Origin of the sequence: Micromonospora sp. NPDC049359, from assembly GCF_044466585.1 — a bacterium.
Taxonomy (GTDB): domain Bacteria; phylum Actinomycetota; class Actinomycetes; order Mycobacteriales; family Micromonosporaceae; genus Micromonospora.
The window spans coordinates 259431-361391 of sequence record NZ_JBITMW010000008.1; the positions used below are offsets into that span (position 1 = coordinate 259431).

Consider the following 101961-nt stretch of genomic DNA (forward strand, 5'->3'; position numbering starts at 1 on the left):
GGCCCGGCTGGCCACCTCCGGCACCACGCCCCCGAAACGGGCGTGCTCCTCGACGCTGGACGCGAGCGCGTCAGCCAGCAGGGTGTGCCCGCGTACGATGCCGACGCCGGTCTCGTCGCACGAGGTCTCGATGCCCAGGATCAGCGGTTCGTCAGCCATGGTCGTGTGGTCCGTCCCCGGTCGGCTCGGCGTCGCGCCGCATGACCAGCGCGTCGGTGTTGCTCGGTTGGTAGTAGCCGCGACGCACCCCGATCGGCTCGAACCCGTACGTCGCGTAGAGGCGCTGGGCGGGGGCGTTGTCCACGGCCACCTCCAGCAGGGTGCTGCGGGCGCCCCGACGGTTCGCCTCGGCGAGCAGTTCCTCCAACAGGACGCGGCCGACGCCACGTCGCTGGACGTCCCGCCGGACGGCGATGACCTGCACCCACACCTCGTCCGGTGGGGCGCCGGCGAGCCCGGCGTAGCCGAGCACCGCTCCGTCGCTGTCGGTCGCGACCCGGTAGTGGTGCCCGTTGGCCAGCTCGTTCCAGAACATGGAGGGCGACCACTGCCCGGCGCCGAACAGGTCCGCCTCGATCGGCATCGCCTCGTCGACGTGCCACCAGCGGAACCGTTCCAGCCGTACCGACGTCACGGGAGGACCGGTTTGCGGCCGGTGGCCGCCACGGCGTCGGGACGGCGCAGGTAGAGCGGGGTGAGTCGCTCGCCGGGCGCGCCGGCCCGGATCCGCTCGGCGGCGAGCAGCGCCAGCACGGTGGCCTCCGGGTAGCGCGGTTCGACCCGGACCGGCAGGTCCAGAGCCTCGGCGTACCGGTGTGCTCCGTCGCCGACCGCGACCGTAGCGCCCAGCTCACGGGCGCGGGCGGCGGCCACCGCCGGCGAGGACACCTCGGGCCCGACGACCCGCTGGCCGGCCCCGTCGTAGACAGCCCAGTACAGCTCCTTGCGGCGGGCGTCGCTGGCTGCCAGCACCGGCTCGCCGGCAGCCGCCGGGTGGCCGATGGCGTCCAGGGAACAGACGCCGTACGTCGGAACGCCGAGCACCTGCCCCATCGTGGCGGCGGTGACCAGGCCGACCCGCAGCCCGGTGAACGGCCCGGGGCCGAGCCCGGCGACTATCGCGCCCAGGTCACGCGGGCGAGCGCCGGCGTCGGCAAGGACCGCGTCCACCTGAGGCGCGAGCAGTTCACCGTGCGCGCGGGCATCGACCGTGCACCGGTGCGCCCGGGACGTGACGCCGTCCGCCGAGATCTCCACCAACGCTGCGGTCACCGCGGGGGTCGAGCTGTCCACCACGAGTACGAGCACGGTTAGCCAGCCTAGCGGCCCCGCCACCGCCCGCCCGTGACGCCCCGCCCCTCGGCCACCACCGGGCCTACCGGCGGACGAGCAGCGCCGCGACTCCACCCGTCGCCACGCCACCCCGCCGCCGTGCGCCTTCCCGACCCTCACCGACCCTCACGCCACGCCGTGCGCGTTCCCGACCGCCACGCCACGCCACGCGTCTTCCCGACCGCCACGCCACGCCACGCGCCTTCCCGACCACGGCGACGGCGACGGCGACGGCGACACCATCCTGATGAGCCTGATGCCTGTGAGTCATCTTGATGACTCACAGGCATCACTCTCATCAGCAATACCGCCGCCGCTCAGCGACGCGGCCCCGACCATGCTGATCCCGGCTTGCAAGACCGCGAGTCGTGAATCCGCCGCAGAGCTACCGCGAGCGTCTGATGCTGGGCCAGCATGCCGGGATGCCATCGACTCGCCTCGTCACCCTCCTCGGCGCCGTGCTGCGACAACAACGCCAGCGACGCGAGCTGAGCCAGCGCCAGCTCGCGGGACTCGCCGAGGTCAGCCAGGCGGCCGTGGCCCGGATCGAACGCGGCGAACGCGCGCCGAGCGTCCCGGTGCTGGAGCGGTTGTTCACCGCGATGGACGTGCAGCTGGTGGTCGGGGTCGAACCGCTGGACGCGCATCTCGACGCTCGCATCGACGAACTGGCCGCCCGCCCGGTCGGCGAACGCATCGACGAACTGGGCCTCAACGAGACGCTGGACCGACTGACCGACTTTCCGCAGGTGCTCACCGGTAGCACGGCGGCGCTGTTGCAGGGCGCGCCGGTGCCGGTGGACGCCGTCGAGATCGCCCTCCGCTGGCAGGACTCGAAACGGTTCACCGGCTGGCTGGAGGCAAACTACGGCCAGCGGTGGAACGCCCGGTGGGGCGAGTTCGGCGGGGTGTGGTTGGAGCCGGAAGAGCCGGGCGAACACCGTTGGTCGACCCGGTACGGCGAGATCAGGGCGACCATGTGCGACGAGTTGCCCGAGACGATCGAGGTACGCCACGGTGGCCGCGATTATCAGGTGGTGCCGCTGGTCGAGCTGGAGTTGACCGAGCCGCGGGCCGCCGACCTGCTGCGCCGCTACCGGGCCCGGCGCCGCGCCCCGGAAAGCTGACCGGACCCGGCCAGCCGGCGCCGAACCCGGAGCAGGCCAGCCGGCGCCGAACCCGGGCCAGGCCAGGCCAGGCCAGGCCAGGCTGAGGTCAGTCGGCGGTGCGCTCCCAGTCGATAGTGGGACGGCCGGCGTCGGCGAGGGCCTTGTTGGCCGCGCTGAACGGGCGGCTGCCCAGGAAGCCGCGCGGGTTCATCGGGCTCGGGTGGCCGGCCTCCAGCACGACGTGCCGAGAGTTGGTGACCAGGCCGGCCTTCTTGCGGGCGTAGCCGCCCCAGAGCAGGAAGACCACCCGGTCCGGCAGGGCGTCCAGCGCCCGGATGGTGGCGTCGGTGAACTCCTCCCAGCCGGCGTTCGCATGCGAGCCGGGGGTGGCCTGACGGACGGTCAGCACCGCGTTGAGCAGCAGCACGCCCTGCGCCGCCCAACCGTCGAGGTTGCCGCTGCGCGGCTTGGGCACCCCCACGTCCTCGCCCAGCTCCTTGAAGACGTTGCGCAGCGAGGGCGGCACCGACACGCCCTCGCGGACGCTGAAGCTCAGCCCGTGCGCCTGACCGGCCCGGTGGTAGGGGTCCTGCCCGAGGATCAGCACCCGGGTGGCCTCCGGCGGGCAGAGTCGGTACGCCGAGAAGAGGTCCTCCAGCGGCGGGAAGACGGTCTGCGTCGCGTACTCCCGGGCGACGAAATCCGCCAGCGCGGCCGTGCGGGCCGGGTCGAGGTGCGGGGTGAGCACGGCACGCCACTGCTCCGGCAGCAGCGCCAGCAGATCCAGGGCGGGGGCATCGTCGGGCATCAGAAACCTCTTCCAGCGCGGGTCGGTCCCCCGCACTCTAAGCATCACGTCCGACAGCGCCGCGCCCTAACCCAGCTCGGCCAACCGCCGAGCCCAGTCACCACCGACCGGATCCAGCTCGACGACTCGGGTGTCGTCGTCGCGGCGGTCGATACGGACCCGCAGGTGCGCGTCGACCAACTGCTCCACCAGGCCCTCGCCCCACTCCACGACGGTCACCGACGCGTCCACCGAGGCATCCAGGTCCAGGTCGTCGATCTCGGCGCGCGGGTCGCTGGCGGCGCCCAGCCGGTACGCGTCGGCGTGCACGAGGGCCACCCGGCCGCCCCGGGCCGGATCGGGCCGGTGCACCCGGGCGATCACGAACGTCGGCGAGGTCACGTCCCCGAGGACGTTGAGCCCGGCACCGATGCCCTGGGTGAGCGCGGTCTTGCCGGCGCCCAGCGGGCCGGTCAACAGCACCAGGTCACCGGCCCGCAGCAGCCCGGCCAACCGGCGGCCGAACTCCCGAGTGTCCTCGACGGTCGGCAGTTTGACGACGAAACTCACCGGTCCTCCATGCTCTCCAGTGATTCGAGGAACCGCTCCAGCGCGGCGTTGACCTCGTCGGCGTGCTCCAGCATCACCACGTGACCGCTGTCTTTGATCTTGATGAACTCGGCGTGCGGCAGCCGCCGGACGATCTCCTCGGAGTGGGTCACCGGCGTGATCATGTCCTTGTCGCCGACGACCACCAGCACCGGCGCGTTCGCCAACGCCGCCAGCGCCGGGAAGCGCGAGTGCGTGGCGAGGGTCCGCAGGTAGCGGGTCACCGTGTCGGCCGAGGTCCGGGAGTTCATGGTCTCCACGTAGGACACCAGCCGAGGGCTGGGCTTGCGGGTGCCGAAGCCGTACTTGCGGGTCAGCAACCAGGCCACGTTCGAGGTCGACTTGCGGGCCCGGTCGATCACCGGGCCGCCGTACCGCGTGGCGTTGCTGACCATGTAGAGCACCGGACCACCGACCCGGCCCAGCAGCGCCGGGGCGACCAACTTGGTCTCCGCGACGAGACCGCCCGACGTGGCCATCAGCACCGTGCCCACCACCCGGTCACCGAACAGCTCCGGGAACAGCTCGGCGAACGCCATGATGGTCATGCCGCCCATCGAGTGGCCGACCAGCACCAGTGGCCCCTCCGGGGCGACCCGGTCGATCACCCGGCGCAGTGTCCGGCCGAGCACGGCCAGGTCGTACTCGCCGGTCTCCAAGCGACCGGACTGGCCGTGACCGGGCTGGTCGTACGCCACGATCCGATAGTCGCCACGCGCGGCCAACATCTCGCGCTGGAAGTGGAAGGTGCCCATGTCCAGGCAGAACCCGTGCACCAGCACCACCGTCGGGTGCCCCGGCACCGGACGGGTCGGCTCGACCACCTCGACGTGGATGTCGGTGCCGTCCGGCAGCTCCAGCCGGAACGCCTCGTCGTACCTCTGTTCGCCGAACGTCTCCTGGGCGTAGCGGTCGGTCGGGTCGGTCTTCAGCCGGCGGACCAGGGTGCGTTCGGTCGCGACGCCGGCGGCCAGACCGGCCGCCGCCACCCCGACCGCGGCCCCGACCAGGCCGGCGACGCGGCCGGCCGCGGTCCGCGGGCGCGGGATGCGGTACGCCATCAGGGGCGCTCACCGTCGTAGACGCGCGGCACCCGGGTGCTGCCGAACCGGGTGACGATCTCGTAGTTGATCGTGCCGACCGCCTCGGCCCAGTCGTCGGCCGTCGGCTCGCCGTCGGCGCCGCTGCCGAAGAGGGTCGCCACGTCACCGTCGGCCACCGGGTCGTCGCCGCAGTCGAGCACGAACTGGTCCATGCAGACGCGTCCGGAGATCGTCCGCCGCGCGCCGGCGAGCTGTACGGGGCCGGTGTTGGAGGCGTGCCGGGGCACACCGTCGGCGTACCCGAGCGGCACCACGGCCAGGTTCGCGTCCGACTCGGTGGTGTAGGTGTGGCCGTAGGAGACGCCGGTCCCGGCGGGCACCCGCTTGGTGAGCATCACCCGGGCGCGAGCGGTCATCGCCGGACGCAGCCCGTACGTCTCGCCGGCCACCGGGGACAGGCCGTAGATAGCCAGCCCGGGACGGACCAGGTCGAAGTGCGTGTCGGGGCGGGTCAGGGTGGCCGCCGAGTTGGCCAGGTGCCGCCACCGGGGGCGCAGCCCGGCCCGCTCGACCATGGCCAGTCCCTCGTGGAAGACGGCGAGCTGCCGGTCGGTGGTCGGGTGGCCGGGCAGGTCGGCGTACACGAAGTGGCTCCACACACCGACCACCTCGACCAGGCCGTCGGCCTGGGCCTTCGCGGCGGCGTCGAGCAGGGCCGGCCAGTCGGCGACGGTGGCGCCGCCCCGCGACAACCCGGTGTCGATCTTCAGGTGCAGGCGGGCGGGGCGCTCGGCACGCCGGCTCGCCTCGATCATCTCGTCGAGCTGCGGCACGCTGGCGGCACCGAGATCGACCCCGGCGCTGACACCCTCGTGCAGCGGCAGCCCGGGCGCGAGCAGCCACGCCAGCACGGGCGCGGTGATCCCGTTCCGGCGCAGCGTGAGCGCCTCGTCGAGGGTGCAGACGCCGAGCCAGTCGGCCCCCGCGTCGAGCGCCGCGCGGGCGGCCGGGAGCATGCCGTGGCCGTACCCGTCGGCCTTCACCACCGCCATCAGCTCGGCGGTGGTGCCGGAGCGGAGCCGGCTCACGTTCTCGCGGATCGCGTCAAGATCGACACGTACCTCGGCCTGCCACATGCGCCCAGCCTACTTTCCAGCCTGATCACCGTGGGCGGCGACGCTCGGCCCGCCGCACCGGTCGGGTCGGTTCGGGACGATCAGCCCAGCCGGGCGACGACCGGGCGCAGCGCGGTCACCACGTCGGGCGCGGTCACCGGGCCGCCGCGGGCCGCCTCCCGACCGGCCAGCCCGTGCAGGTACGCGGCCCCGGCCGCCGCCCGATCCGCCGGCACCCCGGCCGCCAGCAGCGAGCCGAGCAGCCCGGCCAGCACGTCGCCGGTGCCGCCGGTGGCCAGCGCCGGGGTGCCGGTGGGGTTGACGTACGCCCGGCCGTCCGGCGTGCCGATCACCGTGCGGTCCCCCTTGAGCAGCACCACCGCGTTCATCCAGGCGGCCAGTCGCAGCGCGGACCCGACGCGGTCGGCGCCCGGCTCCTCCCCGCACAGCCGGGTGAACTCCCGGTCGTGCGGGGTGACGACGATCGGCGCGTCCCGGCCGCGCAGCCGGTCGGCGAGTGAACCGTCGACCAGCAGGGTCAACGCGTCCGCGTCGAGCACCACCGGCACCGGTGTCGCCAGGACGGCCCGCAGCTCGGCCGCCGCCTCGTCTCCGGTGCCCAACCCCGAGCCGCACACCCACGCCTGCACGCGGCCGGCATCGGCCACCCGGGGCGTGGCGATCACCGAGGGGTGCTGGCGCAGCACCTCGTCGCGGGCCCCACCGGCGTACCGGACCAGGCCGGTCGGCCCGGCGAGCGCACCGCCGACGGAGAGCACCGCCGCGCCCGGGTACGTCGCCGAGCCGGTCGCCACCCCCACCACACCCCGGGTGTACTTCTCCGACGCGGCGCCCAGCTCGGGCCACCACCGCTGAAGGTCGGACCAGTCGGTGACGTTCAGCGCGGGGGTGCCCCGCAGCCAGGGCTCCAACCCGATGTCGACCAGCTCGACCTGCCCCGCCAACGCGGCGGCCGGCCCGACCACCAGGGCGGGCTTGAGCGCGCCGAAGGCGACGGTCACGTCGGCGCGGACGGCGGTGGGCCGGCCGGACGCGGACAGCGGCACGTGCCCGGTGTCCACCGCGACCCCGCTCGGCACGTCCACGGCCAAAACGGTGGCCCGCTGGCCGTCGCGCCCGCGCAGCTCGCCCAGCCCCTGGACGACCTCGTCCGCGTTCGCCCGCAACCCACCCGTGCCGCCGATCCCGACGATGCCGTCGAGGACCAGGTCGACGGGGCCGGCGGGGCGGTCGACCAACCGGCCACCGGCGGCCCGCAGCGCGGCCAACCCGGCCACGTGCGCCCGGCCGGGGGTGAGCAGCAGGGCGAAGACCTCGACGCCCCGGCGGGCCAGCCGCTCTCCGGCGTAGAGCGCGTCACCGCCGTTGTCGCCCGAGCCCACGAGCAGCAGCACCCGGCCGCCGTACACGCCGCCGCGCTCGGCGAGCAGCAGGGCGGCCCGGCGGGCCAGCCCGGCGGCGGCGCGCTGCATCAGCGTCCCCTCCGGCAGCGTGCCCATCAGCCCCGCCTCGGCGGCCCGTACGTCGCCCACCCGCCACACCGGTCTCATGTCACCGTGTCCCATCCGTTCCGCGGGCTGGCCGGCACGGCCCACCCGGCCGACGTCACCGTTCCGCGACCACCATCGCCGAGGCGATGCCACCGTCGTGCGAGAGCGACAGGTGCCAGTGGTTGATACCACGCTCGGCGGCCACCGCCGCGACGGTTCCCGAGACGCTCAGCCACGGCCGGCCATCGGTGTCGGGCACGATCTCGCAGTCGTGCCACCGCAGGCCGGCGGGAGCGCCGAGGGCCTTGGCGACGGCCTCCTTCGCGGCGAAGCGGGCGGCCAACGACTCCGGCGAGCGGGGACCGCCGGAACGGGTGACCCGCTCCGGCCCGGTGAAGAGCCGGTCGGCGAGCAGCGGCGTCCGCGCCAGGGACCGGGTGAACCGGTCCACCAGGACGACGTCGAGGCCGACAGCGACGATCACCAGACCACCCTACCGGCGGCGGGGGCGGCAGATTAGCCGTCGGGCCCGCGGTGGGCAACGCCTGTGGACAGACCGGGGTACGACCGCAGTCCGCCGTCCACAGGGCACCTCGGCGCGGCCCGGCTCTGCCTAGCGTTCACCGCGTCGATGCCGATCCGACACGGGGGTGGGGTCATGACCGAGGAGCCGTTCACCGTCCGGCCGCAGGAGCTGCGCGCGGAGGCCGGCGCGCTCGACGACGAGGCGTACCGGTTGGCGTGGGGTCTGGCGCGGGTGCCGGGGCTGCTGGTGCCGGCCCCGGGTTGGCGGACGGCCACGGCGCTGGCGGGGCTGGAGGCGGCCGGACACGCCTGGTTCTGCCGGCTGGGCACAGCCGTGGCGGTGACCGCCGATGGCATCCGCGGGGCGGCCGAGGCGTACGAGACGGTGGACGACCGGGCCGCCGGCCGGTTCGTCACCGTGCCCCGGTGAGCGGGGTCGGCTACCGGCAGCTCTGGGCCGCCGATCCGGCCGGCTGGCGGGCGGCCGGATCGGCCTGGGCCGGGCTGACCGGCCCGGTCCACCGGCACGCCGACGAGCTGGCCGGGACGGCCGGGCGGCTGCGCGGTGACTGGTCCGGTGCGGCGGCCACGGCGGCCGACGCCCGGCTCGCCGGTCTTGCCGACGAGCTGACGTCGGTGACGCCGGCGCTGATCGAGGCCGACCAGACGCTGGCCGAGTTGGCCCGGCAGCTCGCCGTGGCGAGGGCCCAGCTCGCCGAGGCGGTCACCCGGGCCGAGGCGGCCGGCCTGACCGTGGACCGAGCCGGTGGTGTGCGGGCGGCTCCGGTGGACCCCGCGCATCCCGTCGGAGCCGGCACGGCGGCAGCCGGGCCACCGGCGGGTACGAGGGCCGGCACGGCGGCGGGGTCGGCAGCCGGCACGGCGGCGGGTTCGGCGGTCGGAGTCGCGGTGGCGGGAGTGGCGGCGGCCGTACGCGCGGCGGTCGAGCGGGCCGACGCGGCGGATCGGGCCGCCGCCGACCGGTTGGCGGAGCTGGCCCGTGCGGCCGGCACCGGCTGGGCGTCCCCGGCACCGCCCGGCCGGCCGGCCACCGGGGCGTCGCCGCCGGTCGTACGCGCCTGGTGGTCCGGGTTGACGCCGGCCCAGCGGCGCTGGCTGGTCGGGCACGAACCGGCGCTGGTCGGCGCCCTGGACGGGGTACCGGTGGCGGCCCGCGACCAGGCCAACCGCCTGCTGCTCGGCGCGCGGCGCGACGAGTTGCTGGCCGAGCGGCGGCGATTGTCGGTCCGGGTGCCGCCGGGACCGCTGGCGTCGGTGCGACTGCGCGCGCTGGCCGCACGGTTGGCCGGCCTGGACGCGCTCACCGAGCGGCTTGCCGGCGGGACGCCGCGGGCGTACCTGCTGGGGCTGGACCCGGCCGGTGAGGGGCGGGTGGTGGTGGCGCTCGACGACCCGGACCACGCCGATCGGGTGCTGACGTACGTGCCGGGGATGACCGCCGGGCTGGACGACGCCCCCGGCGAGCTGGGTCGGGCCGCCCGGGTGCTGGAGCGCTGCGCGACGCTCGCGCCGGGTCAGCGCAGCGCGGCCGTGCTGTGGCTGGACTACGACGCTCCGGACTTCCTGACCGAGGCGGCGTCCGCCGGCCAGGCCCGGGACGCCGGGCCGGCGCTGCACCGTTTCCAGGAGGGGCTGCGCGCCACCCACGAGGGTCCGCCGGCCCGGCAGACGGTGCTCGGGCACAGCTACGGGTCGCTGGTGGTGGGGGTGGCCGCCCGGGAGCACGGGCTGGCGGCCGACGCGCTGATGTTCGTCGGTTCGCCCGGGGTGGGCGTGGCGCACGCCGACGAACTGGGCGTCCCGGCCGGGCAGGTGTGGGCCAGCAGGGCACCCGACGACGTGATCCGCCTGGCCCGGCCGGTGGACGAGCTGGGTCGCCCGGCGCTGTTGGGCGCGGCTCCGCTCGCCGCGGTGCTGGGTTGGCCGGATCGCACCGGTCACGAGCTGTGGTTCGGTCACGACCCGGCCGATGCCGGGTTCGGCGGCCGGGTGTTCCGCAGCGGCCGGGGTGGGCACGCCGGCTACTGGGAGCCGGACAACCCGGCGTTGGACGGGATGGCCCGCGTCGTACTGGGCCGGTGACGGGACCGGGCCGCCGACGAGCCACCGGACGCGACGCCGACGACGGAGCCCCGGCCACCGCGGGTGCGGCGCGGCCGGGGCTCCGGGGCGTGGCTGGCGACTACTCGACGGTGACCGACTTGGCCAGGTTGCGGGGTTGGTCCACGTCGTGCCCCCGAGCCGCGGCGATCTCGGCGGCGAACACCTGGAGCGGCACGGTGGTGACGAGCGGGGCGAGCAGGGTGGGCGTACGCGGCACGTAGATCAGGTGGTCGGCGTACCGGACGACGGCCTCGTCGCCCTCCTCCGCGATCACGATGGTCCGCGCGCCACGCGCCCGGACCTCCTGGATGTTGGAGACGACCTTGTCGTGCAGCATCCCGCGCCCCACCGGGGAGGGCACCACGCAGATCACCGGGGTGCCCTTGTCGATCAGGGCGATGGGGCCGTGCTTCAGCTCGCCGGCAGCGAAGCCCTCGGCGTGCATGTACGCCAGCTCCTTGAGCTTGAGCGCGCCTTCGAGGGCCACCGGGTAGCCGACGTGCCGGCCGATGAACAGCACCGTCGGCTCGGACTTCAGCTCGCGGGCCAGCTCGCGGACCGGCTCGATGCGGTCCAGCAGCTCGCGCAGCTTGCCCGGCATCTCCTGTAGCTGGGCCACGACCGCGCCGACCTCGTCGGCGAACTTGATGCCGCGTACCTGGGCCAGGTGCAGGCCGATCAGGTAACAGGCGACGACCTGGGTGAGGAACGCCTTGGTGGAGGCGACGGCGATCTCCGGCCCACCGTGGGTGTAGAGCACGGCGTCGGACTCGCGGGGGATGGTGGAGCCGTTGGTGTTGCAGATGGCAAGCACCCGGGCCTTCTGCTCCTTGGCGTGCCGCAGGGCCATCAGGGTGTCCATCGTCTCGCCGGACTGCGAGATCACCACGATGAGCGTGGACCGGTCGAGCACCGGGTCGCGGTAGCGGAACTCGCTGGCCAGCTCCACCTCGCACGGGATCCGGGTCCAGTGCTCGATGGCGTACTTGGCGACCAGGCCGGCGTGGTACGCGGTGCCGCAGGCCACGATGAAGATCTTGTCGACGTCGCGCAGATCCTGGTCGCTGAGGCGGACCTCGTCCAGGGCGATCTCGCCGCTCTCGGTGAGTCGGCCGAGCAGGGTGTCGGCGATCGCCTGCGGCTGCTCCTCGATCTCCTTGAGCATGAACCAGTCGTAACCGCCCTTCTCGGCGGCGGACGAGTCCCAGTCGATGTGGAAGTCCTTGCCGCTGGCGGGCTGACCGTCGAAATCGGTGATCTCGATGCTGTCGCCGGTGATCAGGACGATCTGGTCCTGACCCAGCTCCACCGCCTCGCGGGTGTGCTCGATGAACGCGGCCACATCGCTGGCCAGGTAGTTCTCGCCGTCGCCGCGCCCGACGACCAGCGGCGAGTTGCGCCGGGCGCCGACGACGGCACCGGGCACCGAGGCGTCGACCGCGAGCAGGGTGAACGCGCCCTCCAGTCGCTGGCACACGACACGCATGCCGGCGGCGAGCAGCTGCGGGCCGTCCGGCTGGCCGGCGGCGCGCAGGTCGGCCAGGGCGGCGGAGAGCAGGTGCGCGGCGCACTCGGTGTCGGTGTCGCTGGTGAACTGGACGCCGTCGGCCTCCAACTCGGCGCGGAGCCGGGCGAAGTTCTCGATGATGCCGTTGTGGATCACCGCGACGCGGCCGTCGGGCGCGACGTGCGGGTGGGCGTTGCGGTCGGTCGGCCCGCCGTGGGTGGCCCACCGGGTGTGCCCGATGCCGGTGGTGCCGTCACCGATGCCGATCGGACTGGCCGCGCAGGAGGTCGGGTCGTCGGCGGCACGCTCGGAGAGCACCTTTTCGAGGTTGGCGAGCTTGCCGGCCTTCTTCTCGGTCAGGAGCTGGTCGTCGCAGACGATGGCGACGCCGGCCGAGTCGTAGCCCCGATATTCCAGCCGTCGCAGCCCGTCGAGCACGATGCTCAGCGCCGGGCGCGCGCCGGCGTATCCCACGATTCCACACATGGCCCGCAGCCTAACCCAGTTTCGCTCATCATGGGTGCTCGAAAGACGGCTAAACAAGCACCGAATTTGAGCGATCGGTCGTTGGTGGGCCGCAACGGGACGAGCGTCACGAGCCGGGCCGGCGTGCGCGGGACCGGACGGGGTTGCGGGACGACCGGCGCGTACGACAGTCTTCCGGCGGGTTCGGCGCACGCTCCGCTGACTCCTCGACCCCTTACCCACTCCCGCCCGGAGCAGCCATGTCCGACGCGCCGCCACCCGAGTCGTCCCCGACGCCACCTCCGGACCCCGCCCCGCCGCCGCCGGACCCGACGGCTGCGCCGCCGCCGACGAACCCGCCGTCCGGCTGGTCCGCGCCGGACGCCTTCCCGACGCCGGATCCGTTGACGCCGGGCCAGCCCTGGGCGCCCCCACCGGCCTGGACCCCGCCGCCCCCGTCCGCGCCGTGGACGCCCGATCCCACCAGCGTTCCGGGTACGCCCGACGCCGCCGGAACCGGCGCCTGGCCGCCGCCCCCGGAACAGCCGTCGGCCGGCTACCCGCCGGGTTACCCGGTACCCGGCTACCCACCGCCCGGCTATCCACCGCCCGGCTATCCACCGCCCGGCTATCCACCGCCGTACCTCTATCCCGGCTATCCGCCGCCCGCCCGGCCGGGCGGCGGGGCCGGCCGGGTCGTCGGGATCGTCGTCGCGGTCGTCGTGGCGCTCGCCCTCCTCGGGTGCGGATGCTTCTGCGTGTCCGGGTCACTGCTCAGCCGGCTTGTCCCGGACACGGTCGCCGAGGACCCGTACGACAGCGACCCCTTCGGCGACGACACCTGGCCGCCGAGCATCGCGCCCGAGCCGCCCACCGTGCCCGACACCCCCACGACGGGGCCCACCAAGAAGCCGATCACGCGCCCGACGTCGGGTCCGGCCCCCGTGACGGTGGTCTACGAGGTCACCGGAGTGGGCCGGGCGGACATCGCGTACTTCGACGCCGAGAGCGATCTCATCCACATCGACGGCGCGAAACTGCCCTGGCGCATGACCATCCGCACCAACGGCCAGAGTCGGGTCATGGTCGAGGCCAGGTGGTCCGATGACGGTGAGAGGCCGATCGGCTGCACCGTCACGGTCACCGGCGCCGGAAAGCCCGTGACGAACAAGACCCAGGGGACCTGGGCCACCAGTTGTGAGCCCGAGTGAGGCTGGAGTCGGGTCAGCGGGTGACCGTAGGCTGGCGCAGGTGACGACGAGCACCGATGTCGACCCGCTGGTGGCCCGGATGCGGCCGTTCGGTACGACGATCTTCGCCGAGATGTCCGCCCTCGCCGTCCGGACCGGGGCGGTCAACCTCGGCCAGGGCTTCCCGGACACGGACGGCCCGCCGGAGATGCTGGCCGCCGCCGTCGAGGCGCTGCGCGGCGGGCAGAACCAGTACCCGCCCGGTCCGGGGATCCCCGCCCTGCGCGCGGCCGTCGCGGCGCACCAGCGTCGGTTCTACGACCTGGCGTACGCCCCGGACGGCGAGATCGTGATCACGGCGGGCGCGACCGAGGCGGTGGCGGCCAGCATCCTCGCTCTCTGCGAACCGGGCGACGAGATGGTCTGCTTCGAGCCGTACTACGACTCGTACGCCGCTTCGATCGCGCTGGCCGGCGCGGTCCGGCGGCCGGTCACGCTGCGTCCCGGCGCGGACGGCCGGTACGCCTTCGATCCGGCGGCGCTGCGGGCGGCGTTCGGGCCGCGTACCCGGCTGGTGCTGCTGAACTCGCCGCACAACCCGACCGGCAAGGTGTTCACGCCGGCCGAGCTGGCGCTGGTGGCCGAGTTGTGCCAGGAGTTCGGCGCGTACGCGGTCACCGACGAGGTGTACGAGCACCTGGTGTTCACGGACGCGTCCAGCGCGCACGTGCCGCTGGCGTCGCTGCCCGGGATGCGGGAGCGGACGCTGCGCATCTCGTCGGCCGGCAAGACGTTCTCCTGCACGGGCTGGAAGATCGGCTGGGTGAGCGGCCCGGCGGCGCTGGTCTCGGCGGTGCTGCGGGTGAAGCAGTTCCTCACCTACGTCAACGCCGCGCCGCTGCAACCGGCGGTCGCCGTGGCGCTGGCCCTGACCGACGACTACTACACGGGCTTCCGCGACGGGCTCCAGCAGCGGCGCGACCAGCTCATCGGCGGCCTCACGGACGCCGGGTTCGACGTGCTGACGCCGGAGGGCACGTACTTCGTGACCGCCGACGTCACCGCGCTCGGCGGCACCGACGGGATGGAGTTCTGCCGGTCGCTGCCGGAGCGCTGCGGCGTCGTGGCGGTGCCCACCCAGGTCTTCTACGACGACGTTGAGGCCGGCCGGCGGCTGGTCCGGTTCGCGTTCTGCAAGCGCCCGGAGGTGCTGGCCGAGGCGGTCACCCGGCTGCGCGCGCTGACCCGCTGACCGGCCCGGAGCCGGTCGCGTCCGGATCGGTCGCCGACTGATCCGGGGTGGGCGACGTCAGTCGGGTGAGCAACTGGCCCTCATCGCCGAGCAGCGCCGCCTCGGCGTCGTCCACGAAGGACAGGTCGGCGGTCACGTGCCGGCTCGCCGCGGTGAGCAGCAACCCGACCACCGGATCGTCGGCGGTCCGCCGGAGGCCGTCCAGATTGCGCAACTCGCGCAGCAGGTGCCCGCGCTGGTTGCTCAGCACGGCACGAACGGTGACCGCGGACCCGGACCGGGCGGCGGCGGTGACCTTGAGGAAGAAGTCGTCCCGGAATCCGCCGCTGCGCGGGCTCGGCTCACCCAGCCACCGCGCCAGCTCCGCGCGCCCGGCCGGGGTGATCTCGTAGACGACCCGGTCCGGCTTGATCGGCTGGGGCTGCCGTTCGGCGACGACCAGTTCGTCCCGGGAGAGCCGGTCGAGGATCTGGTAGAGGTGGCCGATGTTCAGCGGCCCCCACTGCGGGCCGACGGCGGCCTCGAACGCTCCCTTGAGCTGGTAGCCGTGGCTGGGGCCACCAGCGAGCAGGGCGAGGACGGCGTGCTGGATCGCCATGTCACCTCCGGTACCGGTCTTGCATTGTCACAATGTATCGCGCAGAGTGGGAGACGGCACACGGGGAGGCGCGATGCTCGGCTTCATCTGGCGACAGCTACGCGGCCGTGCGGGGCGGTCGGTGGCACTGCTGGTCGGAGTGCTGGTGGCCACCACCGGTTTTGTGGTCCTGACCGGTGCCACCACCACCTCCCGCCTGGATGTCAACGGCACGGTCGAGCGCAACACCCAGGTCGCCTACGAGATCCTGGTGCGCCCGAAGGGCACCCGCACCCCGCTGGAAGCCGAGCGCGGGCTGGTCCGCCCCAACTATCTCTCCGGGCTCTTCGGCGGCATCACCACCCAGCAGTACGAGCAGGTGGCGGCCGTCCCCGGCATCGAGGTGGCGGCCCCGATCGCGATGCTGGGCTATTCCACCACGCTGCTGCCGACGCCGATCGACCTCACCGGGGCCGTCGACCGCTCACTCGATCATCAGGTCATCCGGGTCGCCCCCACCTTCCACGCCGAACGCGGTCTCTCCAGCGCGCGGGGCAAGCCCCGGTACGTCTACGTGACCAAGAAACCGTTGATCTTCCCCCGGCTCGACGGGAGACTCGGCAGCGAATCGGTCCCCTACTCCGACGGGAACTCCTACCCCTGGCCGGAGGCCTGCGGACCGGCCCCCCGGGAGGTGCAGCCGGACGGCCGCAGCCTGCCCATCTGCGATCCCCAGTACGCCCTGCTCGGCAACCCCGGCACCTACTCCGAGCGGGAGGCGTGGTCGCTGCACGCCGTGCAACTGTTGCCCGACGGCCGGTTCCGGGGCCAGCCCTACGCGTTGGCGAGCGATCGGGACGGCACCTCGGCGCCCGCCGACCGGCTGGTGATGGCGTACGACCTGACCGTGCCGTTCCTCCTGGCCGCTGTCGACCCGGTCGCCGAGGAACGTCTGGTCGGCCTCGACGACGCCGTGGTCACCGGCCGGGCCGTCCGCCCGGACGACACCGTCGCCGTCGAACGGGCCGGCAGCACGGAGAACCTGCAGGTGCCGGTCCTCGTCACCAATCGGCCCTTCATCGACGAGGCACTGTCGGCCACCTTCACCCGGCTCTCGGCCAGTCCGGTGGGCGTGCCGGCGATCGACCTGGAGAAGACCCTGAGCCGCCCGGTCGGGGCGCCAGCTGGGTCTGCCCGAACCGACCTCACCGCCGGCCACCAGACGATGCTCACCGAGGAGCTGTCCCCGACCGGGTGTTGCGTGGGCCAGTTGCAGGCCATCGTGCAGTCGGCCGACGTGCAGTACGACCGTCTTGCCGACGGCAGCCTGCGGGCCCGTCCGCAGCCACCCGGCGCACCCACCGCGTACGGCCGGGAGACGGCGTACAACCCGATGCCCCGCCCCTGGCTCGCCGACGACAGCGGTTCGCGGTCGGTACGGCCGCTGCTGCTGGCCGCCGCCGGGAACACCACCTTCCGGTACTGGCGGGCCACGGGTGTCTTCGACCCGAGTCGGCTGACCGGCTTCGCCGACCTCGGCCACCTGCCGCTGCAGACCTATCAGGCGCCCGTCGCGCAGGGCGCCGACGAGCGTAGCCGTGCGGCGCTGGGCGGTCAGCCACTCGCGCCCAGCGGCAACCCGGCCGGATACCTCTCCGCCCCACCGCTGCTGATCACCAACCTCGGCAGCCTGCCGACCCTCCTCGCGGGTACCGGCAGCCCACAGGCCAAGGCCCCGATCAGCGCGATCCGGGTACGGGTGGCCGACGTGGGCGGGTACACCGAACGTTCGGCCGAGCGGGTCCGGTTGGTCGCCGAGCAGATCGCGGCGCGCACCGGACTGGACGTCGACATCACCCTCGGCTCGTCGGCCGCGCCGCAGACCGTGGAGCTGCCCGCCGGCACGTTCGGTCGGCCGACGCTACGGCTGACCGAGAACTGGTCGGCGCTCGGCGTCGCCTCGATCATCACCCAGGCGGTGGACCGCAAGAGCCTGGTGCTTTTCCTCCTGGTGCTGGTGGTCTGCGTCCTGTTCCTCGGCAACGCGGTCAGCGCCGCAGTCCGGGACCGACGCTCCGAACTGGCGGTGCTCTCCTGCCTCGGCTGGCCGGTCCGCCGCATCGCGGCGCTGATCCTGGGCGAGGTGGCCCTCCTCGGGCTCATCGCCGGCCTGCTGTCGCTGACCCTCGCGGTGCCGCTCGGAACAACCCTCGGCATCGATGTCGACTGGCGGCGGTCGGCTCTGGCCGTACCCATCGCCCTGCTGCTCGCGCTGGCCGCGGGCCTGGTGCCGGCGCTGCGGGCCGCGCGCGCCCACCCCGCCGCCGCCCTGCGCCCGATGGTCGCTCCCGCCGGTTGGGTACGCCGGCCCCGCACCCTGCTCGGGATGGCGCTGGCGAACCTGGCCCGTACCCCCGGACGCACCTTCCTCGGCGCCGGCGCGCTGGCCATCGGGGTGGCCGCGCTGACGTTGGTCACCGCCGCTGCCTGGGCGTTCCGGGGCGCGATCGTCGGCAGTCTGCTCGGCGACGTGGTCTCACTGAGCGTGCGCGGCGCGGACACCGTGGCCGCGGTGGCCACCGTGCTGCTCGGCGCGGCGGCGGTCGCGGACGTGCTCTACCTGAACATCCGCGACCGGGCGGCCGAGCTGGCCACCCTGCGGGCAATCGGCTGGACCGACGCCGAACTGGGCCGGCTGGTCGGTTACGAGGGGCTGACGCTGGGGCTCGTCGGGTCGACGACCGGCGCGGCGGTCGGCCTGGCCAGCGCGGCGTGGCTGATCGGCGCCCTGCCCGGCGCGCTGATCCTGGTGGCCGCGCTGGTCGCGCTGGCGGGCGCGCTGGTGAGCGCTCTCGCCGCGCTGGTGCCCGCCGCTCTGTTGCCGCGCCTACGGCCCGCCCGACTTCTGGCAGAGGAGTAGCTAATGAGCGAGCAGAGCGGCAGCGTGATCTCGGTCGACCACCTGGTCCGACGGTTCGGCGTCGGCGCGGACCGACTCACGGCGGTCGACGACGTGTCGCTGAGCATCGCGGCGGGCTCGGTGGTGGCGCTGACCGGGCCGAGCGGGTCGGGGAAGTCGACGCTGCTGCACCTCATCGGCGCGATCGAGCAGCCAGACGAGGGCACCATCACCACCGACGGTGTGGTGGTGAGCGAGCTGCGGCGTGCCGCGCTGGCCCGCTACCGGCAGCGGGTCGGGTTCGTCTTTCAGCGCTACCACCTGCTGCCCGCGCTCACCGTGCTGGACAACGTGATCGCGCCGGTCCTGCCCCGCCGTGGTCGGACCGATCACGCGGCACGTGCCCGGGAACTGCTCGACGCGGTCGGCCTGGCCGGGCGGGAACGCGCCCTGCCCGCCCAGCTCTCCGGCGGACAGCAGCAACGGGTCGCCATCGCTCGGGCGCTCATGGGCGCACCGGGCCTGCTGCTGGCGGACGAGCCCACCGGCAACCTCGACTCCACCACCGGCGGCCAGATCCTCGACCTACTGCTCGACCTCCGTGACCGGCACGGCATGACCATCCTGCTGGCGACCCATGATCAGGCCATCGCCGCGCGCTGTGACCGACTGGTCCGACTGACCGACGGCCGTGTCACCGAGGATCTCGATCTCACCGACGGCGAGGACCCCGCCGACACCTACGGGCGGGCGAGCCAACTGCGGTTGTGAGATCGCCCCGGGATGGTCTCAGGCGGCCGGGCTGGCCGTACGCACCAGGGCGGCGATCCGCTCGGCGACGTCGCGGGCGATCGCCTCGGTGGCGGCCTCGACCATCACCCGGACCAGGGGCTCGGTGCCCGACGGGCGCAGCAGCACCCGACCGGTCTCCCCCAGTTCCGCCTCGGCCCGCTCGACCTCGGCGCGGACGGCCGGTGCGTTGGCCCCGACGGTCCGGTCGCCGACCGGCACGTTGATCAGCACCTGCGGCAGCTTGGTGACCACCGAGGCCAGCTCGGCGAGCGACCGGCCGGTGGCGGCCATCCGGGCCATCAGGTGCAGACCGGTGAGGACCCCGTCGCCGGTTGTGGCGTGGGCCGGCATGACGATGTGACCGCTCTGCTCGCCGCCGAGCGCGAGGCCGGACGCGCGCAGCTCCTCCAGGACGTACCGGTCGCCGACCTTGGTTTCGATCAGCCGGATGCCCTGCGCGGACATCGCCAGCCGCAGACCGAGGTTGCTCATCACGGTCGCCACCAGGGTGTCCTGGGTGAGGGTCCCGGCCTCCCGCATGGCCAGCGCCAGGATCGCCATGACCTGGTCGCCGTCGACCTCGTCGCCGTCGGCGCTGACCGCCACGATCCGGTCGGCGTCGCCGTCGTGGGCGATGCCCAGGTGGGCGCCGTGCTGCACCACGGCCTCACGCAGGGCCTCGATGTGGTTGGAGCCGCAGTCGTCGTTGATGTTCAGGCCGTCGGGCTCGGCGTGGATCGCGACGACCTCGGCGCCGGCCTCCCGGTAGGCGACCGGAGCCACCTCACTCGCCGCGCCGTTGGCGCAGTCGACGACGACCTTGATCCCGTCCAGCCGGTGCGGCAGTGCGCCGACCAGGTGCTGCACGTAGTGGTCCGCGCCGTCGAGCAGGTCGTGCACCCGGCCGACGCCGGCACCGATCGGGCGGTCCCAGGCGGTGGTGGCGTTCGCCTCCACCGCGGCCTCGATCTTCATCTCGATCTCGTCGGGCAGCTTGTGACCACCGGCGGCGAAGAGCTTGATGCCGTTGTCCGGCATGGGGTTGTGTGACGCGGAGAGCACCACGCCGAGGTCGGCCTTGGCTTCGGCGGTGAGGAAGGCCACGGCCGGGGTGGGCAGCACACCGACGCGTACGACGTTCGCGCCGGCGCTGGTCAGCCCGGCCACGACGGCGGCCTCCAGCATCTCGCCGCTGGCCCGGGTGTCCCGGCCGACAACGGCGAGCGGCGGGTGACTGCGGTCCGTCTCGGCGAGTGTGTGCGCGGCGGCCACGGCCAGCGCCAGCGCCAACTCGGGCGTGAGATCCGCGTTCGCGCGCCCGCGTACGCCGTCCGTGCCGAACAACCGACCCATACCCGCCAACCTCCGATGAGCAACTGCCGATGAGGAGAAAGCGGAACGGCCGGTCCACCTCCCCGGTCGGGGGAGGCGGACCGGCCGTCCGTCAGAAGTACAACGCGCTGGAGAAGATCAGCGCTTCGAGTACTGGGGAGCCTTACGGGCCTTCTTGAGGCCGTACTTCTTGCTCTCCTTGACCCGGGCGTCCCGGGTGAGGAAGCCGGCCTTCTTGAGGGCCGGGCGGTCGTCCGGCTCGTTGACGATCAGCGCGCGGGCGATGGCCAGCCGCAGCGCACCGGCCTGGCCGGTGGTGCCGCCGCCACGCAGGTTGGCGATGACGTCGAACGCCTCGGGCTTCTCGGCGGTGACCAGCGGGTCCTTGATGAGCTGCTGGTGCACCTTGCTCGGGAAGTAGGCCTCAAGGTCGCGGCCGTTGCAGGTGATCTTGCCGGTGCCCGGAACGATACGGACCCGGACGATGGCCTCCTTGCGCCGACCCACGGTCTGGATCGGGCGGTCACCACGCGGCGCGCGGGCGACGGGCGCCGGCGCCTCGGTGGCCTCGGGGGCAACCTCGGTCTCGGTGATGTCGGTCATGCTGCTTCCTTCGCCCGCGCTCACTGCGCGATCTGCTTGATCTCGAACGGCACCGGCTGCTGCGCGAGGTGCGGGTGCTCGGCACCGGCGTAGACCTTCAGCTTCTTGATCAGCTGACGGCCGAGCTTGTTGTGCGGGAGCATCCCCTTCACAGCCAGCTCGATGGCCCGCTCGGGGCGCTTGGTCAGCAGCTCGTCGTAGCCAACCTGCTTCAGACCACCCGGGTATCCCGAGTGGCGGTAAGCGACCTTGGTCTGGCGCTTGTTGCCGGTCAGCGCGACCTTGCCCGCGTTCACGATGACGACGAAGTCGCCCGTGTCGACGTGCGGCGCGAAAGTCGGCTTGTGCTTACCACGCAGCAACGTGGCGGCGTGGGTGGCCAGGCGGCCCAGCACGACATCAGAGGCGTCGATGACGTGCCACTGACGCTCGATCTCACCCGGCTTCGGGCTGTACGTACGCACAGGTCTACCTTGTCTCGTCGTCGGTCTGGGGTCGCGCGCCGAGGTGACCAGAGCTAGCAGGCCGGACCAGCGCGCACGAACGACCAAGCGTACCTGATAGGGCACGCCTCTGGATGTCGTACAACAGCAGGCAACGATACCCGGCGCCCCATCGGCAGGTCAAAACGGGGGTGGGCCGCCGCGCTCGGGCGCGGCGGCCGTGACCCGGTTCACACGCCGGCGAGCCGCTGGGGCGACCCCGGACGACGGTAGGCGACCCAGGTGACCGCGAAGCACAGCGCGTACCAGCCGATGAACGCCAGGTAGGCGGCGTCCGCGTTGCCGGAGCTGAGGAACGACTGGCGGAAGGCGATGTTGACCAGCACCCCGCCGGAGGCCCCGATCGCGCCGGCGATCCCGATCAACGCGCCGGTCATCCGTCGCGCCCACCGGGCGGCGGCCTCCGGGTCGCGCGTGCCGTCGGCCACCGCGTCCGCCGCTCGGGCCCGGAAGATCGCCGGGATCATCTTGTACGTGGAGCCGTTACCGATCCCGGAGAAGACGAAGAGGGCCAGGAATCCGGCCAGGTAGAGCCCGAACGAGCGCTCGCGGGCCGCGTACAGGACCATGCCGGCGCCGAGCGCCATCGCCACGAAGTTCCAGAAGGTCACCCGTGCCCCGCCGAGCCGGTCGGCGAAGTGCCCGCCCAGCGGCCGGACCAGCGAACCGATCAGCGGCCCGAGGAAGGTCAGCCAGGCGGCGTCGACGGGGGTGGGGAACCGGTCGGCGAACTGGAGCTGGAGCACCTGGCCGAAGGCGAAACCGAACCCGATGAACGACCCGAAGGTGCCGATGTAGAGCAACGACATCACCCAGGTGTGCGGGTCCCGGGCCGCCTCGCGCAGCGCTCCCGGCTCGTTGCGCGCCCCGGGCACGGTGTCCAGCCAGCGGGCCGCCGCCAGCGCGGCCAGCACGATCAGCGGCAGATACACCGCAGGCACCAACCGGGGGTACGCGGCGCCGGCGGTGGCCAGCACCGCCAGCCCGACGAGCTGCACGGCCGGTACGCCCAGGTTGCCGCCACCGGCGTTGAGCCCGAGGGCGCGTCCCTTGAGGTGCTGCGGGTAGAACAGGTTGATGTTCGCCATCGAGGAGGCGAAGTTGCCGCCGCCGACGCCGGTGAGGCAGGCGAGCACCATGAGGGTGGAGTAGGACACCCCCGGCTCCAGCAGGATCGTCATCGGCACCGTCGGGAGCAGCAGCAGAAGCGCGCTGATCATCGTCCAGCGCCGCCCGCCGAAGCGGGCCACCGCCAGGGTGTACGGCAGCCGCAGCACCGCGCCCAGCGCGGCCGGCACGGCGGTGAGCAGGAACTTTCCGGCCGGGTCGATGCCGTACGCGGGGCCGAGGAAGAGCACGGTCACCGACCAGAGACTCCACACGGAGAAGCCGACGTGCTCGGCGAAGATCGACACCCAGAGGTTGCGGCGGGCGATCGGCGCGCCCGTCGTACGCCAGAAGTCCGGGTCCTCGGGCCGCCAGTCGTCCAGCGGGCGTCGACGCCCGGTGACGGCAGGTGGGTCGGCGGTGACTGCGGTGCTGGTGAGCGTGCTCACGGCGGCTCCTCCTCGTCGATCTGACGAGGAAAAACGCTAGGAAGGTGGAGTTACCTGGCAGTGCCTGTCGTGGGTCGGCCCGGAAACGCCTGCCGCACCACGGGCCGGGGGCGTTGGTGAGGTCCGTCGATTCAGAGCTGTTGGAGGATGCGCAGCGCGCGGCCGACCCGGAGCATCGTGTCGGTGTCGGCGACGTCCACGCACTCGGTGAACCACTTCTTCATGGGCGAGGAGATCCGGTCGGGCATCACCACGTACGCGCCCATCGGCACGGCCAGGGGCGAGTCGCGCAGCAGCGACTCCTCGACCACCTCGACGACGATCACGATGGGCACGTCGGTGGAGTTGTAGACATCCGAGCTGATCACCAGACCGAGGCGTTCCCGGGCGCCCTCGATGCGCCAGACCTCACCCCTGCGCAGCACGCGGCGGTTCACCGGAGAAGAGGTCGTTGACCATGCCCACCTCGCGGGCGTCGGCGAGGGCGGCGGACTCCAGGTCGAGGCCGGCGCGTCCCACGGCGGCGGCGTGCGCGGTGAAGACCTCGCGCAGCGCCTTCTCCCGGGCGGCCTGGTCCATCCACGCCGAGAGGGACAGCCCTTCGCGCTTGGCGAAGCGTCGGGCCTCCTCGATCGTCTCGTCCGTGAACGACAGCGTCACCTTGGCAGTCATGCCGGTGAGACTACCCATCGGTATGACTGTCAGTCATCCACGCGGTGGCCGGCTCGCTCCCGGGTGTCGAAACGTGCATATCGTCAGCGGGCACGTCCGCCGAACACCGCGAAACGCCACTCCTTGAAGTAGCAGTCGACGTCGACCAGGCCGGCCTCGTCGAGCCATCGGCACTGGTCGGCGACGGTCGCCGGAAGGTCGTAGCGCATGCGGCCCCGAGAGGCGGCGATCTCCTCCGGCGACGACCCCAACTCGGCGATCCGCGCCATCCACACCTCGTCGTAGCGCTGGTCGAGCGCGGGAGTCGGCCCCGCGACCTGCTCGGCGTTGACGAACACCCCACCGGGCGTCAGGGCGGCGGCGGCCCGCCGGTAGAGCGCCCGCTTGCCGTCGTCGTCCAGGTGGTGGATCGCGAGCGCGCTGACCACCGCGTCGTAGCGGCCGGGGGGCAGCTCGTCGGACAGGTCCGCCTGGACGGTCCGGTGCGGCACCGAACGCGCCGACAGCTCGTCGGTGGCGCGGGCCAGCATCGCCGGCGCGGCGTCCACAAGGGTCAGCCGGACCCCGGGCACCGCCGCGGCCAGCAGGAGCGAGAGCAGCCCGGTGCCCGCGCCCAGGTCCAGCACCTCGGGGGTACGCCCCGCCGCCAGCGCGGCACGCAGCGGTGGCGTGGCCACCTCGACGGCCGTGCCGTAGAAGGCGTCGAAGCAGGGCACCAGCCGCCGCCGCGCCTCGTCGTAGGTGCCGGCCACCGCGTCGAAAACGTCCACCACACTCATCGCGCGCACTCCCATTTAGTGAGACAGATTTCCCACATTATAAGCGCCGATGGGCCAACGCCGCCGACCCCGGACACGCGAAAGCCCCCGGCACCCTTCGTGGGTTTCAGGAGCCGGGGGCCGCTACGTCTAGCTGTTCAGGCCGGGTCGTGTGCCTTCGCCATACCGACGAACGCCTGCCAAGCCGCTGACCCGAAGGCCAACACCGGCCCTGCCGGGTCCTTCGAATCCCGCACACCGACGATGCCAGGAAGGTTGTCTGCAACCTCGACGCAGTCGCCGCCATTGCCGCTGCTGCGGGTGCTCTTACGCCACTGCGCGCCGGTCAGTTCCATGTCTTCGCCATCTCCGTAAGTAGCTCGACGGATTGCCAGTGGGACAACGCCTCACCGCGCACGTTCTCCCACGCGGCCAGCATCGCCGCTATGTCCTCAGCACCGGTGACGACCTGCCCCTGAAGCTGATTGTCGAGGTAACCGGCAATCCGATGCTCAGGCCCCACGGCGATCACGAAGGGTCCATTCAGGCCAGCGTACGCGCCGACGGTGGAGGGGACGATGTGCACGCGGACGTGCGGGGCCCCGCACGCGGCGACGAGGGCCCGTACCTGCTCACGCATGACGGCGCGTCCACCGACCGGCCGCCGCAACACGGCTTCGTCGACAACGGCGGTGAAGTGTGGCGGGTCTTCACGGGTCAGGATGCTTTGCCGGGCGAGCCGTGAGGCCAGGTGTCGCTCGACGTCGCTGCGGGCGATGACGTCGGCTCCGGCGAGCACGGCGCGGGCATATGCCTCGGTCTGGAGGAGGCCGGGGAGGACGGTCGACTGAAACGACCGCAGCGAGATCGCCTCGCGCTCAATCTCCTGCCATGGTCGGAACCAAATTGGCTCGCGGCGTCTTGAAGTGTCCGGCCAGATGTCCCCTATGGGCCGTCGGAGCGCACTCGCCGCCGCCTCCCGGTGTCGGGGGTGGGGAATGTGGTCGTGGTTCAGCCAGCGCGCGACCGTCTTCCGATCGACCCCGACCAGCCCTGCCAGGGACTCAATCGAATGACCCGTCTCTGCTAGCGCGGCGCGTAGCGCATCGTTCACGACTTCCCCCCTCGGATGCGCGGAATGTCTCGCGACCATATCGCTACGGGCTGTTTTTGTCCTGTTACTGCCCGCAAGGTGAGATCAGGCGGCGCGGCCGGTAGGGAGCAGAACCCGGCGGACGCGTTCGTATCGGGGCCGCCCCTGGCCCGTGGGCATCGCGGGGCGGCCCCTTCCTACAGTGACGACCAGGGGGAGAGAGCACCGTGCCGGACAAGCCGCCGGATCGGAGACCCACACCGAAGCCCACACCTCGGAAGCCACACACGGGTGACGTGCTGCACCTGACGCGTGCCGCGAGTGTGCAGTTCCTGCACCCGATCTTCGTCCGCGTGATTCGCGTGCTCGACTGGCCGACGTACGACGGGTGGCTGTGGATTGACGCTTACGAGCTGGCCCCGAATGGCGACGCGGTCGCGCGCCGATCCCTGTTCGTGATGCCCGTGGGCCTGATCTGGGCGGGCACGTCCGCCCCGGCGGCCCGTCGCTCGACCACCCGCACTCCCGTCAGGCGCGGTCCGGCGCGTGTTCGATGACCCGTCGTCCTCGCCCGCACCATCCGATGCGCCCGGCGTGGCTCTGCGGCAACTGTGCCGCTCCCTGGCCGTGCCCGCCGGCACAGCTTCACCTCGCGACCGAGTTCCACGGCCATTCGATCGCCCTGGCGTTCTACCTGGCAGCGAACATGCAGGACGCGGTTGCCGACCGGTACGCCCTGGGTCTTGATCCTGACCTGCGGGCACTTCACGCCCGGTTTCTGGGCTGGCTGTCGCTGTCCCGCCGACCGAACCGCGCCGACCTGGAGGGGTGACTGTCGGTCCGCCGCCACCTACCCGTCACGCCCGTTGCTCCCGTGCGGTGTGAGGCCCACTTGACAGGACCGAAACAGAAGGGACCCGGACTGGAAACTGCCCGGCGGCACGCTTTGCCGACATGACAGACGGTGCACGGCCGGCAACTCGATCGGGGCGTACGCCCCGGGAGGTGGCGACGCACTGCCCGTACTGCGCTCTCCAGTGCGGCATGACCCTGCGCGAGGACGAGGCAGGGGTGAGCGTGCTCCCCCGCCAGTTCCCGACCAACCGGGGTGGGCTGTGCCAGAAGGGCTGGACCTCGGCGGAGCTACTCGACCACCCGGACCGGCTGACCAGCCCGCTGGTGCGTGACACCGTCAGCGGCGAGCTGCGCCCGACGACCTGGGACGCCGCGCTGGACCGGGTCGCCACCGGCGTACGCGCCATCCAGGACAGCTCCGGGCGGGACGCGGTCGCCGTCTTCGGCGGCGGCGGGCTGACCAACGAGAAGGCGTACGCGCTGGGGAAGTTCGCCCGGGTCGCACTGCGTACCCGCAACATCGACTACAACGGGCGGTTCTGCATGTCCTCGGCGGCCGCCGCCGGGATGCGCGCCTTCGGCATCGACCGAGGGTTGCCGTTCCCCCTGTCCGACCTGGGTCAGGCCGACACGCTGCTGCTGGTCGGCGCCAACCCGGCGGAGACCATGCCGCCGCTGGTGCGCTGGCTCACCGAGCAGCGCCAACGCGGCGGGAAGCTCATCGTCGTCGACCCCCGCGTCACCGCCACCGCCCGCCAGGCCGACCTGCACCTGCAACCGCTGCCCGGCACCGACCTCGCCGTGGCCAACGCGCTGCTGCACATCGCGCTCACCGAGGGCTGGGTCGACCAGGCGTACGTGGCCGAGCGCACCACCGGCTTCGACGCGGTCCGCCGCAGCGTTGCCGCCTGGTGGCCGGCCCGCGCGGAACAGCTCTCCGGGGTGCCGGTGGCCGATCTCGAGGCGACCGCCCGCGCGCTGGGCACCGGCGGCCGGGTGATCATCCTGACCGCGCGCGGAGCCGAGCAGCACGCCAAGGGCGTCGATACCGTCACCGCGTACGTCAACCTGGCCCTCGCCCTGGGCCTGCCGGGCCGACCGGGCTCCGGGTACGGCTGCCTCACCGGCCAGGGCAACGGTCAGGGCGGGCGGGAGCACGGGCAGAAGGCCGACCAGCTCCCCGGCTACCGCAGGATCGATGATCCGGCGGCCCGGGAACACGTCGCGGGCGTCTGGGGCGTACCGGCCGACGAGCTGCCCGGTCCCGGTGTGCCGGCGTACCAGCTCCTCGACTCGCTCGGCACCGCCGACGGTCCCCGGGCGCTGCTGGTGTTCGGCTCGAACCCGGTGGTCTCCGCTCCCCGGGCCGCCCGGATCGAGGGCCGGCTACGCGACCTCGACCTGCTGGTCGTCGCCGACCTACTGCTCTCCGAGACGGCGGCGCTGGCCGACGTGGTGCTGCCCACCGCCCAGTGGGCCGAGGAGGACGGCACGATGACCAACCTGGAGGGTCGGGTGCTGCGTCGGCGCGCGCTGCGCCCACCGCCGCCGGACGTCCGCACCGACCTGGCCATCCTCGCCGACCTGGCGGGACGCTTGGGCGACGCCGAGACGGCGGCGGCGCGGTTCCCGACCGACCCGGCCACCGTCTTCGGCGATCTGCGCCGCGCCTCCGCGGGCGGCATCGCCGACTACGCCGGCATCACCTGGGAGCGCATCGACGCCACCGACGGCGTCCACTGGCCGTGTCCCAGCGCGGACGGGCCGGACACGCCACGACTCTTCGCCGACAGGTTCGCCACCCCGGACGGCCGGGCCCGGTTCCACCCCGTCGACCACCGGCCGGCCGCCGAGGAGGTGTGCGCCACGTATCCGCTGCACTTCACCACCGGCCGGGTGCTGGCCCAGTACCAGTCCGGCACGCAGACCCGCCGGGTACCGGCGCTGCGTCGCGCGGCGGCCGAGGCGTTCGTCGAGCTGCACCCCGACCTGGCCGCCCGGTTGGGCATCGACGACGGCGACCCGGTGCGGGTCACGTCCCGCCGGGGCGAGCTGCGCGCCCCGGCCCGGCTCAGCCCGGGTATCCGGCCGGACACGGTCTTCGCGCCATTCCACTGGCCGGGCGCCGGGCGGGCCAACTCGGTGACCAACGACGCGGTTGACCCGATCTCCGGGATGCCCGAGTTCAAGATCTGCGCGGTCCGGGTGGAGAAGGCATGACCGCCCGGGTGGTCATCGTGGGCAACGGCATGGCCGGCGCCCGGCTCGCGACCGAGCTGCACGCCCGCGGGGACGAGCGCAAGGTCACCGTCCTCGGGGCGGAACCGCACCGCGCGTACAACCGGATCATGTTGTCCACGCTGCTGGCGGGCCGCATCGACGAACCGGACGTGGAGCTGACCGAGGCCGCCGGGCACGGCATCGACCTGCGCTCGGGCGTGACGGTCGCCGCCGTGGACCGGTCCGCCCGCGAGGTCCGCACGGCCGACGGCGAACGGATCGCCTACGACCATCTGGTGCTGGCCACCGGCGCGCGGGCGGTGGTGCCGCCCCTGCCCGGCCTCGACCCGGCCGACCTGCCCCGGCGGGTCGTCCCCTTCCGCACCCTGGACGACTGCCGCCGCATCCTGGCCGTGGCGCGCGACGCACGCGCCGCGATCGTGCTCGGCGGCGGGCTGCTCGGGCTGGAGGCCGCCCGGGGCCTGGCCACGCGCGGGCTGGCCACCACCGTGGTGCACCCGACCAACCACCTCATGGAACGGCAACTCGATCCGGCGGCCGGCACGGTGCTGGCCAGCACACTCGCCGGGCTCGGCGTCACGATCCAGCTCGGGGTGCCCGCCACCGGGGTGGCGGCGGACGACAGCGGCGTCCGACTCGACCTGGCCGACGGCCGGTCGCTGCACGCCGACCTGCTGGTGCTCTCCTGCGGGGTACGCCCGGACACCGCCCTCGCGCAGGCCGCCGGGCTGGCCGTGCGGCGCGGCGTGGTGGTGGACGACCGGCTGCGCACCAACGACCGGTCCATCTCGGCGCTCGGCGACTGCGCCGAACACGACGGGACGCTCACCGGACTGGTCGCGCCCGCGTGGGCCCAGGCGCGGGTGCTCGCCGACGTGTTGACCGGCACGGACCCGCTCGCCCGGTACCGGCCCCGCCCGGTGGTGACCCGGCTCAAGGCGGCCGGGATCGACCTGGCCGCGATGGGCGAGGCGGTCGGCGGCCCGCCGGGCGAGGAGCTGACGTTCACCGACCCGACCCGGGGCACGTACGCCCGGCTGCGCATCCATGACGAGCGGTTGATCGGCGCGATCCTGCTCGGCGACAACCCGGCGATCGGCACGGTGATCCAACTTTTCGACCGGGGTCACCCGGTACCGGCCGACCGGCGGGCCCTGCTGCTCGGCCGGGCGCTCGGCGGGGCCGTCTCGACGCCGAGCGCGTCACCGGCGCTGATGCCGGACGCGGCCGTCGTCTGCCAGTGCAACAACGTGACCAAGGGAGCGCTGGTGCGCTGCTGGCGCTCCGGCGCGCGGACGGTCGACGCGGTGGTGGCGGGCACCCGGGCCGGCACGGGATGCGGCGGATGCCGCGACGCGGTCGGCGGCATCGTCGACTGGTTGTCCGAAGCGGAATCTGTGGAGGTGACGCGATGAGCGGCGCGGACCTGGTCGTCGTCGGCAACGGCATGGTGGGGCAACGCTTCGTCGACGCACTGCGCGCCCGTGACCCGCAGGGCCACTGGCGGGTCACGGTACTGGCCGAGGAGAGGCGTCCGGCGTACGACCGGGTGCGTCTCTCGGCGTACTTCGACGGGGTGAGCGAAGAGGAACTGAACGTGCACACCCCGGACGACGGGGTGCGGCTGCGCCTCGGTGAGCCGGCCACCGCCATCGACCGGGAACGGCAGGTGGTGAGCACCGCCGAGGGCGACTACCACTACGACGCGCTGGTGCTGGCCACCGGGTCGTACCCGTTCGTGCCGCCGGTGCCCGGGGCCGACCTGCCCGGCGTCTTCGTCTACCGGACGCTCGACGACCTGGCGGCGATCCGCACGTACGCCGCCGGTCGGCGGGTCGGCGCGGTGATCGGCGGCGGGCTGCTCGGGCTGGAGGCGGCGAACGCCCTGCGCCTGCTCGGCCTGAGCACCGACGTGGTCGAGTTCGCGCCCCGGCTGATGCCGGTGCAGGTGGACCAGGCCGGCGGCGCGATGCTGCGCCGCTACGTCCACGACCTGGGTGTGCGTACCCACCTCGGGGTCGCCACCACGGCGATCCGCGCGGGCGCCGACGGCACGGTGGCCGCGTTGGAGCTGTCCGACGGCCGGGTGGTCGACGCCGAACTGGTCGTGGTGGCCGCCGGCATCCGACCCCGCGACGAGCTGGCGCGGGCCGCCGGGCTGCCGTTGGGTCCGCGCGGTGGGGTGCTGGTCGACGAGACCTGCCGCACGGCCGACGAGCGGGTCTGGGCCGTCGGCGAGTGCGCGGCGGTCGACGGCACCTGTCACGGCCTGGTGGCACCGGGGTACGCGACGGCCGAGGTGGTCGCCGACCGGCTGGTCGGCGGCGCGGCGACGTTCCCGGGCGCGGACACCGCCACGAAGCTGAAGCTGCTCGGGGTGGACGTGGCGTCGTTCGGCGACGCCCACGGCACCACCGAGGGCTGCCTGGACGTCACGTTCACCGACCCGGCCACCCGCGTGTACGCCAAGCTGGTCCTCTCCGACGACGCGCACACCCTGCTCGGTGGGGTGCTGGTGGGCGACGCCAGCGCGTACCCGACGCTGCGGGCCAGCGTGGGTGGCCCGCTGCCGGCCGCGCCGCTGGCCCTGCTCGCCCCCGACGGCGGCGGCGCGGACGCCGGGACGCTCCCCGCCGCCGCGCAGGTCTGCTCCTGCAACGCGGTGACCCGGGGCGACGTGGACGCCGCGATCGCCGGCGGCTGTTCGGACGTGCCGGCGCTGAAGGCGTGCACCAGGGCGGGCACGAGCTGCGGCTCCTGCGTGCCGATGCTCAAGCAGCTCCTCGACGCGGCCGGGGTGGCACAGTCCACGGCGCTGTGCGAGCACTTCGACGTGAGCCGCCGCGAGCTGTTCGAGATCGTGCGCGTACGCGGCATCCGCACCTTCTCCCGGCTGGTCGCCGAGCACGGCCGGGGACGCGGCTGCGACATCTGCAAGCCCGTGGTGGCCTCGATCCTGGCCTCGCTGGGCAACGGGCATGTGCTCGACGGCGAGCAGGCGTCGTTGCAGGACACCAACGACCACTTCCTGGCCAACCTGCAACGCGACGGCAGCTACTCGGTGGTGCCCCGCATCCCCGGCGGCGAGATCACCCCGGAAAAACTGATCGTGATCGGCGAGGTGGCCCGGGACTTCCAGCTCTACACGAAGATCACCGGTGGGCAGCGGATCGACCTGTTCGGGGCCCGGGTGGAGCAGCTACCGCAGATCTGGCGACGCCTGGTCGACGCCGGCTTCGAGTCCGGCCACGCGTACGGCAAGGCGCTGCGCACGGTGAAGTCCTGCGTCGGCGAGACCTGGTGCCGGTACGGCGTACAGGACTCGGTGGGGTTGGCCGTGGCGCTGGAGCTGCGCTATCGCGGGCTGCGCGCCCCGCACAAGCTCAAGTCGGCGGTCTCCGGCTGCGCCCGCGAGTGCGCCGAGGCCCGCAGCAAGGACTTCGGCATCATCGCCACCGAGACCGGCTGGAACCTCTACGTCGGCGGCAACGGCGGCTTCCGGCCCCGGCACGCCGACCTGTTCGCCACTGATTTGTCAACAGAAACCCTGATTCGACTAATCGATAGATTTTTAATGTATTACATCCGCACCGCCGACCGGCTGCAACGCACGGCCGGCTGGATCGAGGCCATGGACGGCGGCCTGGACCACCTGCGGGCCGTGATCGTGGACGACTCGCTCGGCATCTGCGCCGACCTCGACGCGGCCATGGCACAGCACGTGGCGTCGTACTCGGACGAGTGGCGCGACGTGCTGGACGATCCGGAGCGGTTGCGCCGCTACACCTCCTTCGTCAACGCCCCCGACGTGCCCGACCCGTCCATCACCTTCGCCGTGGAGCGCGGCCAGCCGGTGCCGGCGCGCGGCGGCACCCCACCCGACGGCCACGGCCGTCGTCCCGTCACGCTCGGCCTTCCGGAGGTACGGCGATGAGCATCACGATGACCACCAGGACCACCCTCGGCTGGACGGCGGTCTGCCCTCTCGACCGGCTGGAACCGGAGCGGGGTGTCGCCGCCCTGGTCGACGGCGTGCAGGTGGCTCTCTTCCACACCGTGGACGGGCTGTTCGCGATCGACAACCGCGACCCGGTCACCGGCGCGTACGTGCTGTCCCGGGGCATCGTGGGCAGCCGTGGCGGAGTGCCGACGGTCGCGTCGCCGCTGCACAAGCAGGTGTACGACCTGCGCACCGGGGAGTGCCTCGACCTGCCCGGGGTGACCGTGGCCCGGCACGACACGCGCTGCCACGACGGGATCGTCGAAGTGCGGTTGCGACGGGAGGACTGATGCGGGAAGAACTGGCCGGCTTCACCATCGGGGTGACCGCCGACCGGCGGCGCGACGAGTTGGCCGCGCTGCTCGAACGCCGGGGCGCACGCGTGGTGCTCGCCCCGGCGCTGCGGATCGTGCCGCTGTCCGACGACAGCGAACTGCGCGAAGCGACCCGCGCCTGCCTCGACCAGCCACCCGACATCCTGATGGCCAACACCGGCATCGGGATGCGTGGGTGGCTGGAGGCGGCCGAGGGCTGGGGGCTGGCCGAGCCGCTGCGTTCGGTGCTCGCCAGCTCGTACGTCGTCGCCCGGGGTCCCAAGGCGCGCGGCGCGATCCGTGCGGCCGGCCTGCACGACCAGTGGTCACCGGCGTCGGAGAGCTGCGACGAGGTGGTCGACCACCTGCGTCGGCGGGGGGTGGCCGGGCAGGTGATCGCCATGCAGTTGCACGGTGAGCGGCAGCCCGAGTGCACCCTCGCGCTGGAGGCGGCCGGCGCGACGGTGATCGAGGTGCCGGTCTACCGCTGGGCGCCACCGACGGACCCTGCTCCGCTGCACCGGCTGATCGACCTGATCGCCGGCCGGCTGGTGGACGCGGTGACATTCACCTCCGCGCCGGCGGTCGAGGCGCTGCTGCGGGCGGCCGGCGACCGTACCGACGCGGTGGTGTCCGCGTTCCGCACCGACGTGCTGGCTTGTTGCGTCGGCGCGGTGACCGCCGAGCCGTTGCTCCGGCTCGGGGTGCCGGTGAGCGCGCCCGGCCGCGCCCGGCTGGGTGCCCTGGTTCGCACCATCGTCGACGAGCTGCCCCGGCGGACCGTGACCTTCAAGGCCGGCGGCCACCTGCTCACGTTGCGCGGGCACGCCGCGGTGATCGACGGCGACTTGCGGCCCCTCGCTCCCGCGCCGATGGCCGTGCTGCGGGCGCTGGCGCAGTCCCCGGGCCGGGTGCTGTCGCGTACCGCCCTGCTGCGGACCCTGCCCCGGGGCGCGGACGAGCACGCCGTGGAGATGGCGGTGGCCCGGCTGCGTGCCGGTCTGCGCGCGCCCCGGGTGGTGCAGACCGTGGTGAAGCGCGGCTACCGGCTCCGGGTCGACTGAAACGCGCCACGGCCGGCTGTCGCCAGCCGGCCGTGGCCGTGGGTTCAGTCGGCGGTGACCGTGGATCCAGCCGGCCGTGACCGTGGGTTCAGCCGACCGGCGTGGGGAAGCCCCGGCCGTGCTCCGCCTGGAGGCGGAGCATGGCGTGCTCGACCACCGTCACCAGCACCTGCTTGACCGAGTCCCGCTGCCGGGCGTCGGTCATGACCAGCGGCACCTGCGGCGAGATGGCCAGCGCCTCGCGGATCTCCTCCAGCTCATACTGGGGAGCGCCGTCGAAGTTGTTCAGCGCCACCACGTACGGCAGGTTCCGGTTCTCGAAGTAGTCCAGCGGGGCGAACGCGTCCGTGATCCGACGGGTGTCCACCAGGACGGCGGCACCCACCGCCCCTCGGATGATCTCATCCCACATGAACCAGAAGCGGGTCTGACCCGGCGTACCGAACAGGTACAGGATCAGGTCCTGGGCCATGGTGATACGACCGAAGTCCATGGCGACCGTGGTGGTCTCCTTGCCGGGCACCTTGGACGGGTCGTCGATGCCGACACCGGCCGCGGTCATCACCGCCTCGGTCGTCAACGGCGTGATCTCGGAGATCGCGCCGACCAGGGTCGTCTTACCGACGCCGAAACCGCCCGCGACGACGATCTTCGCGGAGACGATTCCCCGGCTCGGCTGCCGCCCCCCAGCGGGGTCATAGCCTGCGAAGTCCACTTAGCACCCTTCCAAGCAGTTCCATCCGCTCCTCGAACCCCTCGGCGGGAGCAGCAGTGTGTAACGTCAGCAGGCTCTCGGCCACCATGTCGGCGACCAGCACCCGGGCGACGCCCAGCGGCATCCGGGTGTACGCGGCGATCTCCGCCAGCGACTGTGCACGGCCCTCGCAGACCGTGGCGATTCGGTGCTTGTCGTGCCCCGCGAAACGGGACTCGGCAACCTGGGTGGGAGAGGAGGTGAGGACCGCCTCGAGGGCGATGTCCTGCCGGGGCTCGGTACGACCACGGGTGACCGCGTACGGACGCACCAACGCGCCACGCGGGTCAACGCGTCGTTGGTCCATCCCCGATCACCTCCTCGTCTCCCGCGGAGCCGGTAGAGACCGCCTCCCCTCCCTGCTCCGGCGCGCGGTCCGCGCGCCGGACTGTGGCGCTACGAACGCACCGCGTCCCGGGGCAGCGGCACCAGCGCCGCGCCCACCCGTTCCACCAGCAGCGCCATCTCGTAGCCCACCTGGCCCACGTCACAGCTCCGCGCGGCCAGCACGGCCATCGACGAACCGTCGCTGATCGACATGAGGAACAGGTAACCGCTGTCCATCTCGATGACGGTCTGCAACACACCGCCCGCGCTGAACATCCGGGCCGCACCCTCGGTCAGGCTCACCACGCCGGAGGTGATCGCGGCGAGCTGGTCGGCCCGGTCCCCCGGCAGGTCCCGGGAGGACGCGAGCAGCAGCCCGTCGGCGGACACCGCCACCACGTGGGCGATACCGGCCACGCTGTCGGCGAAGTTGGTGAGCAGCCAACCCATGTCCTGCATGGCAGCTGGCCTGTTCATCGGCTCTCCTTGGTCGAGGTGCTGTTCAGGTCCGTACCAGCCGACCTACCGCGCTGCACGCCACGGTGGTAGGCCGACAACAGGCCGCGTACTTCGTCGGGGGTCCGCCGGCTGCGGTCCCGGCCACCCTTCGGTTCGATACCGCCCGGCACGAGCTGCGCCTGCGGCACCCGCTTCGGCAGACCCGAGCGGGTGGTGCCGGCGGGGGCCGGCTCGGCGGCCCGGCTGGCCAGCGTCCACCCCTCGTCGGCCGCCGTGCGCCAAGCGTCCGGGTCCGGGGCCGGCGGCGCGGCGGCCGGCGCGGGAGCCGCGACGGGGGCCGCCGGAGCGGCCGGCGCCGGGGCGTAGGACGGTGGTGGCGTCGGCGTCGAGGCGGTACGACCGCCGGCCTTCGCGGTGCCGAATCCGTCCATGCTTCCCATGCTCTGCGCTCCGGTGCCCTCGGAACTGCCCGGGGTCCGGGTGGGCAGCGGCGGTCGGGCCGGCGCTTTCGCGGCGCTCGACGGGCCACCGTTGGTGACCCGCGTGCCGGCGTCGGCCGGCGGGGGCGGCGTGTCGAACTGCGGCCGGGTGAAGATCGCGGTGGCGTCGTCGCCGTGCGACCGGAACCAGACCGCCTCCATCTCCCGGAAGATCGGCGCTTCGGCGGGGAACTCCGGCCGGTTGCTGACCGGCGCGGCCGGCGTCGGCGGCGCGACCGGCGCGGCGGGCTGCACGGGCGGGAGCGACGGCGTGGCGGGCTGCACGGGCGGGAGCGGCGGCGCGGGCGGCGCCGGCGGGGCGACCGCGCCCGGCCCGGCGACCGGACCGACCGGCAGCACCGACGCGCTCCGGGCGTCCGTGGTGTCGGCCGCCGCGCCCCGCCGGGGCAGCGCGTCGATGGTCGGGTACGCCACGGTGGGGCTACCCGCCGAAGTGCCGTTGCCGTTGCCGTACGACGGTCGCGCGGGCGGTGCCGGCGCGGCCGGCGCGGCGGCGGGCGGCACCGTCGGACGCGCACCGGTGTATCCGCCGGCCTGCACGGCCGGGGTGGTGTCCCGCGTGTCGAGTGGGGACTGCCACTGCGCGGGCGCCGGGGCGTTGCTCCGCCACTGGTCCGGCAGCGTGGCCGCCGTGGTGGTCGCGCCGGCGTACGACTCGGCGTGGCCGACCGGGGTGAGCGGCGTCTGCTCGACGGCCATCGGCTGACGGGGGCGGGTGAGCGCCTGCTCGCGTCCCCGGCTGCTGGGCAGGATCACGGTGGCGGCGGGCAGCGTCACCTGGGCGACCGTGCCGCCCTCGACGTTGCGGCGCAGCTCCACCCGGATGCCGTAGCGGGACGCGAGCCGGCTCACCACGGCCAGACCCATCAGCCGGAACGCGGCGACGTCCACGCTCGGCGGGGCGGCCAGCCGACGGTTGAGCGAGTCGAGCTGCTCGTCGGTGAGGCCGAGCCCGCGATCCTCGATCTGGATCAGCACGTAGTCGCGGATGCGGCGACCGTCGGCGACGACCGTCGTGTTCGGTGGCGAGAACCGGGTGGCGTTGTCGAGCAGTTCGGCGACGAGGCGTACGACGTCGTTGACCGCGTGCGCGGCCACCGAGATGTCGGTGTCGACGGTGCCGAACTCGATGCGGTTGTACAGCTCGACCTCGGACTGGGCGGCGCGCAGCACGTCGACGACGAGCGCGTCGTCGCGGCGCGGTACGGCCGAGTCCGCGCCGGCCAGGACCAGCAGGTTCTCGTCGTTGCGGCGCATTCGGGTGGCCAGGTGGTCCAACTCGAAGAGCTGGGCCAGCCGCTTCGGGTCCTCCTCGCCGCGCTCGATCGCGTCCAGCTCGCCGATCATCCGGTCGACCAGGGTCTGACTACGGCGGGCCAGGTTGAGGAACATCGCCGAGACGCTGGTACGCAGCGCGGCCTGTTCGGCCGCAACCCGGACCGCCTCCCGGTGGACGACGTTGAAGGCCGACGCCACCTGGCCGACCTCGTCGCGGCTGTTGAGCTGGATCGGATCCCGGACCTGCCGGACGATCTCGTCCACACCGCCGTCGCCGACGCTGCCCATGTTCTGCAGTCGCTGCACGGCGTCCGGCAGGTCGTGGTTGGCCACCGAGAGCGCGCCCTCGCGCAGGCGGCGCAGCGAGTGGTTCAGCGACCGGGCCAGCACCACGGCCAGCGACACGGCGATGATCAGGGTGAGCAGCACCAGGATCGACTCGACCACGGCCTGCCGGATGACGTCCGAGCGTGCCTCGTCGGCCTGGTCGAGCAGCCGGTCCTGCAGTTGGATCTCGGCCCAACGCATCAGGTCGTTCACCGCGCCGATGGCCGCGGTGGCGTCCTGCGCGCTCACCAGAGCGCGCTGCCCGACGGAGCGAGTGATGTCGGTGGCGACCCGGTCGGAGAGGCCGACGGCGTCACCGGAGACGGTGCTGTCGACCAGGGCCCGCTGCACGGGGTCGGCGGCGAGCGAGAAGGCGACGAGCGCCTCCTGCTGGCTGGTCAGCGTGGCCACGAAGGAGGAGAACTGCTCCGGGTCGAGCTGGCCGGCGGTCAGCGCGGTGAAGGCGACCGCCTCCTCCTCGGCGACGGACGCCTTGGCGCGGGCGAAGGCGGCGACGGCGCGGCGACTGTCCGCCAGGCTCTCGTCGCCGGGTAGCTGGGCCAGCCCGTCGCCGTAGCTGATCAGGTCGGTGAGGATGACGCCGTAGCGCAGGACCGCCTCGGCGACCGCCATCTGCCGGCGGTCCAGCACCTCCTGGCGGGTGCCGTCCAGGGTGGCCAGGTGGTCGTCGATCGCCGCCAGCCGGTCCCGCACCGCCGTCGGCACCTCGCCGATCCGGTCACGCTCGGCGCGGTACTCGTCCACCCGCTGCTGCGTCTGGCGTACCCGCAGGTTGTACGCGTCGGCCGGCTGCTGCGGAGTGGCCAGGTAGGCCGCCGCCGCCATCCGCTCGGCCTGCAGATCCTGGGTCAGCGCGCTGACGTCGATGGCGAGCGCGGTGAGCGACCGGGCCCGGGTGGCGTCGTAGGCGCCCTCGCCGATCGAGATGAGTCGGACGGTGGCGAGCGCGATCACCGCGGCCACCGGAACGACCAGGATCAGCGCCAGTTTGGACCGGATCCGGGCGTCCCGCAGCCTCGGCATGCGCCGGCGCGTACGCCCGGTATCGCCGCCGATCGCGGGCAGGGTCGTCGGTCCGGTGCTCACGACATCGCCTCCGTCGTTTCTTCCCCGCCTGACCCGCCGAGCCGTGCCGGGAGCGGAGGGGACCACGCGCGGCACGGCCGCGATTTCATCAGAGAAGATCGTGTTTGGGAAGCCGCAGTGAGGTAGGAAACGGTCGGACGGCGCGGAACCCTTGATCCGGTCAACTGATACCTTCATTTCCGCAAGCCCCTGATCAGGGCATGTAACTCCAGAGTGGTCACGCGTGTATGCAAAGTGAGGTTTTGCAAACATTGCGTTACCCCAGCATGTGGGATGACCGTCCCGAAAATGCAACCGGGGTCCGCGCTTGACCACAGCGCCGGCCATTGGCAAGGTTTTGCAGGCTTCGCGCACACACCGTACGGCAGAGGAGATCCCGTCCTCCACTGAGGACGGATTAGCGGCGGTGACCGGGCAGCGCCCGCGCCCGCACCTGGAGGACTGAGTTGAGCCCCATCCGCTCCGCGACCATCGCGGCGCTCGCATCGGCCCTCGTGGCCACCACGCTCACCGGCTGCCAGTTCGGCGAAGCGGAGCAGGACACGAGTCCGATCGTGATCGCCGCCGACCTCGAGCTCTCCGGTGCCGCGGCACCAATGGGCCGGGCATACCAGCGCGCGCTGGAACTCAAGAGAGACCAGTTGAACTCCTCCGGAGCACTGAACGGCCGGAAGATCGACCTTAGGATCAAGGACAACCGTTCCGACGCTGCCGAGTCACTGCGCAACATCGCGGACTTCAGCAGCGATTCCCGGGTCAGCGCGATCGTCATGGGCGGTTGTAGCGAATGCGCGGTCGGCGCGGTCGGCGTCATCAACGAGAAGCGGATTCCCACCATTGCGCTGGCCGCTTCCGGGGCGATCTCGAGCCCGGTCGCCGACCGGCGCTACGTGTTCAAGCTGGGCCCGAACGCGGCCGACAGCGCCTCGGCGCTCACCACCGAACTGCGTCGCAAGAACGTCCGCAAGGTCGCCCTGCTCGCCAGTAACGACGACTACGGCCGCGAGGGCGTCCTCGCGCTGCGCCGCGAACTGGGCAAGACCACCATCAAGGTGGCCGGCGAGGAATCGGTGAAGACCACCGACACCGAGGTCGGCCAGCAGATCGGCAAGCTCGTCAAGCTCAAGCCCGACGCGCTGGTCGTCTGGACCCCGCCGGAGCAGGCCGCGCTCGCCGCGACCAGCGCCCAGCAGGCCGCGTTCCGCGGGTCGCTCTTCTTCGACGCGGGAGCGGCCGGCGACCTCTTCCTCGGCGCGGCGGCCCGGGCCACCGAGAAGGCCACGATGGTCTTCACCCAGACCATGGTCATCGACGACGTGATCGCCACCACGCCGGCGAAGGCGGCCCGGCGGCAGTGGTTCCAGGACTACACGGCCCGCTTCGGCGGCTACAACGGCTCGTCCTCCTTCGCCGCCGACGCGATCCAGCTGATCGCCGACGCCGAACTGCGGGCCGGCGGCCCGGCGGGGAAGGTCGACCGGGACGGCATCCGGGACGTGTTGGAGACGTCCCAGATCGACGGCCTCTCCGGCCCGATCCGCATGACGCCCGACAACCACTCGGGGCTCATGCCGCAGGCGCTCACCACGCTCGTCGCGCGCAACGGGCGCTGGCGGCTCGCGGGGTAACCCGCCAAGATCCACGCAACTTCGGTGATACTGCTGCCTCCGCCACTCGGGAAGCAGCAGTATCACCGAAGTTGTGACTGTTAGACGACCGTGCCGGGCTGCCCAAGATCTACCCTGGCCTCCCGCCTCACCGGGTCAGCGGCTGCTGGTGGTCTCTCGTACCCAGGGCAGCGCGATCCGCTCGACGAGCACGAGCGCGGAGTAGAGCAGGATGCTGACCAGCGCCACCAGCATGATCGCCGCCCAGGCGGTGGCGGTGTCGCCGACGCCCGCGTACTGGGTGATCACGTAGCCCAGGCCCTTCTCCCCGGCCTGGAACTCGCCGATCACCGCGCCAATGGCCGCCAGCGGCATGGCCACCTTGAGCCCGACGAAGATCTGCGGCAGCGCCGCCGGGAACCGCACCTTGCGGAACGCCTGCCAACGGGAGGCGTTCCAGGACCGGACCAGCTCGGCCAGGTCGGCCGGCGTGGTGGTCAACCCCGTCGCGGTGGACAGCACGATGGGGAAGAAGCAGAGCAGGAACACCATGGTCAGGATCGGCTTCTGCCCCCAGCCCAGCGCCACCACCAGCAGCGGGCCCAGGGTGATCTTCGGCACGGCGTTCACCGCGACCAGCAGCGGCGTGAACATCCGCTCGACCGTGTGGGAGCTGGCCAGGGAGAGTCCGATCAGGACACCGGCGGCGGCCGACAGGACGAACCCGATCAGGATCTCCAGCAGGGTGGCCCAGGTGTGCTCCAGCATCTGGGCGGGCTTGTCGACGAACGCGCTGAGCACGTCCCCCGGCGGCGGCAGGGCGGCCGGGTGGACCAGCTCCAGCCGGGCGACCAGCCACCACACGGCCAGGGCGACCACGAGACCGGCCGCGGGCAGCAGCGCCGCCCCGGTCCCCGCGCGCAGGCCGGCGCCCCGACCCGCCCGACGCGCCTGGCGGCCGGCGCCCGAGGGTGCGGGCCCCGTCACCGCCGGCTCGGCTGAGCGGACGTCGGTCATCTTGTCCTCCTCGTTGTTCGCCGGCCCCGCAAGGGCCGACAGGATTCGCCGGCCCCGAGGGCCGACAAGCGACGGGGGTACGCCCCACCGGAGACCGGTGGAACGTACCCCCTGGTGACGACCGGACGATCAGGCCTTCGGCGCGAGGCTGAAGTCGATGATCTGCTCGGGGGTGATGTTCTGCTTGAGCGCGCCCGCGCCCTGCAGGATCGCGATGCTCTTCGCCACCCGGCCGCTGTCCAGCGTGCCGATCGCGGTGCCGGAGTTGCCGGAGCGCACGTACGCGGCCATCAGGTCCAGCTCGGCGGCGGCGGCCACCGGGTTGGCGGCGTCGACGTTCTTCTTCAGGATCTCGCCGGCCTCCTTGGAGTTCGCCAGGCTGTACTCGAGGCCCTTGAGCAGCGCTGCGGTGAACCGCTTCACCATCTCGGGCTTCTCCTTGGCGATCTTGCTGGAGGTGATCAGCACGTTGCCGTAGAGGTCCTGCATCACGTTGCTGTACGGCAGCATGACGGCCTTCTTCTTGGACACCGCCTCGATCGTCGGCTGACCGACGACGAACTGGCCGATGCCGTCCACCGAGCCGGAGGCCAGCGTGCCGATCAGCGCCTGCGCCTCACCGTTGACCCAGGTCACCTTGCTGGCGTCCACACCGGCGAGCCGGGCGTACGTCGGGAACAGGTTGCGCACCACGGAGCCGGGGGTGTCGGCGAGCTTCTTGCCCTCCAGGTCCTTGGGCGAGTTGATGTTCTTGCCCTCGACGGTGGCGATGCCCGCCATCGTGCGCTGCTGGATCGCGGCCACGGCGGTGAAGTCCTTCGCCTGACCGTTGCCGAGCTGGAGCAGACCACCGGTGAGGTCGATCGGCCCGAAGTCCGCCTGACCGCCGACGACCGTCTGGATCACGCCGCCGGTGCCCTGGCCGGCCTTGATCTCGACGTCGAAGCCGGCCTCCTTGAAGAAGCCCTTGTCCTTCGCCACCCAGGCGTAGGAGTCACGGCCGAAGTTGCCGAAGGAGGTGAGGTAGGTCACCTTCTCCAGTGCTCCGTCTTTGCCACCCTTGGCGTCGTCGGACGAGTCCGACCCGCTGCTGCAGGCGGAGACGAGGGCGAGGGCAGTGGCCAGCGCGGCCGTAGCGACCGTACGGGTCAGCCTTCTCATCAGTAGCACCATGTCCTTTCCGACCGGGGCCGCAGGCCACCGGAGGGGGTTGTCGCGGCGGTACCGGCGGGAGGGGCAAGCCGGGCACCGCCATCGTGAGGGGACTCTTCGCGGGCACAGCGTACGAGAAACCCACAGTTGCGACGCCAGGCGTACCGGGTTGCGGATCGGAAACAACCTGACGACGACCCCGGACGGTGCGACATGTCAACAGGGCGGCTAGCCTTTGTCGGATTCCTGACCGTCCACTCAGCGGAGGTCCGCCGCAGATGATCCGACTGTCCGGGGTGTCGCGTACCTTCGAAGGCCGGTCCGGCCAGGTCGAAGCCCTACGCGGCATCGACCTCGACGTCGCCGAGGGCGAGTTCGTCGCCGTCCTCGGGCGCTCGGGCTGCGGCAAGTCCACCCTGCTGCGGCTGATCGCCGGGCTGCTCCCGCTGACCTCCGGCGAGATCACTGTGGCCGGTACGCCGATCACGCGACCCCGCCGCGACATCGCCATGCTGTTCCAGAAGCCGGCGCTGCTGCCCTGGCGCAGCGTGCTGGACAACGTCCTGCTGCCGGTGGAGATCTTCGGCTGGAGTCGCGCCAAGCACCGCGAGCGGGCCCGGCAACTGCTCGACGTGGCCGGCCTGGCCGGGTTCGAGAAGCGGCTGCCGCACGAACTCTCCGGCGGCATGCAGCAGCGGGTGTCGCTGTGCCGGTCGCTGATCGGCGAACCCCGGGTGATGCTGATGGACGAGCCGTTCTCCGCGCTCGACGCGCTCACCCGCGAGGAGCTGTCCGGCGAACTCCAGCGCGTGCACATGGAGAACAAGCCCACCATCGTCTTCGTCACCCACTCGATCGACGAGGCGGTGCTGCTCGCCGACCGGGTGATCGTGCTGAGCCCCCGGCCCGGCCGGATCCGCAAGGTGGTCGAGGTGGCCATTCCCCGTCCACGCACCCTGGGCCGCAACGCCCACCTCGCCGACGTCGCCCGGGTCAGCGCCGACCTGCACGAACTGTTGATGGAACGCGACCAGCCGGCCACGGCCGGCGCGGAGGGACGATGACCATGCGGGTGTCGGTGTTCACCGAGCCGCACCGGGGTGCCGACTACGACACCCAGCTCCGGTTCGCCCGACTGGCCGAGGCCGGTGGCTTCGAGGGATTCCTGCGGGCCGACCACTACCAGTCGATGGGCGACGACCCGGGCCTGCCCGGCCCGACGGACGCCTGGCTGACCCTCGCCGCGCTGGCCCGGGAGACCGAACGGATCCGGCTCGGCACCCTGGTGACGTCGGCCACCTTCCGCCTGCCCGGCCCCCTCGCCGTGCTGGTCGCGCAGGTCGACCAGATGAGCGGCGGCCGGGTCGACCTCGGCATCGGCGCCGGCTGGTACCAGCGCGAGCACACGTCGTACGGCATCCCGTTCCCGGCCGTCGGCGAACGCTTCGACCGGCTGGCCGAGCAGCTTGAGGTGATCACCGGGCTGTGGTCCACCCCGGTGGGCGAGACGTACAGCTTCACCGGTGACCACTACCGGCTGGTGGACGCGCCCGCGCTGCCCAAGCCGGCGCAGGTGCCCGGTCCGCCGATCATCGTGGGCGGCCGCGGTCCCAAGCGGACCCCCGAGCTGGCCGCCCGGTACGCCGACGAGTTCAACATGCCGTTCAAGTCCGTGGCCGAGACCGCCGGGGCGTACGACCGCGTTCGGGAGGCGTGCGACCGTACCGGTCGGGCCGAGACCGGGCGAGCGCCGCTGGTGCTCTCCGCCGGCATCGTGGTGGCCATCGGGCGTACCGACGCGGAGGCCGCCCGACGGGCCGCGCCCCTGCACGAGAAGAGCGCGCTGCCGCCGGAGGACCCGGTGGTCGGCTCGCCGGCAGAGCTGGTGCAGCGGATCGGCGAGTTCGCCGAGATCGGCGCGAGCCGGGTGCACCTGCGCCTCACCGATCTCGACGACCTCGACCACCTCGAGCTGATCGCCGCCGAGGTGCTTCCCCAACTGGACGGTGGACGATGACCGACGTGATCGACGGCACCGAACTCGGGCCCGTGGGCCAGGAGGTCGTGTACGAGAACGACCGGGTCCGGGTCTGGCACATCCGGCTCGAACCGGGTGAGCGTCAGCCCCTGCACCGGCACGACCACCCCTACCTGGTGGTGGCGATCCAGGGCGCGAAGAACGTCGTGCAGACGATCGACGGGACCCGGATCGACGCCGACGAGCCCACCGGCGGTGTCGTCTATCGCGACCCCGGCGCGGTACACATGCTCACCAATGTCGGGGACACGACATACCTGGCCCGACTGGTCGAACTCAAGTAGACCCGCCCGGCGTGCCCCGGCGCGCCGCGCGGCGCGCCGGTGGCGATCGGGTGTACCAGGTGCGTAACGTGCCCGACATGGCCTATCGGACCTGGGGCAGACTGCTGCTCACGGCGCTCGGGGTGAGTGTGCTGGCCGGAGCCGGCCAACTCGGCGTCGCGTACGGCTTCGGCATCGTCCGGCTCACCGGCGCCTTCACCGGCTCGACGGTAAACCAGTGGCCGGCCCAGCTCGTCTGGGTGGGCTGGTTCGCCGCGAACGCCGCCGTGGCCGGCGCCGTCCTGACCGGACGACTGGCCCGCCGGGACACCCCGCCGGCCAGCACCGGCCGGCACCTCGCCATCGCTGGCGCTGCCGCGCTCGGCGCCACCGCCGTCGCCCCGCTCTGTATGCAGCCCGCCCGAGCCGCCGAGTTGATCTCGGTGGACCCGGTCTGGGCGGTCGGCATCTGCGCCATCCTCGGCGCGGTCATCGGAGCGGGCGCGGCCATCGCCGTACTGCTCCGGCCGGTGCTGGGCTGGAACATGGCGGCCGTTGCCGGGACGATCTGGCTGCTGGCGCTGGTCTCCGTTCTGCCGTCGCTCGGCACGTCCGGCCCGCTGCCCACGGTCCGACTCGGCGTACTCGAACCGAACTGGCTCAACGACGCGGCCGCGCAGCGCCTGGCGCTGCTCGTGCTGCCCCTGGTGGCGTTGCTCGCGGGCGCGGCGACCGCCGGACTGGCCCGGTGGCGCGGCCAGATACCGCTGATCAGCGCGGCGACCGGGGTGGCGGGTCCGGTGCTGGTGGCGTTCGCCTACCTGACCGCCGGCCCCGGCGACGCCGTCGACCGCTACCAGACGACCCCCTACTACGGCGCGCTGATCGCCGTCCTCGCCGGCGCCCTCGGGGCTGCGGCGGCCGCCCTGCTGCGCTGGCCCGTCGGCGTCCGCGCCGCCGACTCCGAGGCGATCGCGCCCACCGACATCCTGCGTCCGCTGCCCACCGGCCCGACGCTGCCGGGCGGTGACCAGGCGACGCCGGCGGACCAGGCCGAGGACCACCCCGGGCCCGCCGGCCGACAGCTGGTCGAGACGGCTGCGGGTCCGCGTGCCGGTGACGACACCACCGGTGTACGCACCGTCCCCGCCCACTGGGACTGGCCGTCTGCCACGGTGAGCGGCCAGCACGGCCCGGTCCCCGCCGACGCGACGCGCGCGGGCGAGACCCCTCGACCCGCCGGCCCCCGCCAGCGGTCCGACGCCGCCGGGTCGGCAGCGGACGCCGCGACTCCGGACCCGTTCGCCACCGGCGCACGGCACGACCGCACACCGGCCCGCGCCTCCTGGCTGACCGACCCGACCGGCGAGTTCACCGCCGGGCGGCAGCCGTCGAGCCGCGACGAGGACGCGACCGGCGGTGCCGCCGACCCGGCCCGTACCGCTGCGACGTCCACCACGCCCGCATCGGCAGCCGTCAGCCCGACGCCCACCACGCCCGCATCGGCAGCCGTCAGCCCGACGCCCGACGCGGGCGGCGACGGCGCGACAGACAGCGCGACGACCGGCTGGGACAAGCCGGGCAGCGACCGCACGACGATCAGCGCCACGCAAGCGCCGCCCGACATGGAAGCCCCGGTCGGCACGGACGGCTCCGGTGACACGAGCACTCCGCTTGCGGGCGCCACCGTCACTCCGGTCGCCCGTAGGGCAGGCACGCGGGCCAGGGGCGGCGCGGGCACGCCGAGCGCGGGCGACACCGGCGAGCCGGTCGCGACCAATTCCGGCACCCCGAGCACGCAGGGCACGAATCCGCAGGTCGTGGCCGATGCCGGCACGCCGAGCACAGGCCCGCAGGTCGTGGACGTGGCTGGGCCGAGCACGGGTCCGCAGGTCGTGGAGGTCGCCGGCACCACGAGCACGGACAGCGCCGCCGACGCGGGCAGCGCCGCCGACGCGGGCAGCGCCGCCGACGCGGGCAGCGCCGCCGACGTGTCCGCGCCCAAGCCGCGTCGCTCACGCAAGCCGAAGTCCGTACCGGCCGCCACCTCGACGACCGCCACCTCGACGACCGCGGCCGAGGACGGCACGGCAGCGGCCACCGGGACGAACACCAACGCGACGGCAACCGCCGGAGCGGCGCCCACCGGTACGAGCACCGAAGCGACGACCGGCGGACGCGCCAAGCGGACGGCCCGCGCCGGCAAGGGCGCCGACGTGACAAGCGCCGACCAGCCGCTCGGCCAGGACGCGCCGCGCCCCTCCCCCGAGGGTGAAGGCGTCGAGCCCGGCGAAGCGGCACGGACCGCTGGAGCGGAACCCGACGCCCTGGCCGCCGAAGAGGGTGCGGTCCTGCCCGCCGACGGCTCCATCCCGGTCGCGGAGCCCGGGGCGGGCCGCCGCACCGGACCGGCGACGGCGGAGGGTGGCACCGGCGCTTCGCTGTTCGGCGAGCCGACTGCGGGCGACGCGGGGGCCGACCGGTGGACGCCGGCAGCGCCGGCCTGGTCGGCCACCCCGTCGTGGAACACGACGTCGACCGACCCGGAACCGGCGGATGCGCCCGTGAGCGCCGAGGAGTCGACCGACTGGACGCCCCGCTTCCGGCACCGGGCACCCCTGCCCGACCTGAGCCGGGTGCCCACCTGGGACGCCTTCGACACCACCCGCCGCACCAGAGCATCGGATCAGAGCACCGGTACGCCGGACCAGAACACCAGCGCGGCCGAGGCCGGCACCGCCGGACCTGCTGTCAGCACGCCGGTCCAGACCCCCGCCGGTACGACCGACCAGGCCAGGGCGATGGCCGCCCTGGCGAGGTCCATCGTGCCGCCGTCGATCACTCCGGTCGTACCGGAGCAGGGCGACGCGTCCACCACCGCCGGCAGGGCCGAGCCGGCGAACGACCCCGCGCGGACGTCCACGGACGACGGGCGGTCCTCCCGGCGAGGGCGGCTCGGCGGGCTGTTCCGGCGTAACCGGGTGCGGGCCGACGAGGAGAGCCGGCCCGCGCCCGATGCGGCGGAGCCGCTGCCCTCGCAGGACGAGGAGTTCGTCGACTGGGTCGCCGGCCTGAGCAAGCCGGTCACCGACAACGAGCCCGAGCAGGAGAGCGGCCGTCGCTCGCTGCGCTCCACCGGCCGCCACCACCGCGACTGAACCGACCGACCCCGGGTTCCGTGAATTCGGGCCTTCCTGCCGGCCAGGACGCCCCGACTTCCCGGAACTCGGGGTCGACCGCGCCAAACCGTCAGGCCAGGGGCAGGTAGACCTTCCCGCCGCCGGAGACGAACTCCTCCGACTTGTCCTTCATGCCGCGGGCGGCGTACTCCTTCAGCTCCTGGGTGATCTTCATGGAGCAGAACTTCGGGCCGCACATCGAGCAGAAGTGGGCGGTCTTCGCGGGCTCGGCCGGCAGCGTCGCGTCGTGGTACGACCGAGCGGTCTCCGGGTCCAGCGAGAGGTTGAACTGGTCCTCCCAGCGGAACTCGAACCGTGCCTTCGACAGCGCGTCGTCCCACGCCTGCGCGCCGGGGTGCCCCTTGGCCAGGTCGGCCGCATGGGCGGCGATCTTGTACGCGATCACGCCGGCCTTCACGTCGTCCCGGTCCGGCAGGCCGAGGTGCTCCTTCGGGGTGACGTAGCAGAGCATGGCGGTCCCGAACATGCCGATCATCGCCGCGCCGATCGCCGAGGTGATGTGGTCGTACGCGGGCGCGATGTCGGTGGTCAGTGGACCGAGCGTGTAGAAGGGCGCCTCGTGGCACCACTCCTGCTGGAGGTCCACGTTCTCCTTGATCTTGTGCATCGGCACGTGACCCGGGCCCTCGATCATCACCTGCACGTCGTGCTCCCAGGCGACCTTCGTCAGCTCACCGAGGGTGCGTAGCTCGGCGAACTGCGCCTCGTCGTTGGCGTCCGCGATCGAACCGGGCCGCAGCCCGTCGCCGAGCGAGAACGTCACGTCGTAGCGCGCGAGGATCGCGCACAGCTCCGCGAAGTTGGTGTACAGGAAGTTCTCCTCGTGGTGCGCCAGGCACCAGGCCGCCATGATCGAGCCGCCCCGGGAGACGATCCCGGTCACCCGGTCCACGGCCAGCGGCACGTACGGCAGCAGCACCCCGGCGTGCACCGTCATGTAGTCCACGCCCTGCTCGGCCTGCTCGATGACGGTCTCGGCGAACACCTCCCAGCTCAACTTCACCGGGTCGCCGCCGACCTTCTCCAACGCCTGATAGATCGGCACCGTCCCGATCGGCACCGGGGAGTTGCGCACGATCGCCTCACGGGTCTCGTGGATCCGCTTGCCCGTGGACAGGTCCATCACGGTGTCCGCGCCCCACCGGGTCGCCCAGGTCAGCTTCTCCACCTCCTCGGCCACCGACGAGCTGACCGCCGATGTGCCGATGTTGGCGTTCACCTTGACCAGGAACGCCTTACCGATGATCGCCGGCTCGCACTCCGGGTGGTTCACGTTCAGCGGCAGCACCGCCCGACCGGCGGCGATCTCGGTCCGGACCAGCTCCGGGTCGACGTTCTCCCGGATCGCCACGAACTCCATCTCCGGCGTCACCACACCCGCCCGCGCGTACGCGAACTGCGTGGGCCGGCGACCCTCCGCGCCGGCCAGCGGCGTGCCCGCGCCCCGCACGGGGGCCACGTCACCGCGCTCGGCGATCCACGGACCACGCAGCGCCGGCAACCCCACCGCCGGGTCCGACCCCGGGCCGGACGTGTCGTAGAGCCGTACCGGCGGATGGTCACCGGTCAGCGTCACCTCCGCGAACGGCACCCGCACATCCGGCCGCGACCCCTCGACGTACACCTTGCCTCGTGCCTGCATGACAACCTCCCTGGTGATCAGGCGGACCAGCCGAAGTGATCCAGCGGCCCGCGCCCCGTGCCCAGCTCCCAGCCCCGCCCGCCGGTCAGCGCGCGGAACACGTACTCCTTGGCGACCTGCACCGCCGCCGGCACCGGATCCCCCAGCGCCAGCCGCACGGCGACGGCCGCCGAGAACGAACAGCCGGTGCCGTGGGTGTGTCGGGTGTCCACCCGGGGACCGCGCAGCAGAGTGGTGACGCCAGCGCCGCACAGCACGTCGACCGCCTCGTCCCCAGCGACGTCGCCGCCGGTGACCACCACGTACTCCGGGCCGCCGGCCGCAAGCGCCTCGGCGGCCACGACCATCCCCGCCACGTCGTCCACGCCGCGTCCGGTGATGGCCGCGGCCTCCGCGCAGTTCGGCGTCGCCACCCGGGCGTACGGAAGCAGCCGCTCCACCGCGCCCACCACGCCCAGCCGGTGACCGCTCGTCGCGACCAGCACCGGATCGACGACGAGCTGGGGCAACCGACCGTCCCGGGCCGCCTGAGCCACCACGTCGGCGACGGCCGGGGTGCCGAGCATCCCCGTCTTGACCGCGCCCACGGTGAAGTCGGCGAGCACGCTGTCCAACTGCTCCGCGACCGTGCGCGGTGGCAACGGCAGGACGGCGTCGACACCCCGGGTGTTCTGCGCGGTCACCGCCGTGAGGACACTCGTGCCGTACGCGCCGAGCGCCGCGAAGACCTTGAGGTCCGCCTGGATGCCCGCGCCACCGCCGGAGTCGGAGCCGGCGATGGTTAGCGTGGTTTTCGGGGTCACTGGCTTTCCTTCGTGGTCGCGGTTTGGGGCGGCGGCCGACCGTGCCCACTCCGGGCGGTCAGGCTTGATCCCTGCGTGGGCACGGTCGGCCGCAGCCCTGACCGGGGGACCTCCGTGCGCCCGTGCCGGCCTTTTAGGACCTTCTGGGTGACCGCCTCTTCGAAGGCGCTGGTCAGGTTTGCCGCTGCCTCTTCGGGGTTTCTTGCGCGCATGAGTGCGCCGAGTACTGCCACTCCGGCGGCTCCTGCCTGCACGCAGGCGGTTACCTGTTCCGGGGTTTCGATGCCACCCAGCGCCAACAGGGGCACCGGGCTGATCTCGATCAGCTTTCGCAGGCCCGTTGCTTGTAGGGGTGGGCCGTAGCCGGGTTTGGTGGTGGTGGGCCAGATCGGGGAGAGGGTGGCGTAGTGCTCGGTGGTGAGGCGGTTCAGTTCGGTCTCGTTGTGGCAGGAGCGGCCGACCAGACCGTGGCGTGGCGGCGGGTACGGGCCGGCGGCCGGCAGGTGGACGACGTCGCCGCCCAGCGGGTCGGGGCCGGCCACGATGAGGGTCCCGCCGGCGTCGGCGAGGATCGCGCGTAGCTCGACGGCGAGGGCGGCGCGCTCGGCGCGGGGCAGGTCCTTCTCCCGCAGCACGACCCAGCGCACTCCCCCGGCGACCGCCCCCGCCACGACCCGTTCGAGACCGCTCCTGGCGACCAGCCGATCGGTCAACAGGACCACCCCGGCCGGCGGCGACCCCGTCACAGGTTCGGTCTTCCCTCGTCGGGGGTGGACGCGAGGGCGTGGAAGCGCCGGGCGATCCGGCCCGCGCCCGCCGCCAGGCGGCCGGCCTCGACGGCGTACCGCATCGCCGTCGCCATCGCCACCGGGTCGGCGGCCCGGGTGACCGCGCTGGCCAGCAGGACGGCGTCGCAGCCCAGCTCCATGGCGAGCGCCGCGTCGGAGGCGGTGCCGATGCCGGCGTCGAGGATCACCGGCACGTCCACGCTCTGCCGGATCAGCCGGATGTGGTGCGGGTTGCCGATGCCGAGTCCCGAGCCGATCGGCGCCCCGGCGGGCATCACCGCGGCGCAGCCCACGTCGGCGAGGCGGCGGGCGAGCACCGGGTCGTCGCTGGTGTACGGCAGCACCGTGAAACCGTCGGCGACGAGTTCCTCGGCGGCGCGGAGCAGCTCCACCCCGTCGGGCAGCAGCGTCCGCTCGTCGCCGATCACCTCCAGCTTCACCCAGTCGGTATCGAACGCGTCGCGCGCCAGCCGGGCCACCTTCACCGCCTCGGCCGCGGTGTGGCAGCCGGCCGTGTTCGGCAGCAGCCGTACGCCGCACCGGTCCAGCAGGTCCAGCAGCCCGCCTCCGGTGCCCGGGGCGGTGTCCACCCGGCGCAGTGCCAGCGTGACGAGTTCCGTGCCGGACGCCCGGATCGCCTGCTCCAGCACGTGCAGGTTCGCGGCCCCGCCGGTGCCGAGGATCAACCGCGAGCCGAACCTCTCCCCACCCAGTTCGAACGGCACGCCGCTCACCCGCCCTGCGCGGCGGTGAGCACCTCGACCTGGTCGCCGTCGCGCAGCTCCGTGGCCGGCCAGCCGGCCCGGGGCACCACCTCGCCGTTGACCGCGACCGCGACGCCACGCTGGTGCGGCGCGACGTCTTGGACCAGGTCGGCCACCGACACACCGCCGGGGACGCTGCGCCCGGCTCCGTTCACCGTCAGCTCCATCACTCCTCCTCGAAACTGCTTCTCGGGCCGGCGAACCGGTCGGCGCCGAAGCCGGTGAGCAGCGGGTCGGGCGTTCCGGTGAGCACCAGTTCGGTGATCGCCTCGGCGGTGACCGGGGTCAGGACGATGCCGTGCCGGTGGTGCCCGGTGGCGGCCAGCACGTCCGGCCGGCCGGGCAGCGGCCCGAGGATCGGCGCGTTGTCCGGGGTACCGGGCCGCAGCCCGGCGACGGCCTCCACCAGGTCGTACTCGGTCAGTTCGGGCAGCAGGTCGACCCCGGCGCGCAGCAGCCGCTGCACCGCGCCGGCGGTGACGGTGGTGTCCGACCGCTCCTCGACCGTCGCGCCGAGCACCACCTCGCCGTCGGTGCGGGGCACCAGGTAGACGTGCTCGCCGTCGGCGTACCCCCGGATCACGTGCCGGAAGCCCGGCGCGACGCCGCCGGGCGCGCGCAGCCGGAGGATCTGGCCCTTCACCGGCCGAACCGGCAGGCCGGTGAGGGCGGCGGCGCCGCAACCGGCCGCGACCACCGTGACTCCGGCCTCCACCTCGGACAATCGCCGGACCGGCCGCGGCACGAACGCCGCGCCGGCCCGCCGCGCGGCCGTGCGCAGCGCCGGCACCAGCCGCCGGGGATCGACCTGGTGGTCGGTGGGCGCGAACGCGCCGCCGCGAACCCGGGGCGCGAGCGCCGGCTCGCGGTCGCGCAGCTCAGTGGGGCGCAGCGCCGTCACCGGCAGATCCAGACCCTGTTGGTACGCCCACAGCCGGCGGGCCTCGGCCAGGTCGTCGCCGGTCAGCCCGACCATCAGGGTGCCCTCGGTCCGGTAGCCGATCGTGGCGTCGCTGGCGTCGGTCAGTTCGGCGGCGAACGCGGGCCAACGCGCGGCGGAGGCCACCAGCAGCTCGGTCAGTCGCCGTTCCCCGAAGTACGCCTCGGCGACCGGGGAGAGCATCCCGGCGGCGACGGCCGACGCCCCCGACCCGGGCGTCGGGTCGTGCACCTCGACGCGCAGGCCACGGGTGGCACAGCGCCACGCGATCGCCAGCCCGATCGGGCCCGCGCCCACCACCGCCACGTCGGCGCGGGTCACGCCAGCGCCCGCAGCAGGTCGGTGGTAGCCCGTCCCGGATCGGCGGCCGAGGAGACCGCCCCGACCACGGCCACCCCGTACGCCCCGGCGGCGCGCAGCGCCGGCACCCGGTCGGCGGTCACTCCCCCGATCGCGATGACCGGCACGTCGACGGCGTCGACGACGTCGCGTACCCCGACTGCCCCGATGGGGTCGGGCAGGCCGGACTTGGTGCTGGTGGCGTGGCACGGGCCGACGCCGAGGTAGGTGGCCCCGGCGACGACCGCCTCGACCGCGCCGCGCGGCTCGCGGGCGGTGACGCCCAGCACGCCGGTGGGGCCGAGCACGTGCCGGGCCGCGGCGACCGGCAGGTCGTCGGCGCCGACGTGTCCACCGGCGGCGTCGACCGCCAGCGCCACGTGCAGTCGGTCGTTGATCAGGCACGTCGCCCCGTACGGCGCGCACAGCGCGAGCACCCGGGCGGCCAGGTCGTACGCCTCGCGGTCGGTGGCGGAGTCCTGGACCCGGACCTGCACGACGAGGTCGGCGTGGGCCGCCGCGAGGGCGGCCCGGACCACGGTGAGGGGATCGCGCCCGGGTCGGGTGTCGGTGATCAGATGCAGTCGTCCAAGGGACGGCACGGCAACGCTCCTCCCTGCGCCGGCATTACCCGGATCAGGTTCGACGGTCGGGGGCTGTCAGCCCCCCTCTCAGCCCGGTACACCGGGCTCCCGTGGGTTACTTGCGTGTCACCGTACGACAGTTCGGCCTCCGCTGCCAAGGGTGGGTCATCGACCCGAGGCGGCGTATCGATCGGGGTGCTTTCTCCTGTCCTGTTCGGAATGTCGCCCGCCGTTGCAGAACCGTTACCCGCCGGCATCTTGCCGGACATCGATGCAGCAGAACTAATTTGTTCAGCGATTCGACAAAATGCCGGCGTGGACGCCCTGGCACGGCGTCCCCACCGGCTCCATCTGGGACGGTCTTCGGCGAGCCGGCCCCGCGATCCCTGTCCACCGCGACATTGGAGGCGGCGTGTCCCGTTCTCGTCGTGCCCGTTTACCACTCACCGCTACCCTGTTGTCCCTCGCCCTGACGTCGACGGCCCTCATCGGGTCCCCGGCGCAGGCGGCTCCGACCGGAGCACAGATCCCCGCGCGAGACGTGCCTGTCGCGGCTCCGCTCTCCCAGGCGGCGCCGAACGCGCCGAAGGCCGCTGCGGCCGACCCCTACTCCGTCCTGATCTTCTCGAAGACCGCCGGCTTCCGGCACGACGCCATCCCCACCGGCATCGCCGCCATCCAGCAGCTCGGCGCCACCAACGGCTTCACGGTGGACACCACCGAGGACGGTGCCGCGTTCAGCGACGCCAACCTCGCCAAGTACAAGGCCGTGATCTGGCTCTCCACCACCGGTGACGTTCTCAACGCCGACCAGCAGGCGGCCTTCGAGCGGTACGTGAAGGCCGGCGGCGGTTACGTCGGCGTCCACGCCGCCTCGGACACCGAGTACAGCTGGGCCTGGTACGGCGACCTGGTCGGCGCGTACTTCGCCAACCACCCGCAGAACCAGCAGGCCACCGTCAAGGTGGAGGACCCGGCCCACCCGTCCACCGCCGGACTGCCGGAACGCTGGTCCCGGTTCGACGAGTGGTACAACTTCCAGACCAACCCCCGGTCGGACGTGCACGTCCTGGCCAGCCTGGACGAGAAGAGCTACACCCCGGGCGCCGGCGCGATGGGCGCCGACCACCCGACGGCGTGGTGCCAGGACTTCGACGGTGGCCGCTCCTGGTACACCGGCGGCGGGCACACCCGTGAGTCGTACGCCGAGCCCGAGTTCCTCAAGCACCTGCTCGGCGGCATCCAGACGGCGGCCGGCGTGGTCGACGCCGACTGCGGCGCGTCGAAGACCTCCAACTTCGAGAAGGTCACGCTGGACAGCAACACCAGCAACCCGATGGAGCTGGACATCGCCCCCGACGGGCGGGTCTTCTACATCGAGCGCGACGGTCGGGTGCAGATCATCAAGCCGGACACCGGCAACACCGTCACCGCCGTCGACCTGGACGTCTTCACCGGCAACGAGGACGGCCTGATCGGCATCCGGCTCGACCCGGACTTCGCCACCAACAAGTGGGTGTATCTCTACTACGCCCCGAACGACAACGTCACGCGCAACCTGCTGTCCCGGTTCACCGTGACCGGCGACACCATCGACCTGGCGAGCGAGAAACAGGTGCTGCGGGTCGACACCCAGCGCAACACCTGCTGCCACGCGGGCGGCAGCATGACCTTCGACAGCGCCGGCAACCTGTACCTGGCCACCGGTGACAACACCAACCCGTTCGAGTCGAACGCGTACGCGCCGCTCGACGAGCGTCCGGGTCGCCAGGACTACGACTCGCAGCGCACGTCGGCCAACACGAACGACCTGCGCGGCAAGGTGCTCCGGATCCACCCGGAGGACAACGGGACGTACACCGTTCCGTCCGGCAACCTCTTCCCGGCCGGCACCGAGAAGACCCGTCCCGAGATCTACGCGATGGGCTTCCGCAACCCGTTCCGGATCGGCACCGACCCGAAGACCGACACGCTGTACGTCGGTGACTACGGGCCGGACGCCAACTCGAACAACCCGGACCGGGGCCCGCGGGGTCTGGTCGAGTGGAACGTCGTGACCCCCGGCAACTACGGCTGGCCGTACTGCACGGGCACGAACGAGGCCTACAACGACTACACGTTCCCGTCCGGCCCGAGCGGTCCGAAGTTCGACTGCGCCGCGCCGGTCAACAACTCGCCCAACAACACGGGCCTGACCAACCTCCCGCCGGTCGTCCCGGCCACCGTCGACTACGGCTACGCCGGTGACGCGCGGTACCCGGAGATCGGTGGCGGTGGCGCCCCGATGGGCGGCCCGGCCTACCGGTACGACGCCAACCTCAACTCGACCCGCAAGTGGCCGGCCTACTTCGACGGCAAGGCGCTGCTGGGCGAGTGGAACCAGAACAAGATGTACACGATGCAGATGACCGCCGACGGCAAGTCGTTGGTGGACATCAACCAGTTGCTGCCCGGCATGTCGATGATCCGGCCGATGGACTTCGAGTTCGGTCCGGACGGCGCGCTGTACCTGATCGAGTGGGGCAGCGGCTTCGGCGGCAACAACGACAACTCCGGGGTCTACCGGATCGACTACACCGCCGGTGACCGTGCGCCGATCGCGGCGGCGGCCGCCAACCCGACCTCGGGTCCGGCCCCGTTGACGGTGGAGTTCTCCAGCGCCGGCTCCCGGGACCCGGACGGTGGAACGCTCACCTACGCCTGGGCGTTCGGTGACGGGCAGACCTCCACCGAGGCCAACCCGACGCACACCTACGCCACGGCGGGCAACTACACGGCGCAGCTCACCGTGACCAACCCGAAGGGCCGCACGGCGGTGGCCAACGTACCGGTCACCGTGGGCAACACCGCGCCGACGGTAACCATCGAGTTCCCGCCGGACGGTGGCTTCTTCAACTGGGGTGACCAGGTCCGCTACACGGTCAAGGTGACCGACCCCGAGGACGGGCAGATCGACTGCACCAAGGTGAACCTCCAGGTGCTGCTCGGTCACGACGAGCACGCCCACCCGCTGGAGCAGCACACCGGCTGCACCGGCACGGTCCAGACGTCGCTCGCCTCCGGGCACGGCGCCGAGGCGAACGTGTTCGCGGTCTTCGAGGCCACCTACACCGACAAGGGTGGCGCGGGCGGTTCCGGCGCGCTCACCGGCCGGCAGATCGAGATCCTGCAGCCCAAGCAGAAGCAGGCCGAGTACTTCACCGCCACCGGGCGTACCCCGGTGAGCACGGGCGGCGGCGACGCCGGCGTGCAGCGCGAGGCCGCGACCGACACCGCCGGTGGCGGTCAGAGCATCGCGTTCATCGAGGACGGCGACTGGTGGTCGGTCGTTCCGGCGAACCTCACCAACATCACCGAGATCCGGTTCCGGGCCGCCTCGGCCGCCGCTGGCGGTCGGATCGAGGTCCACGCCGGTGCGGTCGACGGACCGGTCGTGGCCACGGCCACCGTTCCGGCGACCGGCGGGTGGCAGACGTACACGGACGTGAGCGCGCCGGTGACCGGTGCCGCGAGCGGCGGGCTGTACTTCGTGGCCCGTGACCCGAACGGCGGAACGGGTTCGCTGTTCAACGTCAACTGGATGGACTTCGTCGGTCGCGGCGTCACCGAGAACGGGCCGCCGGTGGTCACCGCCACCGCGACCCCGACCACGGGCACCGCGCCGGTCACCGTCGCCTTCGACGGCACGGCCACCGACGCCGAGGGTGACACCCCGCTGACGTACGCCTGGGACTTCGGTGACGGCGGTACGGCGTCCACCCTGGACGCCAGCCACACGTACACCAGCGTCGGCGCCTTCACGGCCACCCTCACGGTGACCGACAGCAAGGGTGCCAAGTCGTACGCCACGGTGCCGGTGCGGGTCAACGCTCCGGACACGTCCTGCCTCGGGGCGCGTTCGGACGACTTCAACGGCAACACGCTGGACAAGAGCCGGTGGACCACCGTGGTCCGGGAGAACCAGCTCTACTCCCTCAGCGGCGGCGCGCTGAAGCTACCCACCGCCGTGGGTGACCTCTACGGCGCCCGCAACGACGCCACCAACCTGGTGCTCCAGCCGGCGCCGACCGGCGCCTGGGAGATGACCACCAAGGTCACCCTCCCGGTGACGGCCAACTACCAGCAGGCCGGCCTGCTGGTGTACGGCGACGACGACAACTACGCCAAGGTGGACCTGCTCTACAACGGCAGCCGTCGGGTGGAGTTCATCCGGGAGACGGCGGCCACGCCGCGCAACGACGCTGCCGACGCCACCAACGCGCCGGCCGGTGACACCGTGTACCTGCGGATCACCAGCGACGGGACGAACCTGACCGCGGCGACCTCGGGCGACGGGCAGACGTTCACCACGGTCGGCCGCTCGGCCGCGCTGGCTGGCATCACCAACCCGCGGATCGGGGTGTTCGCCCTCAACGGCGGCACCGAGGCTCCGGTGGTGGACGCCGCGTTCGACTCGTTCGTGGTCACGCCGGACGCTCCGGCCGGCCCGGTCGAGCCGTCGGACGAGTTCACCGGCAGCACGCTGGACAAGTGCCGGTGGGACGCCATCGTTCGGGAGGACCCGAACGGCTACCGGGTGACCGACGGCGCGCTGCGGATCGACGTGCCGAACGGTGACATCTACGGCACCGACAACACCGGTCCGAAGAACTTCATCCTCCAGACCGCGCCCTCGGGCGACTGGACCCTGGAGACCAAGGTCGACGGCAGTCTGCTGAACGAGCAGTACCAGCAGGCCGGTCTGCTCGTGCAGGCCGACGACGACAACTACCTGAAGTTCGACTTCATCGCCGACAACACGGCCGGCTCGGCGGTGACGCGGCGGATCGAGTTCCGCAGCGAGATCGCCGGGACGGTGCAGAGCCCGCAGCCGGAGGCGACGAGCCTCACCTCGGCGGTGTGGTACCTGCGCCTGGCCCGGGTGGGCGACACCTTCACCGCGTCGTACTCGGCCGACGGGACGACCTGGACCACGCTGGAGGCACTGACCAACAGCGCGGTGGGCGCCACCCCGAAGGTGGGTCTGTTCACCCTCGGCGCCAACCAGACGGCGTCGAAGACGGCCGCGTTCGACTACTTCCGGTTGAGCACGAAGGTGGCCGACGACAAGGCGCCGGTCACCACCGCGGCGGTGTCCGGCACCCCCACCGACGGCTGGTACACCGGCCCGGTGACGGTCACCCTGACCGCCGCCGACGAGGCCGGCGGCAGCGGGCTCGCCAGCACGGAGTACCAGCTCGACGGGGCCACCGCGTGGACGGCGTACACCGCGCCGGTGGCGATCAGCGGTGACGGCGAGCACGAGCTGCGGTTCCGCTCGACCGACAAGGCCGGCAACGTGGAGTCGACGAAGACCGTCGCGGTCAAGATCGACGCCACCGCTCCGGTCACCACGGCGACGTTCGCTCCGGCGAACGACGCGGGCTGGCACAACGGGACCATCCCGGTGGTGCTCGCCGCGACCGACGCCGGTTCCGGGGTCAAGACGGTCGAGTGGTCGCTGGACGGTGGCGCGTGGACGCCGTACACGGAGCCGGTCGAGGTGACCGGTGACGGGCAGCACGAGCTGCTGTACCGCTCCACCGACAAGGCGGGCAACGTCGAGACGCTCAAGTCGGCGATCCTGAAGATCGACGGCACCAAGCCGACGCTGCTGGTCTCCGGCATCGCCGACGGCCAGCTCTACGGCGACAGCCAGGACGTCCGCGTGTCCTGGCAGGCCGTGGACCCGACCTCGGGCATCGCGTCCGTGGTCGGCCAGCTCGACGGCAACACGTACGCCAGCGGCACCCTGCAGGCCATGTACGAGCTGTCGCTCGGCCTGCACGAGCTGACCGTCACCGCGACCGACAAGGCCGGCAACAAGACGACCTCGAACGTCCGGTTCTTCGTCACCACCTCGTTCCGGGACATGCAGTTCCTGCTGGACCGGTTCAAGGCGACGGGGCGGTTGTCGGCCAAGGCGCACAAGCAGTTGACCGCCAAGCTCGACGCGGCCCGCCAGGCCGAGGCGGCCGGCAACGACAGCAAGGCGATCAAGCAGCTGACCCAGTTCCGGGACCTCGCCACCGACGCCACCCTGGTGGCCGAGGCCGAGATCCGGGACACCCTCACCCGGGACGCCGACGCGATGATCGTGCGGCTCGGCGGTACGGCCAGCAAGGCCGGCGTCAAGGCCAATGACGGCGAGCCGGTCAAGGGCACGGGACGGCTCGGTGGCGACGCCACCCGGCTGGCACCCGGTCGCCAGCTCTGATCCGATCGAGGCCCCTCCCCGACGCTCCGGCGTCGGGGAGGGGCCTCCCTCATTAGGGAGGAGACGTCCGTGACGCGTATCCGCAAGGTGCTGGCCGCCGTGTTCGCCGGACTGGCTCTGACCCTGCTCGCCGCGACCCCGGCGGCCGCGCAGGCCGACAAACTCAAGCTGACGGTGGCCGGCGACGGAGCCGAGGGCGTCACCATCCAGGCCACCTACGCCGACGGTCGTCGGCTGGACCGGGTGGTACGACTGGTGCTCACCGCCACCGGCCCGGACGGGCAGAAGGTCGGCCCGGTGCAGCTGGAACCGCAGCCCGAGGGGCAGGGCTTCTACAGCAGCGGCCCGGTGCTCTCCACCGGCACGTGGAAGGTGACGGTGAACTCCCCCGCTCCGCTGCAGAGCAAGGCCACCGCGACGGTGCAGGCGAAGGCGGCACAGTCTCCGCCGGTGCCCACGCCGGTCGCGGTGACCGCGGACCGGGCCGACGGACGCGGGGCGGCTGCCGGCTGGTGGCCGTTCGCGGCGGCCGGGCTGGTGCTCATCGCCGCCGCGATGGGGGTGGCCATGCTGTTCGGCCGCCGCCGCTCCGCCACGCCGAACGACTGACCTGTCGGCGCTCCAGCGCCACTCCGACGACCGGGCCGGGCCGCGACGAGCGGCCCGGCCCGGTTCCGTCCGGCCGGCTGGTGATCGACTCGTGTTCCTTGAAGTCGGGGCATCCCCGACCGCAGGTCACCCCGCATTCAAGGAACGCGAGTGGATCACGACGCGGCACGCGGCGCCCGCGCTCAGAGAATGTCGCGCAGGGCCGTCAGGTCCTCGTCGGTGGGCTCCCAGGTGCCGGCGGCGGCATTGGCGTGCACCTGCTCGGCGCTGGTGGCGCCGGCGATCACCGAGGTCACCGCAGGCTGGGCTGCCAGGCCACCGATCGCCACCTGGAGCATGGTCAGACCCCGCTCGTTCGCGTACGCCTCGATGGCCTCGATGGTGTCCCAGTCGGCCGCCGCGAGCCGGTCGGCGTACCGGCCGCCGCCGGAGAGCCGACTGCCGGCCGGAGGCTGCTCGCTGCGCTTGTACTTGCCGGTGAGCAGACCGTTGGCGAGCGGGAAGAACGGCAGCATGCCGAGGCCGAACCGCTCACACGCCGGGATCACCTCGGCCTGGACCGAGCGCTCCAGCAGGCTGTAGTGGTTCTGCGCGCTGATGAAGCGGGCCCGGCCGTTGGACGACGCGACCCAGTCCGCGTCGGCGATCTGCCAGCCGGCGAAGTTGGAGTTGCCCAGGTAGCGCACCTTGCCGTCACGGACCAGGTCGTCCAGCGCGGCGAGGGTCTCGTCGATCGGCGTACCCGGGTCGGGCTCGTGCATCTGGTACAGGTCGATATGGTCGGTGCCGAGCCGGCGCAGCGACGCCTCGACCGCGCGGGCGATGTACCGGCGCGCGCCACGGGCCCCGAAGTCCGGACCGTTCAGGCCGTTCATGTCCATACCGAACTTGGTGGCCACCACCACGTCGTCGCGGCGGCCCTTGAGCGCCTGCCCGAGCAGCTCCTCCGAGCCACCCTGCGGCTCGCCGTAGATGTCGGCGGTGTCGAACAGGTTGATCCCGGCGTCCAGGGCGGCGTCCACCACCGCTCGCGTGCCGTCGAGGTCCAGCTTGCGGCCGAAGTTGTTGCAGCCGATTCCGACGACGGACACCACGAGCCCGGAGTCGCCCAGCCGGCGATAGGTCATCTCAGTCACGAGTTCCACCCTATGCCCCGTGAAGGAAGGGCCCCTTACTAACGCCTGGTGTCTAATAAGGGGCCCTTCCTTTCGCGTCAGCCGACGTCCCAGACCGGCTCGGGGGTTTCCACCACCTCGTTGTCGCCGCGGAACAGTACGAAACGGTCGAAGGATCGGGTGAACCAGCGGTCGTGGGTGACCGCGATCACCGTTCCCTCGAAGGCGTTCAGGCCGGCCTCCAGGGCTTCCGCGCTGGCCAGGTCGAGGTTGTCGGTGGGTTCGTCGAGCAGCAACAGGGTCGCCCCGGACAGCTCCAGCAGGAGCACCAGGAAGCGGGCCTGCTGCCCTCCGGAGAGGGTGCCGAAGCGCTGATCACCCTGCCCGGCCAGCTCGTACCGACTGAGCACCCCCATCGCCGCGTGCCGGTCCATCCCCTGGCGGTGCTCGTCGCCCCGCCACAGGATCTCGACAAGCGTCCTTCCCATCAGCTCCGGTCGGTCGTGCGTCTGGGAGAAGTGCCCGGGGCGGACCCGCGCGCCGAGCCGGGCCACGCCGTCGTGCACCACCGGCGCGAGCGCGCCCGCGCCGTCGACCGGCCCGTTCGCCGGGTCGGGATCGGTGCCGCCGCGCGCCAGCAGACGCAGGAAGTGCGACTTGCCGGTGCCGTTGGCGCCGAGGACCGCCAACCGGTCGCCGTACCAGATCTCCAGGTCGAAGGGGAAGGTCAGGCCGTCCAGCTCGAGCTGGTCGCAGACGACCGCGCGCTTGCCGGTCCGCCCGCCGGTCAGCCGCATCCGGATGTCCTGGTCCTTGGGGGGTACGGGCGGAGGCCCGGCCTCCTCGAACTTGCGCAGCCGGGTCTGCGCGGCCTGGTACCGCGAGGCCAACCCGTCGTTGTACGCGGCCTTCTGCTTGTACATCAGCATCAGCTCGCGCAGCTTCTGGTGCTCCTCGTCCCAGCGTCGACGCAGCTCGTCGAGGCGGGCGTGCCGGGCCACCCGGGCCTCGTGCCAACTGGCGAAGCCACCCGGGTGCACCCAGGCGCTGCCGCCCTCGACGGCGACCACCCGGTCGGCGCTCTGCGCCAACAGCTCACGGTCGTGCGAGACGTAGAGCACCGACTTCGTCGACTCCCGCAGCCGCCCCTCCAACCAGCGCTTGCCGGGCACGTCGAGGAAGTTGTCCGGCTCGTCGAGTAGCAGCACCTCGTCCGGGCCGCGCAGCAGCAACTCCAGGGCGAACCGCTTCTGCTGCCCGCCCGAGAGCGTCCGTACCGGTCGGTCCCGTACGGCGTCCCACGGCTGGTCGAGCACGATGGTGGCGACGGTGTCGAAGAGCACCTCGGCGTCGTACCCGCCGGTCTCGCCCCAGGCGCCGAGCGCGTCCGCGTACGCCAACTGCGCCTTGCCCGCGGCGTTGCTGAACTTGCCGTGGGTCTCGGCCGCCCGCATGGCCGCCTCGGTCTCGCCGAGCCGGCGGCCGGCGTCGCGAAGTGCCGGCGGGGCCAGCGACAGGGCCAGGTCGGCGAGCGTCGTCTCGTCGCCGATCATGCCGATGAACTGCCTCATCACGCCCAGCCCGCCGGCCCGCGCGATGCTGCCCGCGCGTACCGGAAGGTCACCGGCGACCATCCTCAGCAGTGTCGTCTTGCCGGCGCCGTTCGGCCCGACCAGGGCGACCTTGGCGCCCTCACCGACTCGGAACGACACGTCGGCGAAGAGTTCCCGACCGTCGGGCAGGGTGTGCCCGACCGCTGCCACGTCCACGTATCCCACGCCGGGATCCTGCCCCAACCGGGACCGGTAGGGACATCCAATTACCGGGTGACCCGCAGCACCCGGAAGCCCTTCTGGCTGGCGTGCCGCTCGACCTGCCAGCCCTGTTCGACGAGCCAGCGCTGCAGCGAGTCGCCACCCAGGTGCCGGGCGACGACCAACCAGCCGACGCCGTCCGGGGCGAGCCGGGGCAGCCAGCGCCGCAGCAGCTCGTGCAGCTCGTCCTTGCCGACGCGGATGGGCGGGTTGGACCAGAGCTGGGCGAAGGTCACCTCCGCCGGTACGTCGTCCGGCGCGCTCACCCGGACCCGGTCACCGGCGCCGATCCTCGCCGCGTTGGCGGCGGTGAGGTCGCGGGCGCGGGAGTTGACGTCGACGGCCCAGACGGTGCTCGTCGGCGCGAGGTCGGCCAGGACGCACGCGATGGGTCCGAACCCGCAGCCGAGGTCGAGCAGGTCACCCGTGGTGTCGGCGGCGGGCAGGTCGGCCTTGCGCAGGAGTACGGCGGTGCCGGGATCGAGACGGCTGGCGGAGAAGACACCGCCGGCCGAGGCGAGTCGGTAGTCGCGGTCGGCGACGGAGAATTCGACCTCGCGCGCCGGTGCGTCGCTGGCGGGCTGCGCGGTGAAGTAGTGGTCGCCGGTCACGTCGGCAATTCTCGCATCGGCTCGGGCGGCTCACGACACTGCCCACACCCACATTTCCCTGATATTACCCCCTAAAGGGACAATCACTCCTACTCTGGGCGACATGGTGTATCGGTACCAGTCCGAAGAGGACGCATTCGAGGACCCCGAGCCCGGCTCCGACCTGGACGTGGTCGGCGCAGGTCCCCCTCCACCGGCCGGCCCCTCACCGTCGCGTTTCCCCGCGCCGTCGCTGCCCCGACCCAACCAGTTGGTGCTGCCGTCGAACCAGCCGCCGCCGGCCCCCCGCGTCACCCCGTCGGTGGCGGCTCCCCGCAGCCAGGTCTACACCTCGGCCCAGCCGGTGGAGCCGTCCGCCCGGCGTGGCGGTGGGCGGCTCTGGCAGGTGGTGATCGGCGGCGCCGCCGTCCTCGTCCTGCTCGCGCTCTGCGGCCTGGGCGCCGCCGCACTGCTGCTGGATCGCGACGCGACACCACAGTCCACCCCGACGTACCAGCCGAACGCCGCGCCGTCCGCCAGCGTCCAGCAGCCGCAGGATCTCGACTCGCGGGACACCGACCAGGCGCCGCTCACCGCGAAGGAACTCTTCCCCGGCAAGGATCTGAAGCTCGCCGAAGGCCAGCCCGCCTACCAGGTGCTCAAGACCCAGTCCAGCGGCAGTTGCGCCGTCGCCGCCACGGACGAGGTCGCGGACCTGCTGGTCCGGCTCGGCTGCAACCAGGTCGTCCGGGCCACCCTGCGGAGTCCCGGCGGCGAGCACCTGGTCACCACCGGCCTGTTCAACCTGACCGACAGGGCCAACGCCGAGCGGGCCCGGGACCGGATCCGGCAGATCCTCGACGAACGGCAGGGCCGGTTCCTCGGGCTCACCGCCGGCGACGACACCGATGCGCTGACCAGCGCCCCGGCCCGGGTCGGCTGGCAGGTCCGCGGCCACTACCTGGCGTACGCGCTGGTGGTCCGTGCCGACGGAACCGCGGTCAAGCCCGGCGACACCAAGATCCGGGAAGTCCTGTTCGACATGATCGAGGCCCACCTCAGCAAGGGCGTCCTCCAACGGCGGGCCGACATCGGCACGGCCGGGCAGCCAACGGGGGCGTCCACCGACGGCAGCGGCAGCCAGAGCGGCGGCGAGGACGGCGACTGACCCGCGACCGGTCCGAAGGGTGTGCCGCCGAGGTGGCACACCCGTCGTCGTCCGTACCGGGTTCGCCCGTCAGCCCTCGACCGGCACGCGCAGCCGGCGCGTCAGGTCGGCACGGCGCGCGTAGTCCGCCGGATCGTCCGGGTAGCCGACCGCGACCAGGGTCAACCCGTGCGCCGGCGCCACCGTCACCTCGCTGGACCGCTCCTGCCGGGTCAGCAGGCTGCCCGGCCACCGCACCGGCCGGCGGCCGTCGCCGGCCGCGAGCATCGCCCCCACGAGGCTGCGCACCATCGCCTGACAGAACGCGTCCGCCTGTACGGTGGCGACCAGGATGCCGTCCGGGTCCCGCCGCCAGTCCAACCGGGTCACCTCGCGCAGCGTCGTCGCGTTCTCCTTGCGTCGGCAGTACGCGGCGAAGTCGTGCTCCCCCACCAGGCCCTCGGCCGCGGCGTTCAGGGCCGCCAGGTCCAGCGCCCGCGGCCAGGCCAACACCTCGTGCCGACGGAGCGGCTCCGCGCCGTACGGGGCGTCGGTCACCCGGTACTCGTAGCGCCGGTAGGTGGCCGAGAAGCGGGCGTCGAAGTCGGTGGGCACCTCGGTCATCGCCCGTACCCGCACGTCGGTGGGGAGCAGCCGGGCCAGCCGGCGCAGCAGCCGCCCCTCGTGCTCCCGCCACACCTCGACGGGTAGGTCCAGGTGACAGACCTGCCCGCGGGCGTGCACCCCCGCGTCGGTCCGGCCCGCGACGGTCAGACCAGTCGCCGTACCCGCGCCCAGGACCAGGTCCAGGGTCTCGACGAGCACCCCGGCGACGGTCCGCCGCGTCGGCTGGGGCGCCCACCCGGAGAAGTCCGCGCCGTCGTACGAGACGTCCAGCCGCAGCCGGATACGCTCGTCCACCTCGTACCTCCTGTTACGGGTCGGGCCCGACACCCCGAAAGGGGTGCCGGGCCCGCACTGATGCCCGAGGTCAGGCCTTGTTCTCCTCGGTGGCGAGGTCGCTGTCCTCGCGCGCCTCGGCGGTGTCGCCGGAGGCCGACACCGGCGCCTCGGAGTCCTGGTCGGCGTCGGCCGACTTCGGAGCGTCCTCGGCCGGGGCGAGCGCCTCGACCTTGTCCTGCTGCGCGGCCTTGCGGGCGGCGGTCTTCTTGTTCGCCTTCGGCTCGGCGACCTGAAGCTCCTCCACCAGCTCGATGATCGCCATCGGCGCGTTGTCACCCTTGCGCGGACCGGTCTTCACGATCCGGGTGTAACCGCCGGGGCGGTTGGAGTACCGGGGCGCGATCTGGTCGAACAGGGCGTAGACGACGTCCTTGTCCTTGACGACACCCAGCACCCGACGCCGCGAGGCGAGGTCACCGCGCTTGGCCTTGGTGATGAGCTGCTCGGCCAGCGGACGGAGCCGCCGGGCCTTCGTCTCGGTGGTCTGGATCTTGCCGTGCTGGAACAGCGCGGTCGCCAGGTTGGCGAGCATCAGCCGCTCGTGCGAGGGGCTGCCGCCGAGGCGGGGGCCCTTGGTGGGCGTGGGCATTTTTGGTGCTCCTCAGTTGTGGCGGCAGCGCGGACTAGAGCTGCTCGGTCTCGCGGTAGTCGTCGGTGTCGTAGTCGGCCTCGCCGAAGGTGTCCACGACGTGCGCCGGGTCGAAGTTCGGAGCCGAGTCCTTCAGCCCGAGACCCATCCCGGCGAGCTTCATCTTGACCTCGTCGATCGACTTCTGACCGAAGTTGCGGATGTCGAGGAGGTCGGCCTCGGTACGCCCGATGAGCTCACCAACGGAGTTGATGCCCTCGCGCTTGAGGCAGTTGTAGGAGCGGACGGTCAGGTCCAGCTCCTCGATCGGCAGAGCGAGGTCCGCCGCCAGCTGGGCGTCCTGCGGGGACGGCCCGATGTCGATGCCCTCAGCCGTCTCGTCCAGCTCACGAGCCAGACCGAACAGCTCCACCAGCGTCGAACCGGCGGAGGCCAGCGCGGTACGCGGGCCCATCGACGGCTTGGTCTCGACGTCGATGATGAGCCGGTCGAAGTCGGTGCGCTGCTCGACGCGGGTCGCCTCGACGCGGTAGGTCACCTTCAGCACCGGCGAGTAGATCGAGTCGACCGGGATCCGGCCGATCTCGGCGCCGGACTGCTTGTTCTGAGCGGCCGTCACGTAGCCCCGGCCCCGCTCGACGGTCAGCTCCATGTCGAGCCGGCCCTTGCCGTTCAGGGTCGCGAGCTTGAGGTCCGGGTTGTGCACCGAGACGCCGGCCGGGGGCTGGATGTCGCCCGCCGTCACGTCGCCGGGGCCCTGCTTACGCAGGTACATGCTGACCGGCTCGTCGTGCTCGGAGCTGACGCACAGCTCCTTGATGTTCATGACGAGCTCGACCACGTCCTCCTTGACACCGGGGATCGTGGTGAACTCGTGCAGCACGCCGTCGATCTTGATCGAGGTGACCGCCGCACCCGGGATCGACGACAGCAGCGTACGCCGCAGCGAGTTGCCCAGGGTGTAGCCGAAGCCCGGCTCGAGCGGCTCGATGGCGAACCGCGACCGGGTCTCGTTGATCGACTCCTCGGAGAGGGAGGGTCGCTGACTGATGAGCATCTTGTCTCTTCTCTTCCGGGACGCCCGCTATTTGACGCCCACGACACAAACTGTTCCGGTGGCCCGCCCCGAAGGGCAGGCCACCGCAACGAGCCCGACTACTTGGAGTAGAGCTCGACGATCAGCTGCTCCTGGACCTGCGTGTCGATGACCTGCCGGGCCGGGAGGGAGTGCACGAGCACCTTCATCTGGCTCGGAATGGCCTCAAGCCACGCCGGAACCGTCTTCGAACCGGCCTGAGCCTGCGCCACCACGAACGGGGTGAGCTCCTTGCTCTTGCCCCGAACCTCGATGATGTCGTGCTCCTTGACGCGGTACGACGGGATGTCGACCTTCTTGCCGTTCACCGTGAAGTGACCGTGCTTGACCAGCTGGCGGGCCATGTCCCGCGAGTGGGCGTAGCCGGCCCGGTAAACGACGTTGTCCAGCCGCGACTCGAGGATCTGCAGGAGGACCTCACCGGTCTTGGCCTGCTTGCCGACGGCTTCCTCGTAGTAGCCACGGAACTGCTTCTCCAGCACGCCGTAGACGCGGCGGGCCTTCTGCTTCTCGCGGAGCTGGAGCAGGTACTCCGTCTCCTTGGTGCGGCCGCGGCCGTGCTGCCCGGGCGGGAACGGCCGGGACTCGAACGGGCACTTCGGACCATCGCACTTGCTGCCCTTGAGGAACAGCTTCATCTTCTCCCGCCGGCAACGGCGGCAGTCAGCACCGGTGTAACGAGCCATCTCTCTCTACCTCTCAGACCCGACGACGCTTAGGCGGACGGCACCCGTTGTGCGGCTGCGGGGTGACGTCGGCGATCTGGCCGACCTCCAGCCCGACGGCCTGCAGCGAACGGATAGCGGTCTCCCGGCCGGAGCCGGGGCCCTTGACGAACACGTCGACCTTGCGCATGCCGTGCTCCATGGCGCGACGCGCGGCGGCCTCGGCGGCCAGCTGCGCGGCGAACGGAGTCGACTTGCGGGAGCCCTTGAAGCCAACCTGGCCCGCGGAGGCCCAGGAGATGACCGCACCGGTCGGGTCCGTGATGGACACGATGGTGTTGTTGAAAGTGCTCTTGATGTGCGCCTGCCCGTGGGCGACGTTCTTGCGTTCCTTGCGCCGGACCTTCTTGACAGCGGCTCCGGCACGAGCCTTCGGTGGCATAAGTCTGTGCGCTCCTATTACTTCTTGCCGGGCTTCTTCTTGCCGGCGACGGTCCGCTTCGGGCCCTTGCGGGTCCGCGCGTTGGTCTTGGTCCGCTGGCCACGCACGGGCAGGCCCCGGCGGTGCCGGATGCCGGCGTAGCAGCCGATCTCAACCTTGCGGCGGATGTCAGCGGCGACCTCGCGGCGCAGGTCGCCTTCAACCTTGTAGTTGCCCTCGATGTGGTCGCGGAGCTGCACGAGCTCCTCGTCCGTGAGGTCCCGAGCGCGCTTGTCCGGCGAGATGCCGGTAGCGGCGAGCGTCTCCAGGGCGCGGGTTCGACCGACCCCGAAGATGTAGGTGAGCGCGATCTCCATCCGCTTCTCGCGGGGGAGATCCACGCCGACTAGACGTGCCATGTGCGGGCGTACTCCTCGTGATGTGTGGCGGAGGTGTGGACCCGTCCCACCCCGCTACCGGCCGTCCCGTCTTTCCGACGCCATCAGCGCCGGCGACCGGGATCGGTCGCTGCCCAAGCGGGCCCCGGCCTCCGACCGGGGGTCAGCCACGAAAGGAGTACGCCTCGCGTACCGCTCGCGGCTGGGACGAGCATGTGTGATGTGTGTGTCGCTGAGGAACTGCCCGGACCAACACCACCCGGCCGTGTTCGGCCGGACGGGCTGAGTCAGCCCTGGCGCTGCTTGTGGCGCGGGTCGGTGCAGATGACCATGACCCGGCCGTGCCGGCGGATAACCCGGCACTTGTTGCAGATCCTCTTGACGCTCGGCTTGACCTTCACGGTTGCCTTACTTCCCATCTGGCCCGGCAACGCGCCATGCGCGAGACCGGACGTCGAAGACGGACACGGGACTTCCCGGCCGCCGTCAGGACTACTTGTAGCGGTAGACGATGCGCCCGCGGGTCAGGTCGTACGGCGAGAGTTCGACGACGACCCGGTCCTCCGGCAGGATGCGGATGTAGTGCTGCCGCATCTTGCCGCTGATGTGAGCCAACACCTTGTGGCCGTTCGCGAGCTCCACGCGGAACATGGCGTTCGGCAGGGGCTCGATGACCCGACCCTCGATCTCAATGGCTCCGTCTTTTTTCGGCATGTCCTCCGCTGTCCTGACGTCGATTGCTCCGGGCGACCCACAACGTCTTACACGGAAATCTGACCAGAATCAGAAGACCGCGCCAGCCGCGGCTCCGGGACCCACCGAAGCGCAGGGTGGGCATGCCGGAGTGGACGCTGTGCGCCGATCAGAAAGTGTACGCCCGCCTGCCGCCCACCGCCAAACCACCCACCCACCCCGACCCGCAGCCTCTGGTTGATCATGAAATTATCGCCACGACACGCCGGGCCCCGAGGGCAACAACTTCATGATCGACGGGGATCTGGGTGGGGTTTGTGAGTCAGGTGGGGGGTGGGGTTTTGTCTGGTTCGGTGGAGCGGAGTTGGCGTCTGTGCTCTCGCTTGGCGCGCTTGCGCTGGCGACGACGCTCCCGCTCGATCGCCTGCCGCCGGGGCTCCCCCGCGGCCAGCCCACCCACCGTCCGAAGCACCAGCACCACACCCCACGGCCCGGCCACCCAGACCGGCCAGAAGTAGAGCAGGTCCTGACTCAGCAGCGAGGTCACGCCCCAGATGGTCACCACGATGGCGAGCACCTTCAGGTACGGGAACCACACCTCGCCCAGCCAACGATTGGTGTCGCCGATCGCGAACGAGGCGAGTCGGCCGCTGGACGGCTGGGCCACCGGGCCAGGCGACTGCGGGGCCGGCTGCGCCGCAGGCGACATCGGCGGCAGGTCCGACAGCAGCGGATCCAGTTCCGCGTACGTCCGCGCAGCGTAGGCCCGCTGCAACCGCTCGTCGTACTCGTGCAGGTCCAACCGACCCTCGTTGAGGGCGGCCCGCAACCGTTCGGCCACCGCTTCCCGGTCCGCGTCCGCCGCTCGCATCCCGTCGCGCCCGTCCATGCCGGCAAGCATGCCACCGCCCCGCCAATCCGTCCCGCCCGGTTGCCCAGCCCTCGATCGACCCGACATCAGGGCAATCGGGGTTTCCATGGCGGTGGGACAGGGCGACCTTCCGGAACCCGAGTCGATCAACCGACTGGCCCGCCCGGTCGGGACCGTCAGGGGGTGGTGGAGGCGGCGGGCCGTCAGGGGGTGGTGGAGGCGGCGGGCCGTCAGGAGGTGGTGGAGGCGGCGGGCTGGCGGGCCGTCACGAGGTCGCCGAGTCGGGCCCGGCCCCCGTCGAAGGCGGTGAGCACCCAGACGCCGTCGGACAGGAGCGCCATCGAGTGCTCGACGTGCGCCGCGATCGACCCGTCCCGGGTGACCACCGTCCAGCCGTCGGCCAGTTCGACCGTACGGGGCGAGGCCATGGTGATCATCGGCTCGATCGCCAGGGCCATGCCCGGGACCAGACGCGGCCCCTTGCCCGGCCGGCCGTGGTTGAGCACGTGCGGATCCTGGTGCATCTCGGTGCCGATGCCGTGCCCGCCGTAACCGTCGACGATGCCGTACCGGCCGCCCTTGCGGACCGCGGTCTCCACGGCGTGCGAGATGTCGGTGAGCCGGCCCTTGCCGCTGGCCGCACCACGGGCCGCGGCGGCGATACCGGCCCACATGGCGTCCTCGGCCACCTCAGCCATCTTCAACAGCGCCGGATCGACCTCGCCGACCCCGACGGTGATCGCCGAGTCGCCGTGCCACCCGTTCAACACGGCACCGCAGTCGATCGAGATCAGATCGCCCTCGGCGAGCACCTGGTTCGGCGATGGGATGGCGTGCACGATCTGCTCGTTCACCGAGGAGCAGATCGACGCCGGGAAGCCGTGGTACCCCTTGAACGACGGGACGGCGCCCGCCTCGCGGATCGTCGACTCGGCGATGGCGTCCAGATCGGCGGTGCTCACACCGGGCGCAACAGCCTCGCGCATCCGGCGGAGCGCCTCGGCGACCACGAGCCCGGCCGCGCGCATCTTCTCGATCTGGTCAGGGGTCTTCAGCTGGATGTCCAGCTGGGGACGACGCATGGAGCGGTTACCTTTCGTTGCCGAAACAGCGGGGCACGTCTCGCGTACCCCGCTGTTCGCACTCTATCCGCCGCGGTGCGGCCGGGCCTCAGCCGCCGTACGACCGCAGGGCGTCGATGGCCCGGGTCGTGACGTCCTCCACCGGGCCGGTGGCGTCGATCCCGACGAGCTTGCCCTGGGCGCCGTAGTAGTCGACCAGGGGGGCGGTCTTCTCGCTGTACTCCCGCAGGCGGGTGGCGATGGTCTCCGGCTTGTCGTCGTCGCGCTGGAACAGCTCGGCGCCGCACCGGTCACAGATGCCCGGACGGGTGGTGGCGTCGAACTCGACGTGCCAGATCTTGCCGCAGCCGCGGCAGGTACGCCGGCCGGAGAGCCGCCGGATCACCTCGTCGTCGTCGACCACCAGCTCCAGGACCAGGTCCAGAGCGGTGCCCAGGTCGGCGAGGAGCTTGTCCAGAGCGGCTGCCTGCGGAGTGGTCCGCGGGAAGCCGTCGAGGAGAAAGCCCTCGCTGGCGTCGGGCTCGGCGAGCCGATCCCGGACCATGTTGATGGTGACCTCGTCCGGAACCAGCTCGCCCGCGTCCATGTAGCGCTTCGCCTCGACGCCCAGTGGCGTGCCCTGGGTGACATTCGACCGGAAGATGTCCCCGGTCGAGATCTTGGGCACCGAGAGGTGCGCGGCGATGAACTCGGCCTGCGTGCCTTTGCCCGCGCCCGGCGGGCCAACCAGAACGAGTCTCATCTACCGCAGGAACCCTTCGTAGTTCCGCTGCATGAGTTGGCTCTCGATCTGCTTCACGGTCTCCAGACCGACGCCGACCATGATGAGCACAGCGGTGCCACCGAACGGGAAGTTCTGGTACTGCTGGTTGTCCAGCCAGATGAAGAAGAAGTTCGGCAGGATCGAGATGACGCCCAGGTAGAGCGCGCCCGGCAGGGTGATCCGGCTGAGGATGAAGTCCAGGTAGTCGGCGGTCGGCTTGCCCGGACGGATGCCCGGCACGAAACCGCCGTACTTCTTCATGTTGTCCGCGACCTCGGTCGGGTTGAACGTGATCGACACGTAGAAGTACGTGAAGAAGATGATCAACAGGAAGTAGACCGTGATGTAGATCGGGCTGTCCGGGGCGACCAGGTTGTTCTGGATCCAGGCCTGGACCTTGCCCGGGTCGTTCTGGTCGAAGAACTGGAGAGCCAGCTGCGGCAGGTAGAGCAGCGACGACCCGAAGATGACCGGGATGACGCCCGCCTGGTTGACCTTGAGCGGGATGTAGGTCGAGGTGCCGCCGTACATGCGCCGGCCGATCATCCGCTTGGCGTACTGCACCGGAATCCGGCGCTGCGCCTGCTCGATGAAGGTGACCGCCGTGATGACCACCAGGACCAGCGCGATGACCAGGGCGAACATGTCCCAGCCCTTGCTGGTCTTGATCTGCCAGCCCTCGCTGGGCAGGCGGGCCGCGATCGAGGTGAAGATCAGGACGGACATGCCGTTGCCGACGCCGCGGTCCGTGATCAGCTCGCCGAGCCACATGACCATGCCGGTGCCGGCGGTCATCGTGATCACCAGGATGGACAGCGTCAGCCAGTCCGGGATGCCGGTGCCCTCGGGGATGATCGGGAACTGGTCGCAGCGGTTCTGGAACAGCTGCCCGGAGCGGGCCAGGGCCACGAACGCCGACGCCTGCAGGACACCCAGACCCAGGGTCAGGTAGCGGGTGTACTGCGTGATCTTCGCCTGGCCGGCCTGGCCCTCCTTGCGGAGCTGCTCAAGGCGCGGGATCACGACGGTCAGCAGCTGCAGGATGATCGACGCCGTGATGTAGGGCATGATGCCCAGCGCGAAGACCGAGAGCTGGAGCAGCGCTCCGCCGGAGAATAGGTTGAGCAGATTCAGCGGGCCCGTCGTGTCGCCCGAGATGGAGTCGAGGCACTTCTGCACGTTGCCGTACGAGACGCCGGGGCTGGGCAGCGTGGCACCCAGCCGGTAGACCGCGATGATGCCTACTGTGAACAGCAGCTTCTTGCGCAGGTCAGGCGTACGGAACGCACTGAGAAAGGCGGACAGCAACTTCTTCCTCCTGCGCGAGGCGGGCCGCCGGTGATCCCTGGCGGGTCGGGGTGAATCCCGGGCGAGTGCCCGGAATCCATGGCTGGGATGGGACTCTAACAGCCCTGTCCCACTCCGGGCAGGTGTGCCCGGCTACATAAACCGATTCCGATATTACCGGGCGCTCAGGCCCCAGGCAGACCTAGGCGCCCGCCAGTTGCTCGCAACTGGACGGGCGCCGAGGTCGTACGCCTTACAGCTCGGTGGCAGAGCCACCGGCGGCGGCGATCTTCTCCTTGGCCGACGCGCTGAACGCGTGCGCCGACACCTGGAGCGCCACCCCGCCGAGATCCCCGGTGCCGAGGACCTTGACCGGCTGGCCCTTGCGGACCGCGCCGGCCTCGACCAGCTCGATCGGGCCGACCTGGCCGCCGTTCGGGAACAGCTCGGCGAGCCGGTCCAGGTTGACCACCTGGAAGACCACCTTGAACCTGTTCTTGAAGCCCTTCATCTTCGGCAGGCGCATGTGGATGGGCATCTGCCCACCCTCGAACGCCGCCGAGATGTTCTTGCGGGCCTTGGAGCCCTTGGTACCGCGACCGGCGGTCTTGCCCTTGGAACCCTCACCGCGACCCACACGGGTCTTCGCGGTCTTGGAACCGGGCGCCGGGCGCAGGTGGTGCACCTTGATCGTCATTACTCGACCTCCTCGACCTTCACGAGGTGGTTGACCGTGAAGATCATGCCGCGAATCTCGGGCCGGTCCTCCTTGACCACCACGTCGTTGATCCGCTTGAGACCGAGCGAACGCAGCGAGTCACGCTGGTTCTGCTTGGTCCCGATACCGGACCGGAGCTGGGTGACCTTCAGGCGTGCCATCAGCGCGCCACCCCCGCCCGCGACGCCAGCATGGCGGCCGGCGCGACGTCCTCCACCGGCAGACCACGACGCGCTGCGACCTGCTCGGGGGACTCGAGCCCCTTCAGGGCCGCCACGGTGGCGTGCACGATGTTGATCGGGTTCGACGAACCGAGGCTCTTGGAGAGCACGTCGTGGATACCGGCGCACTCCAGCACGGCACGCACCGGACCACCGGCGATGACACCCGTACCGGCCGAGGCCGGCTTGAGCAGCACCACACCGGCCGCGTCCTCACCCGTCACCGGGTGCGGGATCGACTGACCGATCCGCGGCACCTTGAAGAAGTGCTTCTTGGCCTCCTCGACACCCTTGGCGATGGCCGCGGGCACCTCCTTGGCCTTTCCGTAGCCCACGCCGACCGTGCCGTCGCCGTCGCCCACGATCACCAGGGCGGTGAAGCTGAAGCGACGACCACCCTTCACGACCTTGGCGACGCGGTTGATCGCGACGACCCGCTCAAGGTGCGGGGTCTTCTCGACGGGCGCGTTTCCGCGGCCGCCCTCACGGCGGTTGTCGCGGCGACCACCCTCGTTGCCACCGGACCCGCCGCCACGGCGCTGTTGACCTGGCATCAGCAGCCTTCCTTATCTCTCGTGACGGGGTTGTTAGAACTCGAGCCCGGCTTCGCGGGCGGCGTCGGCAAGCGCGGCGACTCGGCCCGCGTACCGGTTGCCACCGCGGTCGAAGACGACCTTGGAGACGCCAGCGGCCTTGGCCCGCTCGGCGAGCAGGGCGCCCACCTTGCCGGCGAGGGCGCTCTTGTCGCCCTCCGTACCGCGCAGCGAGGCGTCCAGGGTCGACGCCGACGCCAGGGTGTGGCCCTTGGTGTCGTCGACGATCTGGGCGACCATGTGCCGCAGCGAACGGGTGACGACCAGGCGCGGACGCTCGGCCGTACCGGTGACGTTCTTGCGGACGCGGAAGTGCCGACGCGCACGCCCAACGGCGCGCTTGGCGGCGACGCCGCGGCGGCGCTTGAGCAGCGTGGCGCTCACTTCTTACCTGCCTTTCCAGCCTTGCGGCGGATGACCTCGCCCTGGTACTTCACGCCCTTGCCCTTGTAGGGCTCCGGCGGACGGATCTTCCGGATGTTGGCGGCGACCTCACCGACCTGCTGCTTGTCGATGCCGGCCACGTGGAACAGGGTCGGCCGCTCCACCGTGAAGGTGATGCCCGCCGGGGCGGGGACGACCACCGGGTGCGAGAACCCGAGCGCGAACTCGAGGTCCGAACCCTTGGCGGTGACCCGGTAACCGGTGCCCGCGATCTCCAGGCTCTTACGGTAACCCTCGGTCACGCCGACGATCATGTTGGCGACCAGGGTACGGCTCAGGCCGTGCAGTTCCTTGGCCTTGCGCTCGTCGTTCGGGCGGCTGACGTTCAGCTGCCCGTCCTCCGCGCGCTCGATCGTGATCGGCTCCGCGATGGTGTGCTGGAGCTCGCCCTTCGGGCCCTTGACCTTGACGGTCTGCCCGTCGATCGTGATGTCGACGCCGGATGGCACCGGGATCGACTTACGTCCAATTCGCGACATTTCTACCAGTCTCCCGTTACCAGACGAAGGCGAGGACTTCCCCGCCAACACTCCGCTTGCGGGCCTGCCGGTCGGTCAGCAGTCCCTGGGACGTCGAAATGATCGCCACGCCCAGCCCACCGAGCACCCGCGGGAGCCCGTCCGACTTGGCGTACACCCGGAGACCGGGCTTGGACACGCGCTTGATGCCGGCCAGGCTCCGCTCGCGGTTCTGGCCGTACTTCAGCTCGACGACCAGTCGCTTGCCGACGGCGCCCTCCTCGGGCTCCTCGACCGACCAGGTGGCGATGTAACCCTCGGCCTTCAGGACCTCGGCGATGTTCGCCTTGATCTTGGAGTAGGGCATCTTCACCTGATCGTGGTACGCCTGGTTGGCGTTACGCAGACGCGTGAGCATGTCTGCGATCGGGTCGGTCATCGTCATGGATTTCGTCAGCCTTTCTCGCCGGGGTTCCCGGGGCACCAGCCCCGGGCCTACGGCGAAGAGCAATACCTAATCGGTGCAGGAGTTCCCGGCCGGAGCCGGGACGCGGTCGCCCTTACCAGGAAGCCTTGGACACACCCGGCAGTTCACCGCGGTGGGCCATCTCCCGGATGCAGACCCGGCAGAGCCCGAACTTGCGGTAGACCGCCTTCGGACGCCCGCACCGCTGGCAGCGGGTGTACGCGCGAACCGAGAACTTCGGCTTCGCGGCCGCCTTGAGGATCAGCGCCTTCTTGGCCATCTCAGTTCTCCTTGAACGGGAAGCCCAGGAGCTTGAGCAGCGCCCGGCCCTCGTCGTCGGTCGTGGCGGTGGTGACCACCGTGATGTCCATGCCCCGCTGGCGATCGATCCGGTCCTGGTCGATCTCGTGGAACACCGACTGCTCGGTCAGACCGAACGTGTAGTTGCCGTGCCCGTCCAGCTTGCGCCCGTCCAGACCGCGGAAGTCGCGGATACGCGGCAGCGCGATGGAGAGCAGCCGGTCCAGGAACTCCCACATGCGGTCGCCGCGGAGGGTCACCTTCGCGCCGATCGGCATGCCCTCGCGGAGCTTGAACTGCGCGATGGACTTGGTCGCCCGCCGCACCTGCGGCTTCTGGCCGGTGATCGTGGCGAGGTCGCGGACCGCGCCGTCGATCAGCTTGGCGTCGCGAGCGGCCTCGCCGACACCCATGTTGACGACGATCTTGACCAGCCGCGGCACCTGCATGGGGTTGCCGTAGCTGTTCTGCTCACGCAGCTGGGCCACGATCTCGTTGCGGTACCGCTCCTTGAGGCGCGGCATGGTCTTTTCGGTAGCCGTGGTCATCACAGGTCCTTACCGGTGCTACGCGCGATGCGGACCTTCTGGCCGTTGTCGTCGATCCGGTAACCGACGCGGGTCGGCTTGCCGTCGGAGTCCAGGACCTGCACGTTCGAGACGTGGATCGGGGCCTCCTGGGTGACGATGCCGCCGGTCTTGGCGCCACGCTGGGTGGTGCTGATGCGGGTGTGCTTCTTGACCCGGTTCACGCCCTCGACCAGGACCTTGTCCTGCCGCGGGTAGGCCGCGATGACCTTGCCCTTGGCGCCCTTGTCCTTGCCGGCGATGACGACGACCGTGTCGCCCTTCTTGACCTTCACGGTCACAACACCTCCGGCGCGAGGGAAATAATCTTCATGAACCGCTTGTCCCGCAGCTCCCGGCCCACCGGGCCGAAGATACGGGTTCCACGCGGGTCCCCACCGTCCTTGATGATGACGGCGGCGTTCTCGTCGAAGCGGATGTACGAGCCGTCCGGCCGCCGCTTCTCCTTGGCCGTGCGAACGACGACCGCCTTGACGACGTCGCCCTTCTTCACACCGGCACCCGGGATCGCGTCCTTGACCGTGGCCACGATGACGTCGCCGATGCTCGCGTAGCGCCGACCGGAGCCACCGAGAACCCGGATGCACAGGATCTCCCGAGCACCCGTGTTGTCGGCGACGCGCAGTCGCGACTCCTGCTGAATCACGTCTATCTCCTATGTCTGCCGGTTCTCCGGCCGCCGTGGCGGCCGGAGCCTGGCGGAACCTACGCCCGACGCAACGCCGGGCGAGCTCGAGCCTTCGCTACTTGGCCTTTTCCAGGATCTCCACGATCCGCCAACGCTTGGTGGCGCTCAGCGGCCGGGTCTCCATGATCAGGACCCGGTCGCCGGTGCCAGCGGCGTTCTGCTCGTCGTGCACCTTCAGCTTGCTCGTACGACGCATGATCTTGCCGTACAGCGCGTGCCGAACCCGGTCCTCGACCTCGACCACGACGGTCTTGTCCATCTTGTCGCTGACCACCAGGCCCTCGCGGACCTTGCGGCGCGCGCGGGTGGCGTCAGCGGTGGTGTTCTCGGTCATGATGCAGTCACCTCAGTCGGCGCGGCCGAGAGCCCCAGCTCGCGCTCGCGCATGATCGTGTAGATCCGGGCGATCTCCCGACGGATGACCTGCAGCCGCCGGTTGTTGTCCAGCTGCCCGGTTGCGGCCTGCACGCGGAGGTTGAACAGCTCCGCCTTGGCCTCCCGCAGCTTCGTGACCAGCTCCTCCTCGGAGAGCTCACGCAGCTCGGTCGCCTTAACGCCCGCTGCCATCAGGATTCACCCACTTCGCGCGTAACAATGCGGCACTTCATCGGGAGCTTGTGGATCGCGCGACGCATGGCCTCACGCGCGATCTGCTCGTTGGGGAACGACATCTCGAAGAGAACCCGTCCCGGCTTGACGTTGGCGACCCACCACTCGGGCGAACCCTTACCGGAACCCATCCGGGTCTCGGCAGGCTTCTTGGTGAGGGCCTGGTCCGGGAAGATCGTGATCCAGACCTTGCCGCCACGCTTGATGTGACGGGTCATCGCGATACGCGCCGACTCGATCTGGCGGTTGGTCACGTACGCCGGCTCGAGAGCCTGGATCCCGAACTCGCCGAACACCACCCGGTTACCACCCTTGGACGCGCCGTGGCGGTCCGGGTGGTGCGGCTTGCGGAAGCCCTTCGGGGGCTTGCGCGGCATCAGCATCTGTCAGCCCTCCTGCTGCGTTTCAGCCGGAGCAGCAGTGGCGGCGACAGCAGCGCTGTCGACCGGCTCGCCGCTCGGCGTCTCGGCCTGCTGCGCGATGGTGGTCGCAGCAGCCCGACCGGCCTCGGTGCCACCAGCCGTGGTGCCGGACGAACCCGACCGGCCACGGCGCGGACGCTCGGGACGGTCGCCGCGCTCACCACGACGCGGGCGGGACGGACCGGCCTCGGCCGGAGCCTCCCGGCCCGGGACGGCGTCGCCCTTGTAGATCCAGACCTTCACGCCGATCCGGCCGAACGTGGTACGGGCCTCGAAGAAGCCGTACTCGATGTTGGCCCGCAGCGTGTGCAGCGGAACCCGGCCCTCACGGTAGAACTCGGTCCGGCTCATCTCGGCGCCGCCGAGGCGACCCGAAACCTGAACCCGGATGCCCTTGCAGACCGGGTTCTTCATGGCCGACTGCATGGCCTTGCGCATCGCCCGACGGAAGCTGACCCGGCTGGACAGCTGCTCGGCCACGCCCTGCGCGACGAGCTGAGCGTCCGACTCGGGGTTCTTCACCTCGATGATGTTCAGCTGGACCTGCTTGCCGGTGAGCTTCTCCAGCTCGCCGCGGATCCGGTCGGCCTCCGCACCCTTACGGCCGATGACGATGCCCGGCCGGGCGGTGTGGATGTCGACGCGGACGCGGTCGCGGGTGCGCTCGATGTCGACCTTGGAGATCCCGGCACGCTCGAGGCCCTTGGACATCATGCGGCGGATCTTGACATCCTCGCCGATGTAGTCCTTGTAGAGCTTGTCCGCGAACCAACGGGACTTCCAGTCGGTCGAGATGCCGAGCCGGAACCCAGTGGGGTGAACCTTCTGACCCATTACTCGGCGTCCTCCGTCTTGCTCTGCGCTTCGGCCGGTGCGGCCTGCGTGGCCGGGGCGGCCTTCTTCGCCGCGGCCTTCCTCGGCGCTGCCGGCGCGACCGCCTCGACCGCCACGGTGATGTGACAGGTGCGCTTGCGGATCCGGTACGCCCGACCCTGCGCCCGCGGCTGGAACCGCTTCATCGTCGGGCCCTCGTCCACGAACGCCTCGCTGACGAGCAGCGCGTCGGGGTCCAGCCGCTCGTTGTTCTCCGCGTTGGCGATCGCGCTAGCGAGCACCTTGTACACCTGCTCGCTCGCAGCCTGCGGCGCGAACTGCAGCACCGTGAGCGCCTCCTTCGCGGGCAGGCCGCGGACGAGGTTGACCACCCGGCGCGCCTTCATCGGCGAGATGCGCACGTGCCGCGCAACCGCCCGCGCGCCCGGAAGCACCGGAGCGTCGCCCTTTCCTGGCATCGCTGTAACCCCTTGTTCCCTCTATCCGTATGCCTGGCGGCGTCAGCGCCGACGGCTCTTCCGGTCGTCCTTCTCGTGACCCTTGAAGGTGCGGGTCAGCGCGAACTCGCCGAGCTTGTGCCCGACCATCGCCTCGGTCACGAACACCGGGACGTGCTTGCGTCCGTCGTGCACGGCGATCGTGTGCCCGAGCATCTCGGGGATGATCGTCGAGCGCCGCGACCAGGTCTTGATCACGTTCTTGGAGCCCTTGTCGTTCTGAACTTCCACCTTCTTGAGCAGGTGGTCGTCGACGAACGGGCCCTTCTTCAGGCTGCGAGGCATGTCTTATCTCCCTCAGCCGCGCTTACGCGTGGCGTAGCGGCGGCGGACAATCAGCTTGTCGCTCGCCTGGCCCTTACGGCGGGTGCGGCCCTCGGGCTTACCCTGCGGGTTGACCGGGTGGCGACCACCGGAGGTCTTACCCTCACCACCACCGTGCGGGTGGTCGACCGGGTTCATGGCGACACCACGGACGGTCGGGCGCTTGCCCTTCCACCGCATCCGGCCGGCCTTACCCCAGTTGATGTTCGACTGGTCGGCGTTGCCGATCTCGCCGATGCTGGCGCGGCAACGCACGTCCACCCGCCGGATCTCGCCGGACGGCATACGCAGGGTCGCGTACACGCCCTCGCGGCCGAGCAGCTGGATGCCGACGCCGGCGGAGCGGGCGAGCTTGGCCCCGCCGCCCGGACGCAGCTCCACGTTGTGGATCGTGGTACCGACCGGGATGTTGCGCAGCGGCAGGTTGTTACCCGGCTTGATGTCGGCGCCCGGACCGGACTCGACGCGGTCGCCCTGCTTCATGTCCTTCGGCGCGATGATGTACCGCTTCTCGCCGTCGGCGTAGTGCAGCAGCGCGATGCGCGCGGTGCGGTTCGGGTCGTACTCGATGTGGGCGACCTTCGCCGGCACGCCGTCCTTGTCGACCCGCTTGAAGTCGATCAGACGGTACTGGCGCTTGTGACCGCCACCGTGGTGCCGCGTGGTGATCCGGCCGTGGGCGTTACGCCCGCCCTTCTTCGGCAACGGAGCCAGCAGCGACTTCTCCGGCGTAGACCGGGTGATCTCGGCGAAGTCGGCGACGCTGGAGCCACGACGGCCCGGCGTCGTCGGCTTGTACTTACGGATAGCCATTGTCTACACCCCTCAGCTGACCGGGCCGCCGAAGGCCTCGATACGGTCACCGTCAGCCAGCTTCACGATCGCCCGCTTGGTCGCCTTGCGCTGACCGAAGCCGGTCTTGGTGCGCTTGCGCTTACCCTGGCGGTTGAGCGTGTTGACCGTCAGGACGCGGACGTCGAAGATCTGCTGGATAGCGATCTTGATCTCGGTCTTGTTCGCGTCCGGGTGCACCAGGAAGGTGTACCAGTTCCGGTTCAGCTCGCTGTAGCTCTTCTCCGAGACGACCGGCGCCACGATGATGTCGCGCGGGTCGGCGATCGTGCTCACTTGCCACCCTCCTCGGTGGTCTCGGCGGGCACGCCCAGGAACTCGTCCAGGGCGTCCTTGGTGAAGACCACGTCGTCGGCCACCAGCACGTCGTACGTGTTCAGCTGGCCGGACTCGATCAGGTGCACCCGCGGCTCGTTGCGCAGCGACACCCAGTTCAGCTCGTCGGTGCTGCTCAGCACGACCAGGACCCGACGGGCCTCGGTGAGCTTGGCAAGCGTGGCCAGAGCGGCCTTGGTCGACGGCTTCTCGCCCGAGACGAACGCCTCGACGACGTGCACCTGCCCGGCGCGGGCCCGGTCGGAGAGGGCACCCCGCAGTGCGGCGGCCTTCATCTTCTTCGGGGTCCGCTGGCTGTAGTCGCGCGGCACGGGACCGTGCACCACGCCACCGCCGGCGAACTGCGGCGCGCGGATCGAGCCCTGCCGGGCGCGACCGGTGCCCTTCTGCTTGTACGGCTTCTTGCCGCCACCGGCGACCTCGCCGCGGGTCTTGGCCTTGTGCGTGCCCTGTCGGGCCGCCGCGAGCTGGGCCACCACGACCTGGTGCATCAGCGCGACGTTGGCCTGCACGTCGAAGATGTCCGCCGGCAGCTCGACCGAGCCGCTGGTGGTGCCTTCGACGGTGCGCACGTCAACGGTGGTCACTTGGCCGCACCGCCCTTCTTCACCTTGCTCTTGGCCGCGGTACGGACCAGAACGAGCGCGCCCTTGGGACCAGGAATGGCACCCCGGACGAGCAGCAGGTTGTTCTCGGTGTCGACCGCCTGGACGGTGAGGTTCTGCACGGTGTAGCGCACGCCACCCATGCGGCCGGCCATCCGGGTGCCCTTGAAGACACGACCCGGGGTGGCGCAGGCGCCGATGGAGCCGGGCGAGCGGTGCTTGCGCTCGACACCGTGGCTGGCGCGCAGACCGTGGAAGCCGTGCCGCTTCATCGGGCCGGCGTAGCCCTTGCCCTTGGTCTTGCCGGTGACGTCGATCGTGACGCCCGCCGGGAACTCCTCGACCGTGACCTCCTGGCCGAGCGAGTACTCCGACGCGTCCGTGGTGCGCAGCTCGACGATGTGCCGGCGCGGCGCCACGTCCGCCTTCGCGTAGTGCCCGCTGACCGGCTTCTTCACCTTGCGCGGGTCGATCGTGCCGTACGCCAGCTGGACCGCGGAGTAACCGTCCTTCTCGGCGCTACGAACCTGGCTGATGACGCACGGGCCGGCCTCGACCACGGTCACGGGAACAACCTTGTTGTTGTCCCAGACCTGGGTCATGCCGAGCTTGGCGCCCAGGATCCCCTTGACTTGCCTGTCCATTTGTCCGGTCCCTACAGCTTGATCTCGATGTCGACGCCAGCCGGCAGGTCGAGGCGCATGAGCGAGTCGACCGTCTTCGGGGTCGGGTCGATGATGTCGATCAGCCGCTTGTGCGTGCGCATCTCGAAGTGCTCGCGCGAGTCCTTGTACTTGTGCGGCGAGCGGATAACGCAGAAACGGTTGATCTCCGTGGGCAGCGGCACCGGGCCCGCGACCTGCGCCCCGGTACGCGTCACCGTCTCGACGATCTTCCGAGCCGAGGAGTCGACGACCTCGTGGTCATAGGCCTTGAGCCGGATGCGGATCTTCTGTCCCGCCATGGTGGCTTCTGTTCCTTCTCTCGATGCCGCTGTGTTGCGGGCGCCTGTACCGGCTGGCACAGGCCCACTTCGCCGACCCCCGCGGTCGGGCGTGTCGCGCCCTCGGGCCAGGCTCCGCCCCGGGGTTCCGGAGTGGTGCTGACCGCGCGGTGGGTCAAGGCGCCGATCGCACTACCGCGACCTGAACGCCGTGCGAGGGTGGTTGGCGACTGGGCCGCCAACCACCCTACGCTCGACTGCCTCGCCACCCGGAGGTTCAGCGAAAGCCGAACACAGGCGACGAACTGTCGTTACGCAACCTGACTAGTATGCCGCACGACCGGCGGCGGGTCTAATCGGGGTTACCCAGGTCACTTCTGGATCTTGGTGACGAACCCGGCGCCGACGGTGCGGCCACCCTCGCGGATCGCGAACTTGAGGTTCTCCTCCATGGCGATGGGCTGGATCAGCTTCACCGACATGGTGGTGTTGTCACCCGGCATGACCATCTCGGTGCCCTCGGGGAGGGTGACGACACCGGTGACGTCCGTGGTCCGGAAGTAGAACTGCGGGCGGTAGTTCTGGAAGAACGGGGTGTGCCGGCCGCCCTCCTCCTTGGAGAGGATGTAGACCGTCGCCTCGAACTCCGTGTGCGGGGTCGTGGTGCCCGGCTTGACGACCACCATGCCGCGCTCGACGTCCTCGCGCTTGATGCCACGCAGCAGCAGACCGACGTTCTCGCCCGCGCGGGCCTCGTCGAGCAGCTTGCGGAACATCTCGATACCGGTGCAGACCGTCTTCTGCGACTTCTCGCGGATACCGACGATCTCCACCTCCTCGTTCGGCTTGAGGATGCCGCGCTCGGCGCGACCGGTGACGACGGTGCCACGACCGGTGATCGTGAAGACGTCCTCGATGGGCATGAGGAACGGCTTCTCGGTCTCGCGCTCCGGCTGCGGGATCGCGGTGTCGACCGCGGTCATCAGGTCCAGGAGCTTGCCGGTCCACTCGGGGTCACCCTCGAGGGCCTTCAGCGCCGAAACCCGCACGACCGGCAGGTCGTCACCCGGGTACTCCTGCGAGGAGAGCAGCTCACGGACCTCGAGCTCGACGAGCTCCAGGAGCTCCTCGTCGTCGACCATGTCGCTCTTGTTGAGCGCCACGACGATGTACGGCACGCCAACCTGACGCGCGAGCAGCACGTGCTCACGGGTCTGCGGCATCGGGCCGTCGGTCGCCGCGACCACCAGGATCGCGCCGTCCATCTGCGCGGCACCGGTGATCATGTTCTTGATGTAGTCCGCGTGGCCGGGGCAGTCCACGTGCGCGTAGTGCCGCGACTCGGTCTGGTACTCGACGTGCGCGATCGAGATCGTGATGCCGCGGGCCTTCTCCTCCGGCGCCTTGTCGATCTCGTCGAACGGCGTGTACGGGTTCAGGTCCGGGTACTGGTCGTGCAGGACCTTGGTGATGGCCGCCGTCAGCGTCGTCTTACCGTGGTCGATGTGACCAATGGTGCCGATGTTGACGTGCGGCTTAGTCCGCTCGAACTTAGCCTTCGCCACTGGTGTCCTCCTGTGGACTTCTTGGTTCGTACGCCCGGCGCGCCGGTCGGCGCTTAGGACTCTGTCGACAGCCTTTCCGGCCTGACGGCCGGAGAGCCTTTGTGGGTTCTGCGGCGATGAAGCCTACAGGCCCGGTCTCACGCGATCCGATCGTGGTGGCCGCGGGCGGGTTGAGTCACCCGCGACCGACCACGAATCACCTGCTCGGGGCAGTTACTCGCCCGTTGCCTTCGCGATGATCTCCTTCGCGACGCTCTGCGGAACCTCCGCGTAGGAGTCGAACTGCATGCTGTAGCTAGCCCGGCCCTGGGTCTTCGACCGCAGGTCGCCGACGTAGCCGAACATCTCCGACAACGGCACCAGAGCCCTCACGATGCGGGCGCCGCTGCGCTCCTCCATCGCCTGGATGATGCCGCGGCGGGAGTTGAGGTCACCGATGACGTCACCCATGTTCTCCTCAGGAGTGGTGACCTCAACGGCCATCATCGGCTCAAGCAACGCGGGATCGGCCTTGCGGGCCGCGTCCTTCATCACCATCGAGCCGGCGATCTTGAATGCCATTTCCGACGAGTCGACCTCGTGGTACTGACCGTCCAGCAGCGTCAGCTTCACACCGACGAGCGGGAAGCCCGCGAGGATGCCGTACTGCATGGCGTCCTGCGCACCGGCGTCGACCGACGGGATGAACTCCCGCGGGATGCGACCGCCGCTGACGGCGTTGGCGAACTCGTAGGTCGGCGAGTCGTTGTCCAGCGGCAGCGGCTCGACGCTCACGATGACGCGGGCGTACTGGCCGGAGCCACCGGTCTGCTTCTTGTGGGTGTACTCGACCTTCTCCACCTTGCGGCGGATGGTCTCGCGGTACGCCACCTGCGGCTTGCCGACGTTGGCCTCGACGTTGAACTCGCGGCGCATCCGGTCGACCAGGATGTCCAGGTGCAGCTCGCCCATGCCGGAGATGACCGTCTGACCGGTCTCCTCGTCCAGCTGGACGCGGAAGGTCGGGTCCTCCTCGGCCAGGCGCTGGATGGCCGTACCCAGCTTCTCCTGGTCAGACTTGGTCTTCGGCTCGATCGCCACCGAGATGACCGGCTCCGGGAAGGTCATCGACTCCAGGATGACCGGGTTCGCCGGGTCGGAGAGCGTGTCGCCGGTGGTGGTCTGCTTGAGACCCTGCACGGCGATGATGTCGCCGGCCTGCGCCGACGGACGCTCTTCACGCTTGTTGGCGTGCATCTGGTAGATCTTGCCGATCCGCTCCTTGCGGTCCTTGGTGGAGTTGACCACCTGGGAGCCGGAGTCGAGCGTGCCGGAGTAGACGCGCACGTAGGTGAGCTTGCCCAGGTGCTTGTCCGTCTGGATCTTGAAGGCCAGACCGGAGAAGGGCTCCGAGTTGGACGGCTTGCGCAGCAGCGGGGTCTCACCGTCGGTGGCCGTACCCTCGATCGCCGGAACGTCCAGCGGCGACGGCAGGAAGTCGACCACGGCGTCGAGCATGGGCTGGACGCCCTTGTTCTTGAACGCCGAGCCGCACAGCACCGGGTTGGCCTTGCCGGCGATGGTGGCACGCCGGATGGCGGCCTTGATCTCCTCGATGGAGACCTCCTCGCCTTCCAGGTACTTCTCCATCACCGAGTCGTCGACGTCGGCGAGGGTCTCCATCAGCTTCTCGCGCCACTCGGCCGCGGAGTCGGCCAGCTCGGCCGGGATCTCCTCGATCGCGTAGTCCTCACCCTTCTGGGTCTCCCCGCGCCAGGTGAGGGCGCGCATGCCGACCAGGTCGACGACACCGATGTGGTCGCCCTCGAGCCCGATCGGGATCTGGAGCACCAGCGGGGTGGCGTTGAGCCGGTCGATCATCATCTGCACGCAGCGGAAGAAGTCGGCACCGGTCCGGTCGAGCTTGTTGACGAAGCACATCCGCGGGACGTTGTACTTGTCGGCCTGCCGCCAGACGTTCTCCGTCTGCGGCTCGACGCCGGCGACACCGTCGTAGACCGCGACCGCACCATCCAGGACCCGCAGCGACCGCTCGACCTCGACCGTGAAGTCGACGTGGCCAGGCGTGTCGATGATCTGGATCGTGTGGCCCTTCCACTCACACTTGGTGGCAGCGGAGGTGATGGTGATACCACGCTCCTGCTCCTGCTCCATCCAGTCCATGACGGCGGCGCCCTCGTGGACCTCACCGATCTTGTACGTGATGCCGGTGTAGAACAGGATTCGCTCGGTGGTCGTGGTCTTACCGGCATCGATGTGCGCCATGATGCCGATGTTGCGTACGTTGGCGAGCGCGTCTGCGGCGGCCACTTCAATCCCTACTTATCGTCGTCTCGACTCAACTGGTGGCGGTTCCGGCGCCGGGTGGGCGCCGGAACCTCAGGTGTTACCAGCGGTAGTGCGCGAAGGCCTTGTTGGACTCGGCCATCTTGTGCGTGTCCTCGCGCCGCTTGACGGCGGCGCCGAGGCCGTTGCTCGCGTCCAGCAGCTCGTTCATCAGCCGCTCGACCATGGTCTTCTCGCGCCGGGCGCGGGAGTAGGTCACCAGCCAGCGCAGGCCCAGCGTGGTCGCCCGGGTGGGGCGGACCTCGACCGGCACCTGGTAGGTGGCGCCACCGACACGACGGCTGCGCACCTCGAGGGTCGGCTTGACGTTGTCCATCGCCCGCTTGAGGGTGACGACCGGGTCGGTGCCGGACTTCTCGCGGCAGCCCTCGAGGGCCGCGTACACGATCGACTCGGCGAGCTGGCGCTTGCCGCGCAGCAGGATCTTGTTCACCAGCTGGGTGACCAGCGGCGAGTTGTACACCGGGTCAGCGACCAGCGGCCGCCGCGGAGCGGGTCCCTTACGCGGCATGTCAGCTCTTCTCCTTCTTCGCGCCGTAACGGCTGCGCGCCTGCTTGCGGTTGCGGACACCCTGGGTGTCCAGCGAGCCGCGGACGATCTTGTAACGCACGCCGGGGAGGTCCTTCACACGACCGCCACGCACGAGCACGATCGAGTGCTCCTGCAGGTTGTGGCCGACACCCGGGATGTACGCGGTTACCTCGATCTGGCTGCTGAGCTTGACACGAGCGACCTTGCGCAGCGCCGAGTTCGGCTTCTTCGGGGTGGTGGTGTACACGCGGGTGCACACGCCGCGCCGCTGGGGAGACCCCTTGAGCGCAGGGGTCTTGGTCTTGGTCGTCTTGGCCTGACGGCCCTTTCGGACCAGCTGCTGAATGGTGGGCACCGGGTTTCTCCGCTCCCTTCGGCCGCTGTCTGCGGCCGCGCCGTCTGCTCGTTAGCCAGCCTGATGACCGGCTCTCCTACATTCCGACCAGGGTCACCTTGCGGAGGCCCCGGCACCCGCGGTCGGGCGTGTCGCCCAGCTCACGGTCCCGGTGCGGACGCTGTCGCGGACGTACCGGGTTTTCTGTCACCGGCACGCGGATCGCCCCGCTCCGGATCTTTGGCTTGTCGTGCCGCCGTCCGGACTCCGGAACCAGCGCACGCACGAGTTGCCCGGGCACGCCCGGGCACAAGGGGAAAGAGTACCTACCACAGCCGCCCAGGTCAAAACGGAATGGGTCGGCGAACGTCTCACCCCTCGCCGGCCGGATCGCGTCCCGCCTCGGCACCCGCGATGGGCACCTACAAACACAAGTGTACCGGCTTCCCCGCCGAAGCACCCGTCGCCCCCGGGCAGGCCCCCAGGCACCACCTGATCCACGGACCCGTCCCCGCGCCCCTGTCACGTCAGACTGATCAGCAACCCCAGCCCCAGACCCAACAGGCTCAGCAGGGCGCCCGCCGCGCCGCAGCTGACGCCGGCCACCGCGAGCCCCCGACCGGTGAACCGCACCGCCGACGGCGCCGCCGCCCGGCGGATCTGTCGCTGGCCCAGCAGGCCGGTGACGACCGCTGCCAACCCCGCCAGCACCCCCAGCACCGTGAAGGCGCCCGAGACCCACACTCCCCCACGGGCCCCGAAGGCCACACCGACGCAGATCACCAGCAGCGAGACCAGGATCGACGCGATGCCGGCCACCAGCGACCCGGTCGCCAGCCCGGCGGTCACCGGCGGCACGTCCAGGTGCACCACCCCGAACGGGGTGCCGGGCACCGCCTCCACCCGCTTCGGCGGCCTCCGCTGCTCATCGGTGGGTGGCGGCACCGGCCGGGCGGGGGCCGTACCCCAGGCGGGGAAGTGCCCCGGCGCCGGCTGCCCCCAGGGGCCCGGCCCGGACGAGGGCTGCCCCCAGCCGGGCGGTCCCGACGATGGGTGGCCCCAACCGGCCGGCGTGCCCGGTCCGGGCGGTGGCTGCCCCCACCCGTGTGCGGCGGCGGGCCCCGACGGCGGTTGGGCCCAGCCGTACGGCACCGGCGTACCGGCGGCAGGGTGGGGCTGGTGGTAACCGGGCGGGAAGACCCCGCCCCACTCGGCCGTGGGCGGACCCCAGGCGGGCGAGGGCGGCGGACCCCAGCCCGCCGACGAGGGCGTACCCGCAGCAGGGGCGCCAGTCGTCGGCGCCGGCTGTCCGCCCGCTTCGGGTTGCGCCCACTCACTCCGCGCGAAGGGCATCGGCCCGAAATCCGAAACCGGTGCGGACGACGCGCTCGACGCCGGCGCGGTGGAACCGGAATCGGAGGAGGCAGGTGACCCGACCCCCGGGGAAGACGCCGCGGTCGGATTCGGGCCGGAGGTGGCATCGACAGCTGGTTTCGAGGGAGCCGCGTCCGGAGCCGGCGCGGAGGAGGCCACGCCGGGAGCCGGCGAGCCGGGAGCCGCGTCCGGAGCCGGCACGTCAGGATGCCCGGCTGGTTCGTCCGCCGGGGGCCGCGCCGGTTCCGTCACGAGGTCCTCCTGTCGACAGGGCCGCCAGCGCGCGCGGCGGACACCGGCCAGGCTACCGCCGGAGGCGGCGCCGTCCGCGCCGGGCGCGGTCGCCGCATGCCTCAGTCCATGTTCGAGGGGTAGTCGTGGCCGAACGGCGTGCCCGCCAGCCGGACCACGCCGATCACCACGACGACGACCACGCTGACCGCGACCAACGCCAGACCGGTCCAGGCCATCCGCTCCCCCCGCCGCAGCCAGACGCTGCCGGTGAGGAAACCCCCCGAGGCGTACGCCTCCCGGCGGGCCTGCCGGGCCAGCTGGAGCGCCACCGTCGCGGGCACCACCCCGCCGATGAACAGCCCGGTCAGCATGCCGAGCAGACCCAGCGCGAAGACCGCCCGCGCCTTGGTGGCGCGGGCCGGATCCGGGTCGAGCGGGTGGCGCAGGCCTGAAGAGGCGACGGACACCTGCCCGGATGCGGTCGTCATGCCTCCATCATGCCCAACCCGGTCCGCTGGCAGGGCGGTCCGGGAACGACGAGGCCCCCGGCGGATGCCGGGGGCCTCGTCGTTGTCTGGTGCTTAGCGGTACGACCCGAAATCGAAGTCGTCCAGCGGCACAGCCTGCCCACTGGCCGGCCCGAAACCGTAGTCGGTCTCCGGGTAACCGGTCATCGAGTAGACCTTGGCCTTGGCCTCCTCGGTCGGCTCGACCCGGACGTTGCGGTACTTGCTGATGCCCGTACCGGCCGGGATGAGCTTACCGATGATCACGTTCTCCTTGAGGCCGACCAGCGAGTCGCTGCGCGAGTTGATCGCAGCGTCGGTCAGCACCCGCGTGGTCTCCTGGAAGGAGGCCGCGGAGAGCCAGGAGTCGGTGGCCAGCGAGGCCTTGGTGATACCCATCAGCACCGGACGGCCGGCGGCGGGCTCGCCACCCTCCGACACGAGTCGGCGGTTCTCCGACTCGAACAGCGCCCGGTCGACGAGCACGCCCGGCAGGAACTCGGTCGAGCCGGAGTCGATGACCGTCACCCGCTTGAGCATCTGGCGGATGATGATCTCGATGTGCTTGTCGTGGATGAGCACACCCTGCGAGCGGTAGACCTCCTGGACCTCACTGGTCAGGTGGACCTGGACCGCACGCGGACCCATGATCCGCAGAAGCTCGTGCGGGTCGATGGTGCCCTCGGTCAGCTTCTCGCCGACCGCGACGTGGCCGCCGTCGTGGGTCCGGAGCTTGACGCGCTTCGAGATCTTGTCGTAGACGATCTCTTCGCTGCCGTCGTCCGGCACCACGATGATCTTCCGCGAGCGCTCGCCATCCTCGATGCGGATCCGACCGGGGGTGTCGGCGATGGGCGCCTTACCCTTCGGGACCCGGGCCTCGAAGATTTCCTGCACACGCGGCAGACCCTGGGTGATGTCCTCACCCGCGACACCACCGGTGTGGAAGGTACGCATCGTCAGCTGCGTACCCGGCTCACCGATGGACTGGGCGGCGATGATGCCGACGGCCTCACCGATGTCGACCGACTTGCCGGTCGGCAGCGAACGGCCGTAGCAGGCCGCGCAGACGCCCAGCTTCGACTCGCAGGTGAGCACGCTGCGCACCCGGACCGTCTCCACACCAGCGGCGACGATCTTGTCGACCCCGATGGAGTTGATGTCCTGGCCGCGCTCGGCCACCACGGTGCCGTCCGGCCCCTTGATGTCGTCGGCCAGGGTCCGGGCGTGCACGCTGGTCTCGGCGTGGGTGTGGACGACGAGCTTGCCGTCGAGCTTCTCGCCGATCTGCATCGGGATCGCCCGGTCGGTGCCGCAGTCCTCCTCGCGGATGATGACGTCCTGGGAGACGTCCACCAGACGACGGGTCAGGTAACCCGAGTCGGCGGTCCGCAGCGCGGTGTCGGCGAGACCCTTACGGGCACCGTGCGTGGAGATGAAGTACTCCAGCACGGACAGACCCTCCCGGTAGCTGGCCTTGATCGGCCGCGGGATGATCTCGCCCTTCGGGTTGGCCACCAGACCACGGATCGCCGCGATCTGCCGGAGCTGGAGCAGGTTACCGCGAGCACCCGAGTTGATCATCTTCCACAGTGGGTTCTCCTGCGGCAGCGCGGTGTCCATCTCCTTGGCGACCTCGTTGGTCGCCTTGGTCCAGATCTCGATGAGTTCGCCGCGACGCTCCTCGGCGGTCATCAGACCACGCTGGTACTGCTTGTCGATCCGGTCGGCTTCCTTCTCGTACTTCGCCAGGATCTCCGCCTTGCGCGGCGGGGCGATGACGTCCTCCATGCCGATCGTCACGCCGGACCAGGTGGCCCAGTGGAAGCCGGCCTCCTTGAGCCCGTCCAGGGTGGCCGCGAGAGCCACCTTGGGGAAGCGCTCGGCGAGGTCGTTGACGATCGCGGAGAGCTGACCCTTGCGGATCTCGTAGTTCACGAAGCGGTAGCCCTGCGGCAGCGTCTCGTTGAACAGCACCCGACCGAGGGTGGTCTCCACGGTCAGCGGCTCACCCTCGACCCAGCCCTCCGGAGCGGTCCACGCCTCGGCGCCGGCGCCGTTGTCGACACCGATCACGTTCCGCAGGCGGATCTTCACCGGAGCCTGCAGGTGCAGCTCGCCGTTGTCGAACGCCATCCGCGCCTCGGCGTCCGAGCTGAACGCCCGGCCCTCGCCCTTCTCACCGGCGGTGAGGTGGGTGAGGTGGTACAGGCCGATGACCATGTCCTGGGTGGGCATGGTGACCGGCTTGCCGTCGGCCGGCTTGAGGATGTTGTTCGACGACAGCATCAGGATCCGCGCCTCGGCCTGGGCCTCGGCGGACAGCGGCACGTGCACCGCCATCTGGTCACCGTCGAAGTCCGCGTTGAACGCGGTGCAGACCAGCGGGTGGATCTGGATGGCCTTGCCCTCGACCAGCTGCGGCTCGAACGCCTGGATGCCCAGACGGTGCAGGGTCGGCGCCCGGTTGAGCAGCACCGGGTGCTCGCCGATGACCTCTTCCAGCACGTCCCACACGACCGGGCGCTGACGCTCGACCATCCGCTTGGCGGACTTGATGTTCTGCGCGTGGTTGAGGTCGACCAGCCGCTTCATGACGAACGGCTTGAACAGCTCCAGGGCCATCTGCTTGGGCAGGCCGCACTGGTGCAGCTTGAGCTTCGGGCCGACCACGATGACCGAACGGCCGGAGTAGTCGACGCGCTTGCCCAGCAGGTTCTGGCGGAACCGGCCCTGCTTGCCCTTGAGCATGTCGGACAGCGACTTGAGCGGGCGGTTACCCGGACCGGTGACCGGCCGGCCACGACGACCGTTGTCGAACAGCGCGTCGACGGCCTCCTGGAGCATCCGCTTCTCGTTGTTGACGATGATCTCGGGCGCGCCGAGGTCGATCAGCCGCTTGAGGCGGTTGTTCCGGTTGATCACGCGGCGGTACAGGTCGTTGAGGTCCGAGGTCGCGAACCGACCACCGTCGAGCTGCACCATCGGGCGCAGGTCCGGCGGGATGACCGGGACGCAGTCCAGCACCATGCCGAGCGGCGAGTTGCGGGTGTTCAGGAACGCCGCGACGACCTTGAGCCGCTTGAGCGCCCGGATCTTCCGCTGGCCCTTGCCGGACCGGATGGTCTCGCGCAGGCTCTCGGCCTCGGCGTCGAGGTCCATGTTCTGGACCAGCGCCTTGATGGCCTCCGCGCCCATCGAGCCGGTGAAGTACTCACCGAACCGGTCGCGCAGCTCGCGGTAGAGCAGCTCGTCGGTGACAAGCTGCTTCGGCTCCAGCTTGCGGAAGGTGTCCAGCACCTCGTCCAGGCGGTCGATCTCGCGCTGGGCCCGGTCGCGGATCTGGCGCATCTCGCGCTCTCCGCCCTCCTTGACCTTGCGCCGGACGTCCGCCTTGGCACCCTCGGCCTCCAGCTCGGCCAGGTCGGCCTCGAGCTTGGCGGCCCGCTTCTCGATCTCCGAGTCGCGGCTGTTCTCGGACTGCCGCTTCTCGGCCAGGATCTCGTTCTCGATCGTCGAGAGGTCACGGTGACGCGACTCCGCGTCCACGCTCGTCACGACGTACGAGGCGAAGTAGATGATCTTTTCGAGGTCCTTGGGGGCGAGGTCCAGCAGGTAACCCAGCCGACTCGGAACGCCCTTGAAGTACCAGATGTGGGTCACCGGAGCGGCGAGCTCGATGTGCCCCATCCGCTCACGACGAACCTTGGAGCGGGTCACCTCGACGCCGCAGCGCTCGCAGATGATGCCCTTGAACCGAACGCGCTTGTACTTACCGCAGTAGCACTCCCAGTCCCGCTGCGGACCGAAGATCTTCTCGCAGAAGAGCCCGTCCTTCTCCGGCTTCAGGGTGCGGTAGTTGATGGTCTCAGGCTTCTTGACCTCGCCGTGCGACCACTGACGGATGTCGTCGGCGGTGGCGAGACCAATGCGCAGCTCGTCGAAGAAGTTGACGTCGAGCACTATGTCCCCTATGTCGTCGTCTTTACAGCTAGATCACGGGCGGGGGTCGGGAGCCCGAAGGCCCCCGACCCGCACCACTTACACCTCTTCGACCGAGCTCGGCTCGCGCCGGGACAGGTCGATGCCCAGCTCCTCCGCGGCCCGGAACACCTCGTCGTCGGTCTCGCGCATCTCCAGGGCCACACCGTCGCTGGACAGCACCTCGACGTTGAGGCACAGCGACTGCAGCTCCTTGAGCAGCACCTTGAACGACTCCGGGATGCCCGGCTCCGGGATGTTCTCGCCCTTGACGATGGCCTCGTAGACCTTCACCCGGCCGAGCACGTCGTCGGACTTGATCGTGAGCAGCTCCTGCAGGGCGTACGCGGCGCCGTACGCCTGCATCGCCCAGCACTCCATCTCACCGAAGCGCTGACCACCGAACTGCGCCTTACCACCCAGCGGCTGCTGAGTGATCATCGAGTACGGACCGGTCGACCGAGCGTGGATCTTGTCGTCGACCAGGTGGTTGAGCTTCAGGATGTAGACGTAGCCGACCGCGATCGGGTCCGGCAGAGGCTCACCGGAACGACCGTCGAACAGCTGCGCCTTACCGGTGCGCCCGATCAGCTGCTTGCCGTCCCGGTTGGGCAGGGTCGACTCGAGCAGACCGGAGATCTCCTCCTCGCGGGCACCGTCGAAGACCGGGGTGGCCACGTTGGTGTCACCCTCGGACTCGTGCGCGTCGATCGAGCGGAGCTGGCGCTTCCACTCGGCGTCGTCACCCTCGACCTTCCAACCGGTCTTGGCCACCCACCCGAGGTGGGTCTCCAGAACCTGGCCGATGTTCATCCGGCTCGGCACACCGAGCGGGTTGAGCACGATGTCGACCGGGGTGCCGTCCTCGAGGAACGGCATGTCCTCGACCGGGAGGATCTTGGAGATGACGCCCTTGTTGCCGTGCCGGCCGGCGAGCTTGTCGCCGTCCTGGATCTTGCGCTTCTGGGCGACGTAGACCCGGACCAGCTCGTTGACGCCCGGCGGCAACTCGTCGCCGTCCTCGCGGGAGAACGTGCGCACACCGATGACCGTGCCGGTCTCGCCGTGCGGCACCTTCAGCGAGGTGTCCCGAACCTCACGCGCCTTCTCACCGAAGATCGCGCGGAGCAGTCGCTCCTCCGGGGTCAGCTCGGTCTCACCCTTGGGCGTGACCTTGCCGACCAGGATGTCGCCGGGAACGACCTCGGCGCCGATCCGGATGATGCCGCGCTCGTCGAGGTCGGCGAGCATTTCCTCGCTGACGTTCGGGATGTCGCGGGTGATCTCCTCCGGACCGAGCTTGGTGTCCCGGGCGTCGACCTCGTGCTCCTCGATGTGGATCGAGGTGAGCACGTCCTGCTGCACGAGGCGCTGCGACAGGATGATCGCGTCCTCGTAGTTGTGGCCCTCCCAGCACATGAACGCCACCAGCAGGTTGCGTCCGAGTGCCATCTCGCCCTCGTCGGTGCAGGGACCGTCGGCGATGACCTGACCGGCCTCGACGCGGTCGCCCTCGAAGACGACCGGCTTCTGGTTGACGCAGGAGCCGGCGTTGGAGCGGCGGAACTTGTGCAGCAGGTACGTCCGGCGGTGGCCGTCATCCTGGTGGATGGTGACGTAGTCGGCGCAGAGATCCTCGATCACACCGCCGACCTCGGCGACCACCACGTCGCCAGCGTCGACCGCGGCCCGGTACTCCATGCCCGTACCCACGAGCGGCGCCTCGGCCTTGACCAGCGGCACCGCCTGGCGCTGCATGTTCGCGCCCATCAGTGCCCGGTTGGCGTCGTCGTGCTCGAGGAACGGGATCATGGCGGTCGCGACCGAGGTCATCTGCCGGGGCGAGACGTCCATGTAGTCGACGGCACCGGGGACGACGTCCTCGGTCTCGCCGCCCTTACGACGGCAGAGCACCCGGTCCTCGGCGAACGTGCCGTCAGCCTTCAGGCGCGCGTTGGCCTGGGCCTTGACGAACCGGTCCTCCTCGTCCGCGGTCAGGTAGTCGATCTGGTCGGTGACCCGACCCTCGACGACCTTCCGGTACGGCGTCTCGATGAAGCCGAACGGGTTGACCCGGGCGAAGGTGGACAGCGCGCCGATCAGGCCGATGTTCGGGCCTTCCGGCGTCTCGATCGGGCACATCCGGCCGTAGTGGGACGGGTGCACGTCGCGGACCTCGAAGCCGGCCCGCTCCCGGGACAGACCACCCGGGCCGAGCGCGCTCAGCCGACGCCGGTGGGTCAGGCCCGCCAGCGGGTTGGTCTGGTCCATGAACTGGGACAGCTGCGACGTACCGAAGAACTCCTTGATCGCCGCCACCACCGGGCGGATGTTGATCAGGGTCTGCGGCGTGATCGCCTCGACGTCCTGCGTGGTCATCCGCTCGCGGACGACCCGCTCCATCCGGGAGAGGCCGACCCGAACCTGGTTCTGGATCAGCTCGCCCACGGTACGGAGGCGCCGGTTGCCGAAGTGGTCGATGTCGTCGGCCTCGTAGCCGTCCTCACCGGCGTGCAGCCGGCAGAGGTACTCCACGGTGGCGACGATGTCGTCCTCGGTCAGCGTGCCGGTGGTGATCGGCACGTCGACTTCGAGCTTCTTGTTGAACTTGTAGCGCCCGACCTTGGCCACGTCGTACCTCTTCGGGTTGAAGAAGAGGTTGTCGAGCAGGGTCTGGGCGTTCTCGCGCGTCGGCGGCTCGCCAGGGCGCAGCTTGCGGTAGATGTCTAGCAGGGCCTCGTCGGCGCCGGCGATGTGGTCCTTCTCGAGCGTGGTCATCATCAGCTCGGACCAGCCGAACTTCTCACGGATCCGCTCGGCCGACCATCCGATGGCCTTGAGCAGGACCGTGACGGCCTGCCGGCGCTTGCGGTCGATACGTACGCCGACCGTGTCGCGCTTGTCGATGTCGAACTCCAGCCAGGCACCCCGACTCGGGATGACCTTGACGCTGGAGAGGTCGCGGTCGGAGGTCTTGTCCGGCTGCTTGTCGAAGTACACGCCCGGAGACCGGACGAGCTGGCTGACCACGACGCGCTCGGTGCCGTTGATGACGAAGGTGCCCTTGGGCGTCATCATCGGGAAGTCACCCATGAACACCGTCTGGCTCTTGATCTCGCCAGTGGTGTTGTTGGTGAACTCCGCGGTCACGAAGAGCGGAGCGCAGTAGGTCAGGTCCTTCTCCTTGCACTCCTCGATCGAGGCCTTGACCTCGTCGAAGCGCGGCGCCGAGAAGGAGAGCGACATGGTGCCGGAGAAGTCCTCAATGGGACTGATCTCTTCAAGGATCTCCGCGAGACCCGAGCGTGCGTGCGGGTCGTCCGCCGACCGGCCCTGCCAAGCCTCGTTGCCGACGAGCCAGTCGAAGGACTCGTTCTGGATGGCAAGGAGGTTGGGGACCTCGAGGTGTTCGGTGATCCTGCCGAATGAAACTCGGCGGGGAGCGAATGCGCTCGACGTACGACTGGTCTTCGCAGGGCGGGAAGCTGCCAAGATGCGTCCTTCCGAGGACCGGTGCTGCAGAACGGCTGGTACGCGTGCACTCCAATGACCCCACCAGAATTATCCGTAAACGGACATTTCCGAGCAGGGGTCAAGTCGGAAGGCAGCGCAAACTAGCAGTGTAGCCGAGAGGCTAACCGCTGTCCAGCCCACCCCGCAGGTCGTTTGCGGAACGCTCCTCGGCCCCCGTTCACCGGGGTCTGCCGGGCCGCTCAGAACGCAACTCCCCACTGGGCCGCTCGGGTGACCGCGACCGATGGTGCCGTCGCTGTCATTACCCACATCGTGGCCGTCGCAAGCGCGGTGTCTTGCTGGTGTCAGGGTGCCTGTCAGGCCGGGGCCGCGTCAAGGGCCGGTATCCGGGTCGTCGGTTCTTTCCCACCTGAGGAGGATCCGGTCGTTCGTGCGGATGATCCCGCGCCGACCATCGGCGCCCAGCTCAGCACGGTTGTCGCCCGGTCCACGAAACACGGCGGGGGGGGGTGCGGGGGGGGGGAACCCCCCCCCCCCCCCCCCCCGGGGCCCCCCCCCCCCCCCCCCGCGGGGGGGGGGCCGGGGCGCCCCCCCCCCCCCCCCCCCGCGACGCGACCGTGTCCCAGCTCACCGAGCCGGGTACGCGCAGGTTGGAGCTCAGGTCACTTGAGGGTGACCTTGGCGCCCTCACCCTCGAGCTTGGCCTTCGCCTTCTCGGCGGTCTCCTTGTTGACCTTCTCCAGGATGGCCTTCGGCGCGGACTCGACCGCGTCCTTGGCCTCCTTGAGGCCCAGGCCGGTCAGCTCACGCACGACCTTGATGACCTGGATCTTCTTGCCACCGTCAGCCTCGAGGACGACGTCGAACTCGTCCTTCTCCGGCTCGGCCTCGGCGGCGGCCGGAGCGCCACCGGCGGCGGCAACCGCGACCGGAGCGGCGGCGGTGACCTCGAAGGTGTCCTCGAACTGCTTCACGAACTCAGAGAGCTCGATCAGCGTCATCTCCTTGAACGCGTCGAGCAGCTCGTCGGTGCTGAGCTTCGCCATGTCTGGCGTCCTTTCTAAAGGTTGTTAAAGAACGTGGGTGCGCCGCGCGGCCTCAGGCCGCCTCGGCGCCCTCCTGCTCGCGCTTCTTGTCCGCCAGGGCGGCCGCCGCGCGGGCGGCCTTGGAGAGCGGAGCCTGGAACAGGGCCGCGGCCTTGCTCAGGTTGCCCTTCATCGCGCCGGCCAGCTTGGCCAGCAGCACCTCACGGGACTCCAGGTCGGCGAGCTTCGTGACCTCGGCCGCGGAAATGGCCTTGCCCTCGAAGACACCGCCCTTGATGACGAGCTTCGGGTTGGCCTTCGCGAAGTCGCGAAGCCCCTTCGCCGCCTCGACGACGTCGCCCGAAACGAAAGTCAGCGCGGTAGGACCGGTGAACAGCTCGTCGAGGCCGGTGATGCCCGCGTCCGTCGCGGCACGCTTCGCCAGCGTGTTCTTCGCGACCGTGTAGCTGGTCTCGGCACCGAGCGATCGCCGCAGCTGGGTGAGCTGGGAAACCGTCAGACCGCGGTACTCGGTCAGCACGGTAGCGCCCGCGCTGCGGAAGCTCTCGGTCAGCTCAGCGACGGCCGTGGCCTTGTCGGCTCGGATCGGCTTGTCCGCCATGTCCCTCCTCTCTCGTTGCTCGAGGCTGGTCCCCGGGCACGGCCGAAGCCGGAGCGGGGACGAAGGCAGCACGACAACGAAAAGCCCCGGCGCAGGGCGCACGGGGCGAGGGCCGGCGGGAAGTCACGGTCGGCGGACCATGCTCACTGCCGAATTACGCTTGCCGCCCTACGCGGGTCGCCCGTCGTCGCGGGGCCTTCGACCGTGCCGAAGCACGGTGACCAGCGGTCTCTGGGTGGTTCCTCATCCATGACAACACGGATGACGTTTGAAGAGTACGCGCCCGCGGGACCAGCGCCAAATCGCCCCCGGTGAGCCGGGTCACGCCGCCGGGCCACTCAGCCCTGGGCCCGCCGCCGCCACAGGTAGCCGGCGGTGACCGCCACGCTCCACGCCAGGGCCCAGGCCGTGAGCCCGAGCAGGGTCAGCGCGGCGGCGTCACCCGCCGTCGTCCGGGCGGTAGCCATGATCGGCGGTACCAGCCAGGGCGCGACCGAACCACGCAGGCCGAGCGCCACCGCGCCGACACCGCCGAGGGCCAGCACCGCGACGCCGTACGCGGCACCGCCCACCGACGCCCGGCTGGCCAGCGCGCCGAGGGCAACCGCGGCGGGTACGGCCAGCAGGTGCGCCCACAGCCCCAGCGCGATGCCGACCGGCACCGACCGGTCACCCGGCTCGACCGGGCCGGTGACCCCACCCACCAGCCACGGAAAGAGCAGCGCGACGGCCACCGCGACCAGTGCCGCCGCGCCGGCCGCCAGGAGTCCGGCGAGACGCTCCCGGGCCACCCCGACGGTCACCTGGGCCAGCCGACGCTGCACGTCCGGCTCGATGTCCAGCAGGATCTTGGTCTGCCACGCGAGCACCGGGAAGAGCACCACGGCCGAGACGCCGTACGCCTCCGCCGGCTGGGACCGGCCGCCGCCGTAGAGCGTGCCGAGGACGACGAGGCCGGCGAGCAGGGGCGCCAACGCCCGTCCGGTACGCAGGAAACCCGCCAGCCGCATCCGCACCAGCGCGTTCATCGGCCCTCCCCCGTGTCGGGCTCGACCATCGCGTCGGCCGCCCCGAGCCGCGCCGACGTGGCCGACGGGGTGGGCGGATGCGCCGGGGGTGGGGTGGTGGAGGCGTCGGCGCGTACTCGAAGGATCTGATGGCCCTCGGCGCGCAGGCGGGCGACGGTGCCGGCGACCCGCGCGGCCGGCACCGCGACCTCGACCACCGCGATGGCCTCCTCGTCGGCGGGCGCGGTCTCCTCGGTCAGCACGCCCGCGGCCACCGACCAACGGCGCGCGGCCGGCAACCGGACCGTCTCCCCCCGGTGGTCGCTGACCAGGACCGTGCCACCGTCGGCCAGCACCTCGTCGATCAGCTCGGGAACCAGCTCGCGGGTCGCGGCGTCCAGGCCCTCCCACGGCTCGTCGAGCACCAGCAGGCCCGGCGCCCGCAGCATGGCCTGGGCGAGGCCGACCTTCTGCGCGGTGCCCTTGGACAGCTCCGCGAGGCGCACCGAGCGGAACGCGTCCAGCCCGAGCCGCCGCGTCCAGGTCGTCACCGCCTCGTCGGCGGCCGAGCGTCCCAGCCCGGCCGCGCGGGCCATGCCGGTCAGATAGCGGGACACGGTGAAGGGCTGATCGGCCGGGAAGCGCTCGGGCACCCAGCCCACCCGGGCCGGCCGGTCGACGACCCGACCCCGGCCCGGCCGCAACACCCCGGCGGCCACCTGGAGCAGGGTGGACTTGCCCACCCCGTTGCGGCCCAGGACGACCGCCACCTCACCCGGGCCGATCTGCGCGTCCACGCTCCGCAGCACCCACGGACCCCGCCGGTGGTACCGCAACCAGACGTTCTCCAGCCGCATGCGGACGAGCTTGCCACACCCGGAACGCGCCGGGGCGGCCGCCCCCCCCGGGGGGGGCCCCCCGGGGGGGGGGGGGGGGGGGGCGCCCCCGCCCCCCCCCCCCGGCCGGTGGTGCACCCCGTGGGGGGGCC

The 101961-nt window shown here is 71.2% G+C and carries 102 protein-coding genes, 2 pseudogenes and 1 riboswitch (1 of these 105 cut by a window edge); of the genes and pseudogenes, 22 read left to right on the forward strand and 82 right to left on the reverse strand.

The window, feature by feature from the left end:
• The 3 genes in view from tsaD to tsaB are tightly spaced (each overlapping or abutting the next) and all read right to left on the reverse strand, a layout consistent with a single transcriptional unit that may run on beyond the window.
• Positions 1-159: the beginning of a tRNA (adenosine(37)-N6)-threonylcarbamoyltransferase complex transferase subunit TsaD gene (gene tsaD, locus ACIBTX_RS20185; protein WP_357126354.1), read on the reverse strand. It extends 888 nt beyond the left edge of the window; only the first 159 of its 1047 coding nucleotides appear in the window; its start codon is at positions 157-159; its stop codon lies off the left edge, out of view.
• On the reverse strand, positions 152-634 hold the full coding sequence (gene rimI / locus ACIBTX_RS20190) for a ribosomal protein S18-alanine N-acetyltransferase (RefSeq protein ID WP_357126357.1): 483 nt from the start codon (positions 632-634) through the stop codon (positions 152-154). Before rimI ends, tsaD begins: the two co-directional genes overlap by 8 nt.
• Positions 631-1308, reverse strand: coding sequence for a tRNA (adenosine(37)-N6)-threonylcarbamoyltransferase complex dimerization subunit type 1 TsaB (gene tsaB, locus ACIBTX_RS20195; protein WP_357174420.1), 678 nt, complete (start codon positions 1306-1308; stop codon positions 631-633). Before tsaB ends, rimI begins: the two co-directional genes overlap by 4 nt.
• Positions 1309-1754: 446 nt before the next feature.
• Here tsaB and ACIBTX_RS20200 point away from each other — a divergent pair, with 446 nt between their 5' ends.
• Entirely contained in the window at positions 1755-2459 is a 705-nt protein-coding gene (locus ACIBTX_RS20200; protein ID WP_357126363.1) for a helix-turn-helix transcriptional regulator, read from the forward strand.
• 88 nt (positions 2460-2547) lie between these two features.
• Here the strand turns inward: ACIBTX_RS20200 and ung are convergent, their stop codons facing one another.
• From ung to ACIBTX_RS20230, 6 genes are all read right to left on the reverse strand, one after another.
• Complete coding sequence (gene ung, locus ACIBTX_RS20205; RefSeq protein ID WP_357126366.1) at positions 2548-3249, reverse strand: uracil-DNA glycosylase; 702 nt, start codon at positions 3247-3249, stop codon at positions 2548-2550.
• A gap of 66 nt (positions 3250-3315) precedes the next feature.
• Positions 3316-3798: a tRNA (adenosine(37)-N6)-threonylcarbamoyltransferase complex ATPase subunit type 1 TsaE gene (tsaE, locus tag ACIBTX_RS20210; RefSeq protein ID WP_357126369.1), complete on the reverse strand. Its 483-nt coding sequence runs from the start codon at positions 3796-3798 to the stop codon at positions 3316-3318.
• Complete coding sequence (locus ACIBTX_RS20215) at positions 3795-4898, reverse strand: alpha/beta hydrolase (protein ID WP_357126372.1); 1104 nt, start codon at positions 4896-4898, stop codon at positions 3795-3797. The genes tsaE and ACIBTX_RS20215 overlap by 4 nt, the downstream gene beginning before the upstream one ends.
• Entirely contained in the window at positions 4898-6016 is a 1119-nt protein-coding gene (alr, locus tag ACIBTX_RS20220; RefSeq protein WP_357126375.1) for an alanine racemase, read from the reverse strand. The genes ACIBTX_RS20215 and alr overlap by 1 nt, the downstream gene beginning before the upstream one ends.
• 80 nt (positions 6017-6096) lie before the next feature.
• Positions 6097-7566, reverse strand: a complete 1470-nt coding sequence (locus ACIBTX_RS20225) for an NAD(P)H-hydrate dehydratase (protein ID WP_357399269.1) — start codon at positions 7564-7566, stop codon at positions 6097-6099.
• Between the two features lie 55 nt (positions 7567-7621).
• Complete coding sequence (locus tag ACIBTX_RS20230; RefSeq protein WP_357126380.1) at positions 7622-7990, reverse strand: holo-ACP synthase; 369 nt, start codon at positions 7988-7990, stop codon at positions 7622-7624.
• Between the two features lie 174 nt (positions 7991-8164).
• Between ACIBTX_RS20230 and ACIBTX_RS20235 the strand changes: the two genes are divergently transcribed.
• Positions 8165-8461, forward strand: coding sequence for a hypothetical protein (locus tag ACIBTX_RS20235; RefSeq protein ID WP_357126383.1), 297 nt, complete (start codon positions 8165-8167; stop codon positions 8459-8461).
• Positions 8458-10134 carry an alpha/beta hydrolase gene (locus ACIBTX_RS20240; RefSeq protein ID WP_396832837.1) on the forward strand — a complete coding sequence of 559 codons (1677 nt, stop codon included), beginning with the start codon at positions 8458-8460 and terminating at the stop codon, positions 10132-10134. The genes ACIBTX_RS20235 and ACIBTX_RS20240 overlap by 4 nt, the downstream gene beginning before the upstream one ends.
• A 100-nt stretch (positions 10135-10234) precedes the next feature.
• Here ACIBTX_RS20240 and glmS read toward each other — a convergent pair whose 3' ends face one another.
• The gene (glmS, locus tag ACIBTX_RS20245; RefSeq protein WP_355050715.1) at positions 10235-12148 is read right to left on the reverse strand and encodes a glutamine--fructose-6-phosphate transaminase (isomerizing); all 1914 of its coding nucleotides are present in this window, start codon (positions 12146-12148) and stop codon (positions 10235-10237) included.
• A gap of 239 nt (positions 12149-12387) precedes the next feature.
• On the opposite strand from glmS, the gene ACIBTX_RS20250 reads away from it, so the two are divergent.
• Positions 12388-13338, forward strand: a complete 951-nt coding sequence (locus tag ACIBTX_RS20250; RefSeq protein WP_357126390.1) for an MmpS family transport accessory protein — start codon at positions 12388-12390, stop codon at positions 13336-13338.
• Between the two features lie 79 nt (positions 13339-13417).
• Positions 13418-14569, forward strand: a complete 1152-nt coding sequence (locus tag ACIBTX_RS20255) for a pyridoxal phosphate-dependent aminotransferase (protein ID WP_396832847.1) — start codon at positions 13418-13420, stop codon at positions 14567-14569.
• Here ACIBTX_RS20255 and ACIBTX_RS20260 read toward each other — a convergent pair.
• On the reverse strand, positions 14541-15167 hold the full coding sequence (locus ACIBTX_RS20260; RefSeq protein WP_357174399.1) for a PadR family transcriptional regulator: 627 nt from the start codon (positions 15165-15167) through the stop codon (positions 14541-14543). The genes ACIBTX_RS20255 and ACIBTX_RS20260 overlap by 29 nt on opposite strands.
• A gap of 73 nt (positions 15168-15240) precedes the next feature.
• On the opposite strand from ACIBTX_RS20260, the gene ACIBTX_RS20265 reads away from it, so the two are divergent.
• Positions 15241-18066, forward strand: coding sequence for an ABC transporter permease (locus ACIBTX_RS20265; protein WP_357174397.1), 2826 nt, complete (start codon positions 15241-15243; stop codon positions 18064-18066).
• A 3-nt stretch (positions 18067-18069) separates the two neighbouring features.
• Positions 18070-18816, forward strand: a complete 747-nt coding sequence (locus ACIBTX_RS20270) for an ABC transporter ATP-binding protein (protein WP_357126399.1) — start codon at positions 18070-18072, stop codon at positions 18814-18816.
• A gap of 18 nt (positions 18817-18834) precedes the next feature.
• Here the strand turns inward: ACIBTX_RS20270 and glmM are convergent, their stop codons facing one another.
• The 9 genes from glmM to ACIBTX_RS20315 all read right to left on the reverse strand — a co-directional run bounded on the left by glmM (position 18835) and on the right by ACIBTX_RS20315 (position 25375).
• Positions 18835-20190: a phosphoglucosamine mutase gene (glmM, locus tag ACIBTX_RS20275; RefSeq protein ID WP_357126402.1), complete on the reverse strand. Its 1356-nt coding sequence runs from the start codon at positions 20188-20190 to the stop codon at positions 18835-18837.
• 117 nt (positions 20191-20307) lie between these two features.
• A complete protein-coding gene (gene rpsI / locus ACIBTX_RS20280) occupies positions 20308-20772 on the reverse strand; it encodes a 30S ribosomal protein S9 (RefSeq protein WP_355050719.1) in 465 nt (154 codons plus the stop codon).
• Between the two features lie 20 nt (positions 20773-20792).
• Positions 20793-21236: a 50S ribosomal protein L13 gene (gene rplM, locus ACIBTX_RS20285; RefSeq protein WP_007465158.1), complete on the reverse strand. Its 444-nt coding sequence runs from the start codon at positions 21234-21236 to the stop codon at positions 20793-20795.
• A 209-nt stretch (positions 21237-21445) separates the two neighbouring features.
• Positions 21446-22831, reverse strand: coding sequence for a nitrate/nitrite transporter (locus ACIBTX_RS20290; RefSeq protein ID WP_357174394.1), 1386 nt, complete (start codon positions 22829-22831; stop codon positions 21446-21448).
• Between the two features lie 131 nt (positions 22832-22962).
• On the reverse strand, positions 22963-23256 hold the full coding sequence (locus ACIBTX_RS20295) for a hypothetical protein (protein WP_396832848.1): 294 nt from the start codon (positions 23254-23256) through the stop codon (positions 22963-22965).
• Positions 23240-23503, reverse strand: a complete 264-nt coding sequence (locus ACIBTX_RS20300; RefSeq protein WP_357126411.1) for a DUF6364 family protein — start codon at positions 23501-23503, stop codon at positions 23240-23242. The genes ACIBTX_RS20295 and ACIBTX_RS20300 overlap by 17 nt, the downstream gene beginning before the upstream one ends.
• Positions 23504-23586: 83 nt before the next feature.
• Complete coding sequence (locus tag ACIBTX_RS20305; RefSeq protein ID WP_357126414.1) at positions 23587-24282, reverse strand: methyltransferase domain-containing protein; 696 nt, start codon at positions 24280-24282, stop codon at positions 23587-23589.
• A gap of 137 nt (positions 24283-24419) precedes the next feature.
• On the reverse strand, positions 24420-24617 hold the full coding sequence (locus tag ACIBTX_RS20310; protein ID WP_357126417.1) for a DUF397 domain-containing protein: 198 nt from the start codon (positions 24615-24617) through the stop codon (positions 24420-24422).
• On the reverse strand, positions 24608-25375 hold the full coding sequence (locus tag ACIBTX_RS20315) for a helix-turn-helix transcriptional regulator (RefSeq protein WP_357126420.1): 768 nt from the start codon (positions 25373-25375) through the stop codon (positions 24608-24610). Before ACIBTX_RS20315 ends, ACIBTX_RS20310 begins: the two co-directional genes overlap by 10 nt.
• Positions 25376-25650: 275 nt before the next feature.
• On the opposite strand from ACIBTX_RS20315, the gene ACIBTX_RS20320 reads away from it, so the two are divergent.
• The 7 genes from ACIBTX_RS20320 to ACIBTX_RS20350 all read left to right on the forward strand — a co-directional run bounded on the left by ACIBTX_RS20320 (position 25651) and on the right by ACIBTX_RS20350 (position 33828).
• Complete coding sequence (locus ACIBTX_RS20320) at positions 25651-25911, forward strand: hypothetical protein (protein WP_357393835.1); 261 nt, start codon at positions 25651-25653, stop codon at positions 25909-25911.
• Between the two features lie 26 nt (positions 25912-25937).
• Positions 25938-26186: a hypothetical protein gene (locus ACIBTX_RS20325; protein ID WP_396832838.1), complete on the forward strand. Its 249-nt coding sequence runs from the start codon at positions 25938-25940 to the stop codon at positions 26184-26186.
• Between the two features lie 122 nt (positions 26187-26308).
• Positions 26309-28429: a molybdopterin oxidoreductase family protein gene (locus ACIBTX_RS20330; RefSeq protein ID WP_357393837.1), complete on the forward strand. Its 2121-nt coding sequence runs from the start codon at positions 26309-26311 to the stop codon at positions 28427-28429.
• Positions 28426-29865 (forward strand): FAD-dependent oxidoreductase, encoded by a 1440-nt coding sequence (locus ACIBTX_RS20335; RefSeq protein WP_357126431.1) that lies wholly within the window; start codon positions 28426-28428, stop codon positions 29863-29865. Before ACIBTX_RS20330 ends, ACIBTX_RS20335 begins: the two co-directional genes overlap by 4 nt.
• Positions 29862-32384 (forward strand): nitrite reductase large subunit NirB, encoded by a 2523-nt coding sequence (nirB, locus tag ACIBTX_RS20340; RefSeq protein ID WP_357174388.1) that lies wholly within the window; start codon positions 29862-29864, stop codon positions 32382-32384. The genes ACIBTX_RS20335 and nirB overlap by 4 nt, the downstream gene beginning before the upstream one ends.
• A gap of 8 nt (positions 32385-32392) precedes the next feature.
• Complete coding sequence (gene nirD, locus ACIBTX_RS20345) at positions 32393-32740, forward strand: nitrite reductase small subunit NirD (protein WP_357126595.1); 348 nt, start codon at positions 32393-32395, stop codon at positions 32738-32740.
• Complete coding sequence (locus ACIBTX_RS20350; RefSeq protein ID WP_355050730.1) at positions 32740-33828, forward strand: uroporphyrinogen-III synthase; 1089 nt, start codon at positions 32740-32742, stop codon at positions 33826-33828. Before nirD ends, ACIBTX_RS20350 begins: the two co-directional genes overlap by 1 nt.
• An 88-nt stretch (positions 33829-33916) precedes the next feature.
• Here ACIBTX_RS20350 and ACIBTX_RS20355 read toward each other — a convergent pair whose 3' ends face one another.
• From ACIBTX_RS20355 to ACIBTX_RS20375, 5 genes and pseudogenes are all read right to left on the reverse strand, one after another.
• Complete coding sequence (locus ACIBTX_RS20355) at positions 33917-34543, reverse strand: ATP/GTP-binding protein (RefSeq protein ID WP_357126437.1); 627 nt, start codon at positions 34541-34543, stop codon at positions 33917-33919.
• The gene (locus tag ACIBTX_RS20360) at positions 34524-34889 is read right to left on the reverse strand and encodes a DUF742 domain-containing protein (RefSeq protein ID WP_282305307.1); all 366 of its coding nucleotides are present in this window, start codon (positions 34887-34889) and stop codon (positions 34524-34526) included. Before ACIBTX_RS20360 ends, ACIBTX_RS20355 begins: the two co-directional genes overlap by 20 nt.
• Before the next feature lie 89 nt (positions 34890-34978).
• Positions 34979-35386 carry a roadblock/LC7 domain-containing protein gene (locus tag ACIBTX_RS20365; protein ID WP_007465177.1) on the reverse strand — a complete coding sequence of 136 codons (408 nt, stop codon included), beginning with the start codon at positions 35384-35386 and terminating at the stop codon, positions 34979-34981.
• Positions 35383-35775: pseudogene (locus ACIBTX_RS20370) on the reverse strand (ATPase); the annotation flags it as partial. The gene ACIBTX_RS20365 and the pseudogene ACIBTX_RS20370, both read right to left, overlap by 4 nt.
• A 164-nt stretch (positions 35776-35939) precedes the next feature.
• Positions 35940-38580 (reverse strand): annotated as a pseudogene (locus ACIBTX_RS20375) (nitrate- and nitrite sensing domain-containing protein); the annotation flags it as partial.
• 446 nt (positions 38581-39026) lie between these two features.
• Between ACIBTX_RS20375 and ACIBTX_RS20380 the strand changes: the two are divergent.
• Positions 39027-40208: an ABC transporter substrate-binding protein gene (locus ACIBTX_RS20380; RefSeq protein WP_357126444.1), complete on the forward strand. Its 1182-nt coding sequence runs from the start codon at positions 39027-39029 to the stop codon at positions 40206-40208.
• A 135-nt stretch (positions 40209-40343) separates the two neighbouring features.
• On the opposite strand, the gene ACIBTX_RS20385 is transcribed toward ACIBTX_RS20380, so the two are convergent.
• Positions 40344-41204, reverse strand: coding sequence for an ABC transporter permease (locus ACIBTX_RS20385; RefSeq protein WP_396832839.1), 861 nt, complete (start codon positions 41202-41204; stop codon positions 40344-40346).
• 129 nt (positions 41205-41333) lie between these two features.
• A complete protein-coding gene (locus ACIBTX_RS20390; RefSeq protein ID WP_355050735.1) occupies positions 41334-42365 on the reverse strand; it encodes an ABC transporter substrate-binding protein in 1032 nt (343 codons plus the stop codon).
• A gap of 269 nt (positions 42366-42634) precedes the next feature.
• On the opposite strand from ACIBTX_RS20390, the gene ACIBTX_RS20395 reads away from it, so the two are divergent.
• The 4 genes from ACIBTX_RS20395 (at position 42635) to ACIBTX_RS20410 (ending at position 47815) form a co-directional block, all read left to right on the forward strand.
• Entirely contained in the window at positions 42635-43420 is a 786-nt protein-coding gene (locus ACIBTX_RS20395; RefSeq protein WP_357126451.1) for an ABC transporter ATP-binding protein, read from the forward strand.
• A gap of 2 nt (positions 43421-43422) precedes the next feature.
• Positions 43423-44373, forward strand: coding sequence for an LLM class F420-dependent oxidoreductase (locus tag ACIBTX_RS20400; RefSeq protein ID WP_357126598.1), 951 nt, complete (start codon positions 43423-43425; stop codon positions 44371-44373).
• The gene (locus tag ACIBTX_RS20405; protein ID WP_355050737.1) at positions 44370-44678 is read left to right on the forward strand and encodes a cupin; all 309 of its coding nucleotides are present in this window, start codon (positions 44370-44372) and stop codon (positions 44676-44678) included. Before ACIBTX_RS20400 ends, ACIBTX_RS20405 begins: the two co-directional genes overlap by 4 nt.
• A gap of 77 nt (positions 44679-44755) precedes the next feature.
• Positions 44756-47815, forward strand: coding sequence for a hypothetical protein (locus ACIBTX_RS20410; protein WP_396832840.1), 3060 nt, complete (start codon positions 44756-44758; stop codon positions 47813-47815).
• A gap of 91 nt (positions 47816-47906) precedes the next feature.
• Here the strand turns inward: ACIBTX_RS20410 and thiC are convergent, their stop codons facing one another.
• The 7 genes from thiC to thiE all read right to left on the reverse strand — a co-directional run bounded on the left by thiC (position 47907) and on the right by thiE (position 53735).
• Positions 47907-49499, reverse strand: a complete 1593-nt coding sequence (gene thiC, locus ACIBTX_RS20415; RefSeq protein ID WP_357126457.1) for a phosphomethylpyrimidine synthase ThiC — start codon at positions 49497-49499, stop codon at positions 47907-47909.
• Positions 49500-49516: 17 nt separating this feature from the next.
• Positions 49517-50302 (reverse strand): bifunctional hydroxymethylpyrimidine kinase/phosphomethylpyrimidine kinase, encoded by a 786-nt coding sequence (gene thiD, locus ACIBTX_RS20420; protein WP_357126460.1) that lies wholly within the window; start codon positions 50300-50302, stop codon positions 49517-49519.
• A complete protein-coding gene (locus ACIBTX_RS20425; protein WP_357126463.1) occupies positions 50299-51048 on the reverse strand; it encodes a thiamine phosphate synthase in 750 nt (249 codons plus the stop codon). The genes thiD and ACIBTX_RS20425 overlap by 4 nt, the downstream gene beginning before the upstream one ends.
• Entirely contained in the window at positions 51045-51824 is a 780-nt protein-coding gene (locus ACIBTX_RS20430) for a thiazole synthase (RefSeq protein WP_357126466.1), read from the reverse strand. The genes ACIBTX_RS20425 and ACIBTX_RS20430 overlap by 4 nt, the downstream gene beginning before the upstream one ends.
• A complete protein-coding gene (thiS, locus tag ACIBTX_RS20435) occupies positions 51821-52021 on the reverse strand; it encodes a sulfur carrier protein ThiS (RefSeq protein WP_357126469.1) in 201 nt (66 codons plus the stop codon). Before thiS ends, ACIBTX_RS20430 begins: the two co-directional genes overlap by 4 nt.
• On the reverse strand, positions 52021-53115 hold the full coding sequence (gene thiO / locus ACIBTX_RS20440; protein ID WP_357126472.1) for a glycine oxidase ThiO: 1095 nt from the start codon (positions 53113-53115) through the stop codon (positions 52021-52023). Before thiO ends, thiS begins: the two co-directional genes overlap by 1 nt.
• A complete protein-coding gene (gene thiE, locus ACIBTX_RS20445; protein WP_357126475.1) occupies positions 53112-53735 on the reverse strand; it encodes a thiamine phosphate synthase in 624 nt (207 codons plus the stop codon). Before thiE ends, thiO begins: the two co-directional genes overlap by 4 nt.
• A riboswitch (TPP riboswitch) is annotated at positions 53730-53839 on the reverse strand. (Overlaps the previous gene by 6 nt.)
• A gap of 290 nt (positions 53840-54129) precedes the next feature.
• On the opposite strand from thiE, the gene ACIBTX_RS20450 reads away from it, so the two are divergent.
• Both ACIBTX_RS20450 and ACIBTX_RS20455 read left to right on the forward strand, forming a co-directional pair.
• Positions 54130-59973: a ThuA domain-containing protein gene (locus ACIBTX_RS20450; RefSeq protein WP_396832841.1), complete on the forward strand. Its 5844-nt coding sequence runs from the start codon at positions 54130-54132 to the stop codon at positions 59971-59973.
• 69 nt (positions 59974-60042) lie between these two features.
• A complete protein-coding gene (locus ACIBTX_RS20455; RefSeq protein ID WP_357126481.1) occupies positions 60043-60582 on the forward strand; it encodes a hypothetical protein in 540 nt (179 codons plus the stop codon).
• 182 nt (positions 60583-60764) lie between these two features.
• Here the strand turns inward: ACIBTX_RS20455 and ACIBTX_RS20460 are convergent, their stop codons facing one another.
• The 3 genes from ACIBTX_RS20460 to ACIBTX_RS20470 all read right to left on the reverse strand — a co-directional run bounded on the left by ACIBTX_RS20460 (position 60765) and on the right by ACIBTX_RS20470 (position 64122).
• Positions 60765-61709: an aldo/keto reductase gene (locus ACIBTX_RS20460; RefSeq protein ID WP_357126601.1), complete on the reverse strand. Its 945-nt coding sequence runs from the start codon at positions 61707-61709 to the stop codon at positions 60765-60767.
• An 86-nt stretch (positions 61710-61795) separates the two neighbouring features.
• Positions 61796-63475 carry an ATP-binding cassette domain-containing protein gene (locus ACIBTX_RS20465; protein WP_357126484.1) on the reverse strand — a complete coding sequence of 560 codons (1680 nt, stop codon included), beginning with the start codon at positions 63473-63475 and terminating at the stop codon, positions 61796-61798.
• A 41-nt stretch (positions 63476-63516) separates the two neighbouring features.
• Complete coding sequence (locus ACIBTX_RS20470) at positions 63517-64122, reverse strand: methyltransferase (protein WP_357126487.1); 606 nt, start codon at positions 64120-64122, stop codon at positions 63517-63519.
• Positions 64123-64225: 103 nt separating this feature from the next.
• On the opposite strand from ACIBTX_RS20470, the gene ACIBTX_RS20475 reads away from it, so the two are divergent.
• Complete coding sequence (locus tag ACIBTX_RS20475) at positions 64226-65269, forward strand: hypothetical protein (protein WP_357174368.1); 1044 nt, start codon at positions 64226-64228, stop codon at positions 65267-65269.
• 69 nt (positions 65270-65338) lie between these two features.
• Here ACIBTX_RS20475 and truA read toward each other — a convergent pair whose 3' ends face one another.
• From truA to ACIBTX_RS20700, 45 genes are all read right to left on the reverse strand, one after another.
• Positions 65339-66169: a tRNA pseudouridine(38-40) synthase TruA gene (truA, locus tag ACIBTX_RS20480; protein WP_357126493.1), complete on the reverse strand. Its 831-nt coding sequence runs from the start codon at positions 66167-66169 to the stop codon at positions 65339-65341.
• Positions 66170-66239: 70 nt separating this feature from the next.
• Positions 66240-66800, reverse strand: coding sequence for a 50S ribosomal protein L17 (gene rplQ, locus ACIBTX_RS20485; protein WP_357126496.1), 561 nt, complete (start codon positions 66798-66800; stop codon positions 66240-66242).
• Between the two features lie 34 nt (positions 66801-66834).
• Positions 66835-67857: a DNA-directed RNA polymerase subunit alpha gene (locus ACIBTX_RS20490; RefSeq protein ID WP_007465227.1), complete on the reverse strand. Its 1023-nt coding sequence runs from the start codon at positions 67855-67857 to the stop codon at positions 66835-66837.
• A 98-nt stretch (positions 67858-67955) separates the two neighbouring features.
• On the reverse strand, positions 67956-68582 hold the full coding sequence (gene rpsD / locus ACIBTX_RS20495) for a 30S ribosomal protein S4 (RefSeq protein WP_007465229.1): 627 nt from the start codon (positions 68580-68582) through the stop codon (positions 67956-67958).
• A gap of 13 nt (positions 68583-68595) precedes the next feature.
• Positions 68596-69003: a 30S ribosomal protein S11 gene (rpsK, locus tag ACIBTX_RS20500; RefSeq protein WP_030329919.1), complete on the reverse strand. Its 408-nt coding sequence runs from the start codon at positions 69001-69003 to the stop codon at positions 68596-68598.
• 17 nt (positions 69004-69020) lie between these two features.
• Positions 69021-69401 (reverse strand): 30S ribosomal protein S13, encoded by a 381-nt coding sequence (gene rpsM / locus ACIBTX_RS20505; RefSeq protein ID WP_007465236.1) that lies wholly within the window; start codon positions 69399-69401, stop codon positions 69021-69023.
• A 266-nt stretch (positions 69402-69667) separates the two neighbouring features.
• Positions 69668-69781: a 50S ribosomal protein L36 gene (gene rpmJ, locus ACIBTX_RS20510; RefSeq protein ID WP_012184307.1), complete on the reverse strand. Its 114-nt coding sequence runs from the start codon at positions 69779-69781 to the stop codon at positions 69668-69670.
• A gap of 91 nt (positions 69782-69872) precedes the next feature.
• Positions 69873-70094, reverse strand: coding sequence for a translation initiation factor IF-1 (infA, locus tag ACIBTX_RS20515; protein WP_007073013.1), 222 nt, complete (start codon positions 70092-70094; stop codon positions 69873-69875).
• A 301-nt stretch (positions 70095-70395) separates the two neighbouring features.
• Entirely contained in the window at positions 70396-70962 is a 567-nt protein-coding gene (locus tag ACIBTX_RS20520) for a DUF1707 domain-containing protein (protein ID WP_396832842.1), read from the reverse strand.
• A gap of 212 nt (positions 70963-71174) precedes the next feature.
• On the reverse strand, positions 71175-72026 hold the full coding sequence (map, locus tag ACIBTX_RS20525) for a type I methionyl aminopeptidase (protein WP_396832843.1): 852 nt from the start codon (positions 72024-72026) through the stop codon (positions 71175-71177).
• A gap of 88 nt (positions 72027-72114) precedes the next feature.
• Positions 72115-72768, reverse strand: a complete 654-nt coding sequence (locus ACIBTX_RS20530; RefSeq protein ID WP_088950228.1) for an adenylate kinase — start codon at positions 72766-72768, stop codon at positions 72115-72117.
• Positions 72769-74097, reverse strand: a complete 1329-nt coding sequence (gene secY / locus ACIBTX_RS20535) for a preprotein translocase subunit SecY (protein WP_355050755.1) — start codon at positions 74095-74097, stop codon at positions 72769-72771.
• 232 nt (positions 74098-74329) lie between these two features.
• A complete protein-coding gene (rplO, locus tag ACIBTX_RS20540; protein ID WP_357126507.1) occupies positions 74330-74773 on the reverse strand; it encodes a 50S ribosomal protein L15 in 444 nt (147 codons plus the stop codon).
• Positions 74773-74955, reverse strand: a complete 183-nt coding sequence (gene rpmD / locus ACIBTX_RS20545; protein WP_030329904.1) for a 50S ribosomal protein L30 — start codon at positions 74953-74955, stop codon at positions 74773-74775. Before rpmD ends, rplO begins: the two co-directional genes overlap by 1 nt.
• On the reverse strand, positions 74955-75569 hold the full coding sequence (rpsE, locus tag ACIBTX_RS20550; protein WP_007465263.1) for a 30S ribosomal protein S5: 615 nt from the start codon (positions 75567-75569) through the stop codon (positions 74955-74957). The genes rpmD and rpsE overlap by 1 nt, the downstream gene beginning before the upstream one ends.
• Positions 75570-75602: 33 nt before the next feature.
• Positions 75603-75992, reverse strand: a complete 390-nt coding sequence (gene rplR / locus ACIBTX_RS20555; protein ID WP_357126510.1) for a 50S ribosomal protein L18 — start codon at positions 75990-75992, stop codon at positions 75603-75605.
• On the reverse strand, positions 75989-76531 hold the full coding sequence (rplF, locus tag ACIBTX_RS20560) for a 50S ribosomal protein L6 (RefSeq protein ID WP_355050757.1): 543 nt from the start codon (positions 76529-76531) through the stop codon (positions 75989-75991). Before rplF ends, rplR begins: the two co-directional genes overlap by 4 nt.
• Before the next feature lie 16 nt (positions 76532-76547).
• A complete protein-coding gene (rpsH, locus tag ACIBTX_RS20565) occupies positions 76548-76955 on the reverse strand; it encodes a 30S ribosomal protein S8 (RefSeq protein WP_007465270.1) in 408 nt (135 codons plus the stop codon).
• A gap of 115 nt (positions 76956-77070) precedes the next feature.
• A complete protein-coding gene (locus tag ACIBTX_RS20570) occupies positions 77071-77256 on the reverse strand; it encodes a type Z 30S ribosomal protein S14 (RefSeq protein WP_007073023.1) in 186 nt (61 codons plus the stop codon).
• A gap of 1 nt (position 77257) precedes the next feature.
• Positions 77258-77824, reverse strand: coding sequence for a 50S ribosomal protein L5 (rplE, locus tag ACIBTX_RS20575; protein WP_355050758.1), 567 nt, complete (start codon positions 77822-77824; stop codon positions 77258-77260).
• Complete coding sequence (gene rplX, locus ACIBTX_RS20580) at positions 77824-78144, reverse strand: 50S ribosomal protein L24 (RefSeq protein WP_007465276.1); 321 nt, start codon at positions 78142-78144, stop codon at positions 77824-77826. Before rplX ends, rplE begins: the two co-directional genes overlap by 1 nt.
• Positions 78141-78509 (reverse strand): 50S ribosomal protein L14, encoded by a 369-nt coding sequence (rplN, locus tag ACIBTX_RS20585; RefSeq protein ID WP_007073026.1) that lies wholly within the window; start codon positions 78507-78509, stop codon positions 78141-78143. The genes rplX and rplN overlap by 4 nt, the downstream gene beginning before the upstream one ends.
• Before the next feature lie 97 nt (positions 78510-78606).
• Positions 78607-78885 (reverse strand): 30S ribosomal protein S17, encoded by a 279-nt coding sequence (rpsQ, locus tag ACIBTX_RS20590; RefSeq protein WP_355050759.1) that lies wholly within the window; start codon positions 78883-78885, stop codon positions 78607-78609.
• Entirely contained in the window at positions 78882-79118 is a 237-nt protein-coding gene (gene rpmC / locus ACIBTX_RS20595) for a 50S ribosomal protein L29 (protein WP_007465283.1), read from the reverse strand. Before rpmC ends, rpsQ begins: the two co-directional genes overlap by 4 nt.
• Positions 79118-79543, reverse strand: coding sequence for a 50S ribosomal protein L16 (gene rplP, locus ACIBTX_RS20600; RefSeq protein WP_073834927.1), 426 nt, complete (start codon positions 79541-79543; stop codon positions 79118-79120). Before rplP ends, rpmC begins: the two co-directional genes overlap by 1 nt.
• A 3-nt stretch (positions 79544-79546) precedes the next feature.
• Positions 79547-80416, reverse strand: a complete 870-nt coding sequence (gene rpsC, locus ACIBTX_RS20605; protein ID WP_091402401.1) for a 30S ribosomal protein S3 — start codon at positions 80414-80416, stop codon at positions 79547-79549.
• Positions 80416-80874 (reverse strand): 50S ribosomal protein L22, encoded by a 459-nt coding sequence (rplV, locus tag ACIBTX_RS20610; RefSeq protein ID WP_089018943.1) that lies wholly within the window; start codon positions 80872-80874, stop codon positions 80416-80418. Before rplV ends, rpsC begins: the two co-directional genes overlap by 1 nt.
• A gap of 42 nt (positions 80875-80916) precedes the next feature.
• Positions 80917-81198: a 30S ribosomal protein S19 gene (gene rpsS, locus ACIBTX_RS20615; RefSeq protein WP_007465299.1), complete on the reverse strand. Its 282-nt coding sequence runs from the start codon at positions 81196-81198 to the stop codon at positions 80917-80919.
• Positions 81199-81210: 12 nt separating this feature from the next.
• Positions 81211-82050, reverse strand: coding sequence for a 50S ribosomal protein L2 (gene rplB, locus ACIBTX_RS20620; protein ID WP_355050760.1), 840 nt, complete (start codon positions 82048-82050; stop codon positions 81211-81213).
• A 12-nt stretch (positions 82051-82062) separates the two neighbouring features.
• The gene (rplW, locus tag ACIBTX_RS20625; protein WP_088998352.1) at positions 82063-82365 is read right to left on the reverse strand and encodes a 50S ribosomal protein L23; all 303 of its coding nucleotides are present in this window, start codon (positions 82363-82365) and stop codon (positions 82063-82065) included.
• Entirely contained in the window at positions 82362-83012 is a 651-nt protein-coding gene (gene rplD / locus ACIBTX_RS20630) for a 50S ribosomal protein L4 (protein WP_357126515.1), read from the reverse strand. Before rplD ends, rplW begins: the two co-directional genes overlap by 4 nt.
• Positions 83009-83674, reverse strand: coding sequence for a 50S ribosomal protein L3 (gene rplC / locus ACIBTX_RS20635; protein WP_355050762.1), 666 nt, complete (start codon positions 83672-83674; stop codon positions 83009-83011). Before rplC ends, rplD begins: the two co-directional genes overlap by 4 nt.
• Positions 83675-83685: 11 nt before the next feature.
• Positions 83686-83994 carry a 30S ribosomal protein S10 gene (gene rpsJ / locus ACIBTX_RS20640; protein WP_007073037.1) on the reverse strand — a complete coding sequence of 103 codons (309 nt, stop codon included), beginning with the start codon at positions 83992-83994 and terminating at the stop codon, positions 83686-83688.
• Between the two features lie 350 nt (positions 83995-84344).
• The gene (gene tuf, locus ACIBTX_RS20645) at positions 84345-85538 is read right to left on the reverse strand and encodes an elongation factor Tu (RefSeq protein ID WP_355050763.1); all 1194 of its coding nucleotides are present in this window, start codon (positions 85536-85538) and stop codon (positions 84345-84347) included.
• 213 nt (positions 85539-85751) lie between these two features.
• Positions 85752-87848 (reverse strand): elongation factor G, encoded by a 2097-nt coding sequence (gene fusA, locus ACIBTX_RS20650; RefSeq protein WP_357126520.1) that lies wholly within the window; start codon positions 87846-87848, stop codon positions 85752-85754.
• A gap of 76 nt (positions 87849-87924) precedes the next feature.
• Positions 87925-88395, reverse strand: a complete 471-nt coding sequence (gene rpsG / locus ACIBTX_RS20655; RefSeq protein ID WP_007465317.1) for a 30S ribosomal protein S7 — start codon at positions 88393-88395, stop codon at positions 87925-87927.
• A 1-nt stretch (position 88396) separates the two neighbouring features.
• A complete protein-coding gene (gene rpsL / locus ACIBTX_RS20660; protein ID WP_007465318.1) occupies positions 88397-88771 on the reverse strand; it encodes a 30S ribosomal protein S12 in 375 nt (124 codons plus the stop codon).
• 501 nt (positions 88772-89272) lie between these two features.
• Positions 89273-89653, reverse strand: a complete 381-nt coding sequence (locus ACIBTX_RS20665; RefSeq protein WP_357126604.1) for a hypothetical protein — start codon at positions 89651-89653, stop codon at positions 89273-89275.
• An 824-nt stretch (positions 89654-90477) separates the two neighbouring features.
• Complete coding sequence (locus ACIBTX_RS20670) at positions 90478-90846, reverse strand: hypothetical protein (protein WP_355050766.1); 369 nt, start codon at positions 90844-90846, stop codon at positions 90478-90480.
• Positions 90847-90939: 93 nt separating this feature from the next.
• Positions 90940-94827, reverse strand: a complete 3888-nt coding sequence (locus ACIBTX_RS20675) for a DNA-directed RNA polymerase subunit beta' (protein ID WP_357126524.1) — start codon at positions 94825-94827, stop codon at positions 90940-90942.
• Between the two features lie 78 nt (positions 94828-94905).
• Positions 94906-98337: a DNA-directed RNA polymerase subunit beta gene (locus ACIBTX_RS20680; protein WP_357126527.1), complete on the reverse strand. Its 3432-nt coding sequence runs from the start codon at positions 98335-98337 to the stop codon at positions 94906-94908.
• A gap of 644 nt (positions 98338-98981) precedes the next feature.
• Positions 98982-99365 carry a 50S ribosomal protein L7/L12 gene (gene rplL / locus ACIBTX_RS20685; RefSeq protein ID WP_007465324.1) on the reverse strand — a complete coding sequence of 128 codons (384 nt, stop codon included), beginning with the start codon at positions 99363-99365 and terminating at the stop codon, positions 98982-98984.
• A 52-nt stretch (positions 99366-99417) separates the two neighbouring features.
• Positions 99418-99966: a 50S ribosomal protein L10 gene (gene rplJ / locus ACIBTX_RS20690; protein ID WP_355050769.1), complete on the reverse strand. Its 549-nt coding sequence runs from the start codon at positions 99964-99966 to the stop codon at positions 99418-99420.
• A 338-nt stretch (positions 99967-100304) separates the two neighbouring features.
• Complete coding sequence (locus tag ACIBTX_RS20695; protein ID WP_355050770.1) at positions 100305-100994, reverse strand: hypothetical protein; 690 nt, start codon at positions 100992-100994, stop codon at positions 100305-100307.
• Complete coding sequence (locus tag ACIBTX_RS20700) at positions 100991-101830, reverse strand: ATP-binding cassette domain-containing protein (protein ID WP_396832844.1); 840 nt, start codon at positions 101828-101830, stop codon at positions 100991-100993. Before ACIBTX_RS20700 ends, ACIBTX_RS20695 begins: the two co-directional genes overlap by 4 nt.
• Positions 101831-101961 lie beyond the last annotated feature (131 nt).

Excerpts from the sequence above, each read along its gene's own strand:
- ACIBTX_RS20200 (WP_357126363.1), top strand. The coding sequence starts at position 1,755 with ATGCCATCGACTCGCCTCGTCACCCTCCTCGGCGCCGTGCTGCGACAA.
- ung (WP_357126366.1), bottom strand. The coding sequence starts at position 3,249 with ATGCCCGACGATGCCCCCGCCCTGGATCTGCTGGCGCTGCTGCCGGAG.
- ACIBTX_RS20215 (WP_357126372.1), bottom strand. The coding sequence starts at position 4,898 with ATGGCGTACCGCATCCCGCGCCCGCGGACCGCGGCCGGCCGCGTCGCC.
- alr (WP_357126375.1), bottom strand. The coding sequence starts at position 6,016 with ATGTGGCAGGCCGAGGTACGTGTCGATCTTGACGCGATCCGCGAGAAC.
- ACIBTX_RS20225 (WP_357399269.1), bottom strand. The coding sequence starts at position 7,566 with ATGAGACCGGTGTGGCGGGTGGGCGACGTACGGGCCGCCGAGGCGGGG.
- ACIBTX_RS20235 (WP_357126383.1), top strand. The coding sequence starts at position 8,165 with ATGACCGAGGAGCCGTTCACCGTCCGGCCGCAGGAGCTGCGCGCGGAG.
- glmS (WP_355050715.1), bottom strand. The coding sequence starts at position 12,148 with ATGTGTGGAATCGTGGGATACGCCGGCGCGCGCCCGGCGCTGAGCATC.
- ACIBTX_RS20250 (WP_357126390.1), top strand. The coding sequence starts at position 12,388 with ATGTCCGACGCGCCGCCACCCGAGTCGTCCCCGACGCCACCTCCGGAC.
- ACIBTX_RS20255 (WP_396832847.1), top strand. The coding sequence starts at position 13,418 with ATGCGGCCGTTCGGTACGACGATCTTCGCCGAGATGTCCGCCCTCGCC.
- ACIBTX_RS20260 (WP_357174399.1), bottom strand. The coding sequence starts at position 15,167 with ATGGCGATCCAGCACGCCGTCCTCGCCCTGCTCGCTGGTGGCCCCAGC.
- ACIBTX_RS20265 (WP_357174397.1), top strand. The coding sequence starts at position 15,241 with ATGCTCGGCTTCATCTGGCGACAGCTACGCGGCCGTGCGGGGCGGTCG.
- ACIBTX_RS20270 (WP_357126399.1), top strand. The coding sequence starts at position 18,070 with ATGAGCGAGCAGAGCGGCAGCGTGATCTCGGTCGACCACCTGGTCCGA.
- glmM (WP_357126402.1), bottom strand. The coding sequence starts at position 20,190 with ATGGGTCGGTTGTTCGGCACGGACGGCGTACGCGGGCGCGCGAACGCG.
- rpsI (WP_355050719.1), bottom strand. The coding sequence starts at position 20,772 with ATGACCGACATCACCGAGACCGAGGTTGCCCCCGAGGCCACCGAGGCG.
- ACIBTX_RS20300 (WP_357126411.1), bottom strand. The coding sequence starts at position 23,503 with ATGACTGCCAAGGTGACGCTGTCGTTCACGGACGAGACGATCGAGGAG.
- ACIBTX_RS20305 (WP_357126414.1), bottom strand. The coding sequence starts at position 24,282 with ATGAGTGTGGTGGACGTTTTCGACGCGGTGGCCGGCACCTACGACGAG.
- ACIBTX_RS20310 (WP_357126417.1), bottom strand. The coding sequence starts at position 24,617 with ATGGAACTGACCGGCGCGCAGTGGCGTAAGAGCACCCGCAGCAGCGGC.
- ACIBTX_RS20325 (WP_396832838.1), top strand. The coding sequence starts at position 25,938 with ATGCGCCCGGCGTGGCTCTGCGGCAACTGTGCCGCTCCCTGGCCGTGC.
- ACIBTX_RS20330 (WP_357393837.1), top strand. The coding sequence starts at position 26,309 with ATGACAGACGGTGCACGGCCGGCAACTCGATCGGGGCGTACGCCCCGG.
- ACIBTX_RS20335 (WP_357126431.1), top strand. The coding sequence starts at position 28,426 with ATGACCGCCCGGGTGGTCATCGTGGGCAACGGCATGGCCGGCGCCCGG.
- nirB (WP_357174388.1), top strand. The coding sequence starts at position 29,862 with ATGAGCGGCGCGGACCTGGTCGTCGTCGGCAACGGCATGGTGGGGCAA.
- nirD (WP_357126595.1), top strand. The coding sequence starts at position 32,393 with ATGACCACCAGGACCACCCTCGGCTGGACGGCGGTCTGCCCTCTCGAC.
- ACIBTX_RS20350 (WP_355050730.1), top strand. The coding sequence starts at position 32,740 with ATGCGGGAAGAACTGGCCGGCTTCACCATCGGGGTGACCGCCGACCGG.
- ACIBTX_RS20360 (WP_282305307.1), bottom strand. The coding sequence starts at position 34,889 with ATGGACCAACGACGCGTTGACCCGCGTGGCGCGTTGGTGCGTCCGTAC.
- ACIBTX_RS20365 (WP_007465177.1), bottom strand. The coding sequence starts at position 35,386 with ATGAACAGGCCAGCTGCCATGCAGGACATGGGTTGGCTGCTCACCAAC.
- ACIBTX_RS20385 (WP_396832839.1), bottom strand. The coding sequence starts at position 41,204 with ATGACCGACGTCCGCTCAGCCGAGCCGGCGGTGACGGGGCCCGCACCC.
- ACIBTX_RS20390 (WP_355050735.1), bottom strand. The coding sequence starts at position 42,365 with ATGAGAAGGCTGACCCGTACGGTCGCTACGGCCGCGCTGGCCACTGCC.
- ACIBTX_RS20395 (WP_357126451.1), top strand. The coding sequence starts at position 42,635 with ATGATCCGACTGTCCGGGGTGTCGCGTACCTTCGAAGGCCGGTCCGGC.
- ACIBTX_RS20400 (WP_357126598.1), top strand. The coding sequence starts at position 43,423 with ATGCGGGTGTCGGTGTTCACCGAGCCGCACCGGGGTGCCGACTACGAC.
- ACIBTX_RS20405 (WP_355050737.1), top strand. The coding sequence starts at position 44,370 with ATGACCGACGTGATCGACGGCACCGAACTCGGGCCCGTGGGCCAGGAG.
- ACIBTX_RS20410 (WP_396832840.1), top strand. The coding sequence starts at position 44,756 with ATGGCCTATCGGACCTGGGGCAGACTGCTGCTCACGGCGCTCGGGGTG.
- thiC (WP_357126457.1), bottom strand. The coding sequence starts at position 49,499 with ATGCAGGCACGAGGCAAGGTGTACGTCGAGGGGTCGCGGCCGGATGTG.
- thiS (WP_357126469.1), bottom strand. The coding sequence starts at position 52,021 with ATGGAGCTGACGGTGAACGGAGCCGGGCGCAGCGTCCCCGGCGGTGTG.
- ACIBTX_RS20460 (WP_357126601.1), bottom strand. The coding sequence starts at position 61,709 with ATGACCTATCGCCGGCTGGGCGACTCCGGGCTCGTGGTGTCCGTCGTC.
- ACIBTX_RS20475 (WP_357174368.1), top strand. The coding sequence starts at position 64,226 with ATGGTGTATCGGTACCAGTCCGAAGAGGACGCATTCGAGGACCCCGAG.
- rplQ (WP_357126496.1), bottom strand. The coding sequence starts at position 66,800 with ATGCCCACGCCCACCAAGGGCCCCCGCCTCGGCGGCAGCCCCTCGCAC.
- ACIBTX_RS20490 (WP_007465227.1), bottom strand. The coding sequence starts at position 67,857 with ATGCTCATCAGTCAGCGACCCTCCCTCTCCGAGGAGTCGATCAACGAG.
- rpsD (WP_007465229.1), bottom strand. The coding sequence starts at position 68,582 with ATGGCTCGTTACACCGGTGCTGACTGCCGCCGTTGCCGGCGGGAGAAG.
- rpsK (WP_030329919.1), bottom strand. The coding sequence starts at position 69,003 with ATGCCACCGAAGGCTCGTGCCGGAGCCGCTGTCAAGAAGGTCCGGCGC.
- rpsM (WP_007465236.1), bottom strand. The coding sequence starts at position 69,401 with ATGGCACGTCTAGTCGGCGTGGATCTCCCCCGCGAGAAGCGGATGGAG.
- infA (WP_007073013.1), bottom strand. The coding sequence starts at position 70,094 with ATGCCGAAAAAAGACGGAGCCATTGAGATCGAGGGTCGGGTCATCGAG.
- ACIBTX_RS20520 (WP_396832842.1), bottom strand. The coding sequence starts at position 70,962 with ATGGACGGGCGCGACGGGATGCGAGCGGCGGACGCGGACCGGGAAGCG.
- map (WP_396832843.1), bottom strand. The coding sequence starts at position 72,026 with ATGCGTCGTCCCCAGCTGGACATCCAGCTGAAGACCCCTGACCAGATC.
- ACIBTX_RS20530 (WP_088950228.1), bottom strand. The coding sequence starts at position 72,768 with ATGAGACTCGTTCTGGTTGGCCCGCCGGGCGCGGGCAAAGGCACGCAG.
- rplO (WP_357126507.1), bottom strand. The coding sequence starts at position 74,773 with ATGACGATCAAGGTGCACCACCTGCGCCCGGCGCCCGGTTCCAAGACC.
- rpmD (WP_030329904.1), bottom strand. The coding sequence starts at position 74,955 with ATGGCACGCCTGAAGGTCACCCAGCTCCGGTCCGGTATCGGGACCAAG.
- rpsE (WP_007465263.1), bottom strand. The coding sequence starts at position 75,569 with ATGCCAGGTCAACAGCGCCGTGGCGGCGGGTCCGGTGGCAACGAGGGT.
- rplF (WP_355050757.1), bottom strand. The coding sequence starts at position 76,531 with ATGTCGCGAATTGGACGTAAGTCGATCCCGGTGCCATCCGGCGTCGAC.
- rpsH (WP_007465270.1), bottom strand. The coding sequence starts at position 76,955 with ATGACGATGACCGACCCGATCGCAGACATGCTCACGCGTCTGCGTAAC.
- ACIBTX_RS20570 (WP_007073023.1), bottom strand. The coding sequence starts at position 77,256 with ATGGCCAAGAAGGCGCTGATCCTCAAGGCGGCCGCGAAGCCGAAGTTC.
- rplE (WP_355050758.1), bottom strand. The coding sequence starts at position 77,824 with ATGACCACGGCTACCGAAAAGACCATGCCGCGCCTCAAGGAGCGGTAC.
- rpsQ (WP_355050759.1), bottom strand. The coding sequence starts at position 78,885 with ATGACCGAGAACACCACCGCTGACGCCACCCGCGCGCGCCGCAAGGTC.
- rpmC (WP_007465283.1), bottom strand. The coding sequence starts at position 79,118 with ATGGCAGCGGGCGTTAAGGCGACCGAGCTGCGTGAGCTCTCCGAGGAG.
- rplP (WP_073834927.1), bottom strand. The coding sequence starts at position 79,543 with ATGCTGATGCCGCGCAAGCCCCCGAAGGGCTTCCGCAAGCCGCACCAC.
- rpsC (WP_091402401.1), bottom strand. The coding sequence starts at position 80,416 with ATGGGTCAGAAGGTTCACCCCACTGGGTTCCGGCTCGGCATCTCGACC.
- rplV (WP_089018943.1), bottom strand. The coding sequence starts at position 80,874 with ATGCCAGGAAAGGGCGACGCTCCGGTGCTTCCGGGCGCGCGGGCGGTT.
- rpsS (WP_007465299.1), bottom strand. The coding sequence starts at position 81,198 with ATGCCTCGCAGCCTGAAGAAGGGCCCGTTCGTCGACGACCACCTGCTC.
- rplB (WP_355050760.1), bottom strand. The coding sequence starts at position 82,050 with ATGGCTATCCGTAAGTACAAGCCGACGACGCCGGGCCGTCGTGGCTCC.
- rplC (WP_355050762.1), bottom strand. The coding sequence starts at position 83,674 with ATGGACAGGCAAGTCAAGGGGATCCTGGGCGCCAAGCTCGGCATGACC.
- rpsJ (WP_007073037.1), bottom strand. The coding sequence starts at position 83,994 with ATGGCGGGACAGAAGATCCGCATCCGGCTCAAGGCCTATGACCACGAG.
- rpsG (WP_007465317.1), bottom strand. The coding sequence starts at position 88,395 with ATGCCGCGTAAGGGACCCGCTCCGCGGCGGCCGCTGGTCGCTGACCCG.
- ACIBTX_RS20670 (WP_355050766.1), bottom strand. The coding sequence starts at position 90,846 with ATGACGACCGCATCCGGGCAGGTGTCCGTCGCCTCTTCAGGCCTGCGC.
- rplL (WP_007465324.1), bottom strand. The coding sequence starts at position 99,365 with ATGGCGAAGCTCAGCACCGACGAGCTGCTCGACGCGTTCAAGGAGATG.
- rplJ (WP_355050769.1), bottom strand. The coding sequence starts at position 99,966 with ATGGCGGACAAGCCGATCCGAGCCGACAAGGCCACGGCCGTCGCTGAG.
- ACIBTX_RS20695 (WP_355050770.1), bottom strand. The coding sequence starts at position 100,994 with ATGAACGCGCTGGTGCGGATGCGGCTGGCGGGTTTCCTGCGTACCGGA.
- ACIBTX_RS20700 (WP_396832844.1), bottom strand. The coding sequence starts at position 101,830 with ATGCGGCTGGAGAACGTCTGGTTGCGGTACCACCGGCGGGGTCCGTGG.